Annotated in this window: 100 protein-coding genes and 3 tRNA genes (1 of these 103 running past the window's edge); 69 read left to right on the forward strand and 34 right to left on the reverse strand. The window is 74.3% G+C overall.

The window, feature by feature from the left end; all coding sequences use genetic code 11:
- The coding region (locus EV374_RS06140; RefSeq protein ID WP_132232484.1) for an electron transfer flavoprotein subunit alpha/FixB family protein at positions 1-405 on the forward strand (405 nt) is incomplete at its 5' end.
- A gap of 221 nt (positions 406-626) precedes the next feature.
- On the opposite strand, the gene EV374_RS06145 is transcribed toward EV374_RS06140, so the two are convergent.
- Together EV374_RS06145 and EV374_RS06150 are read right to left on the reverse strand one after the other, a co-directional pair.
- Entirely contained in the window at positions 627-1,412 is a 786-nt protein-coding gene (locus EV374_RS06145; protein WP_132232486.1) for an anti-sigma factor, read from the reverse strand.
- Positions 1,366-1,968, reverse strand: a complete 603-nt coding sequence (locus EV374_RS06150) for an RNA polymerase sigma factor (RefSeq protein WP_132232488.1) — start codon at positions 1,966-1,968, stop codon at positions 1,366-1,368. The genes EV374_RS06145 and EV374_RS06150 overlap by 47 nt, the downstream gene beginning before the upstream one ends.
- Positions 1,969-2,197: 229 nt before the next feature.
- On the opposite strand from EV374_RS06150, the gene EV374_RS06155 reads away from it, so the two are divergent.
- The 7 genes from EV374_RS06155 to EV374_RS06185 all read left to right on the forward strand — a co-directional run bounded on the left by EV374_RS06155 (position 2,198) and on the right by EV374_RS06185 (position 9,089).
- Complete coding sequence (locus tag EV374_RS06155) at positions 2,198-3,028, forward strand: DUF4397 domain-containing protein (protein WP_132232490.1); 831 nt, start codon at positions 2,198-2,200, stop codon at positions 3,026-3,028.
- Positions 3,025-3,681 carry a class F sortase gene (locus EV374_RS06160; RefSeq protein ID WP_132232492.1) on the forward strand — a complete coding sequence of 219 codons (657 nt, stop codon included), beginning with the start codon at positions 3,025-3,027 and terminating at the stop codon, positions 3,679-3,681. Before EV374_RS06155 ends, EV374_RS06160 begins: the two co-directional genes overlap by 4 nt.
- A gap of 120 nt (positions 3,682-3,801) precedes the next feature.
- The gene (locus tag EV374_RS06165; RefSeq protein WP_132232494.1) at positions 3,802-4,977 is read left to right on the forward strand and encodes a cysteine desulfurase family protein; all 1,176 of its coding nucleotides are present in this window, start codon (positions 3,802-3,804) and stop codon (positions 4,975-4,977) included.
- Between the two features lie 421 nt (positions 4,978-5,398).
- Positions 5,399-6,472 carry a tRNA 2-thiouridine(34) synthase MnmA gene (gene mnmA / locus EV374_RS06170; protein ID WP_132232496.1) on the forward strand — a complete coding sequence of 358 codons (1,074 nt, stop codon included), beginning with the start codon at positions 5,399-5,401 and terminating at the stop codon, positions 6,470-6,472.
- A gap of 104 nt (positions 6,473-6,576) precedes the next feature.
- Positions 6,577-7,581, forward strand: coding sequence for a methionine synthase (locus EV374_RS06175; protein WP_132232498.1), 1,005 nt, complete (start codon positions 6,577-6,579; stop codon positions 7,579-7,581).
- Between the two features lie 36 nt (positions 7,582-7,617).
- Positions 7,618-7,977 carry a VOC family protein gene (locus EV374_RS06180; RefSeq protein WP_132232500.1) on the forward strand — a complete coding sequence of 120 codons (360 nt, stop codon included), beginning with the start codon at positions 7,618-7,620 and terminating at the stop codon, positions 7,975-7,977.
- Between the two features lie 110 nt (positions 7,978-8,087).
- Positions 8,088-9,089 (forward strand): ADP-ribosylglycohydrolase family protein, encoded by a 1,002-nt coding sequence (locus tag EV374_RS06185; RefSeq protein WP_165947721.1) that lies wholly within the window; start codon positions 8,088-8,090, stop codon positions 9,087-9,089.
- Positions 9,090-9,270: 181 nt separating this feature from the next.
- Here EV374_RS06185 and EV374_RS06190 read toward each other — a convergent pair whose 3' ends face one another.
- Positions 9,271-9,798 carry a type II toxin-antitoxin system PemK/MazF family toxin gene (locus tag EV374_RS06190; protein ID WP_132232504.1) on the reverse strand — a complete coding sequence of 176 codons (528 nt, stop codon included), beginning with the start codon at positions 9,796-9,798 and terminating at the stop codon, positions 9,271-9,273.
- 198 nt (positions 9,799-9,996) lie between these two features.
- Here EV374_RS06190 and ligA point away from each other — a divergent pair, with 198 nt between their 5' ends.
- The 6 genes from ligA (at position 9,997) to EV374_RS06220 (ending at position 21,146) form a co-directional block, all read left to right on the forward strand.
- Positions 9,997-12,132, forward strand: coding sequence for an NAD-dependent DNA ligase LigA (ligA, locus tag EV374_RS06195; RefSeq protein WP_132232506.1), 2,136 nt, complete (start codon positions 9,997-9,999; stop codon positions 12,130-12,132).
- Between the two features lie 211 nt (positions 12,133-12,343).
- Positions 12,344-15,001, forward strand: a complete 2,658-nt coding sequence (locus tag EV374_RS06200) for a GGDEF domain-containing phosphodiesterase (RefSeq protein WP_132232508.1) — start codon at positions 12,344-12,346, stop codon at positions 14,999-15,001.
- Between the two features lie 257 nt (positions 15,002-15,258).
- Positions 15,259-15,564 (forward strand): Asp-tRNA(Asn)/Glu-tRNA(Gln) amidotransferase subunit GatC, encoded by a 306-nt coding sequence (gene gatC, locus EV374_RS06205; protein WP_132232510.1) that lies wholly within the window; start codon positions 15,259-15,261, stop codon positions 15,562-15,564.
- Positions 15,565-15,640: 76 nt separating this feature from the next.
- Complete coding sequence (gene gatA, locus EV374_RS06210; RefSeq protein ID WP_132232512.1) at positions 15,641-17,116, forward strand: Asp-tRNA(Asn)/Glu-tRNA(Gln) amidotransferase subunit GatA; 1,476 nt, start codon at positions 15,641-15,643, stop codon at positions 17,114-17,116.
- Positions 17,117-17,129: 13 nt separating this feature from the next.
- Positions 17,130-18,623, forward strand: coding sequence for an Asp-tRNA(Asn)/Glu-tRNA(Gln) amidotransferase subunit GatB (gene gatB / locus EV374_RS06215; RefSeq protein ID WP_132232514.1), 1,494 nt, complete (start codon positions 17,130-17,132; stop codon positions 18,621-18,623).
- Between the two features lie 165 nt (positions 18,624-18,788).
- A complete protein-coding gene (locus EV374_RS06220) occupies positions 18,789-21,146 on the forward strand; it encodes a transketolase-like TK C-terminal-containing protein (protein WP_132232516.1) in 2,358 nt (785 codons plus the stop codon).
- A 780-nt stretch (positions 21,147-21,926) separates the two neighbouring features.
- Here EV374_RS06220 and EV374_RS06225 read toward each other — a convergent pair.
- The 4 genes from EV374_RS06225 to EV374_RS06235 all read right to left on the reverse strand — a co-directional run bounded on the left by EV374_RS06225 (position 21,927) and on the right by EV374_RS06235 (position 26,615).
- Positions 21,927-23,501 (reverse strand): metallophosphoesterase, encoded by a 1,575-nt coding sequence (locus EV374_RS06225; RefSeq protein ID WP_132232518.1) that lies wholly within the window; start codon positions 23,499-23,501, stop codon positions 21,927-21,929.
- Between the two features lie 57 nt (positions 23,502-23,558).
- Positions 23,559-24,734 (reverse strand): PQQ-dependent sugar dehydrogenase, encoded by a 1,176-nt coding sequence (locus EV374_RS06230; protein ID WP_132232520.1) that lies wholly within the window; start codon positions 24,732-24,734, stop codon positions 23,559-23,561.
- A gap of 67 nt (positions 24,735-24,801) precedes the next feature.
- Entirely contained in the window at positions 24,802-25,305 is a 504-nt protein-coding gene (locus tag EV374_RS33250) for a PP2C family protein-serine/threonine phosphatase (protein WP_486485611.1), read from the reverse strand.
- Entirely contained in the window at positions 25,239-26,615 is a 1,377-nt protein-coding gene (locus tag EV374_RS06235) for a GAF domain-containing SpoIIE family protein phosphatase (RefSeq protein WP_486485612.1), read from the reverse strand. The genes EV374_RS33250 and EV374_RS06235 overlap by 67 nt, the downstream gene beginning before the upstream one ends.
- Before the next feature lie 189 nt (positions 26,616-26,804).
- Here EV374_RS06235 and EV374_RS06240 point away from each other — a divergent pair, with 189 nt between their 5' ends.
- Positions 26,805-27,731, forward strand: coding sequence for a 2-hydroxyacid dehydrogenase (locus tag EV374_RS06240; RefSeq protein ID WP_132232522.1), 927 nt, complete (start codon positions 26,805-26,807; stop codon positions 27,729-27,731).
- Positions 27,732-27,752: 21 nt separating this feature from the next.
- Here the strand turns inward: EV374_RS06240 and EV374_RS06245 are convergent, their stop codons facing one another.
- Positions 27,753-28,130: a PH domain-containing protein gene (locus EV374_RS06245; protein ID WP_132232524.1), complete on the reverse strand. Its 378-nt coding sequence runs from the start codon at positions 28,128-28,130 to the stop codon at positions 27,753-27,755.
- 196 nt (positions 28,131-28,326) lie between these two features.
- On the opposite strand from EV374_RS06245, the gene EV374_RS06250 reads away from it, so the two are divergent.
- Both EV374_RS06250 and EV374_RS06255 read left to right on the forward strand, forming a co-directional pair.
- The gene (locus EV374_RS06250; RefSeq protein WP_132232526.1) at positions 28,327-30,597 is read left to right on the forward strand and encodes a bifunctional diguanylate cyclase/phosphodiesterase; all 2,271 of its coding nucleotides are present in this window, start codon (positions 28,327-28,329) and stop codon (positions 30,595-30,597) included.
- A 69-nt stretch (positions 30,598-30,666) separates the two neighbouring features.
- Positions 30,667-31,491 (forward strand): MerR family transcriptional regulator, encoded by an 825-nt coding sequence (locus tag EV374_RS06255; protein WP_132232528.1) that lies wholly within the window; start codon positions 30,667-30,669, stop codon positions 31,489-31,491.
- A 78-nt stretch (positions 31,492-31,569) separates the two neighbouring features.
- Here EV374_RS06255 and EV374_RS06260 read toward each other — a convergent pair whose 3' ends face one another.
- Both EV374_RS06260 and EV374_RS06265 read right to left on the reverse strand, forming a co-directional pair.
- Positions 31,570-34,584, reverse strand: a complete 3,015-nt coding sequence (locus EV374_RS06260) for a carbohydrate binding domain-containing protein (RefSeq protein ID WP_132232530.1) — start codon at positions 34,582-34,584, stop codon at positions 31,570-31,572.
- A gap of 392 nt (positions 34,585-34,976) precedes the next feature.
- Positions 34,977-35,996 carry a LacI family DNA-binding transcriptional regulator gene (locus EV374_RS06265; protein WP_132232532.1) on the reverse strand — a complete coding sequence of 340 codons (1,020 nt, stop codon included), beginning with the start codon at positions 35,994-35,996 and terminating at the stop codon, positions 34,977-34,979.
- Positions 35,997-36,380: 384 nt separating this feature from the next.
- Between EV374_RS06265 and EV374_RS06270 the strand changes: the two genes are divergently transcribed.
- From EV374_RS06270 to EV374_RS06300, 7 genes are all read left to right on the forward strand, one after another.
- Complete coding sequence (locus EV374_RS06270) at positions 36,381-37,670, forward strand: extracellular solute-binding protein (RefSeq protein WP_132232534.1); 1,290 nt, start codon at positions 36,381-36,383, stop codon at positions 37,668-37,670.
- Positions 37,671-37,741: 71 nt separating this feature from the next.
- Positions 37,742-38,758 (forward strand): carbohydrate ABC transporter permease, encoded by a 1,017-nt coding sequence (locus EV374_RS06275; protein ID WP_132232536.1) that lies wholly within the window; start codon positions 37,742-37,744, stop codon positions 38,756-38,758.
- Positions 38,755-39,642, forward strand: a complete 888-nt coding sequence (locus EV374_RS06280) for a carbohydrate ABC transporter permease (RefSeq protein WP_132232538.1) — start codon at positions 38,755-38,757, stop codon at positions 39,640-39,642. Before EV374_RS06275 ends, EV374_RS06280 begins: the two co-directional genes overlap by 4 nt.
- The gene (locus EV374_RS06285; RefSeq protein ID WP_132232540.1) at positions 39,639-42,086 is read left to right on the forward strand and encodes a glycosyl hydrolase 2 galactose-binding domain-containing protein; all 2,448 of its coding nucleotides are present in this window, start codon (positions 39,639-39,641) and stop codon (positions 42,084-42,086) included. Before EV374_RS06280 ends, EV374_RS06285 begins: the two co-directional genes overlap by 4 nt.
- 189 nt (positions 42,087-42,275) lie before the next feature.
- Positions 42,276-42,812 (forward strand): hypothetical protein, encoded by a 537-nt coding sequence (locus EV374_RS06290; protein ID WP_132232542.1) that lies wholly within the window; start codon positions 42,276-42,278, stop codon positions 42,810-42,812.
- A 190-nt stretch (positions 42,813-43,002) separates the two neighbouring features.
- Entirely contained in the window at positions 43,003-43,341 is a 339-nt protein-coding gene (locus EV374_RS06295; protein ID WP_132232544.1) for a metalloregulator ArsR/SmtB family transcription factor, read from the forward strand.
- Positions 43,338-45,041 carry a SulP family inorganic anion transporter gene (locus tag EV374_RS06300; protein WP_132232546.1) on the forward strand — a complete coding sequence of 568 codons (1,704 nt, stop codon included), beginning with the start codon at positions 43,338-43,340 and terminating at the stop codon, positions 45,039-45,041. Before EV374_RS06295 ends, EV374_RS06300 begins: the two co-directional genes overlap by 4 nt.
- Before the next feature lie 30 nt (positions 45,042-45,071).
- On the opposite strand, the gene EV374_RS06305 is transcribed toward EV374_RS06300, so the two are convergent.
- Complete coding sequence (locus EV374_RS06305; protein WP_132232548.1) at positions 45,072-45,848, reverse strand: hypothetical protein; 777 nt, start codon at positions 45,846-45,848, stop codon at positions 45,072-45,074.
- Positions 45,849-46,295: 447 nt separating this feature from the next.
- On the reverse strand, positions 46,296-48,143 hold the full coding sequence (gene ilvD, locus EV374_RS06310; protein WP_132232550.1) for a dihydroxy-acid dehydratase: 1,848 nt from the start codon (positions 48,141-48,143) through the stop codon (positions 46,296-46,298).
- A gap of 110 nt (positions 48,144-48,253) precedes the next feature.
- Here ilvD and EV374_RS06315 point away from each other — a divergent pair, with 110 nt between their 5' ends.
- The 5 genes from EV374_RS06315 (at position 48,254) to serA (ending at position 56,282) form a co-directional block, all read left to right on the forward strand.
- Positions 48,254-50,596, forward strand: a complete 2,343-nt coding sequence (locus EV374_RS06315) for a bifunctional diguanylate cyclase/phosphodiesterase (protein ID WP_132232552.1) — start codon at positions 48,254-48,256, stop codon at positions 50,594-50,596.
- A gap of 268 nt (positions 50,597-50,864) precedes the next feature.
- Positions 50,865-52,751: an acetolactate synthase large subunit gene (locus tag EV374_RS06320; protein WP_132232554.1), complete on the forward strand. Its 1,887-nt coding sequence runs from the start codon at positions 50,865-50,867 to the stop codon at positions 52,749-52,751.
- Positions 52,751-53,266, forward strand: coding sequence for an acetolactate synthase small subunit (gene ilvN / locus EV374_RS06325; protein ID WP_089001623.1), 516 nt, complete (start codon positions 52,751-52,753; stop codon positions 53,264-53,266). Before EV374_RS06320 ends, ilvN begins: the two co-directional genes overlap by 1 nt.
- 127 nt (positions 53,267-53,393) lie before the next feature.
- Entirely contained in the window at positions 53,394-54,407 is a 1,014-nt protein-coding gene (gene ilvC, locus EV374_RS06330) for a ketol-acid reductoisomerase (protein ID WP_132232556.1), read from the forward strand.
- 276 nt (positions 54,408-54,683) lie between these two features.
- Positions 54,684-56,282 (forward strand): phosphoglycerate dehydrogenase, encoded by a 1,599-nt coding sequence (serA, locus tag EV374_RS06335; RefSeq protein ID WP_132232558.1) that lies wholly within the window; start codon positions 54,684-54,686, stop codon positions 56,280-56,282.
- A 63-nt stretch (positions 56,283-56,345) separates the two neighbouring features.
- On the opposite strand, the gene EV374_RS06340 is transcribed toward serA, so the two are convergent.
- Positions 56,346-56,702 (reverse strand): hypothetical protein, encoded by a 357-nt coding sequence (locus tag EV374_RS06340; RefSeq protein WP_121396167.1) that lies wholly within the window; start codon positions 56,700-56,702, stop codon positions 56,346-56,348.
- Positions 56,703-57,023: 321 nt separating this feature from the next.
- Positions 57,024-57,869, reverse strand: a complete 846-nt coding sequence (locus EV374_RS06345) for an FAD:protein FMN transferase (RefSeq protein ID WP_132232560.1) — start codon at positions 57,867-57,869, stop codon at positions 57,024-57,026.
- A gap of 223 nt (positions 57,870-58,092) precedes the next feature.
- Between EV374_RS06345 and EV374_RS06350 the strand changes: the two genes are divergently transcribed.
- Positions 58,093-59,124 (forward strand): 3-isopropylmalate dehydrogenase, encoded by a 1,032-nt coding sequence (locus tag EV374_RS06350; protein ID WP_132232562.1) that lies wholly within the window; start codon positions 58,093-58,095, stop codon positions 59,122-59,124.
- Positions 59,125-59,317: 193 nt separating this feature from the next.
- Positions 59,318-60,415: a branched-chain amino acid aminotransferase gene (locus tag EV374_RS06355; RefSeq protein ID WP_132232564.1), complete on the forward strand. Its 1,098-nt coding sequence runs from the start codon at positions 59,318-59,320 to the stop codon at positions 60,413-60,415.
- Positions 60,416-60,486: 71 nt separating this feature from the next.
- Here EV374_RS06355 and EV374_RS06360 read toward each other — a convergent pair whose 3' ends face one another.
- The 4 genes from EV374_RS06360 to EV374_RS06375 all read right to left on the reverse strand — a co-directional run bounded on the left by EV374_RS06360 (position 60,487) and on the right by EV374_RS06375 (position 63,025).
- Positions 60,487-61,251, reverse strand: coding sequence for a tyrosine-protein phosphatase (locus tag EV374_RS06360; RefSeq protein WP_486485638.1), 765 nt, complete (start codon positions 61,249-61,251; stop codon positions 60,487-60,489).
- 29 nt (positions 61,252-61,280) lie between these two features.
- On the reverse strand, positions 61,281-61,739 hold the full coding sequence (locus EV374_RS06365) for a PRC-barrel domain-containing protein (RefSeq protein WP_132232568.1): 459 nt from the start codon (positions 61,737-61,739) through the stop codon (positions 61,281-61,283).
- Positions 61,740-61,931: 192 nt separating this feature from the next.
- Positions 61,932-62,462, reverse strand: coding sequence for an alkylhydroperoxidase, AhpD family (gene ahpD / locus EV374_RS06370; protein WP_132232570.1), 531 nt, complete (start codon positions 62,460-62,462; stop codon positions 61,932-61,934).
- A 2-nt stretch (positions 62,463-62,464) separates the two neighbouring features.
- On the reverse strand, positions 62,465-63,025 hold the full coding sequence (locus EV374_RS06375; RefSeq protein WP_089001610.1) for a peroxiredoxin: 561 nt from the start codon (positions 63,023-63,025) through the stop codon (positions 62,465-62,467).
- Between the two features lie 340 nt (positions 63,026-63,365).
- Here EV374_RS06375 and cimA point away from each other — a divergent pair, with 340 nt between their 5' ends.
- Positions 63,366-64,946 carry a citramalate synthase gene (gene cimA, locus EV374_RS06380; protein WP_132232572.1) on the forward strand — a complete coding sequence of 527 codons (1,581 nt, stop codon included), beginning with the start codon at positions 63,366-63,368 and terminating at the stop codon, positions 64,944-64,946.
- Between the two features lie 36 nt (positions 64,947-64,982).
- Here cimA and EV374_RS06385 read toward each other — a convergent pair whose 3' ends face one another.
- Positions 64,983-65,960 carry an endonuclease/exonuclease/phosphatase family protein gene (locus EV374_RS06385; protein WP_132233216.1) on the reverse strand — a complete coding sequence of 326 codons (978 nt, stop codon included), beginning with the start codon at positions 65,958-65,960 and terminating at the stop codon, positions 64,983-64,985.
- A gap of 460 nt (positions 65,961-66,420) precedes the next feature.
- Between EV374_RS06385 and EV374_RS06390 the strand changes: the two genes are divergently transcribed.
- The 7 genes from EV374_RS06390 to arfB all read left to right on the forward strand — a co-directional run bounded on the left by EV374_RS06390 (position 66,421) and on the right by arfB (position 72,042).
- Positions 66,421-66,948: a hypothetical protein gene (locus EV374_RS06390; RefSeq protein ID WP_132232574.1), complete on the forward strand. Its 528-nt coding sequence runs from the start codon at positions 66,421-66,423 to the stop codon at positions 66,946-66,948.
- A 316-nt stretch (positions 66,949-67,264) separates the two neighbouring features.
- The gene (locus tag EV374_RS06395; RefSeq protein ID WP_132232576.1) at positions 67,265-68,314 is read left to right on the forward strand and encodes an AAA family ATPase; all 1,050 of its coding nucleotides are present in this window, start codon (positions 67,265-67,267) and stop codon (positions 68,312-68,314) included.
- On the forward strand, positions 68,311-69,330 hold the full coding sequence (locus EV374_RS06400; protein WP_132232578.1) for a DUF58 domain-containing protein: 1,020 nt from the start codon (positions 68,311-68,313) through the stop codon (positions 69,328-69,330). The genes EV374_RS06395 and EV374_RS06400 overlap by 4 nt, the downstream gene beginning before the upstream one ends.
- Positions 69,327-70,286: a VWA domain-containing protein gene (locus tag EV374_RS06405; protein ID WP_132232580.1), complete on the forward strand. Its 960-nt coding sequence runs from the start codon at positions 69,327-69,329 to the stop codon at positions 70,284-70,286. Before EV374_RS06400 ends, EV374_RS06405 begins: the two co-directional genes overlap by 4 nt.
- 43 nt (positions 70,287-70,329) lie before the next feature.
- On the forward strand, positions 70,330-71,193 hold the full coding sequence (locus tag EV374_RS06410) for a trypsin-like peptidase domain-containing protein (RefSeq protein WP_132232582.1): 864 nt from the start codon (positions 70,330-70,332) through the stop codon (positions 71,191-71,193).
- A gap of 111 nt (positions 71,194-71,304) precedes the next feature.
- Positions 71,305-71,607: a hypothetical protein gene (locus EV374_RS06415; RefSeq protein WP_132232584.1), complete on the forward strand. Its 303-nt coding sequence runs from the start codon at positions 71,305-71,307 to the stop codon at positions 71,605-71,607.
- Positions 71,608-71,616: 9 nt separating this feature from the next.
- Positions 71,617-72,042 (forward strand): alternative ribosome rescue aminoacyl-tRNA hydrolase ArfB, encoded by a 426-nt coding sequence (gene arfB / locus EV374_RS06420; protein ID WP_132232586.1) that lies wholly within the window; start codon positions 71,617-71,619, stop codon positions 72,040-72,042.
- On the opposite strand, the gene EV374_RS06425 is transcribed toward arfB, so the two are convergent.
- Positions 72,039-72,908, reverse strand: coding sequence for a 3-methyladenine DNA glycosylase (locus EV374_RS06425; protein ID WP_132232588.1), 870 nt, complete (start codon positions 72,906-72,908; stop codon positions 72,039-72,041). The two genes, arfB and EV374_RS06425, sit on opposite strands and share 4 nt — an antisense overlap.
- Positions 72,909-72,942: 34 nt before the next feature.
- A complete protein-coding gene (locus EV374_RS06430) occupies positions 72,943-74,241 on the reverse strand; it encodes a hypothetical protein (RefSeq protein WP_132232590.1) in 1,299 nt (432 codons plus the stop codon).
- A gap of 174 nt (positions 74,242-74,415) precedes the next feature.
- Between EV374_RS06430 and EV374_RS06435 the strand changes: the two genes are divergently transcribed.
- The 4 genes from EV374_RS06435 (at position 74,416) to EV374_RS06450 (ending at position 75,924) form a co-directional block, all read left to right on the forward strand.
- Entirely contained in the window at positions 74,416-75,219 is an 804-nt protein-coding gene (locus EV374_RS06435) for a fumarylacetoacetate hydrolase family protein (RefSeq protein WP_132232592.1), read from the forward strand.
- Between the two features lie 107 nt (positions 75,220-75,326).
- Positions 75,327-75,398 (forward strand) — tRNA-Gln (locus tag EV374_RS06440).
- 136 nt (positions 75,399-75,534) lie between these two features.
- Positions 75,535-75,607: transfer RNA gene (locus tag EV374_RS06445), tRNA-Glu, on the forward strand.
- A gap of 244 nt (positions 75,608-75,851) precedes the next feature.
- A tRNA-Glu gene (locus EV374_RS06450) sits at positions 75,852-75,924 on the forward strand.
- Between the two features lie 231 nt (positions 75,925-76,155).
- On the opposite strand, the gene EV374_RS06455 is transcribed toward EV374_RS06450, so the two are convergent.
- Positions 76,156-76,842: an IclR family transcriptional regulator gene (locus EV374_RS06455; RefSeq protein ID WP_013284529.1), complete on the reverse strand. Its 687-nt coding sequence runs from the start codon at positions 76,840-76,842 to the stop codon at positions 76,156-76,158.
- A 49-nt stretch (positions 76,843-76,891) separates the two neighbouring features.
- Between EV374_RS06455 and leuC the strand changes: the two genes are divergently transcribed.
- The 4 genes from leuC to EV374_RS06475 all read left to right on the forward strand — a co-directional run bounded on the left by leuC (position 76,892) and on the right by EV374_RS06475 (position 81,948).
- Positions 76,892-78,340, forward strand: a complete 1,449-nt coding sequence (gene leuC / locus EV374_RS06460) for a 3-isopropylmalate dehydratase large subunit (protein WP_132232594.1) — start codon at positions 76,892-76,894, stop codon at positions 78,338-78,340.
- Between the two features lie 12 nt (positions 78,341-78,352).
- Positions 78,353-78,940: a 3-isopropylmalate dehydratase small subunit gene (gene leuD, locus EV374_RS06465; protein WP_132232596.1), complete on the forward strand. Its 588-nt coding sequence runs from the start codon at positions 78,353-78,355 to the stop codon at positions 78,938-78,940.
- Positions 78,941-79,112: 172 nt separating this feature from the next.
- Positions 79,113-79,814, forward strand: coding sequence for an HU family DNA-binding protein (locus EV374_RS06470; RefSeq protein WP_207913933.1), 702 nt, complete (start codon positions 79,113-79,115; stop codon positions 79,812-79,814).
- A 130-nt stretch (positions 79,815-79,944) separates the two neighbouring features.
- A complete protein-coding gene (locus EV374_RS06475; protein WP_132232600.1) occupies positions 79,945-81,948 on the forward strand; it encodes an endonuclease/exonuclease/phosphatase family protein in 2,004 nt (667 codons plus the stop codon).
- Positions 81,949-82,049: 101 nt separating this feature from the next.
- Here EV374_RS06475 and EV374_RS06480 read toward each other — a convergent pair whose 3' ends face one another.
- The 4 genes from EV374_RS06480 to cofC are packed head-to-tail and all read right to left on the reverse strand — an operon-like array spanning position 82,050 to position 86,395.
- On the reverse strand, positions 82,050-83,033 hold the full coding sequence (locus tag EV374_RS06480; protein WP_132232602.1) for an NUDIX hydrolase: 984 nt from the start codon (positions 83,031-83,033) through the stop codon (positions 82,050-82,052).
- A 24-nt stretch (positions 83,034-83,057) separates the two neighbouring features.
- Positions 83,058-85,487 (reverse strand): RNA degradosome polyphosphate kinase, encoded by a 2,430-nt coding sequence (locus EV374_RS06485; RefSeq protein WP_132232604.1) that lies wholly within the window; start codon positions 85,485-85,487, stop codon positions 83,058-83,060.
- 53 nt (positions 85,488-85,540) lie between these two features.
- Complete coding sequence (locus EV374_RS06490; RefSeq protein WP_192581542.1) at positions 85,541-85,738, reverse strand: cold-shock protein; 198 nt, start codon at positions 85,736-85,738, stop codon at positions 85,541-85,543.
- Positions 85,739-85,759: 21 nt separating this feature from the next.
- On the reverse strand, positions 85,760-86,395 hold the full coding sequence (gene cofC, locus EV374_RS06495) for a 2-phospho-L-lactate guanylyltransferase (protein ID WP_132232608.1): 636 nt from the start codon (positions 86,393-86,395) through the stop codon (positions 85,760-85,762).
- A 127-nt stretch (positions 86,396-86,522) separates the two neighbouring features.
- On the opposite strand from cofC, the gene EV374_RS06500 reads away from it, so the two are divergent.
- From EV374_RS06500 to EV374_RS06520, 5 genes are all read left to right on the forward strand, one after another.
- On the forward strand, positions 86,523-87,260 hold the full coding sequence (locus tag EV374_RS06500) for a lysophospholipid acyltransferase family protein (RefSeq protein ID WP_132232610.1): 738 nt from the start codon (positions 86,523-86,525) through the stop codon (positions 87,258-87,260).
- Complete coding sequence (locus tag EV374_RS06505; RefSeq protein WP_132232612.1) at positions 87,257-88,255, forward strand: NAD(P)H-dependent glycerol-3-phosphate dehydrogenase; 999 nt, start codon at positions 87,257-87,259, stop codon at positions 88,253-88,255. Before EV374_RS06500 ends, EV374_RS06505 begins: the two co-directional genes overlap by 4 nt.
- On the forward strand, positions 88,252-89,373 hold the full coding sequence (locus EV374_RS06510) for a cystathionine gamma-lyase (RefSeq protein ID WP_132232614.1): 1,122 nt from the start codon (positions 88,252-88,254) through the stop codon (positions 89,371-89,373). Before EV374_RS06505 ends, EV374_RS06510 begins: the two co-directional genes overlap by 4 nt.
- Positions 89,374-89,401: 28 nt before the next feature.
- Positions 89,402-90,193, forward strand: a complete 792-nt coding sequence (locus EV374_RS06515; protein WP_132232616.1) for a putative protein N(5)-glutamine methyltransferase — start codon at positions 89,402-89,404, stop codon at positions 90,191-90,193.
- A 262-nt stretch (positions 90,194-90,455) separates the two neighbouring features.
- A complete protein-coding gene (locus tag EV374_RS06520; protein ID WP_132232618.1) occupies positions 90,456-91,508 on the forward strand; it encodes an ROK family protein in 1,053 nt (350 codons plus the stop codon).
- Between the two features lie 214 nt (positions 91,509-91,722).
- Here EV374_RS06520 and EV374_RS06525 read toward each other — a convergent pair whose 3' ends face one another.
- Positions 91,723-91,923, reverse strand: coding sequence for a DUF397 domain-containing protein (locus EV374_RS06525; RefSeq protein ID WP_121396135.1), 201 nt, complete (start codon positions 91,921-91,923; stop codon positions 91,723-91,725).
- A gap of 4 nt (positions 91,924-91,927) precedes the next feature.
- Positions 91,928-92,773, reverse strand: a complete 846-nt coding sequence (locus EV374_RS06530) for a helix-turn-helix domain-containing protein (RefSeq protein ID WP_121396134.1) — start codon at positions 92,771-92,773, stop codon at positions 91,928-91,930.
- A gap of 279 nt (positions 92,774-93,052) precedes the next feature.
- On the opposite strand from EV374_RS06530, the gene EV374_RS06535 reads away from it, so the two are divergent.
- A complete protein-coding gene (locus EV374_RS06535; RefSeq protein WP_121396133.1) occupies positions 93,053-93,271 on the forward strand; it encodes a hypothetical protein in 219 nt (72 codons plus the stop codon).
- Positions 93,272-93,385: 114 nt separating this feature from the next.
- On the opposite strand, the gene EV374_RS06540 is transcribed toward EV374_RS06535, so the two are convergent.
- Positions 93,386-94,669: an ATP-binding protein gene (locus tag EV374_RS06540; RefSeq protein WP_132232620.1), complete on the reverse strand. Its 1,284-nt coding sequence runs from the start codon at positions 94,667-94,669 to the stop codon at positions 93,386-93,388.
- Between the two features lie 196 nt (positions 94,670-94,865).
- Here EV374_RS06540 and EV374_RS06545 point away from each other — a divergent pair, with 196 nt between their 5' ends.
- The gene (locus tag EV374_RS06545; protein ID WP_132232622.1) at positions 94,866-95,972 is read left to right on the forward strand and encodes a D-alanine--D-alanine ligase family protein; all 1,107 of its coding nucleotides are present in this window, start codon (positions 94,866-94,868) and stop codon (positions 95,970-95,972) included.
- Positions 95,973-96,061: 89 nt separating this feature from the next.
- Here the strand turns inward: EV374_RS06545 and EV374_RS06550 are convergent, their stop codons facing one another.
- Both EV374_RS06550 and EV374_RS06555 read right to left on the reverse strand, forming a co-directional pair.
- The gene (locus tag EV374_RS06550) at positions 96,062-96,706 is read right to left on the reverse strand and encodes a DUF3515 family protein (protein ID WP_132232624.1); all 645 of its coding nucleotides are present in this window, start codon (positions 96,704-96,706) and stop codon (positions 96,062-96,064) included.
- Positions 96,707-96,940 (reverse strand): Lrp/AsnC ligand binding domain-containing protein, encoded by a 234-nt coding sequence (locus EV374_RS06555; RefSeq protein WP_132232626.1) that lies wholly within the window; start codon positions 96,938-96,940, stop codon positions 96,707-96,709.
- Between the two features lie 125 nt (positions 96,941-97,065).
- On the opposite strand from EV374_RS06555, the gene EV374_RS06560 reads away from it, so the two are divergent.
- Positions 97,066-98,004, forward strand: coding sequence for a thiamine-phosphate kinase (locus EV374_RS06560; protein ID WP_132232628.1), 939 nt, complete (start codon positions 97,066-97,068; stop codon positions 98,002-98,004).
- Between the two features lie 29 nt (positions 98,005-98,033).
- Positions 98,034-98,501 carry a GNAT family N-acetyltransferase gene (locus tag EV374_RS06565; RefSeq protein ID WP_101414556.1) on the forward strand — a complete coding sequence of 156 codons (468 nt, stop codon included), beginning with the start codon at positions 98,034-98,036 and terminating at the stop codon, positions 98,499-98,501.
- A gap of 192 nt (positions 98,502-98,693) precedes the next feature.
- Here EV374_RS06565 and rpmB read toward each other — a convergent pair whose 3' ends face one another.
- Positions 98,694-98,885, reverse strand: a complete 192-nt coding sequence (rpmB, locus tag EV374_RS06570) for a 50S ribosomal protein L28 (RefSeq protein WP_011905179.1) — start codon at positions 98,883-98,885, stop codon at positions 98,694-98,696.
- Between the two features lie 293 nt (positions 98,886-99,178).
- Between rpmB and EV374_RS06575 the strand changes: the two genes are divergently transcribed.
- From EV374_RS06575 to mutM, 11 genes are all read left to right on the forward strand, one after another.
- A complete protein-coding gene (locus EV374_RS06575; protein WP_132232630.1) occupies positions 99,179-100,795 on the forward strand; it encodes a DAK2 domain-containing protein in 1,617 nt (538 codons plus the stop codon).
- Positions 100,792-102,993: an ATP-dependent DNA helicase RecG gene (gene recG, locus EV374_RS06580; protein ID WP_132232632.1), complete on the forward strand. Its 2,202-nt coding sequence runs from the start codon at positions 100,792-100,794 to the stop codon at positions 102,991-102,993. Before EV374_RS06575 ends, recG begins: the two co-directional genes overlap by 4 nt.
- A gap of 15 nt (positions 102,994-103,008) precedes the next feature.
- Entirely contained in the window at positions 103,009-103,950 is a 942-nt protein-coding gene (locus EV374_RS06585) for a serine hydrolase domain-containing protein (protein ID WP_132232634.1), read from the forward strand.
- A gap of 148 nt (positions 103,951-104,098) precedes the next feature.
- Complete coding sequence (gene rsmD, locus EV374_RS06590) at positions 104,099-104,662, forward strand: 16S rRNA (guanine(966)-N(2))-methyltransferase RsmD (RefSeq protein WP_132232636.1); 564 nt, start codon at positions 104,099-104,101, stop codon at positions 104,660-104,662.
- Complete coding sequence (coaD, locus tag EV374_RS06595; protein WP_132232638.1) at positions 104,659-105,147, forward strand: pantetheine-phosphate adenylyltransferase; 489 nt, start codon at positions 104,659-104,661, stop codon at positions 105,145-105,147. Before rsmD ends, coaD begins: the two co-directional genes overlap by 4 nt.
- Before the next feature lie 186 nt (positions 105,148-105,333).
- Positions 105,334-105,831 carry an SPFH domain-containing protein gene (locus EV374_RS06600; protein WP_132232640.1) on the forward strand — a complete coding sequence of 166 codons (498 nt, stop codon included), beginning with the start codon at positions 105,334-105,336 and terminating at the stop codon, positions 105,829-105,831.
- A 109-nt stretch (positions 105,832-105,940) separates the two neighbouring features.
- Positions 105,941-106,504 (forward strand): YceD family protein, encoded by a 564-nt coding sequence (locus EV374_RS06605; protein ID WP_132232642.1) that lies wholly within the window; start codon positions 105,941-105,943, stop codon positions 106,502-106,504.
- A gap of 5 nt (positions 106,505-106,509) precedes the next feature.
- Complete coding sequence (gene rpmF, locus EV374_RS06610; RefSeq protein ID WP_018786309.1) at positions 106,510-106,683, forward strand: 50S ribosomal protein L32; 174 nt, start codon at positions 106,510-106,512, stop codon at positions 106,681-106,683.
- A gap of 114 nt (positions 106,684-106,797) precedes the next feature.
- Positions 106,798-107,793, forward strand: coding sequence for a phosphate acetyl/acyltransferase (locus EV374_RS06615; protein ID WP_132232644.1), 996 nt, complete (start codon positions 106,798-106,800; stop codon positions 107,791-107,793).
- Complete coding sequence (gene rnc, locus EV374_RS06620) at positions 107,790-108,584, forward strand: ribonuclease III (RefSeq protein WP_132232646.1); 795 nt, start codon at positions 107,790-107,792, stop codon at positions 108,582-108,584. Before EV374_RS06615 ends, rnc begins: the two co-directional genes overlap by 4 nt.
- Complete coding sequence (gene mutM / locus EV374_RS06625; protein WP_132232648.1) at positions 108,577-109,434, forward strand: bifunctional DNA-formamidopyrimidine glycosylase/DNA-(apurinic or apyrimidinic site) lyase; 858 nt, start codon at positions 108,577-108,579, stop codon at positions 109,432-109,434. The genes rnc and mutM overlap by 8 nt, the downstream gene beginning before the upstream one ends.
- An 87-nt stretch (positions 109,435-109,521) precedes the next feature.
- Here the strand turns inward: mutM and EV374_RS06630 are convergent, their stop codons facing one another.
- Both EV374_RS06630 and EV374_RS06635 read right to left on the reverse strand, forming a co-directional pair.
- Positions 109,522-110,364 carry an endo alpha-1,4 polygalactosaminidase gene (locus EV374_RS06630; protein WP_132232650.1) on the reverse strand — a complete coding sequence of 281 codons (843 nt, stop codon included), beginning with the start codon at positions 110,362-110,364 and terminating at the stop codon, positions 109,522-109,524.
- Between the two features lie 105 nt (positions 110,365-110,469).
- Positions 110,470-111,687 (reverse strand): CAP domain-containing protein, encoded by a 1,218-nt coding sequence (locus EV374_RS06635; RefSeq protein ID WP_132232652.1) that lies wholly within the window; start codon positions 111,685-111,687, stop codon positions 110,470-110,472.
- 375 nt (positions 111,688-112,062) lie between these two features.
- On the opposite strand from EV374_RS06635, the gene EV374_RS06640 reads away from it, so the two are divergent.
- Together EV374_RS06640 and smc are read left to right on the forward strand one after the other, a co-directional pair.
- Positions 112,063-112,257: a hypothetical protein gene (locus EV374_RS06640; RefSeq protein ID WP_132232653.1), complete on the forward strand. Its 195-nt coding sequence runs from the start codon at positions 112,063-112,065 to the stop codon at positions 112,255-112,257.
- A gap of 319 nt (positions 112,258-112,576) precedes the next feature.
- A protein-coding gene (gene smc, locus EV374_RS06645; protein WP_132232654.1) for a chromosome segregation protein SMC crosses the window boundary here: on the forward strand, positions 112,577-115,343 show its 5' portion. The gene runs 845 nt beyond the window's last position; 2,767 of the gene's 3,612 nt are visible here — the first part of the coding sequence; it begins with the start codon at positions 112,577-112,579; the stop codon falls past the right edge of the window.

The raw sequence follows: 115,343 nt of genomic DNA on the forward strand, positions 1-115,343 counted from the left end.
CGGGTCGCGGAGCAGAAGGGTTCGCGTCCGGAGCTCACCGAGGCGGGTGTGGTCGTCTCCGGCGGTCGGGGTGTCGGCAACGCCGACAACTTCAAGCTGGTCGAGGAGCTGGCCGACCTGCTCGGCGGCGCCGTCGGCGCGTCGCGTGCGGCGGTGGACTCCGGCTACTACCCGCACCAGTTCCAGGTGGGCCAGACCGGCAAGACGGTCTCCCCGCAGCTCTACGTCGCCCTGGGCATTTCCGGCGCGATCCAGCATCGGGCGGGCATGCAGACCTCGAAGACGATCGTCGCGGTCAACAAGGACGGCGAGGCGCCGATCTTCGAGTTGGCCGACTTCGGTGTGGTGGGCGACCTGTTCAAGATCGTTCCGCAGGCCGCCGACGAGATCCGCAAGCGCAAGTGAGCTGACTCCGTCCGAGTGAGGGCCGGGAACCGTGGCGACGGTTTCCGGCCCTCGCCGTTTCTCCGGCCGCCCGGAACGACCCACGGCAGGCTGGCCCCGGACGCGACTGGCGGCCAGAGGGTGGGCACCGGACCATCGCGGGCTGCGCCGGCAGGACCCGCCGGCCCAAGGCCGGCGATGGGAGCTGATCGGCGGGCCGGGGAGCTGAGCCGGCCCGCCGATCAGCCCGTCAGGGTGCCCCTCACCAGGCTCTTGCCGGAGTGGGCGGTGTTGTTGTCGTACGTCTCGGCGGAGACGTCGACAACCGAGTATGCCTCAAGGTCCACGTTCGGCGGCAACGGCAGCAGCTCGTCCGTCGCGTCGCCGAGCACGCCGACCGAGAACATCTTCATGGTCCGCGGGTCGATGAGCCATACCTCGTAGTACCCCGGGACGTCCGGGAGATTCGCCACGTGCAGGTGCAGCCGGCCGTCGTCGAAGACCCGGGCCTCGCCGTTGGCGTCCGGCGGCGTCTCCCCGTACGCCTTCAGCGGCGCGCTGGCCAGCACCACCCGCCGTGGGGCGGGCTCCGGCGTCGACCCGGTCGCGTCGAGCACGGCGACGGTGCCGACGACCCCGATCGCGGCGGCGGCCACCGCCGTCGCGGCGGTCACGGCCCAGCGCGACCAGCGCCCACGCCTCGGCGCGAGGAGCACCCCGCCCGACCGCTCGGACGGCCGGTCGCCCGCGGGGCGCTCGTCGGGCGACCGCTCGGCGCGCGGCCCGGGCAGCGCCGGGAGGGCCTGCGCCGCGCGGATCTCCGTGACGATGCCCTGCCAGACGTGCTCCGGCGGATCGGGCAGGTCGTGCAGGCCCTGGGCGCCGGCGCCGAGGCCGGCCACGTGCTGGAGGGTCTCCATCTCGGTCCGACAGTGCGCGCAGGTGTCGAGGTGGGTGTTCTCTCCGGCGTCCGCCTCGGTCTCACCGAGCGCCAGGAAGACCAGCCGGTCGTGGTCCAGGTGCGGCACCGTCCACCTCCCATCTGCGTTTCAAGCTCGCCATGCCGCGCCGGATGTGACTCTTGACCGTGCCGAGCGGCACCCCGGTCACCGTCGCGATCTGCTGGTGGGTCAGGTCGTCGAAGAACGCCAACTCCAGCATCCGCCGCTGGTCGTCGGGCAACCGGGCCAGCTCGTCGGCGACCACCAGCCGGTCGACCACCGTGTCCGGATCCGGGCCGGTCGGCGCCGACTCCGGCAACTGCCGGACCGTCTCGACCACCCGGGTCTCCCGCGCGGAGGCCCGCAGCCGGTCGACCACCTTGCGGCGGCCGATGCCGAGCAGCCAGCCGACCAGCGAGCCCTTGGCCGGGTCGAAGGTGTCCCGCCCCAGCCAGGCGGCCACGAAGGTGGTCTGGGTCACGTCCTCCGCGTCGCTGCGGTTGGCCAACGTGCTGGTGGCCAGGTGCAGGACCGCCCGGCCGTACCGGTCGTACGCCTCCCGCAGTGCCCGTTCGTCGCCCGCACGGAAGCGGGCGGCGAGGTCGTCCTCGGGTGGGTACGGCTCCTGCCGTGCCGCTGTCACAGGGCGGCTCGCCTTCCAGGGGGCATGCCCGACTGTAACTCCCACAGCCATCGCCCCCACCTCCGGTCGGTCTGGTCTCAGCAGCTCTTCGCTCCGCGGGCGGCTCCCGGATGCGGCTTGAACGGACGAAAAGAAGTTGCCTCCGGTCGCATCCGGCGGCGGGGGGCCGGGCGTAACTCGTTTTGCACACCAGGCCTGACGAACCAGCACCAATCACCAGGAGGCAGACATGCAGCTCTCGTACTTCCGTCGGGTCGCCGCGGGCGGCGCGGTCGCCGCGCTGACGTTCGCCGGAGCCGGCGCCCTCACCGCCACCCCCGCGTACGCCGCCACGTCCAAGGTCTCCGTCGTGCACGGCATTCCGGACACCCCGGTCGACGTGTACGTCAACGGCGAGAAGACGCTGGACAACTTCAAGCCCGGCGACGTGGCCGGCCCGCTGAACCTCGAGGAGGGCGCGTACGACATCGCCCTCACCAAGCCCGGCGAGCCGATCGCCCAGGCCATCCTCAGCGTCGACGACGCCGCGGTGCCGGGCGGCGGCAACATCAGCCTCGCCGCCCACCTCGATGCCGCCGGCAAGCCGAAGATCACGCCGTTCGTCAACGACACCGGCAAGGTCGCCGCCGGCAAGGCCCGGCTGATCGTCCGGCACACCGCCGCCGCCCCGGCGGTGGACGTGCGCGCCGGCGGCACCCCCGTCTTCGAGGACCTCACCAACCCGAACGAGGCCAAGGGCGACGTCGACGCGGGCGCCGTCAAGGCCGACGTGGTGCTCGCCGGCACCGACACCGTGGCGATCGGGCCGGCGGACCTCGACCTCAAGGAGGGCACCGCGACGATCGTGTACGCCATCGGCTCGGCCGAGGCGAAGAACCTCGACGTCGTGGCGCAGACCATCACCGGCCTGCACTCGGCCCCGGCCGGGGTGCCCAGCGGCGACGGTGGCCGGGCCGGCACCGGCGTGGACACCTGGTGGTACGTGCTGACCGGCGCCGGCGTGCTGCTCCTGGTCGGCGGCGGCGCGCGGGTGGCCACCGCCCGGACCGGTCGCCGGTGACGGTGCGCCACCGCGGGGCGCTGGCGGCCGTGGCCGCCGGCGTCGCCGCGCTCACCGTCGCGACCGTGGTCGCCTGCGGCTCCCGGCCGGCCGGGGACGTCGGCGCGACCGAGGCCGCCGACCTGGCCGGCACCGCAGCGGGCCCGCCGGCCGCCGGCCCGTCGGTGCCGGTGACCCGGGGCGGGCTGCCCGGCGGTACGCGGACCGTTCCGCCCGTACGGCTGGTCATCCCCGCCATCGACGTCACCGCCACGGTCGACGCGGTGGGCGTCAACGGCGCGACCGGCGAGTTCGAGGTGCCGCCCAGCGTGGACCGGATCGGCTGGTACCGCCACGGCCCCGGGCTGGAGGCGCAGGCCGGGTCGGTGGTCGTCGCCGGGCACGTCGACAGCGCCACCCAGGGCGAGGGCGCCTTCTTCCGGCTCCGCGAGCTGGACCGCGGCGACACCCTCACCGCCACCGGCGGCGACGGCGTCCGCAGGGAGTACCGGGTCGTCGCCCGGGAGGAGTACCGGAAGACGAAGATCCCCCTCGACCGCTACTTCGCCCGGGACGGCAAGCCCCGGCTGACCCTGATCACCTGCGGCGGGCCGTTCGACGCCGAGGCACGCCGGTACCGCGACAACATCGTGGTCACCGCCGTGCCGGCCTGACCGGATCGCCGGTTCCACCCGGGCGCGGGCCGGGACGGGAAGTGCACGCCTCCCGCCCCGGCCCCGCACGGCGTACTCCGGCCTCCGCCGGGTCCGGCGGCGGTCGTAGGCTGAACCGTGATGGCTTACCTGGATCACGCGGCGACCACTCCGATGCTCGACGAGGCACTGGAGGCGTACGTCGCCACCGCCCGCGAGGTCGGCAACGCGTCCTCACTGCACGCGGCGGGCCGCCGCGCCCGGCGACGGGTCGAGGAGTCGCGGGAGCGGGTGGCCGCCGCGCTCGGCGCCCGGCCCTCCGAGGTCGTCTTCACCGGCGGCGGGACCGAGAGCGACAACCTCGCGGTGAAGGGCATCTTCTGGGCCCGCCGGTCCGCCGACCCCCGGCGGGACCGGGTGGTCTCCAGCGCCGTCGAGCACCACGCCGTGCTCGACGTGGTGGACTGGCTCGTCGACCACGAGGGGGCCGGTGTGGGCTGGCTCTCCGTCGACGCCGCCGGCCGGCTCAGCCCCGACGAGCTGCGCGCCGAGCTGGCCGCCCACGGCGACCGGGTCGCGGTGGTGACCGCGATGTGGGCCAACAACGAGGTCGGCACCGTGCAGCCGGTCGCCGAGCTGGCCGCGGTCGCCGCCGAGCACGGGGTGCCGTTCCACACCGACGCGATCCAGGCGGTCGGGCAGGTGCCTGTCGACTTCTCCGCCGCCGGGGTCGCCGCGCTGACCGTCACCGGGCACAAGCTCGGCGGTCCCGCCGGGGTCGGCGCCCTGCTGCTCGCCCGCGACGTGTCGGCCACCCCGCTGCTGCACGGCGGCGGCCAGGAGCGCGACGTGCGCTCCGGCACCCTCGACACCGCCGGCATCGTGGCCTTCGCGGTCGCGGTGGAGGCGGCGGTCAAGGGCCAGCAGGAGTACGCGGCCCGCGTCGCCGCGCTCCGCGACGACCTGGTGGAGCGGGTCCGGCACGCGGTGCCCGAGGTCGTCTTCAACGGCGACCCGACCGACCGGCTGCCAGGCAACGCGCACTTCTCCTTCCCGGGCTGCGAGGGCGACGCCCTGCTGCTCCTGCTCGACGCGCAGGGCATCGCCTGTTCGACCGGCTCCGCCTGCTCCGCCGGGGTGGCCCAGCCCTCACACGTGCTGCTCGCCATGGGCGCCGACGACGACCGGGCCCGCTCCTCGCTGCGCTTCACCCTCGGCCACACCAGCACCCCCGCCGACGTCGACGCCCTGATCGCCGCCCTCCCGGCCGCCGTAGAGCGCGCCCGCCGCGCCGCCGCCCTCCGCGCCCCCCGCTGACCCCCGCCCCCTACCCGTGCGCCGTCTTGCGCCCGTGCGCTGCCCTGCCCGTGCGCCGCTCCGTGTGCGCCGCCCTGCCCCGCCCCACCCCCCGCGCGGTACCCCGCCCGCCCGCGCGCACCCCGCCCCGCGCCCGCCCCACCCGTGGGCCGATCATGCAGTTGTGGCGCCCGAATCATGACCTTTCGCGGCAATCGCCCACCACTACAACTCCATGATCGACGAGGCGGGCGGGAGGACGGGGAGGATGGGGTGGGTGGGGCGGGCGGGCAACAGCGTGGGTGGGGAAGCAGCGTGGGCGGGCAACAGCGTGGGTGGGGAGCAGCGGGGCGGGGGAGCAGCGGAGCGGGGGAGAACGGGGTGGGCGGGGTGGGTGGGGGTGGGGCGGGGATAGGGTCGGTGGGGTGAAGGGAGTGAGCCGGTGAGGGTGTTGGCGGCGATGTCGGGCGGGGTCGACTCGGCGGTCGCGGCGGCGCGGGCCGTCGAGGCGGGGCACGACGTGACCGGCGTGCACCTGGCGCTGGCCCGCAACCCGCAGACCTATCGCACGGGCGCGCGCGGCTGCTGCACCCTGGAGGACTCCCGGGACGCCCGGCGGGCCGCGGACGTCATCGGCATCCCGTTCTACGTCTGGGACATGGCGGACCGCTTCCACGCCGACGTGGTGGACGACTTCGTCGCGGAGTACGCGGCCGGCCGTACGCCCAATCCGTGCCTGCGCTGCAACGAGAAGATCAAGTTTGCCGCGGTGCTGGACCGGGCCGTGGCCCTGGGCTTCGACGCCGTGGTCACCGGCCACCATGCCCGGCTCGGCGCGGACGGCCTGCTGCGGCGCAGCGTCGACCTGCCCAAGGACCAGTCGTACGTGCTGGCGGTGCTCACCCGCGAGCAGCTGGACCGGTCGATCTTCCCGCTCGGCGACTCGACGAAGGCGCAGGTCCGCGAGGAGGCCGCGCGGCGGGGGCTGGCGGTGGCCGACAAGCCGGACTCGCACGACATCTGCTTCATCGCCGACGGGGACACCCGCGGCTTCCTCGCCCAGCGGCTCGGCGAGGCGCCCGGCGAGGTGGTGGACGCCGCCACCGGCGCGGTGGTCGGCAGCCACACCGGCGCGTACGCGTACACGGTCGGGCAGCGGCGCGGCCTGCACCTGGACCGCCCGGCGCCGGACGGCCGGCCCCGCTATGTGCTCTCCATCACGCCGAAGACCAACACCGTGACCGTGGGCCCGGCCGAGGCGCTGGAGGTCTCCCGGGTGCGCGCCGAGCGTCCGGTGTGGACGGGCGGCCCACGCCCCGACGCGCCGCTGGAGTGCGAGGTGCAGCTGCGGGCGCACGGGGACGTGGTGCCGGCGACGGTCGAGCTGACCGCCGACGGGCTGCGCGCCGAGCTGCGTCGCCCCGTCCGTGGGGTGGCCGCCGGCCAGGCCGTCGTGGCGTACCGGCCGGACCCGGCCGGCGACGTCGTGCTCGGCTCCGCCACCATCGCCGGCTGATCCGGGACCGGGAGCGTGCGTCCGGCGCGGGCGTCGGCAGGTCGCCCCCGTCCGGTCCCGGGCGGCCGGGCGGCGGGCGTCCGCGTACCGGATAGTCTTCGGCCGTGACAGATCAGGTGTGGCCCTGGCCGGCCGGCGCGGCGACCGGCATCGGTTCGCTTCCCGGCACCGACATCGCCGAGGCGCAGCGGATCGTCCTCGGTGAGCTTCCCGCCCTGCCCCACCTGCCGGAGCTGCCGGGCCGGGGCCCTGGCGCCGACCTCATCGGCCGGACCGCCGGCCTGCTGGTCGAGCTGCCGGTGGAGCTGTACGCCGCCCGCTGGCGCATCGCGCCGCGCCCGGGACGGGACGTGCGCCGCGCCCGCGACCTGATGGAACGCGACCTCGACCAGCTCGCCGAGCAGGCCGAGGAGTACGCGGGGCCGGTCAAGATCCAGGTTGGCGGCCCGTTGACCCTGGCCGCGTCCCTGGAACTGCCGATCGGCGGCCGGATGCTGCGCGATCCCGGGGCGGTCCGGGACCTCACCAACTCGCTCGCGGAGGGGCTGCGCGGGCACGTGGCGGCGGTGACCCGCCGGCTGCCGCGCGCCACCGTGCTGCTCCAGCTCGACGAGCCGTCGCTGCCGACGGTGCTCGCCGGGCGGGTGCCCACCGAGAGCGGGCTCGGCGCGTACCGGGCCGTGGATCCGAGCGTCGCCGCCTCGCTGCTGCGCACCGTCGTCGAGGCGGCCGGGGTACCGACCGTGGTGCACTGCTGCGCGCCGGACGTGCCGCTGGAGCTGATCCGCTCGACCGGCGCCGTCGGCGTCGCCCTCGACCTAGGCCTGGTCACCGACCTGGATCCGCTGGGCGAGGCGATCGACGCGGGGCTCGGGCTGCTGGCCGGCGCCGTGCCCACCGGGCCGTCGTCCGCCGGTCGCGCGCCGACCTCGGCGCAGGTCGCCGATCGCGTACGCCAGCTCTGGGACCGCCTCGGGTTCCCCCGCCGGCAGCTCGCCGAGCAGGTCGTGGTGACCCCGGCCTGCGGCCTCGCCAACGCCACCGGGCAGTACGCGCGCGCGGTGCTCGCCGCCTGCCGGGACGCGGGTCGGCGGCTCGCCGAGGAGTGACGTTTGCCGTCGTAGGGGCGGGGCAGGAAGGCCGACATGATCGGACAACTGCGCACCGTGGTCATCGACTGCCCCGACCCCCGGGCCCTGGCCGGTTTCTACTCGGAGCTGCTGGGCCTGCCCCTCGACGGCGACGCCAGCGACGAGGGCTGGGTCGTGATCGCCGGATCGGGGCACCGGCTCGCCTTCCAGAAGGCACCCGACCTGCGCCCGCCGACGTGGCCCGACCCGGATCGCCCCCAGCAGTTCCACCTGGACGTGCAGGTGGCGGACGTGGAGGCGGCCGAGAAGCGGGTGCTGGAGCTCGGTGCGCGGCGGCTGCCCGGCGAGGGCGACGATTTCCGGGTCTACGCCGACCCGGCCGGTCACCCCTTCTGCCTGGTCTTCTCCGACTGACCCGGACCTGTCACGCTCGGCGCGGTCCGGCACGCCCATGCGGCCGGGCGGCGGGTGCCGGCGGCGGCGCCGAGTGGTGCGGGTTGCGGGCGGGCGGCATGATCGCGGGCATGATCGACACCTCGCTCCGGCGGGCCGCCGGCTCCCTCTTCGGCCTCGCCTACGGTGACGCGCTGGGCAAGCCGACCGAGTTCCTCACGGTCGCCGAGATCGTTCGCCGCTACGGGCCGGCCGGCCCGCACGACCTCGCCGGCGACCCGGCGCTGGTGACCGACGACACGCAGATGGCGCTGGCGGTCGGTTGGGCGCTGCACGACGCGCCGGCGCCGACCCCGGAGGCGGTCGAGCCGCTGCTGCGGAGGCGTTTCCTCGACTGGGCGGCCAGCCCGGAGAACAACCGGGCGCCGGGCATGACCTGCCTGCGTGCCTGCGCCGAACTGGAGCGCGGGGTGCGCTGGCAGGAGGCGACGGTGGCCGGCTCGAAGGGCTGCGGGGCCAACATGCGGGCCACCCCGGTCGGCCTGGTCGACGTCGACCTCGACACCCTCGCCGGGCTGGCCCAGCTCCAGGCGGGGCTGACCCACGGCCACCCGACGGGCCTCGCAGCCAGCGAGCTGACCGCGTACGCGGTGCGGCTGCTGCGCGACGGCGCGGCACTGGCGGAGCTGCCCCGGCTGCTCGTCGACCGGGCCCGCGACCAGCGGCGGGTCTACCGTGCCGACTGGCTCGGCGACCTGTGGCAGCGCCCCGGCGTGGACGCGCCGGAGGACTTCATCGCCCGGGGCTGGGACGAGTGCCTCGCGGTCCTCGGCCGCCTCGACGCCGCGCTCGCCGCCCCGGACGACGGCGGCGACCCGTGCCGGCACACCGGCGAGGGCTGGATCGCCGAGGAGGCGCTGGCCACGGCCCTGTTCTGCGCGATCCGGCACGCCGACGACCCCGTGGCGGCGCTGGCCCGGGGCGCCACCACCGCCGGCGACTCCGACTCGATCGCCGCGCTGGCCGGCGCCTTCGTCGGCGCCGCGCTGGGCATGGCGGCCTGGCCCGCCCCGTGGGCCGCCCGCATCGAGTACGCCGACCAGCTCACCACCCTGGCCCGGGCCTGGGACTGACCCGCGAAGCATCCCGGGCGGGCGGCACCGGCGGTGCGGCCGGCCCGGATGGCGTGGCCGCCACCAGCGGCCACGCTCCGACGCTGGTCACGCGCCCGGTACGGCCGCCCGGGCGTGGCTCAGGCAGCCGACACGGCCACCACTCCGACGGGCTCAGGCACCTGGCACAGCTCGGCGCGGGTCAGGCGCCCGGCAGGTGGGGGAGGCGGCGGATGCGCCGCCACAGCGCGGGGTCGCAGTCGCCGGCACGGCGGGAGAAGCCGGCGAGCGGGACGTGCGCCGGCTCGGCCAGGTCGACGAAGCTGTCGTGGTCGGCGTCGGGGTCCCACTCGCGGGTCGGGATGCGGACGTGGTCGTCGCGGGCGCTCTTGTCCTGACTGGTGATCTTCAGGACGTCGGCGCCCCCGTCGTCGGCCCGCAGCACCAGGCAGGGCCGCACCTTCGAGCCGGTGCCGTCGGCGTACGGCACGTCGGCCCACCAGATCTCACCGGGACGCGGCGCCCCGGCGGGGGATCGCTCGGCGGTACGCGGTCGGGGCGGCGCGGTGGACCGGCCGGGACCGCCCGACGGTCTCCGGCGGCCGGGCCGGGTGCCCGGTCGACGGGGCGGACGCGGAGCGGCGTCACGGCCGCCCCGTCGCCGGTCCCACGCCCAGCCGGCGGCCACGGCCAGCACGATCACCGCCGCCCAGAGCAGCCATTCCGGCATCCGTACCCCCGCCTGGTCAGTGGTGCGGCGCGGACGCCGCGGGTTCGACGGCGGAGCGGATCCGCCCCCGCGGCCCCGCCGTCCGGCGATCCTCGCACGCCCGGGTCCCCCGCGCCGGTCGGGCGCGACGGGCGGCCGGCGGATTGTCCCACCGGACCGATACGGTGCCGAGGTAGCGGAATCACGGGAGGTCGCACGGTGTCCGAGGAAACCATCGCCCAGCAGGTCACTCCGGCACAGGAGGCGGCGGCCGGCGCCGAACCGACCCCCGACGCCCGGGAACGGCACGCGACCCTCAGTCAGGAGCTGACGGAGCATCAGTACCGCTACTACGTGCTGGACGCGCCGACCATCCCCGACGCCGAGTTCGACCGGCAGCTGCGGGAGCTGGAGGCGCTGGAGGAGCAGTTCCCGGCGCTGCGCACCCCCGAGTCGCCGACGCAGCGGGTCGGCGGCACCTTCTCGACCGACTTCACCCCCGTCGCCCACGCCGAGCGGATGCTCTCGCTCGACAACGCCTTCGCCGACGAGGAACTGGCGGCCTGGGCCGAGCGGGTCGAGCGCGACGCGGGCGGGTCGGTGCCCTACCTGTGCGAGCTGAAGGTCGACGGGCTCGCCATCAACCTCACCTACGAGCGCGGGCGGCTGGTCCGGGCGGCGACCCGGGGCGACGGCCGCACCGGCGAGGACGTCACCGCCAACGTGCGCAGCATCCGCGACGTGCCGGGCCAGCTCGCCACGTCGGCCGAGTTCGGCGACGTGCCCGAGTTCGTCGAGGTCCGGGGCGAGATCTACTTCCCGGTGGCGGCCTTCGCCGACCTCAACGCCGGGCTGGTCGAGCAGGGCAAGCCGCCGTTCGCCAACCCGCGCAACGCCGCCGCCGGCAGCCTGCGCCAGAAGGATCCGCGGATCACCGCCTCCCGGCCGCTGCGCCTGGTGGTGCACGGCATCGGCGCCCGCCGCGGCTTCCAGCCGGTGACGCAGTCCGAGTCCTACGCGGCGTTGAAGGCGTGGGGGCTGCCGACCAGTGACCGCTGGCGGGTGGTGCCCGACCTGGCCGGTGTCGCGGAATACATCGCCCACTACGCGGAGCACCGGCACGACGTCGAGCACGAGATCGACGGCGTGGTGGTCAAGGTCGACCCGGTCTCCATCCAGGGCCGGCTCGGCTCGACCAGCCGGGCGCCGCGCTGGGCGATCGCCTTCAAATATCCGCCGGAGGAGGTGAACACGAAGCTGCTCGACATCGACGTCGAGGTCGGGCGCACCGGCCGGGTCACGCCGCGCGCCGTCCTCCAGCCGGTCAAGGTGGCCGGCTCCACCGTCGCCTACGCCACCCTGCACAACGCCCGGGAGGTCGAGCGCAAGGGCGTCCTGATCGGCGACACCGTGGTGCTGCGCAAGGCCGGCGACGTGATCCCCGAGGTGCTCGGCCCGGTGGTCGACCTGCGTCCCGCCGACGCCCGGCCGTTCGTCATGCCCACCACCTGTCCGGCCTGCGGCACGCCGCTTGCACCGGCGAAGGAGGCGGACGTCGACATCCGCTGCCCCAACTCGCGCACCTGCCCCGGTCAGCTGCGCGAGCGGGTCTACCACCTCGCCGGCCGCAAGGTGTTCGACATCGAGGCGCTGGGCTACAAGGGCGCGGCGGCGCTGCTCGACGCCCAGGTCATCACCGACGAGGGCGACCTGTTCTCGTTGGACGAGAAGCAGCTGTCCCGCTCGCCCTTCTTCGTCAACAAGGACGGCACGCTCGGCAGCAACGCCGTCAAGCTGCTCGACAACCTGGCCGTGGCCAGGGAACGCGACCTGTGGCGGGTGCTGGTGGGCCTGTCCATCCGGCACGTCGGCCCCACCGCCGCGCAGGCGCTCGCCCGGCACTTCCGCTCCATCGAGGCGATCGACCGGGCCGGCGAGGAGGAGCTCTCCTCGGTCGACGGCGTCGGGCCGACGATCGCGGCGAGCATCCGGGAGTGGTTCGCCGTCGACTGGCACCGCGAGGTGGTCCGCAAGTGGCGCGAGGCCGGCGTACGGATGGCGGAGGAGGCGGTCGACGAGGGGCCGCGTCCCCTGGAGGGGCTCACCGTCGTGGTGACCGGCACGCTGCCCGGGTTCAGCCGCGACCAGGCGTCCGAGGCGATCCAGAGCCGGGGCGGCAAGGTGAGCGGGTCCGTCTCCAAGAAGACCTCCTTCGTCGTGGTGGGCGAGAATCCCGGCTCGAAGGCGGACAAGGCGGCCAGCCTCAAGCTGCCGGTGCTGGACGAGGACGGCTTCCGGGTGCTGCTCGACGCCGGCCCGGAGGCCGCCCGGGAGGTCGCCCGCATCGAGGAGTGACGACCGGGCGGAGGCAACCGACCCGGCGGGCAGGTCGGACGGGGGCGACTGACCGGGCCGCGACACGGGAGGCGTCGGTCGAGATACCAACTTAATTACGACTACGACCGATTCGCGACTGTCGTGCCGGGCATTGCGACACGGAGGGCGTTTCATTGGTGGCACGGCGTGCGACCGGTCACGCCCGTGGACCGAGCCCTCGGGAGGTGTGATGGAGGCCGCGGACTCGCGAAACTCCGTTCCGCCTGGCAGGGCACGCCCGTTCTTCGCCTTCGTCTGGTCGGTGGCCGCGTTGGCGGCGGTGCTCTGCGTACGCCCGCTGCTCGACCTCCCGGCCGAACTGCCGCGGCTGCCGGTGGCGTTCTGGGTGATGGCGGCCCTGGCCGTCGGCTGTGACGCGCGCCCGTTCGTCCCGCCCGGGCGCCGGCAGACCTCCGCGGTCTTCCCGTCCACCTGCTTCACCTTCGCCATCCTGCTCGGCTGGGGGTTCGGCCCGGCGGTCCTGGTGCAGGCGGTGGCCGTCGTCGTCTCCGGCTGGCGGATGGGCCACGCCCCGTGGCGGACCGCCTTCAACGCCGCCCAGTACGCGGCAGCCCTTGGTGCCGCGTACACGGTCACCTGGCTGGGACCCGGGAGCATCTTCGACGGAGGCCGGCTGCGCGGCACGGACGTGCTGGCGGTGGGCGGCGCGACGGTGGCCTGGTTCGCCGTCAACTACGCGCTGGTCAGCGCGGCCGTCCGGCTGCGCTTCGGCGACCGGTGGTGGCCCAGCCTGCGGCAGGGGCTGGGCTTCGAGCTGCTCTCCACCGGCTCGTTGCTGCTGCTCGCTCCGGTGCTGGTCGCGGCGGCGCGGGCCAGCGCGGCGCTGATCCCGCTGGTGCTGGTGCCGCTGTTCGCCGTCTACCGGATGGCCCGGCTCAGCGTCGAGCAGCAGCAGCTCGCCTCCCTGGACCCGCTCACCGGCCTGCCCAACCGCAAGGCGTTGCTGGCAGAGGTCGGCGAGCAGGTGCACGTGCACTCCGAACGGGCGGCCCGTGGCGAGCCCGCCGCCCGGCTGGCCCTGCTCCTGATCGACCTCGACCGGTTCAAGAACGTCAACGACGCGCTCGGGCACGCGGTGGGGGACCGGCTGCTGGTCGAGGTGAGCGCGCGGCTGACCGACGTGGTCGGCGAGGGCATGGTCGCCCGGCTGGGCGGGGACGAGTTCGCCATCGTGATGACCGGCCTGGCCGACGTCGACGAGGCCCGGGAGCTCGCCGGCCGGGTGGTGCGGGCGCTGGCCGAGCCGGTGTCGCTGGACGGGCTGCCCCTCGACGTGGGCGGCTCGATCGGCGTCGCGCTCTTCCCGGAGCACGGCGAGGACTTCGCGACCCTGATGCGCCACGCCGACGTGGCGATGTACGACGCCAAGCACCGCAACGACACCGTGGCGATCTACGCGGCCGAGTCCGACCACAACTCCGCCGAGCGGCTCGGCCTGCTCGCGGACCTGCGCCGGGTGCTGGAGGCGGGCCGTCCCGAGACCGCCCCTTCCGCCCGGGAAGGTGCCGGCGCCCCGCTCGCCGGGGACGCTGCCGGCGTCCCAGGCGACGGGGCGGTGGCCGTCCCGGCGGGACCGACGCCGGGCGGCCGGCTGCCGGGTGACGGGCGGGCCGGCGGCGCGCGGGGTGGGGACGGGGCCGAACTCCCAGCCGACGGCTCCGGCCTCACGCCCGGCTCCGGCCTCACGCCCGGCTCCGGCCTCACGTCGTCCGGCTCCGGCCGCTGGTGGCTGCGCCGTCGCCGGCAGCGGCTCGGTCCGCCGCCCGGCGACGACGAACTGATCAACCGGATCGTGACCGCTGCGGACCCGATCCGCCGCCGGACGGTGGCGGCGGGGGAGACCGGCCCCGACCGGGGCGACGGTCCCGGCCGCCGCAACGGCGCCGGGCACCCCGGTGGGCAGGGCGGCGCGGTCGTACGCCGGCAGGGACCGCCCGTCGACGACGGCGCGGGGGATCGCGGCGGCGACCGGGTCCCGACGGGCCGGCGCGGTGCCCGGCACGACGCGGCCGGCCCGCGGGACGCGGACACCGCTGCGGCCGTCGACGCGGGCGAGATCACCATGTACTACCAGCCGCAGGTCGCCATCGCGACCGGCGAGGTGGTCGGCGTGGAGGCGCTGCTGCGCTGGCGGCACCCCCGCCGGGGGATGGTGGACCCGGAGGAGCTGATCCGGGTCGCCGAGCAGAGCGCGGTGATGCGGCTGCTCACCCGCCGGGTGGTGGACGACGTGGTGGAACAGCTCGCCAAGTGGTCGGCCGCCGGGTTGGGCCTGCCGGCGGCGCTCAACGTCAGCGTGCGGGACCTGCACACCGGGGAGATCGCCGACCAGATCGCCGACCGGCTCGCCCGCTACGGCGTGCCGCCGCAGCGGCTGCAACTGGAGATCACCGAGGGCGCCCTGATGGCTGACCCGCGTCGGGTGCTGGCCACCATCACCCGGCTGCACCGGATCGGCGTCGGCATCTCGCTGGACGACTTCGGCACCGGCTACTCCTCCCTCCAGCACCTGCGGCGGCTGCCGCTGTCCGAGGTGAAGGTGGACCGCTCCTTCGTACTGGGAATGGTCGAGGACGCCGACGACGCGGCGATCGTCAAGTCGACGATCGAGCTGGCGAAGGCGCTCGGGTTGCGAGTGGTCGCCGAGGGCGTCGAGGACGAGCGCACCTGGCGCATGCTGCACGCGGCGGGCTGCGACGCGGCACAGGGCTGGTTCTACGCCCGCCCGATGCCGGCCGAGGAGCTGGTCGGCTGGCTGGCCCGCTACCGGCCGGTCCGCCCGACGCCCAGCCCCGACGCGGAGATCCCCCGCCGGCACGCTCGCTGAGTCACCTGCCCCCGCGCGGCGCGGCCGTCGGCACACGACGCCCCGCCCCGCCCCGTCGCTCGCGTCGTGTCCCGGCCGGCGGTCCGGTGGCGCGGGCTCGGAGGGAAGCTGGAGGTGCCCCGCCGCGCCGGAGGGGGAGTCGGGGACGCGCCGCCGGCGCGGAACAATAGACTCGCTCCGGTCACCGCGCGTCACGCACCTCGGTCGCGCGGCCGACACCCGGTCCGACCCGCAGCACCGTCACGAAGGGGGCACCGATGGCCGCCATCTCCCGCGAGGAGGTCGCGCACCTGGCGCGACTGTCGCGGCTAGCCGTCACGGAGGAGGAGCTGGACACCTTCGCCGGCCAGCTCGACGTGATCCTCCAGGCGGTCGCGCAGGTCGGCGAGGTCACCGCGGCGGACATCCCGCCGACGTCGCACTCGGTGCCGCTGACCAACGTCCTGCGCGACGACGTCGTGGTGCCCGGGTTGACCACGCAGGAGGCGCTGTCGGGTGCGCCCGACGCCGAGGAGCAGCGGTTCCGCGTGCCGCGGATCCTGGACGAGGATGTGGCGTCATGAGCGAGCGCAGCGAGCGAATCATCAGGCTCAGTGTGATGGTGCCTCATGGCGGCACGGAGCGAAGCGGAGTGGCGTCATGAGCGACCTGATCAGACTGACCGCGACGGAGATCGCCGGGCTCGTCGCCTCCGGTGAGGCCTCCGCCGTCGAGGTGACCCGGGCGCACCTGGACCGGATCGCCGCCGTCGACGACCGGGTGAACGCGTTCCTGCACGTCGACACCGAGGGCGCGCTCGCCGCCGCCGCCGAGGTCGACGCCCGCCGCGCCGCAGGCGAGGAGCTGGGCCCGCTGGCCGGCGTGCCGGTCGCCGTCAAGGACGTGCTGACCACCAAGGGCGTGCCGACCACCGTCGGGTCGAAGATCCTGGAGGGCTGGCGCCCGCCGTACGACTCGACGATCGTGCAGCGGCTGCGCGCCGCCGGCACGGTGATGCTCGGCAAGACCAACATGGACGAGTTCGCGATGGGCTCCTCCACGGAATACTCGGCGTACGGGCCGACGCACAACCCGTGGGACCTGAGCCGCATCCCGGGCGGCTCGGGCGGCGGCAGCTCCGCGGCGCTGGCCGCGTACGAGGCGCCGCTGGCGATCGGCTCGGATACCGGTGGCTCGATCCGCCAGCCCGGCGCGGTCACCGGCACCGTCGGCGCGAAGCCCACCTACGGCGGCACCTCCCGCTACGGCCTGGTGGCGTTCTCCTCCTCGCTGGACACCCCCGGCCCCTGCGCCCGTACGGTGCTGGACGCGGCGCTGCTGCACGAGGTGATCGGCGGGCACGACCCGCGCGACTCCACCTCGATCCCGCAGCCCGTGCCGGACGTGGTGGCCGCCGCCAGGCTCGGCGCGACCGGCGACCTGACGGGCGTGAAGCTCGGCATCGTCACCGAGTTCGCCGGGGAGGGCGCCGAGCCGGGCGTGACGGCGGCGTTCCGCGAGTCGGTCGACGCGCTGGCCAAGCTGGGTGCCGAGATCGTCGAGGTGTCCTGCCCCCACTTCCGCTACGCGCTGCCGGCGTACTACCTGATCGCCCCGAGCGAGGCCTCCTCCAACCTGGCCCGGTTCGACGGCGTCCGCTTTGGCCTGCGGGTCGGCGACGACGGCAACCGGTCGCTGGAGGAGGTCATGTCGCTGACCCGGGAGGCCGGCTTCGGCGCCGAGGTCAAGCGCCGGATCATGATCGGGACGTACGCGCTCTCGTCGGGCTACTACGACGCCTACTACGGGCAGGCGCAGAAGGTCCGTACCCTCATCACCCGGGACTTCACCGCCGCGTTCGAGCGGGTCGACGCGCTGATCTCGCCGACCACCCCGTTCGTGGCGTTCCCGCTCGGGGCGCGCACCGCCGACCCCTACCAGATGTACCTGGCCGACCTGTTCACCATCCCGACGAACCTGTACGGCGGGCCGGGCATCTCGGTGCCGTGCGGGCTCTCCGACGGGCTGCCGGTCGGCTTCCAGATCATGGCCCCGACGATGGCCGACGACCGGATGTACCGGGTCGCCGCCGCGCTGGAGAGCGCCGTCGGCACGTTCACCCCACCGGCACTGTGAGGCAGGAGCTCAGATGACGACGACACTGCCCGCGTACGACGAGGTCGTGGCGCGCTACGAACCGGTGATCGGCCTGGAGACCCACGTCGAGCTGGGCACGAACACCAAGATGTTCTGCGGCTGCCCGACCGACTTCGGTGGCGAGCCGAACACCCGGGTCTGCCCGGTCTGCCTGGGCCTGCCCGGCTCCCTGCCGGTGGCGAACAGGGCCGCCATCGAGGCGACCATCCGGATCGGCCTGGCGCTGAACTGCTCGATCGCCGAGTGGTGCCGCTTCGCGCGGAAAAACTACTTCTACCCGGACATGCCGAAGGACTTCCAGATCAGCCAGTACGACGAGCCGCTGTGCTTCGAGGGCTACCTGGACGTCGAGGTCAACGGCGAGCTGGTGCGCATCGGCATCGAGCGGGTGCACCTGGAGGAGGACACCGGTAAGACGCTGCACGTCGGCGGCGCCACCGGTCGCATCCACGGCGCCACCGAGTCGCTTGTCGACTACAACCGGGCCGGCATCCCGCTGGTGGAGATCGTCACCAAGCCGGTCCCCGGCACCGGTGCGCTCGCCCCCGAGGTGGCCCGCGCGTACGTCACCGAGCTGCGCGACGTGATCCGCTCGCTGGGCGTCTCCGACGTGCGGATGGAGGAGGGGTCGCTGCGCTGCGACGTGAACACCTCCCTCAACCTGCCCGGCGAGGAGTGGGGCACCCGGACGGAGACCAAGAACGTCAACTCGCTGCGGTCGGTCGAGCGGGCGGTCCGCTCGGAGATCATCCGGCAGGCGTCCGTCCTCGACGCGGGCGGTCGGATCACCCAGGAGACCCGGCACTTCCACGAGGACACCGGCGACACCACGCCGGGCCGGTCCAAGGAGACCGCGACCGACTACCGGTACTTCCCGGAGCCCGACCTGGTGCCGTTGGCGCCGGACACCGCCTGGGTCGCCGAGCTGAAGGCCGCCCTGCCCGAGCTGCCCCGGCTGCACCGGCGTCGGCTCCAGGAGCAGTGGGGCCTCTCCGACGCGGACATGCAGTCGGTGCTCAACGCCGGTGCCGTGGAGCTGATCGAGGCCACGGTCGCCGCGGGCGCCACCCCGGCCGCCGCCCGCAAGTGGTGGCTGGGCGAGCTGTCGCGGCGGGCCAACGAGACCGGCGTGGAGCTGGCCGACATCGGGGCCACCCCGAGCCAGGTCGCCGAGCTCCAGGGCCTGGTCGACGCCGGCAAGCTCAACGACAAGCTGGCCCGTACCGTCCTGGAGGGCGTGGTGGCCGGCGAGGGCTCGCCGACGCAGATCATGACCAACCGGGGCCTGGAGGTCGTCTCCGACACCGGCGCGCTCACCGCTGCCGTCGACGAGGCGATCGCCGCCAACCCGGACATCGCCGAGAAGATCCGCAGCGGCAAGGTCGCCGCGGCGGGAGCCCTGGTCGGCGCGGTCATGAAGACCACCCGCGGCCAGGCCGACGCCAAGACCGTCCGCGAGCTGATCCTGGAGCGCCTCTCCGCCTGACCGGTAAGGAAGGGCACCTTCCTCACGTTTTCTGTATAGGAAGGTGCCCTTCCTTACACCTGAGCCGCCGCGTGCGTCCCTCGTACGCGGCGGCTGTGCACGCCGCGCAGCCCGCCCGCCCCCGACCGGCCGTCAACGGTGACTGCCGGACCCCTGGAGTCGACCGTGAACCGTACCGACCTCGACGTCCTCGACGAGATCCAGCAGCGAGTGCTCTGGCTCGCGACCCGGATCGTGGACGCGGCCAACCACGACCGGGACACCGGCGACGGGGTGAAGGTCGGCGGGCACCAGGCGTCCAGCGCCTCGCTGGTCACCGCCATGACGGCGCTGTGGTTCGCGCACCTGGACGCCGAGGACCGGGTAGCGGTCAAGCCGCACGCCTCGCCGGTCTTCCACGCCATCCAGTACCTGCTGGGCAACCTCGACCGCTCCTACCTGACGAGGCTGCGCGCCCGGGGCGGGCTCCAGTCGTACCCGTCGCGGACCAAGGACCCGGACGAGGTCGACTTCTCCACCGGCTCCGTCGGGCTCGGCGCGGCGGCGCCGCTCTTCGCCGCCGCGACCCGCCGCTACGTCGACGCGCACTTCGGCGCCCGCCCGCACTCCCGGTTCGTCGCGCTGATCGGCGACGCCGAGCTGGACGAGGGCAACATCTGGGAGGCCGTCGCCGACCCGGCCACCACCGGGCTGGGCAACGTGACGTGGCTGGTCGACTTCAACCGCCAGTCGCTGGACCGGGTGGTGCCCGGGGTGCGGATCAACCAGTGGCGGGGCCAGTTCGAGGCCGCCGGCTGGCACGTGGTGGAGGTCAAGTACGGCCGCCGGCTCGCCGAGGCGTACGCCCGGCCGGGCGGCGAGGCGCTGCGCGACTGGATCGACGCGATGCCCAACGAGCAGTACCAGTCGCTGTTCGGGCTCACCGGCGCGGCGCTGCGCAAGCAGTTCCTCGACGGCGCGCCCGACGGCATCGAGGCGTTCATCGCCGACGTCGGCGACGACGAACTGGGGCCGCTCGTCACCGACCTGGGCGGGCACGACATGGCGGCGATGCTCGACGCGTACGCCCAGTGCGACGCGGTCACCGACCGGCCCAGCGTGGTCTTCGCGTACACCGTGAAGGGGTGGGGTCTGCCGATCGCCGGCAATCCGCGCAACCACTCGGCGCTGCTCACCGCCGAGCAGGTCGACGCGCTGCGCGCCGCGCACGGGCTGACGCGCGAGACCGAGTGGGACCGCCTGGACCCGGCGTCGGAGGCCGGCATCCGGGCCGGCGCGCGCCGGGAGGCGCTGTCCCGCGCGCCCCGCGAGCGGGCGCTGGGCGTCACCGTTCCGGACACGACGCGGGTACGCGCGAACAAGCCGATCTCGACGCAGGAGGTCTTCGGTCGGGTGCTGGTCGAGCTGGCCCGCAACCCGGAGGTGGGCCGCTACCTGGTGACCACCGCGCCGGACGTGGCGACCTCCACCAACCTGGCCGGGTTCATCAACAAGACCGGTGTCTTCGCCCCGACCGAGCAGCGCTCCTGGACCGAGGACCGGATGCTGCGCTGGACGGAGAGCCCCGCCGGGCAGCACATCGAGCTGGGCATCTCGGAGATGAACCTGTTCCTGCTGCTCGGGCAGCTCGGCCTCGCCTGGGACCTGTCGGCGCAGCCGCTGCTGCCGGTCGGCACGGTCTACGACCCGTTCGTGCTGCGTGGCCTGGACGCGTTCCTCTACGGCACCTACTCCGGCTCCCGGTTCGTGGTCGCCGGTACCCCGTCGGGCATCACGCTCGCCCCGGAGGGCGGCGCCCACCAGTCGACCATCACCGCCTCGGTGGGCCTGGAACTGCCCGGGGTGACGTTCCTCGAACCCGCGTACGCGGCCACCCTGGACTGGCTGCTTTGCGACGCGCTGGGCCAGATCGCCGGCGGGGCCGCCCCGTCGGCGACCGCTGCTCCGGCCGAGGACGGGGCGTACTACTTCCGGCTCAGCACCCGCCCGATCGACCAGGCGCCCTTCGAGGCGGCGCGGGCCCGGCTCGGCGACGCGGTGCTGCGCCGGCAGGCGGTGGCCGGGGCGTACCGGCTGGTGGACGCCCACGAGGCGTACCCGCACCTGGCCGACGCCCCGGTGGTGCAGCTCGCCGCCTCCGGCGCGGTGCTGCCCGAGGTGCTCGCTGCGGCGGCGGAACTGGCCGAGGAGGGCATCGCCGCGCACGTCGTCGACGTCACCTCGCTGGACCGGCTCTACCGGGCCTGGCAGCGCACCCTGCGCCAGGGCGTACGCACGGCCACCGTGCCGAGCGTGCCGGGCGCGCTGCGCTCGGCGTTCGCCGACCGGGTGCCGGTGGTGACGGTGCACGACGCCGCCTCGCACGCCATGGCCTGGCTCGGCTCGGCGCTCGCCGCCCCGGCGGTGCCGCTGGGCGTGGACGAGTTCGGCCAGTCCGGCAGCGTCCACGAGCTGTACGACCTGCACGATCTGCTCCCCGGCAGCATCGTCAACGCCGCCCTCGCAGCCCTGTCCCTGCGCTGACCCTGCCCTGTCCCTGCGCTCACCCCGCGCTCACCCCGCAGGGGCCTGTCGCGGGCCGTCACCCGCCGCGCGGGCGTCTCGGCACCACGGGGCCTGGGGCGGTCGGCGGCTGCGGGTGGACGGCGGCGGCTGGGCGGGCCTGCCGGCGTGGGCGCAGAAGCACGGCAGGGACCCGGGACCCGGCACCGGGACCCGGCACCGGGACCCGGCACCGGGACCCGGCACCGGGAGCCGGCACCGGGAGCCGGTAGCCGGGAGCCCCAGCAGTGTGGTTGCGGGGCGCTCGTGCCATCGCCACTGGCGCCGAGCAGCGTCAAGGCCTTCTACGGTTCCGGCGTAGGAGCAGCAGAGGGGCAGGGAGTCGTTGCCGAGAGTAATTGAAGTGCTGCGTGACGGAGTGTGGCGGCGGGCGAGGGGCGTGGCAGTGCCTGTCTGCGCCCTTTGCTCTGCAGCCACGGACGCACCAGGACCCTGACCAGCTGCGACGCCAATCGCGCCCGTGGGAAGCTGGCAGCGCGTCGTTACGGTAAGTCACTGGTGCGTCTATGGATGCAGAGCAAAGCGTCCGAGGGCGTGGTCAGTGCCGGACGAGTGGCGCTACTCAAGGTGACGACCGCAGGGTGGGGGGCACAGCGTGGTGACGGCCATGACAACCGCCCGACACTCGTGCACCCAGGGCCGGAACGACCAGGGGCAGGGCAGGGCAGTCCGAGGCGCGGCGGTCAGGCGGGGCGATCACACGCGCGGCGTCCAGGGCGTGCCGGGTCGACGCGGCGACGGTCAACGGGTAGGGGTGGGGGTGACGGGGACGGGAGCACCAGCCTTCGGGTCCTCCACGACGTGCCGCTCCAGGTTCACCTGCGCCTGCCCCGTGCCGCCGACGGTGATGTCGTCGTACGCCTGGAGCAGCTTGTCCTTGTCGAAGTAGAGCACCGTCATCGACAGCGGGGTGGGCTTCTCGCCCTCCAGGCCGCGCAGGCCGGCACCGCCCGTGGACCCCTGCACCATCAGCTGGGTGGGTCCCTTCCCGGGCACCTCGGGCAGCTTCGAGACCTGCCGGTCGTGGGTGTGCCCGGCGAGCACCAGCGGGCACGCGCCCGACAGGGGACCGGCGCTGGCCGGGTCGTGCACCAGCGCGATGTTCACCGGGCGCGGCGAGCTGCGTACCGTGGCCGCGAGCTGGTCGCCGACGCCGATGAGCTGGTCCGCGGTCTGCTGGGTGAGCCCGCTGCCCGCCGGTGAGGTGTTCTTGTCGGGGGTGAAGCGCGGGTCGCCGATGCCGGCGATGGTCAGCCCCGCGACCGTGGTGGTCGTGTTGCTCAGCACGATCGCGTTCGGCTGGCGGGCCACGGCCGCTGCGGTCCGCCCCGAGTCGTGGTTGCCCCGGATGTAGACGTACGGCTTCCTGAGCAGGCCGATCGAGCCGACGTACGAGGCCTCCGGCTCGGAGCCCCAGTCGGTGATGTCCCCGGTGTCGATCACCACGTCGATGCCGAACTGCTCGACGACGGTCCGGATGAGCTGCCAGCCGGTCGGGTTGAGGTGCATGTCGGAGACGTGCAGTACGCGGGTCGTGCCGGGGGCGGGCTCGTAGACCGGCAGCGACGACACGGTGGTGTAGAGCTGGCTGACGTTGCCGACGATGCGCTGGAGCTGCTCGGCGTACCGGGTGTAGTCGTTGGCGATCCGCCGGGCGTCACCGACGATCGCGGGGGCGTTGACCAGCAGCCCCTCGTAGCGCGGCTCCTCGATCGACTCCGGCCGGATGGTGGCCGCGGCGGTGCCGAGGCTGGCGGCGGTGATCACCAGCGCAAGCCCACCCGCCCAGGCCGCCCGGCGGGTGTCGCGGAAGAGCAGCAGGCCCAGCAGCAGGGTGACCAGCACCGTCGAGGCGAGCGTCCGCAGGCCGAGGCGCAGCACACCCTCGCGGACGTCGTCGACGGCCGACTGGCTGGCCCGGTTGATGCTCGCCGGATCGTCGAGCAGCGCCTCCGTGCGGCTCTGGTCCAGCGCGCCCAGCTCCACCGTCAGGTGGGTCGGCCCGTCGTGGCTGTCGAGCAGCAGCGCGCCCAGCGGCGGGATGTCGACGGTGGTGCCGCCGCCGAGCGCCGGCGCGACCGTGAGGTCGGCCTGGAACGGGCCGATGTCGGTGCTGACCCGGCCGCCGGCGAGCACGCCGATCACCACGCCGACCACGGCGACGAGGAGGACCGCCAGGGTCCACCCGGTCGCGCGGAGGGCTCGCCGCCCGGTCCGGTCGGCGCCACCCCGCCGGAGCGCCGGGCGTGGGGCAGGACCGGTCACCGGGGCGTCCTCGTCCCGGTCCGCGTGCTGTTCGTTCTCCTGGCCGTCCATGGTGAGATTCTGACCTGCCCACTGAAGGATCTTGGGAAACCCGGATGAGCCGGTGCGTCAGCTCCGGCCGGCCCCGCCGCCCGCGAAGACCAGCCGCAACAGCCGGTCGTCCTCGGGTTGCGGCTGGCCCCGCCCGTCGTGGTTCGAGGTGCTCACCCAGATCGAGCCGTCGGGAGCGGCGGCCACGGCCCGCAGCCGCCCGAAGCGGTCGGTCAGCAGCTCGCGCGGCTGGCCGAGCACGGTGCCGGTGTCGGTCAGCTCGACCAGCCAGAGTCGCTTGCCGCGCAAGCACGCGGTGACGAGCAGCCGGTCGGCGGCGGTCAGCCCGGAGCAGGACGCGTCCGACGTCGGCCACTGGGCGATCGGGTTGACGAAGCGCTTGTCGTCGCCGCGCCCCTCGACCGTCGGCCACCCGTAGTTGCGCCCCTTGGTGACCTGGTTGATCTCGTCCCAGGTGTTCTGGCCGAACTCCACGGCGTACATGCGCTTGCCGGCGTCCCAGGCGATGCCCTGGACGTTGCGGTGGCCCAGCGACCACACGGGGGAGTTCGGGAACGGGTTGCCGGGCGCCGGCTTGCCGTCCTTCGTGATCCGCAGGATCTTGCCGCCGAGGCGCTTGACATCCTGCGCCTGCGGCCGGTCGCCGGCGTCGCCGGTGCTCGCGTAGAGCAGGCCGTCCGGGCCGAAGGCCAGACCGCCGCCGTTGTGGATGCCGGCCTTGGGGATGCCGGTGAGGATCGGGGCCGGCGTGCCGCCCAGCTCCAGCCGGGCGATCCGGTTGTCCCGCTCGGTCGTGTAGTAGACGAAGACCGACTTGTCGCGCTGGTAGTCGGGCGAGACGGCGATGCCCATCAGCCCGCCCTCGCCGGAGGCCGCCACGTCGGCGATGGTCTGCACCGGGGTGACCTTCAGCCCGTCGGGCCCCGACTCGGGACCGACCCGCAGGATCCGGCCGTTGTCGCGCTCGGTGACCAGCGCGGCACCATCGGGCAGGAAGGCGATCCCCCACGGCACCCGCAGGCCCTTGGCCAGCACGGTGGTGACGACCTCCTGGCCGGCGCCGCCGGGGCTCGCCGTCGCCGACGGCGTCGGGAAGGTCGGCGGCTCACCGGCCGGGTCGGGTTCCGGCTCGCCGAGGCTGCAACCGGCGGTCGCCAGCAGCAGCGCCGCGCACGAGGCCGCCAGGGCCGCCCGGAGACGGTGGGTGCGGGGGTACGGGGGACGGGCGCTCACCCGGCCCAGGGTAGCCCGCCGGAACGTCCCACCGGGGTCGACGGATCGGACCGACTCCGTGGGGCGGTCAGATCGCCCGGACGGCCAGCAGCGCGACGTCGTCCTCCCGGTGGGGCGCGGCAGTCAGCAGCAGGTCGCAGAACTCGCCCAGCGGCAGCCGGTCCGTACCGCCCAGCCGGGCGACCAGCTCGGTCATCCCCTCGTCGATGGACCGGTCCCGCCGCTCGATGAGGCCGTCGGTGTAGAGCAGCAGGGTGTCCCCGGTGGCCAGGTGGGCGTGCCGGCTGGTCCGCCGCACCGGACGGTTCAGCCCGAGCAGCGGCTCCGGCGTCCCGGCGAGCACCTCCACCGCGCCGCCGGCCCGGACCACGAGCGGCGCGGGGTGGCCCGCGTTGCACCAGGTCACCCGCTGGCCGCCGGCGTCGTCGGCGTGCAGCCGCACCAGGGTGGCGGTGGCCGCGGCGGGGATGCGCAGCCCGCGGATCGTCTCGTCCAGGCGGCTCATCAGCTCGCCGACCGCGTCGGGCCGGCCGTACGCGTTGCCCCGGACGAGGTTGCGCAGCTGTCCCATGGTCGCGGCGGCCTCGATGTCGTGCCCGCCACGTCGCCGATCGCCGCGATCAACTCCCCGCCGGGCTGACGGAAGGCGTCGTACCAGTCGCCGCCGACCTCGACCCGGTCCGCCGCCGGCTGGTAGCGGGCGGCCAGTTCGAGGTCCCGGGTGACCGGCAGTTCCGGCAGCATGCTGTGTTGCAGCACGTGCGCGACGTGCCGCTGTTCGCCGTACATCCGGCTGTTGCCGATCGCCTGACCGGCCCGGCGGCCGATGTCCTCGGCGATGAGCAGGTCGCTGTCGTCGAAGTCGCGCCGCTGCGGGCCGTTGATCAGGGTGATGCACCCCAGCACCCGCCCGGCGTCGCTGATCGGCACGCTGAGGTGCGAGGAGAAGCCGAGGCGGGCGGCGAGTTCCGGCATCTCCGGCCCGACCGTGCCCCGCCGCACGTCGTCGAGGGTGGCGGCGCCGCCCAGCACGGACCGCCCGGTACGCAGCACCGCCCGGGTGATCGAGTGGGGACTCAGCCCCGTGCGCATCAGCTCGGCGAAGCGGGCGACGTCCGCGGCGCGGGACGGGTCGCGGTGCGCGGCGGTCACGTCGCGCGGCGCCCCGTCGGGCCCGACCAGGGTCACCAGCGACCAGTCGGCCAGCAACGGCACCATCGTGTCGCGCAGGTGGCGCAGCGCGGTGGCCACGTCGAGCGTCCCGGCCAGGGTCCCCGCCAGCCCGGCCAGCAGCTCCAGCCGCCCGTTGGCCTCCTCCGCGCGCCGCCGGGCCTGCTCGGCGCCCTCCAGCGCGATCCGCAGCCGCAGCTCCGAGGAGCAGGCGGCGGCCAGGTCGGCGAGCGTCCGCAGCTGCTCGGCGGTCCAGTCGCGCGGCTTGTCGTCGATCGCGCAGAGCGACCCGAGGACGTGTCCCTCCAGATCGGTCAGCGGCATCCCGGCGTACGCCACCACGCCCAGCTCGGGCACGGCGAGGTTGTCCCGCAGGGCGGGATGGAGCCGGGCGTCCGGCAGCACCATCGGGGTGCCGAGGCCGACGACGTGCTGGCAGAACGAGTGGCTCAGCGGGGTCTGCCGCCGCTCGGCCCACGGCCGGGTCAGTCCCACCTCACCGGGGAAGAACTGGCGCTCGGCGTCGACCAGGGAGACCAACGCGACCGGCACGTCGAGCAGGTCCCCGACCAGCCGGGCGAACCGGTCGAACGCCTCGTCGGGGGCGGCCGTCAGCCGGGTCTCGGCGAGGGAGCGCAGCCGATCGGGATCGCGGAGCGCCGCAATCGGATCGGCCCGCTCCGGGGCGTCGTCGCGGGAGCCTTCGGTCATCGACCACCTGTCCGTGCCGGTGGAGGCCGACCGGCACTCCGGTCCTCCCTTATACCCCCTCCGGACCGGAATCGACGCGGTCGCCGGACCGTCGCCCTGGTCACTCGCCCGCGCCGGGCGGGGCCCGTCCGGGTGCCGGGGGCCGCCCCGCCCGGCGGGCACCACCGCCGGGGGCTATCGTCGGCGGGCGTGAAGGTATGGATCCCGCACGAGGCCGGCCGGACGCTCCTCGGTGAGCTGCCGCCGGAGGTCACGGTCGAGGTGGCCGAGGACGTCTCCCGGCTCCCCTCGGAGGCCGCCGGCGTCCGGTTCTGGGTGCCGCCCTTCCTGGCCGGCGGGGACGCCACCGCCCTGCTGGGCGAGCTGCCCGACCTGGCGGTGGTGCAGCTCCTCTCCGCCGGGGCGGACGCGTGGGCCGGCCGGGTCCCGCCCGGCGTGACGCTCTGCGACGCCCGGGGGGTGCACGACCCGTCCACCGCCGAGTGGGTGGTCGCGGCGATCCTGTCCCAGCTGCGCGCCTTCCCCGCCCTCGCCCGGGCGCAGGCCCGGCGCGACTGGGCGTACGACGAGGTGGCCCCCACCGACGAGCTGACCGGCAAGCGGGTGCTGATCGTCGGGGCGGGCTCGATCGGCACGGCGGTACGCGACCGGCTCGCGCCGTTCGAGGTGAGCTTCACGCTGGTGGCCCGGACCGCCCGCCCGGAGCAGGGCGTGCACGGCGTGGCGGAGCTGCCGGGGCTGCTCGCCGAGGCCGACGTGGTGGTGCTGCTGGTGCCGCTGACCGAGCAGACCCGGGGGCTGGTGGACGAGAAGTTCCTCGCCGCGATGCGGGACGGCGCGCTGCTGGTCAACGCCGCCCGTGGGCCGGTGGCCCGGACCGAGGCGCTGGTCGCCGAGCTGCGTACCGGCCGGATCTCGGCCGCGTTGGACGTCACCGACCCCGAGCCGCTGCCCGCCGACCACGAGCTGTGGGCGATGCCGAACGTGCTGCTCACCCCGCACGTGGCCGGATCGGTACGCGGCCTGCTGCCGCGCGCGTACCGGCTGGTCGGCGACCAGGTGCGCCGGTTCGCCGCCGGCGAGCCGCTGATCAACACGGTGGTGGACGGCTACTGAGCGGTGCCGGCGCGACGGTGCTCAGCCGGTCGCGCCGGGCAGGCTCTGGCCGGTGGCCGAGATCAGCCGGGGCAGGTCGGTGCCGCGTACGGCCGGCAGCGTGACGCGCTGGCCGTCGTCGAGCCGGGCGACCGCCCGGCCGCGCGGGTCGGCGGCCAGCTCGACGACCCGGTCCCAGCTGATCCGGCGCTGCCCGACCAGCGCCCGCAGGCGCAGCTCGCGGGCGTCCGCGTCGGTGCCGGCCCGCCACGCCCACACCGTGACGGCGAGCGGGACGAGCAGCACCGGCAGCAGGTACCACCGGGCACCGGCCACCGGCAGGGCGCCGAAGAAGGCGACGATCGCGGCGGCCAGGATGGCCTGGTTGTGCCGGAAGTGGACGGTGTCGGGACTGCTCACCCCCCGATGATCCCACCCCCGCCGGTCCCGGTACGCGCCGGGCGGTGGACCCGAGCGTCGGTGACGGGGATCACTGTCGACTCGGCGTTACCGACTTCGTGGCCCGCTCGTTGGCGACTGATGGGCAGCGGACCAACCCCGGGTCCGCAGCCCCGCACCGTCGCACCGCCCGTGCCCCCTCACGAAGGCGACCGCCGTGCCCCTCGCGTACCCGCAACGCGCGTCCATCCCCCGTCCTACGCTGCCGGACACCCTCGTCCTCGCCGCCGTCGCGCTGCTCCTGCTCGCCGGCGCGGCCGGTCGGGTGCCCGCCCTGGCCGTCGTGGCGCTGGCCGGCGCGGCCAGCTGCGCCCTGGCCGGCGCGCGGCTCTCCCGGCTCACCGGCGCCCCACCGCCGACCCCCGCACCGGCGCCCACCCGGTCGCGCGCCGCCCGCCGGCGTGCGGCACCGCCCCGACGCGTCGCCGTGCTGCTCGACGCCGCGGTGGTGACGGCGGGGCTCACCGCCGCCGTGCTCCCGCTCGCCGAACCGGGCCGACGCTCCGCCGTCGTCGTGTCGGGGCTCGCCGCCTCCGCCGCGTTGTTCGTCGCGGGTCTGCCTCCGGCGGCGCGGCGGCCCCGCCCGTCCGCCCGGGTCCGGCTCCGTAAGGTCGCCGACGCGACCGCCGCCGGCCTGGGGTTGGTCCTCGCCGGCTGGCTGCTGCTGCCCCGCGACCCCCTCGACCCGCCGGTGCGGTTCGCCGCGGCCGTGGCCCTGGGCGGGCTCGCGCTCGCCGCGCTCATGGTGCTGACCGGGTCGCACCGGCGGACCGGCGCGGCCCGCTGCCGGGGCGGGGCGGCGCTCACCCTGTCCGGGCTGGTGGTGCTGGCCGCCCTCCAGACGGGCACGGCACCGCAGCGGGCGACGCTGGTGTCCGTACCCCCGCTGGTGGGTGGGGTGCTGCTCACGGCGGCGGGGGCGCGGCGGGCGACCCGTCCGGAGCCGGACCCGCCCGCTCCGCCGACCAGGGTGTGGCCCCGGGCCGTGGTCCCGACCGCCGCGGCCGTGGCGGCTGTCGGATGGCAGCTCCGCGACGGCGGGCCGCCGGACCTCACCGCGGTCCTGCTCGCGCTCGCGCTGGCCCCGCCGTTGGTGCTGCGCGACCTGCTCCGGGCGGACGACCCGGCGCAGCCGACCGCTCCCGGCGACCCGCCGGTCGGGCACCGCCCGGCGGACCCCGACCGGCCCGGCGCGCCCGTGGACCGGCCGGCGCTGCTGCGGGCCCTCGCCGCCCTCCGGGACGCGCCGGCCCCCGCCGGCGCGCTGCTCGTCGTCGACCTCGACGGACCCGGCCCCGCCCCCGACGGGCACCAGGAGGGCGAGGACGTGCTGGCCGAGGTGCTCCGCCGGGCCCGCGCGGTGGTCGGCCCCCGGGACCTGCTCGCGGACGTCACCGCCACCGGCTTCGCCGTGGTCACCGAGGTCGGTCCGGTGCTGGCGTACGCGCTGGGCACCCGGCTGCTCGCCGCGCTCACCGAGCCCTACCCCGCGGCGGGCGGCCCGCTGCGGCTGCGGGCCGGCATCGGGCTCGCCGAGATCGGCAACGGCGGCCCGGAGGACGTGCTGCGCCAGGCGGACCTGGCCCGGCGGCGGGCCGTGCAGCTCGGCCGGGACCGGGTCGAGTGGTACGACGCCTACCTGGAGGAGCAGCTCGTCCGCCGGCTCGACCTGGAACGGGAGCTGCCCGGGGCGGTCGCCCGGGGCGAGTTGGACCTCGTCTACCAGCCGGTGCTCGACCTGGCCGACCGGCAGCCGGTCGGCACGGAGGCGCTGCTGCGCTGGCGCAGCCCGGTGCTCGGCACGGTGCTTCCCGCCGAGTTCCTGCCGGTGGCCGAGGATCTCGACGTCGTGGGCGAGCTGGGCTGCTGGGTGCTGGACCGGGCCTGCCGGCAGCTCGCCGCCTGGTCGGCGGGCAGTAGGCAGCTCTGGATGGCGGTGAACGTGACCGTCCGGGAGCTGGCCTCACCCGACTTCGTGCCGCGGACGGCGGCCGTGCTCGACGCGTACGGCCTGTCGCCGGACCGGCTGGTGGTCGAGGTGGCGGAGCCCCGGGTGGGTGCCGAACTGCCGACGGTGGTGGCCCGGCTGGCCGGGCTGCGCTCGCTGGGCGTGCGCACCGCGCTGGACGACTTCCGGGCCGAGCACGCCTCGCTGGCCCAGCTCCGCCGGCTGCCGATCGACCTGCTCAAGGTCGGCCCGCAGTTGGTGGACCCGGCGGACCCGCAGCGCCCGCTGATCGACGTGGTGGTGAACGTGGGGGACCGGCTGGGGCTGGACATCGTGGCCGAGGAGCTGGAGTCGGCAAGCCTGGTCGACGGCGCGCGGCGGGCCGGCTGCCGGTACGGGCAGGGCTTCGCGCTGGCCCGCCCGGCCACCGCCGAGCGGGTCGAGGCGTACTTCGAGGAGTTCCCGTCGGCCTCGCGCTGACCGGGCGGCGCCCGCCCGCCCCGCCTGGTTGACTCTGACACCGTGTCAGGGCCGAACGTCTGAGGGGCCATGTTCACCATCGGAGACTTCGCCGGGCTCGGCCGCGTGTCGGTCCGCATGCTGCGTCACTACGACAGCATCGGGCTGCTCCGCCCGGCCGCCGTCGATCCGCACACCGGGTACCGGTTCTACCGGGCCGAGCAGCTCCGCCGGCTCAACCGGGTGATCGCCCTCAAGGAACTGGGGCTCACCCTCGGGCAGGTGCGGGCGATCCTCGACGACGCGGTCGAGGTCGCCGAACTGCGCGGCATGCTGCGGCTGCGCCGGTCCCAGCTGGAGGCCCAACTGGCGGCCGACACCGCCCGGCTGGCCGGGGTCGAGGCGAGGCTCCGCATGATCGAGACGGAGGGTCGGATGACCAGTCAGGACGTCGTACTCAAGGCACTGCCCGCGGTCCGGGTGGCGGAGCTGACCGGGGTGGCCCGCAGCTACGAGACGCCGGACATCTCCACGGTGATCCAGCCGCTCTACCCGGAGCTGTTCCGGCGCCTCGGCGCGGCGGGCGTCGTGCCCTCCGGCCCGGGGCTGGCCTGGTACGAGGCGACGGGGGAGGGCGAGTCCGTCGTGGTGCACGCCGGGGTGACGGTGGCAGCCGACCCCTCGGCGGCCCGGGACTTCGGCGTCGTCGACCTGCCCGCGGTGCCCACCGCGGCGACGATCATCCACCACGGGCCGATGGACGAGGTGGAGGGCAGCATCCAGGTGCTCGCCACCTGGATCGAGGCGAACGGCTGGCGGGCCGACGGGTACACCCGCGAGCTGTACCTGGACTACTGCCCGGACGAGCCCGAGAAGGGCGTCACCGAACTCCAGTTGCCGGTGGTCGCGGCGTGAGCGGCGGCCCGACCCGGGTACGGGTCGGGCCGCCGGCGGTGTCGGAGGCGGCCCGTCCGGCCGCCTCCGACACCGGCGTCACCGCAGGTAGGGGCCGGTGTCGCCGACCTTGCCCGGCGCCGGGTTGCCCGGCAGGTCCAGCACGTACACCCGCAGGTTGCCCTGGCCGCTGACCGTTGCCGTCAGGGTCCCGTTGGTGACCGTCCGGACGTCGCCGGTGACCGCGTCGACGTACCGGCCGTTGGGCACGCCGGTGAACGTCGCGCTCCCGGAGACCGTGACCAGCGCGAAGCTGTCCACGCCGCCGGCGGTGAAGCGCCGCTTGTACGCCATGGAGTTGCCGCTGATCCCCTCGGTCGAGTACTGCCCCTTCTGTAGGGCCGGCACCGCCCGACGGATCAGGTTCAGCCGCTGCACGTGCTTGACCAGCGGCTTGTCCAGCGTGCTGGCAACCGGCCCGGTGGCCGAGGCGACCCGGCCGAAGCCCGCCGCGGTGACCGTGCCCGCCAGGTGGCCGCCGTAGTAGGCGCGCCCGGTGGTGGCCAGCGGGCAGGTGGGCCCGCAGTCGATCTTCGCGCCCTTCTGGAACTCGATCTCGGAACCGTAGTAGAGCGTCGGGATGCCCCGGAACGTCCACATCAGGCTCATGTTCTCCGCCCAGGCGTCGGTGCCCCCGGTGTAGCGGGTGTTCGACTTGTTCGGGCCGTAGTCGTGGCTGTCGACGTACACGACGTTGTAGGTCGCGTCGTTGTAGCTGTCGTCGGAGTCCTTGCCGTTGCCGAAGGCGTTGTTCGCGTCGCCGAAGTTCATGTGCATGCGCATGTCGATGACGTTCATGCCGGAGAACTTCGAGTGGTCCGGCGCGTGGTAGGTGTTTCCGCGCAGGAACGCGTTGTCGCTGGTCGGCTGCCCGTTCGGGCCGAGCAGCTGCTCGTGGTCGTACTGCTCGATGGCCGCGCGCACGTCGTCGGGGCTGTACTCCTTGCGCTCCTTCCAGGTGAAGAACTGCGCCGAGTGGTTCACCGAGCCCCGGTTCCACTTGTCGTTGACGAACGCGGCGACCTCGCCGAAGACGTAGAAGTCCCGGCCCTTCTCGCCGTGCCTGGCCAGCGCGTGCTGCTGGATCGCCGGCAGGAAGCGCCGGTTCCAGGTGACGCGGGGGATGTGCACGGCCGTGTCGATGCGGAAGCCGTCCACCCCCATGTCGATGAACTTGTTGTACGTGTCGATCAGGTACTTCTGCACGGTGGCGTTCTCGGTGTTGAAGTCGGCCAGGTCCTCGTGCAGCCAGCAGCTGCGAGAGTCCTCGCCCTCCCAGTTGCCGATCCAGCACTGGTGGTACAGGTCGGCCGGGAAGAGCCTGCTGGTCGGGGTCGGCCACTGGCACTCGTAGAGGCGGAAGCCCTCGGGGCTGGTGCCGGCCGGGGCGCCCCAGCGTGGGCACTGGTTGCCGGGCGGCGCGGTGGTCGACCAGACGTCGCCGTTGTAGGGCCGTCCCTTGGCGAGGGCGTTCTGCGCCGGAGTCAGCTCCGGGTCGGTGCCGGGGTGCTCGACCATGGGGTCGTACGCGCGGCCCGGCTCCTGCCTGCTGTACATCCACTTCCACTGCTCGTCGCGGGCGCCGTACACCGTGGGGGTGAACAGGCCCTTGGCGCCCCAGCGGGAGCTGTGGTTGTAGACCACGTCCTGGAAGACCTTGATGCCCTTGGCGTGCGCGGCGTTGATCAGGTCCTGGTAGCTCGCGCCGGGGCTCTCCAGCCGCGGGTCGACCCGTTGGAAGTCCCAGCCGTGGTAGCCGTGGAAGTCGTAGTCGGACCGGTTCAGCACGACCGGGGTGATCCAGAGGGCGGAGAAGCCGAGCCCCTTGACGTAGTCGAGCTTGTCGATCAGGCCCTTGAAGTCGCCGCGGAACATCGGGTCGTCGTTGGCCGCGTTGCCCGACTTGACGTGCTGGCTGCCGCCCCGGTTGTTGGTGGCGTCGCCGTCGGCGAACCGGGCGGTCATCACGAAGTAGATGCTGTCCTCGCGGGGGTCGCCGCCGAGCGGGGTGCCGGCCGCGGGCGGGGGTGTGGTGGTGCCGGTGGTGACCGCCACGGGGGCACTGGCCGGGGAGGTGTTGCCGGCCGCGTCGTACGCCCGGACGGTGTACTCGTAGCGGATCTGCGGGCTGAGCGCGTCGTCGACGTGGCCGGTGCCGGCGGTGGTCACCGTGACGGTGCCCTGTGGCCCGCCGGTGCGGGTGAGCCGGTAGCCGGTGACCCCGCGGTCGTCGGTGGCCGCGGCCCAGGAGACCGCGACGCGCAGCCCGTTCGCGGTCGCGCCCAGCCCGGTGGGGGTCGACGGCGCGGTGGTGTCCGGCGTGTCGGGCGGGCACGGTGCGGCCGCGCCGGCGGTCACCACCCCCGCCTTGACGGTGCTCACCCCGGAGCCCAGGGTGTAGTCCGCGCCGTTGTTGTTGTCCCAGGCGCCGGCGCCGTTGTTGAACGCCGCCCGGAGCGTGGCGGCGGTGCCGAGGTCGACCACCCGGCGGGCCCATCCGGCGCAGCCGGCCTGCATCGGCGCGCCGGGGACGGTGGTCCAGGCCCCGCCCGCGGGCTGGTAGTGGATGTTCGCGGCGGCCCAGCCCCTGGTCCCGACGTGGTACCAGACGTCGGCCGTCCGGCCGGTCGGCGGGTTCGACGGGGTGGGCGTGGGCGAGGGGGTGCCGGCGCAGGGGTCGCCCGTGCCGACCACGCCGTCCGCGACGGTCACCGGCCCGGTGCCGGTGCGGTAGTTCGCGCCCCGGTTGTTGTCCCAGGTGGCGCCGTTGTGGTTGAACACCACCTGGAGGCCGGTGGCGGTGCCGGCGTCGATGGTGCGTTTGCGCCAGCCGGCGCACGCCGCCTCCATCGCCACCCCGGGCACGGCCGTCCACGCGCCGCCGTCCGGGGCGTAGTGGACGTTGACCTGGCCGGTCCAGGTGGCGGCGGGTCGGTAGTAGACGGTCACGGAGTTCGCGGCGGAGGCCGTGCTGAGCGGGGCCAGCCCGACGGCGATCCCGGCGGCCAGCGCGGCCGCGATCGTCCGTCGTCGTCGTCCGGTGCGGGGATGCATCGGAGCTCCTCGGGGGTGGTTGTCGGCGGGGGCCGAGGGGACGGGGTGCCTTGCGTGACAGCCGTCGGCTGTGGGGGATTGTCCGGACCGGACAGTGGCGTGACGGATCGCGTCACAGGATGACGAATGTTTCTGCAAGGTCTTGCAAGTGGCGAGAAAGTTACCACCATCAACGTCCCGACACCAGACGTTCACACTGATCGGACGGCGGCCCGCCGGCCCCGGACGTGTGGAGCCGGACGGGCGGGTGGTCCCGGGCGCCGCCGCGCGGCCTCAGGGCGATGGGTTAACCGGTTAAGTCGACAGGCGCGGGACGGCTCCCCACGAGGTCCCGCCGTCGCCTCGGCCGAGAAGTACGACGGGCGGGGCGCCCCGGGTCGGCGCGGTCCGGCTCAGCCCGCGCGCGGCGGGGCCGTGCTGCCCCGGGGCGTGAGGTGGGCGGTCCCGTCCTGCACCTGCCGGGCCGGCGCGCCGCCGATCACCGCGAGCAGCTCCCGGGCGGCATGCGCGCCGTACGCCGGGATGTCCCGGCCGAGCGCGGTCAGCGGCGGGTGCACCAGCTGGCAGAGCGGCGAGTCGTCCCAGGCCACGATGGACACCTCGCCCGGCACGGCGAGGCCCATCTCCTGGGCCACCGACAGCCCCGCTATCGCCATCACGTCGTTGTCGTAGATCACGGCGGTGGGGCGGCCGGCCGAGCTGAGCAGCCGCCGGGTGGCGCGCGCCCCCTCCTCGCCGGTGTAGTCCGACGGCACCGTGACCGCGTCGGCCAGGCCGAGCCGGCGGCACACCTGGGTGAACGCCTCGGTGCGGATCTCGGTGTGCAGCAAAGCGGGCAGGCCGCCGACGCGGGCGATCCGGCGGTGCCCGAGGGCGACCAGGTACTCCACGGTCTCCACCAGCGCCGCCGCGTCGTCGGACCAGACGCTGGCCAGCCCGCCGGTGCCGCCCGGGCCGCCGATCACCACCGCGGGCAGGCCCAGCTCCTCCAGCACCGGCACCCGGCGGTCGTCGGCGCGCAGGTCGCAGACGAGGACGCCGTCGACGCGGCGCTCACCCCACCACCGGCGGTAGACCGCGACCTCCGCCTCCTGGTCGGCCACCACCTGGAGGGTGAGCGCGTACGACCGGGCGGAGAGTTCGGCCTCGACGCCGCTGATCAGCTCCATGAAGAACGGCTCGATGCCGAGCGTGCGGGCGGGGCGGCAGAGGGCGAGGCCGACCGCGTCGGCGGTGGCCCCGGAGAGGGAGCGGGCGGCGCGGCTCGGGTTGAAGCCGATCTCGGCGGCGATGGCGAGGATCCGCTGCCGGGTGGCCTCGGAGACCCCGGGCTGGCCGTTCAGCGCGTAGGAGACCGCACCCTTGGACACCCCGGCGCGCCGGGCGACGTCGGCGATCGTGGGCCGCTTCACCGGCGTACTCCTCCACTCTCCCGCCCGGGCGGGTGTCACCACGACGCCGGGGCGACCGGCGGCGGTCCACGCTACTGCACCGGGCCCGCAGCGGGCCGGCGCGACCGGTGCGCGGCGTCGGGCCGGTCGCCGGCTTTCCCGGTTAAGTAGCCTGGTGCGGCTCGGCTCGATCCCGGACCGCGCCGCGAGCCCGCGTCCCGTTGCCTCGCAGGAATGCCCCCACCTCTCATGATCGCGCTCCCACGGCAGGTGCAGATTACCGCGATACACCATTCGTGACTGCCCGTTGACAGCGCCGAAACCGCCCCGTACGGTGGCGGAACTTATCCGGTTCAGTCAACGACTCTCGATGTCGGGAGCGTTCCCATTGGCGCGGAGGATGACATGAGACGGTCCTTGACGCACTGGGCCAGGGCAGCCGCCGTCGGCGCGGTCAGCCTGGTCATGGTCGCGGCGTGCAGTGGCAACAGCGGAGGTGGCGGCGACTCCCAGGCGGGCGGCCAGGTCACCCTGAAAATCAACTTCTGGGGCGACTTCGGGCTCGACGAGCTCAAGACGAAGTACGAGGACGCCAACCCGAACGTCAAGATCAGCCTGAACACCGGCGAGTACAACGCCCAGCACGAGGACCTGCAGAAGAAGCTCGTCGCCGGCTCCGGCGCGCCGGACATCGCCGCCGTCGACGAGGGCTTCGTCGTCCAGTTCCGTGGCCAGGCCGACAAGTTCGTCAACCTGCTCGACAAGGGCGCCGGCACGTACGAGCAGAAGTACCTGCCGTGGAAGTGGAAGCAGACCCTGACGCCCGACGGCAAGACCCAGATCGGCCTCGGCACCGACGTCGGCGGCCTGGCCATGTGCTACCGCACCGACCTGTTCGCCGCCGCCGGCCTGCCCACCGGACGCGACCAGGTCTCCGCGCTCTGGCCCACCTGGGACAAATTCATCGAGGTCGGCCAGCAGTACACCGCCAAGAGCGGCAAGAAGTTCATCGACGCCGGCACCAACGTCTTCAACCCCGTCCTCGGGCAGCAGCCGGTCGGCTTCTACGACGAGAGCGAGGCGCTCAGGATGGACGGCGGCCCGAAGGTCGCCTTCGACGTGGCGGCCCGGACCATCGCCGCCGACCTCTCGGCCAACCTCACCGCGTTCTCCCCGGAGTGGAACAGCGGCTTCGTCAAGGGCAACTTCGCCGTGCTCGCCTGCCCGGCCTGGATGCAGGGGCACATCAAGAACACCGCCCCCGGCACCAGCGGCAAGTGGGACGTGGCCGCGATCCCCGGCGGGGGCGGCAACTGGGGCGGCTCGTTCCTGACCATCCCCAAGCAGGGTAAGAACGTCGACGAGGCGTACAAGTTCGTCGAGTGGCTGATCCAGCCCGAGCAGCAGATCGAGATCTTCAAGAAGGTCGGCAACCTGCCCTCGCAACCGGCGCTCTACCAGGACCCGGCGATCAAAGACTTCACCAACCCCTTTTTCAACAACGCCCCGGTGGGTCAGATCTTCTCCAGGACGGCGGAGAGCCTGACCCCGCAGTACCTCGGCAAGCGCAACGGCCCGACCCGGGTGGCGGTGGAGAACGTGCTGAACCGGCTGGCCACCGGAAACCTGAAGGGCAAGCCCGACCAGGCGTGGACCGAGGCGGTCAAGGAAGCCGAGAAGGCCGCCAGGTCCTGACCGCCCGCCGGTCGGGGCAGGCTCGCGCCGCGCCCCGACCGGCCCTCCCAACGGTGCCTGGAGGTGCCCCGATGTCCACCACCCGCGCCGCCCCCACGGCGCCCCGGCCCGGCCAGGAGCCCGGCGCGACGACCGAGCGCCGGGGCCGCCGACCGGAGCCGGGCAGCTGGCGTACGCGGTTGTACCGCTTCGACGTGCGCTACGTGCCGTACCTGCTGATCGCCCCGTTCTTCCTGCTCTTCGCCGTCTTCGGGCTCTTCCCGATCGTCTTCAACGGCGTCGTCGCCCTGCGCCACTGGCGGCTCGACGACCCGACGCTCACCGGCTGGGCCGGGCTGGAGAACTTCCGCCGTCTCTTCACCGACGACGACTTCTTCAACGCGCTCGCCAACACGTTCGGCATCTTCCTGCTCTCCACGGTGCCGCAGCTGCTGCTGGCGCTGATCGTCGCGTCGCTGCTGAACCGGAAGCTGCGGGCCCAGACGTGGTTCCGGGTCGGGGTGCTGCTGCCGTACATCACCCCGGTGACGGCCTCCACGCTGATCTTCTCCGTGGTCTTCGCCCGGGACACCGGCATCGCCAACTGGGCGCTGTCGCTGCTCGGCATCGGCGAGACCGAGCCGATCGACTGGCGGGCTGCGAAGTGGTCCTCGTGGATCGCCATCGCCACCATGGTCAACTGGAAGTGGATCGGCTACAACGCGCTGCTCTACCTGGCCGCCATGCAGTCCATCCCGCGCGACGTCTACGAGGCCGCTGCCGTCGACGGCGCCGGGCCGTGGCGCCAGCTGTGGCGGATCACCGTGCCGATGATCCGGCCCGTGGTCATCTTCACCGTCGTGCTCTCGACCATCGGCGGCCTGCAACTGTTCACCGAGCCGATGCTCTTCGACGCCAACCCGGCCCTGGGCCTCGGCGGCGACGACGGGCAGTGGCAGACCGTCGCGCAGCTCATCTACAAGGTCGGCTGGCGGGACCTCAACCTCGGCTACGCCGCCGCCATGTCCTGGGCCCTCTTCCTGGTCATCCTGCTCGTCGCGGCGATCAACGCCCTGGTCACGCACCGTCTCGGGGGTGGGAAGAAATGAGTGCCTCGAATCCCCGGCGGGCGGCGCTGACCGGTCGGGCGCCGCAGCACATGCCCGGCACCGTCTGGACCTACCTATTCCTGAGCGTCGTGATCGCGTTCTCGGCGTTCCCGCTCTACTGGATGTTCGTCATCGCCACGAACACCGACGAGGCGCTGGCGAAGATCCCGCCGCAGGTGCTGCCCGGCGGGCAGCTCGTCACGAACCTGCGGGAGGTCTTCTCCATGCAGGACGTGTTCTTCCTCCAGTCGCTCGGCAACAGCGTGATCGTGTCGTCGGTGGTGACGGCGTCGGTGCTCTTCTTCTGCGCGCTGGCCGGCTTCGCGTTCGCCAAGCTGCGGTTCAAGGGGCGCAACGCGCTGATGGTCATGGTCGTCCTGACCATGACGGTGCCGAACCAGCTCGGCGTCGTCGCGCTCTACATCCTGATGGGCCGGATGCCCGGCGAGGGCGGCTGGAACGGCACCCTCCTCGCGGTGATCGTGCCCGGCCTGGTCACCGCGTTCGGCGTCTTCTACATGCGGCAGTTCATCCTCGACGCGGTCCCCGACGAGCTGGTCGAGGCCGCGCGGATGGACGGCGCGAGCACCATGCGGATCTTCTGGAGCGTGGTGGTGCCGGCGGTCCGGCCCGCCATGGCGGTGCTCGGCCTGCTGACCTTCGTCGCCACCTGGAACGAGTTCCAGTGGCCGCTGATCACCCTCGGCGGCACCGACTACCCGACCTCGATGGTCGCCCTCTCCGACCTCGCGAGTGGCAACTACGTGCTGTACCGGCGGGTGCTGGCCGGGGCCCTGGTGGCCACCCTCCCGCTGCTGGTGATGCTCTTCATCGGCGGCCGTCAGATCGTCCGCGGAATCATGGAAGGTGCGGTGAAGTCGTGACCCGGCAAGCGTTGCACGAGGGCTGGACCCTGCGGGCGGTCCAGGGGCCGCAGGTGCCGGCCGCGATCGCGGGTCGCGCCGTGCCGGCCACCGTTCCCGGCTGCGTGCACACCGACCTGCTGGCCGCCGGCCTGATTCCCGACCCGTACCTGGACGACAACGAGAAGGGGCTCGCCTGGATCGGCCGCACCGACTGGGTCTACGAGACCACCTTCACCCACCGGCCGGGCGGCGACGAGCGGGTCGACCTGGTCTGCGCCGGCCTGGACACCGTCGCCACGCTCACCCTCAACGGCGCCGAGGTCGGCCGCACCGAGAACATGCACCGCGGCCACCGCTTCGACGTCCGGTCGCGGCTGGTCGCCGGGTCCAACACCCTGGCCGTACGCTTCGACTCCGCCTACCGCTACGCCGAGGCGCAGCGGGACCGGCTCGGGGACCGGCCGAACGCCTACCCGGAGCCGTTCCCGTTCATCCGCAAGATGGCCTGCAACTTCGGCTGGGACTGGGGTCCGACCCTGGTCACCGCCGGGATCTGGCAGGAGATCGGGCTGCACGCCTGGTCCACGGCGCGGCTGGCCGTCGTGCGTCCCCTGGTGACCGTCGAGGCCGGCGACGGCCGGGTGGAGCTGCACGTCGAGGTCGAGCGGGCCGGCGCCGCGCCGCTCACCGTGCGGGCCACCGTCGCCGGCGCGGCGGCCGAGGCGACCATCCCGGCGGGGGAGCGCACGGCCGTGCTGACCCTCACCGTCCGCGACCCGGCGCTCTGGTGGCCCCGGGGGTACGGCGACCAGCCGCTGCACCCGCTGGAGGTGACCCTGCACGACGCCGACGACCACCCGCTCGACACCTGGTCGCGGCGGATCGGCTTCCGCTCCGTACGCCTCGACACCACCCCCGACGCGCACGGCACCCCGTTCGCCCTGTACGTCAACGACACCCCGGTCTTCGTCCGGGGGGTCAACTGGATCCCCGACGACGCCTTTCCCACCCGGACCACCCGGGACCGGTTGGCGCACCGGTTCCGGCAGGCCGCCGACGCGAACGTCAACCTGCTGCGCGTCTGGGGCGGCGGCCGGTACGAGTCGGACGACTTCTACGACCTCGCCGACGAACTGGGCCTGCTCGTGCAGCAGGACTTCCTCTTCGCCTGCGCCGCCTACCCGGAGGAGGAGCCGCTGCGCGCCGAGGTGGCCGCCGAGGCCGCCGAGCAGGTGGTCCGGCTCGCCCCGCACCCGGTGCTGGTGCTCTGGACCGGCAACAACGAGAACATCTGGGGCTGGCACGACTGGGACTGGCAGGAGCCCCTCGCGGGGCGCACCTGGGGACGCGGCTACTACCTGGAGCTGCTGCCCCGGATCGTCGGCGAGCTGGATCCGACGCGGCCGTACTGGCCGGGCAGCCCGTGGTCCGGCCGCGAGGAGATCCACCCCAACGACCCGGCGCACGGCACCACGCACATCTGGGACGTCTGGAACACCGACGACTACACGAAGTACCGCGAGTACGTGCCGCGCTTCGTCGCCGAGTTCGGCTACCAGGCCCCGCCCGCGTACGCGACGCTGCGCCGGGCACTCTCGGACGAACCCCTCGCACCCGACTCGCCCGGCATGGCGCACCACCAGAAGGCGATCGACGGCGACGCCAAGCTCCGGCGCGGGCTCGACGCGCACCTGCCCGCACCGGCGGACTTCGACGACTGGCACTGGCTCACCCAGCTCAACCAGGCGCGCGCGATCCAGCTCGCCGTCGAGCACTTCCGCTCCCACCGGGACGTCTGCGCCGGCACGATCGTCTGGCAGCTCAACGACTGCTGGCCGGTGACCTCGTGGTCGGCCGTCGACGGCGACGGCCGCCGCAAGCCCCTGTGGTACGCGCTGCGCCGGGCGTACGCCGACCGGCTGCTGACCGTCCAGCCCCGCGCCGGCGGCCTGGCCCTGATCGCCGTCAACGACGGGGCGACCCCGTGGCGGGCGACCGCCTCGGTGACCCGGCTGACCCTGACCGGCGAGCCCCGGGCGAAGACCACGCTGGAGCTGGACGTCGGTGCGTACTCCTCGGTGACGCTGGCGCTGCCGGGAGAGCTGGCGCGGCCGGACGAGGCCCGGCGCGAGCTGCTGGTGGCCGAGGCGGGCGGGACGGCGGAGCGGGCGCTGTGGTTCTTCGCCGAGGACCGCGACGCCGACTGGCCGACGGCCCGGTACGACGCGGCGGTCGAGCCGGTCGACGGCGGCCAGCGGGTCCGGGTCACCGCCCGCACGATCCTGCGGGACCTGACCGTCTTCCCGGACCGGCTGGACCCGGCGGCCGAGGCGGACGAGGCGCTGGTCACCCTGCTACCGGGGGAGTCGGCCACGTTCACGGTGCGCGCGGACGCCCCGCTGGACCCGGCGGCCCTGACCACCCGCCCCGTCCTACGTTGCGTCAACGACCTCTCCGGCTGACCCGGCGGGTGCGCGACGGAGATCTTGGCAAGATCCGGCCCGCGGAGGGGCGGTTCCGCACCAGGATCTCCGTCGTGCGCACCCCCGGGGCAGGCGGCCCGGTGTCTGGGGAAGGATCTACCCGGAGCGGAGGAACAGCCGGGGACAGGAACCGACCCGCCGGAGGTCGCACCACCCAGAGGGAGAGCCATGATCGCGGAGCACATTCGTGACGCGTCGGCCACGGCGGTCGTGTTCGGTTTCTTCGCGTCCGGCTGGTTCGGCTGGGCGCAGGAGGCGCCACCCCGGCGGTGGCCACCGTTCCTCGGCGCCGGTTCGGTGCTCTCGTTGCTCACCGCGGTCGCCGGCGGCATCCTGACCTGGCGGCGTTGGTCCGACCCGACGGCCTTCGACGCCGACACCAGCCGGGCCTTCGGAGTGGTCGTGGGCATCGAGTTCGGCGTCGCGGCACTGGGTGCCGGGCTGCTCGCCCTGCGGCGCCGACGGGACCTGATCCCGGTCTGGGTCGCCCTCGTGGTGGGCCTGCACCTGTTCCCGGTCGCAGCGCTGATCGACTATCCGCTGGTCCACGTGGTCGCCGCCCTGGTGACGGCGGCGGCGCTGGCGGCGGTCCCGGTGGCCCGGGCCCGCGCCGTCGCGGTGAGCGCGGTGGTCGGTCTCGGCGTGGGCGCGGTGCTGCTCGCCGCCGCCATGTCGTCGCTGGTCATCGCCCTGGTCGCGTACTGAGGCGGGCGGCACCTGCCGCACGTGAAGCGGCGGCCGGGCCGTCTGACGCCCACTCCGGCCCGCAGCGGTAGCCGCCCTTGCCGACCGCTGCCGCCCCGGATGGGGCGGGTGCCGCCGACGCCGCGAGTTGAAGATTTTCTCAAGTGCTAAAGTTGGCAACTGTATGTGGTGTCGCGTGACGGAGGCTGACGTGTCGGTACCGCTCTACCAGGCGAAGGCGGAGCTGTTCCGCACCCTCGGCCACCCGGTGCGGATCCGGGTGCTGGAGCTGCTCCAGGACGGGCCAAAGCCGGTCCGCGACCTGCTGGCGGCGATCGACGTGGAGGCGTCCAACCTGTCCCAGCAGCTCGCGGTGCTGCGCCGGGCCGGCATGGTCACCTCCAGCCGCGACGGCGCCCTTGTCGTCTACGCCCTCAGCACCCCGGACGTGGCGGACCTGCTGGCCGCCGGCCGCCGCATCCTCGGCGCCGTCCTCACCGACCGCGACGCGCTGTTGGACCAGCTTCGGGCCGACGGGCGGGGCCGGTGAGCACACTGTCGGTGCGTGACCGGTTCGTCGGGCTGCTGCCACCCCGCGCCGACTGGGTGGCGGTGCGCCGCGGGCCCCGGCGCGACCTGCTCGCCGGGCTGACCGTGGCCGTGGTGGCGCTGCCGCTGGCCTTGGCCTTCGGTGTCACCTCCGGGCTCGGGGCCCAGGCCGGCCTGGTGACGGCGGTGGTGGCCGGCGCCGTCGCCGCCGTCTTCGGCGGCTCCCACCTCCAGGTCTCCGGGCCGACCGGGGCGATGACCGTGGTGCTGGTGCCGGTGGTCCAGCAGTTCGGCCCCACCGGGGTGCTGATGGTCGGGGCACTGGCCGGGCTGGTACTGATCGCACTGGCCCTCGCCCGCCTCGGCAGGTACGTCCACTACCTGCCCGTCCCCGTGATCGAGGGGTTCACCGCCGGCATCGCGGTGGTCATCGCCCTGCAACAGGTGCCGGCCGCGCTCGGGATCACCGATGCGCACGGCGACCGCGTCTGGGCCGTCGCCGCCGACGCGGTCGTCCGGTTCGTCGCGGATCCACGGCCGGTCCCTGTCGCGGTGGCCCTGGGCGTGGCGGCGATGATGCTGCTCGGTGCCCGATGGCGTCCCGGTTTGCCGTTCTCGCTGCTCGGGGTGGCCGCCGCGACCGTACTGGCCGAGACCGCTCCGGTCGACCTGGTCCGCATCGGCACCCTGCCCGCCGGCCTGCCCGCGCCCTCGCTGGGCTTTCTCGACCCCGACGCCGTCGGGGTCCTGCTGCCCTCCGCCCTCGCGGTCGCGGCGCTGGCCGCGTTGGAGAGCCTGCTCTCCGCCACCGTGGCCGACCAGATGACCGTGGGCCAGCGCCACGACCCCGATCGCGAACTCTTCGGCCAAGGGCTGGCCAACCTCGCCGCCCCAGTGTTCGGCGGGATCCCGGCCACCGCCGCCATCGCCCGTACGGCGGTGAACGTGCGCGCCGGCGCGAGTTCGAAGCTGGCCTCGCTCACCCACGCCGTCGCCCTCGCGGGGATCGTGCTGGCGGCCGCGCCCCTGGTGGGCCGGATCCCGCTTGCCGCGCTGGCCGGTGTCCTACTGGCCACCACGGTCCGGATGGTCGAGGCCGGGTCGCTGTGGGCGCTGGCCCGCGCCACCCGGGGCGACGCCCTCGTGCTGGTGCTCACCTTCGCGGTCACGGTGACGCTGGACCTGGTCACTGCCGTGGCGGTCGGGGTGGGCGTGGCGATCGTGATCGCGCTGCGCGCGGTGGCCCGGACGGCCCGCGTGGAACAGGTTCCCCTCGACCCCGGCGAGCACAGCGCCGAGGAACATGCGCTGCTCGCCGACCACATCGTGGCCTACCGGCTGGACGGCCCGCTCTTCTTCGCCGCCGCGCACAGTTTCCTGCTCCAACTCTCCGACGTGGCCGACGTACGCGTGGTCATCCTGCGGATGTCCCGGGTGAGCACCCTCGACGCGACCGGCGCGCAGGTGCTCGGCGACGCCATCCTCCGGCTCCAGGAACGCGGCATCACCGTGCTGCTCTCCGGCGTCGTCCCCGGCCACGACCAGGTGTTGGCCACTCTCGGCGTCGCCGGTCAGCTGCGCCGCGACGGTCTGGTCTTCCCCGACACCCCGGCCGCGATCCGGTACGCCCGTACCGTCGTGCTGTCCGGCAGAGGAGGATCGGCGGGTGACGCCGCTCAGCAGGCCGCCAGGGCCGGGTGAGCGGCGTCGTAGCATCGGCGCTGCTCGCCGCTACCAGACGATGACGTCGAAGGTGAGCGTCCTTCCTGGTTCGTAGCGCTTGACGGTCAGCCACGCCCACCGCTTCTCGGTCGTCTGCACACAGAACGACTGGCCTGTGCGGACTTGTGTGCTGCCGATGTCCTTCTGCCGGACGGTGGACGTCTCGCAGGCGATCTGGGACGGCGCCCCGTCGATCACGACAACGTCACCGGGGGTCCGTACCGGTCTTGACCCGCCGCGCAGATGCAGGTCCCCGCCCTGGTCGAGCCCGTAACCGGACCGGACATTCCAGTTCGTGGCCGCGGAGTCCAGGTCGAGAGAGTAGTTCACGGAGAGGGCGACGCCGGTTTCGGTGCGGCTCGGTGACTGCGGGCCGACAGAGGTCGGGCTCACGGTGCTGCTCGGAGCGGGGGCGTCGGTCGGGTCGGTGGGACGGCCGGTCGGCGTCGCCGGGGAGGTCGGCGCCGAGGTGGGGGACGTCGGGACAGCGCTGGTCGGTCGGTCGTCGGGGGTGGGGGTCGCCGCGACCGTCGTGGGTTTACCCGTACTCCGGCCCACGATGCGGTCGGTGGCCGCGCCGGTCACCGCCGACAGGACCACCAGGATCATCACCACCACGGTGGCGAGGACGGGGCGGCGTTGCATCCAGAGCCACCCCAGTGCCCAGCAGGCCGCGGCGAGCCCGGCGAGCCCGACCGCCACCACGGCCCAGGCGCCGGCGCTGGTCAGCCACTGCATGACACCCGCCACCGCGCCCACGACGCCGGCGACCGTCGACACCAGCACGACCCGTCTGTCCGAAGGCGGCCGACTCGGCTGGTTCATCGCGCCCGCCCGGGTCGCTGGCCGGCGCTGAGGCGAAGATGAGAGCACATGCTTTCATTCGACGCCGTACTCCTTTGTGGAGCCAGGATGTGTTGTCCATCCGACAGCGCACCCACTTGTCCGTCCTCGTAGCCGACGAAGGGTTGGCGCGCTTCTGCTGCGGTTCGACGAGGTCGAGGAACGTCGTGGCTCCGTGCCTGCCGGCCCGGGGAATGTCGTCGTCGCCGATTCCGCACATGATGGTGGCTGGCGGGGACAGATTGGCCGTCGGGCTCGGGCTGACGCAGCTGCCACCCTGTCCCCACCGGCCCCCAACCCCACCGCACCGATCTTGGTGGGAAAGCGCCCCTGGAGGGGCCGTTTCCTACCAAGATCTGCGCCCGGGCCCGGCAGGGGCCGGACGAGCGGCTACTCCGGGACGCGGCGGTAGGCGCCGTCGCTGGCCGAGGTGGCCATCGAGGCGTACGCGCGCAGCGCCGCGGACACCGGCCGCTGCCGGTCGACCGGGGTGTACGGCTTGTCGCGCTTCTCCTGCGCGATGCGCCGGGCCTCCAGCACGTCGGGGGCCACGTTCAGCTCGATCGACCGGCCCGGGATGTCGATGACGATCTCGTCGCCGGACTCGACGAGGGCGATCAGCCCGCCGGAGGCCGCCTCCGGGGAGACGTGCCCGATGGAGAGCCCGGAGGTGCCACCGGAGAAGCGGCCGTCGGTGAGCAGCGCGCAGGAGCGGCCCAGCCCCCGGCCCTTGAGGAACGAGGTGGGGTAGAGCATCTCCTGCATGCCGGGGCCGCCCTTCGGTCCCTCGTAGCGGATCACCACCACGTCGCCGGCGACGATCCGCTTGTTGAGGATCGCCTCGACGGCGTCGTCCTGGGACTCGTAGACCTTGGCCGGGCCGCGGAAGGTCAGGCACTCCTCGGGCACCCCGGCGGTCTTCACCACGCAGCCGTCCGGCGCGAGGTTGCCGTGCAGGATCGCCAGGCCGCCGTCGGCGCTGTAGGCGTGCGCGAGGTCCCGCACGCAGCCCCCAGCGGCGTCGGTGTCCAGCGACGACCAGCGGTTGGTGGTGGAGAACGGCTCGACGGTGCGCACCCCGCCCGGGGCGGCGTGGAACAGCTCGACCGCCTCCGGCGTGGGCGAACCGCCCCGGACGTCCCAGTCGGCGAGCCAGCGCCCCAGGTTGGGGGAGTGCACCGCGTGCACGTCCCGGTGCAGCAGGCCGGCCCGGTCCAGTTCGCCGAGGATGGCCGGGATGCCGCCGGCCCGGTGCACGTCCTCCATGTGGTAGTTCGGGGAGTTCGGGGCGACCTTGGCCAGGCAGGGCACCCGGCGGGAGACGGCGTCGATGTCGGCGACGCCGAAGTCCAGCTCGGCTTCGCGGGCGGCGGCGAGCAGGTGCAGGATCGTGTTGGTCGAGCCGCCCATCGCCACGTCGAGCGCGACGGCGTTCTCGAACGCGGCCCGGCTGGCGATCGCGCGGGGCAGCACGGAGGCGTCGTCGCCGTCGTACCACCGCTTGGCGATCTCCACGGCGGTGCGGCCGGCCTCGACGAAGAGCGACCGGCGCGCGGCGTGGGTCGCCAACGTCGAGCCGTTGCCCGGCAGCGCGAGGCCGATCGCCTCGGTGAGGCAGTTCATCGAGTTGGCGGTGAACATGCCGGAGCAGGAGCCGCAGGTCGGGCAGGCCGACCGCTCGATCTCGCCGAGCTGGTCGTCGGTGACGGCCTCGTTGGAGGAGGCGATCATCGCGTCGATCAGGTCGATCTTGGAGTGCACGACGCCCTCGATCGCCACGGTCTTGCCGGCCTCCATCGGCCCGCCGGAGACGAAGACGGCCGGGATGTTCAGCCGCAGGGCGGCCAGCAGCATGCCCGGGGTGATCTTGTCGCAGTTCGAGATGCAGACCAGGGCGTCGGCGCAGTGCGCGTTGACCATGTACTCCACCGCGTCGGCGATCAGCTCCCGGCTGGGCAGGGAGTAGAGCATGCCGCCGTGGCCCATGGCGATGCCGTCGTCCACGGCGATCGTGTTGAACTCGCGGCCCACCCCGCCGGCCTCCGCCACCGCCTCGGCGACCAGGCCGCCCATGTCCTTGAGGTGCACGTGACCGGGTACGAACTGGGTGAAGCTGTTGGCGATGGCGACGATCGGCTTGCCGAAGTCGTCGTCGGTCATCCCGGTGGCCCGCCAGAGGGCCCGGGCGCCGGCCATCGTCCGACCGTGCGTGGAGGTCTTCGACCGCAGCTCAGGCATACCCACAAGTGTTACACCGCCGCCGGGACGCCCGGCTGCCGTGCGCGACGTGTCCCAAAGGTTGCACACCCGGGCCCCCACGCCGCGCGCGCATCCGGCACAGTTGGGACGTGCAGTTCCCCCCGGGCATGGTCGCGGTCGCGGTGCTGTGCGGGCTGGTCGCCGCGGCGGCCACCGCGCTGTCGGCCGTCGGCGCCCGGCGCGGCGCCGGGCCGCACCGGCAGGCGTACGCGCTGCTCGCCGCCGCGTCCGGGGTGGCGCTGGTCACCCTGCTGGTCGGGGTGGCCGTGGCGCTTGCCACCGCCGGGCACGCGGGGCACACCCCGGACGGGCACACCGGCTGGGCCGGCGTCGTGTCGATCGGCACGGTGACCAGCGGGCTGTTCTTCTCCGCCGGGCTGCTCCGGCTGCCCGGCGTGGCCGCCACGGCGGCGACCACCGCCCGGCTGGCGCTCGACGGCCTGGTCATGGCGACGGCGTTCTGGTTCGTCGGCTGGGTGGTCTTCTCCGAGCCCACCCGGCTGCTCGGCGACGCCACCCCGGTGGCCTGCGTGCCGATCCTGCTCGCCACGGTCAGCGCGGCCCTGACCGCCGGGCTCGCCCTGATCGTGGCCTTCCGCGCCCCGCCGCCGCGCGGTCGCGCCGCCTGGGTCGGCGCCGGGGCCACCGCCGTGACCTGCGGTGGGCTCGGCATCGCCACCGGTCTCTGCCAGGCCGGGCCGGGCATGGCGCTGGTCGGGGCGGGAGTGCTCGCCGCCGGCCTGGTCGCCGCCGCGTCGGCCGCCCGCCGGCCGGACGCGGCGGACCGACCGCCGCCCGACCTGATCCGCCGCGACGGCGCGTACGCGTTCGTGCCGATGTTCGCCATGGCCGCCTCGGCGATGTACCACCTGCTCCAGGACGGCCGGTTCGACGCGCTCGGCATCGTGGCCGGCAGCGTGGAGGGCTTCGCCCTGGTGACCCGGCAGTACCTCACGCTGCACGACGTGCGCGGCTACGCCCGGCGGCTGGCCGAGCGGGAGGCGCACTTCCGCGAGCTGGCACACACCGACCAGCTCACCGGGCTGGCCAACCGGCGGGGGCTGTTGCAGGCGCTGCACCGGTGCGCCGAGGCCGGCGCCCCCTGCGTGCTGCTCGGGCTCGACCTCGACGGCTTCAAGCACGTCAACGACATGCGCGGCCACGACGTGGGCGACGCGGTGCTGGCCGAGGTCGGCGAGCGGCTGCGCGCCAACCTGCGCCCCGGCGACGTGGCGGCCCGGCTCGGCGGCGACGAGTTCGCGGTGCTGATGCACGGCCAGCCCGCCGACGCGGACCGGGTCGCCGAGCGCCTGCTCGGGGTGCTCGGGCGCGCCTACGACCAGCCGGAGGGGCCGGTCTTCCTGTCCGTGAGCATCGGGGTGGCCGGCTGGACGGGCGAGCCCGACGTGGAGCTGTTGCTGCGCCACGCCGACCTGGCGCTGCGCTACGCCAAGCAGCGCGGCAAGAACCGGATCGAGCGCTACGACGCCGCGTACGACCAGCTGCTGCGCCGGCGCACCACGCTGGAGCACGAGCTGCGCGGCGCGATCGAGCGCGACGAGCTGCGCCTGGTGTTCCAGCCGGTCGCCTCGCTGCCCTCGGTGCGCCCGGTCGGCGCGGAGGCGCTGCTGCGCTGGCGGCACCCGGTGCTGGGCAAGGTCGGCCCGGACGAGTTCATCCCGCTGGCCGAGGAGTGCGGGATGATCGCCAAGCTGGGCGCCTGGGTGCTGCACCAGGCGTGCCACCAGCTCTCCCGCTGGCTGGCCGACGGCCACGACGTCTGGGTCTCGGTCAACGTGTCCCCCCGTGAGCTGCACGCCCCGGAGTACGTGGTCCAGGTCGCCGAGGCGCTGCGCGCCCACCGGGTGCCGCCGCAGCGGCTGGTGCTGGAGGTCACCGAGCACGCCGTCGCGACGGACCTGGACGAGCTGATCCGGCGGCTGACGGCGCTGCGGCTGACGGGTGTCCGGATCGCGCTGGACGACTTCGGCGCCGGGTACTCCTCGCTGGGCCAGCTGCGTCGCCTGCCGATCGACATCCTCAAGATCGACCACGGGCTGGTCGCGGAGCACGAGCCGGTGCGGCCGGTGGGCCGGGACGGCCCGGCGTTCGCGCCGATGGTCGACATCGTCATGCGCCTCGGCCACCAGCTCGGGCTGGAGGTCATCGCCGAGGGGGTGACCACGCCGACCGAGCTGGCCGCCGTGGTCGCCGCCGGCTGCCGGTTCGGTCAGGGGGCGCTCTTCGGCTGGGGCGTGCCGGCCGAGCACCTGGAGGCGATGCTGGAGGCGGCCACGTCCCCGGGGGCCCGCCCGGCCCCGATGCCCGCCCCGGTCGGCCCGCCCGCCGCGCCGCCGCCCCGGCGGCTGCCGACGCTGCCCGCCCCGCGCCCCTCCGGGCCGGGGTCCGCCCAGGTGGAGCAGGGTTCCTAGCGCCACGGACGGGTGAAACCCGGCGGTCCGTGAACCAACATGTGGGATCAGTTGACTCATCGCGTGAGATGCGTCAGGCTTGCCGCATGTCGTCGTACCGGTCGCTGCGAGTACTTACCTGAGCGCACTCTCCACGTCGAGAGTGCGCTGGCCCCGTGCAACCTGCACGAGGGCTTTTTTGTTGCCGTCGGACCCATCGACGCCGGGCGTCGCCCGCCGTCACCCGCTCGATCAGCCGCACCCACTCCAGCCGAAGGCCTGAACCGCCATGACGAGACCCACGCCAGAGACACTCGCCCACTCCGCCCGGCGGGCCCGCACGGTCGCCGAGCCCGCGAGCGACGCCGAGCACGCCGGCGCCGCCCGCACCGCGGCCACCCCGGCCGTCCCGGGGGTACGCACACCCGCTCCGGCCCAGGTCAGCGGCGCCGGTTCGCTCGTGCGGTCCCTCGAGGCGCTCGGCGTCGACGTCGTCTTCGGCATCCCGGGCGGCGCCATCCTGCCGGCGTACGACCCGCTCTACGACTCCACCGTCCGGCACATCCTGGTCCGCCACGAGCAGGGCGCCGGGCACGCGGCGACGGGCTACGCCCAGGCGACCGGCCGGGTGGGGGTCTGCATGGCCACCTCAGGTCCCGGCGCGACGAACCTGGTCACCCCGATCGCCGACGCGTACATGGACTCGGTGCCGATCGTGGCCATCACCGGTCAGGTCGCGCGGCCCTCGATCGGCACGGACGCCTTCCAGGAGGCGGACATCCAGGGCATCACCCTGCCGGTCACCAAGCACAACTTCCTGGTGCAGGAGGCCGAGGAGATCCCCCGGGTGCTGGCCGAGGCGTTCCACCTGGCCGCCACCGGACGGCCCGGGCCGGTCCTGGTCGACATCCCCAAGGACGTCCTCCAGGCGCCCACCACCTTCACCTGGCCGCCGACGCTGGACCTGCCCGGCTACCGCCCGACCCTGCACCCGCACGGCAAGCAGATCCGCGAGGCGGCCCGGCTGATGGCCACCGCCCGGCGCCCGGTGCTCTACGTCGGTGGCGGCGTGCTGAAGGCCGGCGCCACGGAGGGGCTGCGCCGGCTGGCCGAGCTGACCGGGATCCCGGTGGTCACCACGCTGATGGCCCTCGGCGCGTTCCCCGACTCGCACCCGCAGCACCTGGGCATGCCCGGCATGCACGGCACGGTCTCCGCCGTCTACGGCCTGCAGAAGGCCGACCTGATCGTGGCCCTGGGCGCCCGCTTCGACGACCGGGTCACCGGCAAGCTGGACTCGTTCGCCCCGGACGCGGCGGTGGTGCACGCCGACATCGACCCGGCCGAGATCGGCAAGAACCGGCACGCGGACGTCCCGATCGTCGGCGACGCCCGGCACGTCATCGACGAGCTGATCGCGGCGGTGACCAACGAGCAGGCGGCCGGCCGGCGGGCGGATCTCGCCGACTGGTGGACCCAGCTCGACGACCTGCGCAAGCGGTACCCGCTGGGCTACGAGGAGCCGGCCGACGGCACCCTCTCCCCGCAGTACGTGATCAAGCGGCTCGGTGAGCTCGTCGGCCCGGACGCGATCTACGTCGCGGGCGTCGGCCAGCACCAGATGTGGGCCTCGCAGTTCATCTCCTACGAGAAGCCGTACACCTGGTTGAACTCCGGCGGCCTCGGCACGATGGGCTACGCGGTGCCGGCGGCGATGGGCGCCAAGGTCGGCAAGCCCGACACGGTGGTGTGGGCGATCGACGGCGACGGCTGCTTCCAGATGACCAACCAGGAGCTGGCCACCTGCGCGCTGGAGGGCATCCCGGTCAAGATCGCCGTGATCAACAACGGCAACCTCGGCATGGTGCGGCAGTGGCAGACCCTGTTCTACGGGGAGCGTTACTCCAACACCGACCTCGGCACCCACAAGCACCGCATCCCCGACTTCCTGAAGCTCGCCGAGGCGCTCGGCTGCGTGGGCCTGCGCTGCGAGAACGCCGAGGACGTCGACGCGACCATCGCCGCCGCGATGGCGATCGACGACGCCCCGGTGGTCATCGACTTCGTCGTCGGCAAGGACGCCATGGTGTGGCCGATGGTCGCCGCCGGCACCAGCAACGACGAGATCATGTTCGCCCGGGGCGTCCGCCCGGCCTTCGACGAGGATGACATCTGATGACCATGCACACCCTGAGCGTCCTGGTGGAGAACAAGCCGGGCGTCCTGGCCCGGGTCTCCGGGCTGTTCTCCCGGCGCGGCTTCAACATCGACAGTCTCGCCGTCGGGGAGACCGAGAACCCGGACGTCTCGCGGATCACCATCGTGGTCAACGCCGAGTCGTCCCCGCTGGAGCAGGTCACCAAGCAGCTCAACAAGCTGGTCAACGTGCTCAAGATCGTCGAGCTTGACCCGCAGGTCTCGGTCGCCCGGGAGCTGCTCCTGGTCAAGGTGCGCGCCGACCGCGCGGCCCGCGCCCAGGTGCTGGAGACGGTGGGCCTGTTCCGGGCCCGGGTGGTCGACGTGGCGCCGGACACGCTGACCATCGAGGCCACCGGCACCCCGGACAAGCTCGACGCGCTGCTGCGCGACCTCGAACCGTTCGGGATCAAGGAGATGGTCCAGTCCGGGCTGGTGGCGATCGGGCGCGGCTCGCGCTCCATCACCGCCGGACCCTCGCTCCGGGCCGCCTGACCCCGACCCGGCCGGCGTCCCGCGCCGGCCGGGACCGCCCGACCAGTGCCGGCGCGTGGCGCCGCCTGGGACCGACACCGCACAGATCCACGACGGGCCGCCCGGGCCGCCGTACGAAAGGGAAATCATGAGCGTTGAGGTGTACTACGACGACGATGCCGACCTGGGCCTGATCCAGGGCCGCAAGGTGGCGGTGATCGGCTACGGCAGCCAGGGCCACGCCCACGCGCTGTCGCTGCGCGACTCCGGGGTCGACGTGGTGATCGGTCTGCCGGAGGCCTCCAAGAGCCGGGCCAAGGCCGAGGAGCAGGGCCTGCGGGTGCTCACGCCGGCCGACGCGGCGGCCGAGGCCGACGTCATCATGATCCTCGCGCCGGACACCGCCCAGCGCAGCATCTACGCCGAGTCGATCGCGCCGAACCTGGCCCCGGGGAAGGCGCTCTTCTTCGGCCACGGCTTCAACATCCGCTACGGCCTGATCAAGCCGCCGGCCGACGTCGACGTGGCGATGGTCGCGCCGAAGGGCCCGGGCCACCTGGTCCGCCGCCAGTACGCCGACGGCAAGGGCGTGCCCTGCCTGGTCGCCGTCGAGCAGGACGCCAGCGGCGGCGCCCTCGCGTTGGCCCTGTCGTACGCCAAGGGCATCGGCGGCACCCGGGCCGGCGTCATCCGGACCACCTTCACCGAGGAGACCGAGACCGACCTCTTCGGCGAGCAGGCGGTGCTCTGCGGCGGCGCGGCGGCGCTCGTGCAGACCGGCTTCGAGGTGCTCACCGAGGCGGGCTACGCCCCCGAGGTGGCCTACTTCGAGTGCCTGCACGAGCTGAAGCTGATCGTCGACCTCATGTACGAGGGCGGCATCGCGAAGATGCGCTACAGCATCTCCGACACGGCCGAGTACGGCGACCTCTCCCGCGGTCCGCGCGTCATCGACGCCCGGGTCAAGGAGGAGATGCGCAAGATCCTCAGCGAGGTCCAGTCCGGCGAGTTCGCCCGGGAGTGGGTGGCCGAGGACGAGGCCGGCCGGCCCAACTTCAGCAAGTGGCAGGCCGAGGGCGCGGCGCACCCGATCGAGGAGACCGGCAGCAAGCTGCGCGGCATGATGAGCTGGGTCGACCGCCCGATCACCGAGACCGCCTGACGCACACACCCCCGGCGGCCCGGCCCGGGCGCTCTCCCCGGCGCCCGGTCCGGGCCGCTGCCTGTGCGCACCGCCACGCCGCGCGTCGTTCACCGGCGCGTCGTCACCCGTTGTGAGGGCACTCACCCCGTAGTCCGGGACATGCCGGCCGGCCGGCCCCCTACGATCGCGGGGTAGGTGCGTAGCCGGCACCTGACGGCCATGGCCCGGATCAGCGCAGGGCGCAGCGCGGCGTCCCGCAGCCCGGCCCACCTCTGACGACAACTACGAGGACCAATGACTCCTGTCGTACTGATCGCCGAAGAACTCGCCCCCGCCGCCATCGAGGTGCTCGCCCACGACTTCGACGTCCGTCACGTCGACGGCACCGACCGTCCGGCCCTGCTCTCGGCGCTCTCCGAGGCCGACGCCGTCATCGTGCGCAGTGCCACCCAGATCGATGCCGAGGCGATCGCCGCCGCGCCCCGGCTGAAGGTCGTCGCCCGGGCGGGCGTGGGTCTGGACAACGTCGAGGTGCCGGCCGCCACCGCGCGGGGCGTCATGGTCGTCAACGCCCCCACCTCGAACATCGTCTCCGCCGCCGAGCAGGCCCTCGCGCTGCTGCTCGCCGTGGCCCGCAACACCGCCAGCGCCAGCGCCGCGCTGAAGGCGGGGGAGTGGAAGCGGTCGAAGTACACCGGCGTCGAGATCCAGGGCAAGACCGTCGGCGTGGTCGGCCTCGGCCGCATCGGCGTGCTCTTCGCCCAGCGGATCGCCGCCTTCGGCACCCGGCTGATCGCGTACGACCCCTACATCCAGCCGGCCCGCGCGGCCCAGCTCGGCGTCCGCCTGGTGGGCCTGGAGGAGCTGCTGCGGGAGAGCGACTTCATCTCGATCCACCTGCCGAAGACCCCGGAGACCGTGGGCCTGATCGGCGAGAAGGAGCTGGCCGTCGTCAAGCCCGGCGTCCGGATCGTCAACGCCGCCCGGGGCGGGCTCGTCGACGAGCAGGCCCTGGCCGACGCGATCGCCGAGGGCCGGGTCGCCGGCGCGGGCGTGGACGTCTACGCCAAGGAGCCCTGCACCTCCTCGCCGCTGTTCGCCTTCGACAACGTGGTCGCCACCCCGCACCTGGGCGCCTCCACCGGCGAGGCGCAGGACAAGGCCGGCCTGGCCGTGGCCAGGAGCGTGAAGCTGGCGTTGCAGGGCGAGTTCGTACCGGACGCCGTGAACGTGCAGGCCGGCGGCGTGGTCGCCGAGGACGTACGCCCGCTGCTGCCGCTGGCCGAGAAGCTCGGCCGGGCCTTCACCGCCGTCGCCGGCGGGGTGGCCGCCAGCGTCACCGTCGAGGTGCGCGGCGAGATCGTCAACCACGACGTGTCGGTGCTGAAGCTCGCCGCCACCAAGGGGCTGTTCAGCTCGGTGGTCGAGGAGCAGGTCACCTACGTCAACGCACCACACCTGGCCGCCGAGCGCGGCGTCGAGGTCACGCTGGTCGCCCAGGCCGACTCGGCCGACCACCCCAGCCTGGTCACCGTCCGCGGCGCGCTGCCCGACGGCCGTACGGTCAGCGTCTCCGGCACGGTGACCACCGCTGGCGGCCGCGATGTCCTCAAGCTCACCGAGGTCGACGGCTTCGACGTGGAGATCGGCGCGGAGGGCATCCTGGTCTTCCTGCGCTACGTCGACCGCCCGGGCGTGGTCGGCACGGTCGGGACGCTGCTCGGCGAGGCCGGCGTCAACATCGCGGCGATGCAGGTGGCCCGCCGCGAGGCCGGCGGCGAGACCCTGATGACCCTCACGGTCGACCAGGCGCTCGGCGCGGACCTGCTCACCTCGGCGGCGGAGTCGATCGGCGCGGTCGCGGCCAGCGCGGCGGACCTGCGCGACGAGTGACCTGAGCGCGCGACAGCGGGGGCCCGGCGATCCGCCGGGCCCCTCGTCGTGTCCGGGCAGTGCTCAGCCGGGCAGGCGGGCCGGCGGCGGGTAGACCGAGCCGTCCTGCGCGTCGAAGAGCATCAGGTCGTACGCGCCGGCCAGCCGTTCGATGTCGAGCAGCACCTGGTCCTCGCAGGTCGGGTGCAGGTTCAGCTCGACGTGGTCGCTGGCCGCGTGCAACGGCGCCACCGCCCACGGGGTGCCGGGGCCGGCCGGCCGGTCCGGGTAGCTGCCGGTGATGGCGCGGTAGAAGGCCACCACCCGCGGGTCCGGATAGCGGTCGACGTGCTGTCCCTGCCGGCACCGCAGCACCGCCGCCCGCACGTCCTCGGGTGTCGCCCCGTCCGCCAGGGCCCACACGCTCAGGTCGAAACTCACGGCGGACAGCGTGCCATCCGCCTGTCCCCGCGTCGAAATCGGCCCGCCGGCCCGGATCGGCACGCTCCAGTCACGACGGTCCGCTGTGGAGACCCTTGCGTTGAGTTGCGTCGATTCGCTAGCGTATCGGTGCGGTCACTGGCCGAGCTCGCGGCGTGGGCCCGTCTTCGGGTGACGAGGCCGACGTCCGGCCGACCGGCCCGCACCCCTCGATTGCGCGAGCCACGCGCACTCGTCGCTGACCGGCCCTCACGGTCGTTGCCGAGACCGTGGGGGCCGATCGCGCGTCCGGCCCACCCGCCGGGCCGACGCGGGGCCGGCTCAGCGGCGGTGGGCGAAGAGCACGCGGTAGTCCGACCCGTCGCGGAACCAGCCCAGCCCGGCCGGCCCGGCGGCGTAGAGCGCGGTGGCGTAGGCGTCGGCGACGGCGAGGTCCGGCCCGACGACCGTCGCGGCGACCAGTTGGTCGGCGGGCTCCCCGGTGTGCGGGTCCACCACGTGGCCCTGTCGGCCGCTCACCCCCGAGGTGCCGACCGCGCCCGCCGTCATCTCCAGCACGAGCGGCGCCCGGTGCTGGTCCGTCGGGTGGTGCACCGCCACCCGCCACGGGCCGCCGTGCGATGCGTGCCCGCGGACGACCAGGTCGGCGCCGCTGAGCACGGCGTAGTCGTGGATGCCGGCGGCGCGCAGCCGGGCGGCGGCCCGCTCCACCGCCCACCCGCCGAGCAGGCCGCCGGGGTCGAAGCCGCCGGGCACCGCCCAGGCGTCGAACCAGCCGTCGGTGGCCGCCCGCATCGCCGCGCAGCGGTCCACCAGGTCGGCCAGCGGCGGGTACGAGTCGGGGCTGATCTCGCCCCGGCGCAGCCGGGAGACCAGGCTCTCCGGCCGGGTCGGGCCGTAGGTGAGGTCGATGGCCCGCAGCTCCGCCACCGCGTCCCGCAGCGCCTCCCCGACACCGCGACGGCCCAGCCACTCGGGGGCGTTGAGCAGCAGCGAGTATTCCGCCGTGGAGGTCCGCACGGTGTGCTGGACGGCGATGCGGTCCTCGCCGACCGTGCCGGCCCGGTCCACGCGGTGGCTGCGGGCGCCCAGCCGCAGGTCGGGCCGGCGCGGCTGGAAGGCCGACTGGTCCACCCATCGGGTCCGTGGCTGCTGGTCGATCCGCATGACGCTGCTCCCTCGCTGACGCCGGCCGCTTCCTCGCGGCCTCCGTCACGGGCCCCCGTTGACCCGCTCGTCATCACGCTAGGCAGCGGAGATGACCTCGCCATGAATGCCACCTGGGAGGATCCTGTGCATCCCCATTTCCCGCATCGTGGAAGGTCCGTACCGGGAGGCGGGACGGCGGCGTACGGTCGGACGAAACGGCGAGGCGAGGGAGCACAGGGACGTGGCACGGATCGCGGTGGTTGCCGGGGACGGGATCGGACCCGAGGTGGTCGCGCAGGCCCGCAAGGTCATCGACGCCGTGCTGCCGGGGGTGGACGCCACCGAGTACGACCTCGGCGCCGCCCGCTGGCACCGCACCGGCGAGGTGCTGCCCGACTCGGTGCTCACCGAGCTGGCCGGGCACGACGCGATCCTGCTCGGCGCCGTCGGCGACCCGACCGTGCCGCCGGGAGTGCTGGAGCGGGGCCTGCTGCTCAAGCTGCGCTTCGCCTTCGACCAGTACGTCAACCTGCGCCCGTCGCGGCTCTGGCCCGGCGTGGCCGGGCCGCTGGCCAGCGTCAAGCCAGGCGAGGTCGACCTGGTGGTGGTCCGCGAGGGCACCGAGGGCCTCTACGCCGGCGCCGGCGGCGCGCTGCACCGGGGCACCCCGGCGGAGGTCGCCACCGAGGAGAGCCTGAACACCCGGCACGGCGTGGAGCGGGTGATCCGCGACGCCTTCGCCCGCGCCACCCGTCGGGAGCGGCGCAAGGTCACCCTCGTGCACAAGACCAACGTGCTGACTCACGCCGGGTCGCTGTGGGCGCGCGCGTTCGAGGCCGTGGCGGCCGAGCACCCCGACGTGACCACGGAGTACCAGCACGTCGACGCCGCCGCGATGTTCCTGGTCACCCAGCCGCAGCGTTACGACGTGGTGGTCACCGACAACCTGTTCGGCGACATCCTCACCGACATCGCCGCCGCCGTCACCGGTGGGATCGGGCTGGCCGCCAGCGGCAGCATCAACCCCGAGGGGGCGTACCCCTCGATGTTCGAGCCGGTACACGGCTCCGCGCCGGACATCGCCGGGCGCGGCGTGGCCGACCCGGTGGCGGCCGTACTCTCGGCGGCCCTGCTGCTCGACCAGCTCGGGCACGCCGACGCCGCCGCCCGGGTCACCGCGGCCGTGGGCGTGGAGCTGGCCGGCCGGGCCCCGGGCGCGGCACTGCGCACCGAGGAGGTCGGCGACCGGCTGGCCGGGTACGCCACCTCCTGAGGCCGCCGGCCACCCATCCCGAGGTCCCGACGACGCCGCCCGGCCGCACCCGGTCCGGCGGCGCCCACCCGCCCGGCGCTGCCGGTACGCCGGGCGGCGCTACCCGCTGAACGACCGTTCGGGGTAAGTTTCTCGCACCAGATTTCTCGGCATGCGGACCCGTGTGCCGTAGTCCCGCAGGGAGGTCAGCGCGATGAGCGGTGGTGACAAGCTCGACTTCGAGATCCGTCCGAATCCCGCGCCGGTATCCGTCGCCGACCGGGCCGCCCTGCTGGCCAACCCGGGGTTCGGGCGGGTCTTCACCGACCACATGGTCACCGTCCGCTACGCCGACGGCAAGGGCTGGTACGACGCCCGGGTCGAGGCGCGGGCGCCGATCCCGATGGACCCGGCCGCCGCGGTGCTGCACTACGCGCAGGAGATCTTCGAGGGGCTGAAGGCCTACCGGACGGCCGACGGCGGGGTCACCATGTTCCGCCCGGAGGCCAACGCCGCCCGGTTCGCCGCCTCTGCCCGGCGCATGGCGATGCCGCCGCTGCCCGAGGAGACGTTCGTCGACTCGCTCCGTCAGCTCGTGGACGCCGACCAGGGCTGGATCCCCGAGGGCGAGGACGGCAGCCTCTACCTGCGGCCGTTCATGTTCGCCAGCGAGGTGTTCCTCGGCGTCCGGCCCGCCAACGAATACCTCTACGTGGTGATCGCCTCGCCGGTCGGGGCGTACTTCTCCGGCGGGGTGAAGCCGGTGACGGTCTGGGTCTCCCCGGACTACACCCGGGCCGCCCCGGGCGGGACCGGCGCCGCGAAGTGCGGCGGCAACTACGCCGCCTCGCTGGTGGCGCAGGCCGAGGCGATCGAGCACGGCTGCGACCAGGTGGTCTTCCTGGACGCGGTGGAGCGGCGCCACGTCGACGAGCTGGGCGGCATGAACGTGTTCTTCGTCTACGACGACGACACTGTGGTCACCCCGCCGCTGACCGGCACGATCCTGCCCGGCATCACCCGGGAGTCGGTGCTCACCCTGGCCGCCGACGCCGGGCACCGGATCGAGGAGCGGCCGGTGAGCTTCGCCGACTGGCAGGCGGACGCCGCGAGCGGCCGGCTGCGCGAGGTGTTCGCCTGCGGCACCGCCGCGGTCGTCACCCCGATCGGGCGGGTGCGCTTCCCCGACGGCGAGTTCCTGGTGGGTGGCGGCGAGCCCGGGCGGGTCACGACGGCCCTGCGCCAGCAGCTCGTCGACCTCCAGCGGGGCCGGGCCGACGACCCGCACGGCTGGGTCCGCCGCATCCTCTGACCCGCCCCCGACGGCACCGCCCGCCCCCGCGCCGCCCGGTGCGGGGGCGGCGCCGTCACGGGCGGGTGGGGTCAGGTCAGCAGGTGCTCGCGCAGCGCGGCGAGCTGGGCGTCGGTGACGCCGGCGTGGCGCAGGTAGCCCTCGACCGAGCCGTGGGCCTCCCGCAGCTCGGCGAGGAAGAGCGTCATGGCCTCGGCGGGGCAGGTCAGCACCGGCAGGGTGTGCCCCGCCCGCTGGCCGGTGGCCTCGAACCAGGCGCGGTACCGCTCGCCGGCCTCGGTGCTCAGGGCGTAGTCGGCGGCGATGTCGTCGTCGGCGACGCCGAGCACCGCGAGGGTGAGCCCGCAGACGATGCCCGTGCGGTCCTTGCCGGCGACGCAGTGCACGACCACGGGGGCGCTGGCGTCGTCGGCGATCAGCCCGATCGCCTCGGCGAGCCCGGCGGTGCCCGTCCCGGCGAGGTCGGCGTACCGGTCGGCCAGGTAGCGGGCCAGGTCGGTGCCGGGCCGGTAGGGCCGCTCGCCCCACTCCGCGTGCTCCGGGTGGATGTTGCGCCAGGTCAGGCCGTCGAAGTGGGGGACGCGGCCGTCACGCTCCACCTCGTACGGGCGGCGCAGGTCGATGACCGTGCGGACGCCGAGGGCCGCGAACGCCTCCCGGTCGGTGTCGTCGATGCGGTGCAGCGAGTCGGAGCGGTAGAGCCGCCCCGGGCGCACCGTGCGACCGTCGTGGCCGACGTGGCCGCCCACGTCGCGGAAGTTGAACGTCGTGGAGAAGGGGATCCGGCGACCGACCTCGATGGAGTCCACGCTGACACGGTAACGGCCTCCCACGATCCGCGGGAGGCCGTCGCGCGCCGTGCCGGTCAGCGGGCGGTGCCGGGCGGGATTGCCGAGTACGTCTCGTCGTAGTAGCCGCCGAGGCGGTCCCGGTAGGTGGGGTCGGTGTCGGCGGTCTCGTCGTACTCCGGGGCGGCCTTGATCTGGTCCTTGCTCCGGTCGACGTACACCTTGCGCTCGTCGTGGTCGACGTGGTTGACGGTGCCGGCCGGGATCATGACCTTCCGGCCGAAGATCCACGGCCCGGTGTCCACCACGAGGTAGCTGTCGTTGACCTCGTGACTGGCGCTGTCGATCTTGCCGATGCCGCCGTCGGTGGCCTCGACCTTGTAGCCGACCAGGTCGGCGTCGGCGACCCTCGCGGTGTCGCGGTAGCGCCACGGGTCGAACGTGCCGGCCGGGGCGCCGCCGGCGAACTCGCCCTGGCCGCCGCCGCGCAGCGGGTCCGGGCTGCCGTGGGTGCTGTGCGGGTCGAGCCTGTCCATCTGACAACTCCTGCCCCGACTGTCGCCAGTCGTCTCGCCGGTCCGGGTGTCTCTCGTCTGCTCCCGAGGAGCTACCCGGGCCGTCGCCACCGGAAACGGCGGGGCCGGCGCCGGGGACGACGCGGGGCGGACGCCGGGACGACGCAGGGCCGGCGCCGCGCGATGCGGCACCGGCCCTGCGTGTCGTACCCGTCAGGCGAGCGCGGCCTGGGCGTCCAGGGTCACCGCGGCGGCGTGCACGACGGCGGCGATGCGCAGTCCCTCGTGCACCTGCTCGCGGCTGAAGCCCGCGTTGCGCAGGGTCTTCTCGTGCGACTCCAGGCACACCCCGCAGCCGGTGATCGCCGAGACCGCCAGGCACCAGAGCTCGAAGTCGGCCTTGTCCACGCCCGGCTTGGCGATGATCTGCATCCGCAGCCGCGCCGGGATCGACTGGTACTGCTCGTCGCCGATCAGGTGCTTGGCCCGGTAGTAGACGTTGTTCATCGCCATGATCGCGGCGGCGCCCTTGGCGGCCTCGACCGCCTCCGGCCCGAGGTGGGTGGCCGCCTCGGCCGCGATCTCGCGCAGCACCACCGGGTTGCGCGCCGCGACGGCACAGGCCAGGGCGGTGCCCCACGCCTGCTCCGGCTTCAGCGTGCTGGTGGCGATGGTGGAGCCGAGGTTGAGCTTGATGTCCTTGGCGTACTCGGGCAGAGCCGCCTTGACCGCGTCCAGACCCATGGTCAGGCCCCGGCGCCGGCGAGGAGCTTGGTGGCGTCCAGGGTCTCGCCGCCCTTGTTCCAGTTGCACGGGCAGAGCTCGTCGGTCTGGAGGGCGTCGAGCACCCGCAGCACCTCGGAGACGTTCCGGCCGACCGAGCCGGCGGTCACCATGACGAACTGGATCTCGTTGTCCGGGTCGACGATGAAGGTCGCCCGCTGGGCCACGCCGTCCTCGCCGAGCACGCCGCAGGCGGCGGTCAGCTCACGCTTGACGTCGCTCAGCATCGGGAACGGCAGCTCGCGCAGGTCCGGGTGGTCCTTGCGCCACGCGTAGTGGACGAACTCGTTGTCCACCGACACGCCGAGGACCTGGGCGTCCCGGTCGGCGAACTCCTCGTTCAGCCGGCCGAACTCCGCGATCTCGGTCGGGCAGACGAAGGTGAAGTCCTTCGGCCAGAAGAAGACGACGCGCCACTTCCCCTGGTGCGACTTGTGGTCGATCGACTCGAACGCCTTGTCGGCGTCCAGCGACACGCAGGCGGTGAGTTCGTACTCGGGGAAGCGGTCACCGACAGTGAGCACAGGTCCTCCTTGACAGCGGCACGAGGCCGGTAACTGGATCGGTTCCAGATACTTCCGCAGCTTTGTTTCCGCCGGTCGGCGGCCAGGTGACTTGTGAAGTCGATCACCGGCGGCGGGTCGTGCCCGTGAGCCGGCCACCCGTGCGGTATCGGGACCCTCCGTCACCGTCCCGCCATGTGGATTACGCCTCCCAAAACCGGGTCCCGGATGGCAGAGTGGCGATCGTGACCAGCACCGACCTGATTATTCGCACCTAGCGCGCCGGCCTCCCCTCCGCCGAGCGCGCAGACCTCCCGCATCCGCGGGGGGTCTTTTTGTTGCTCTGAGAAAGGACTCCCTGATGACGTTCCAGGTGTACGACACCACGCTGCGCGACGGCGCCCAGCGCGAGGGGCTCAGCTACTCGGTGGTCGACAAGCTCGCGGTGGCCCGCCTGCTCGACGAGTTCGGGGTCGGCTTCATCGAGGGAGGCTGGCCGGGCGCCGTGCCGAAGGACACCGAGTTCTTCCGTCGGGCGCGCGCCGAACTCGACCTGAAGCACGCGCTGCTGGTCGCGTTCGGGGCCACCCGCCGGGCCGGGGTGGCCGTCGGCGAGGACCCGCAGGTCCGCGGCCTGCTCGACGCGCAGACGCCGGCGATCGCCCTGGTCGCCAAGGCGGATCTGCGGCACGTCGAGCGGGCGCTGCGCACCACCGGGGCCGAGAACCTGGCGATGGTCCGCGACACGGTGGCGCACCTGGTGGCCGAGGGGCGCCGGGTCTTCGTCGACGGGGAGCACTTCTTCGACGGCTACCGGTCCGACCCGGCGTACACCGCCGCCGTCGTGGAGACCGCGCTGGCCGCCGGCGCCGAGCGGGTGGTGCTCTGCGACACCAACGGCGGGATGCTGCCCTCCCAGGTGACCGCCGCCATCACCGACCTGACCGCGCGGCTCGGGGTCGGCCCGGAACTGCTCGGCATCCACTGCCAGAACGACACGGCCTGCGCGGTGGCCAACACCGTCGCCGCCGTGGAGGCGGGGGTACGCCACTTCCAGGGCACCGCCAACGGCTACGGCGAGCGCCCCGGCAACGCCGACATCTTCGCCGTGGTCGCCAACCTCCAGCTCAAGCTCGGGCTGCCCGTCCTACCGGAGGGCTGCCTGGGGCAGATGGTGCGGGTCTCCCACGCCATCGCCGAGATCGCCAACATCGCCCCCGACACCCACCAGGCATACGTCGGGGCTGCGGCCTTCGCCCACAAGGCGGGGCTGCACGCGAGCGCGATCAAGGTGGATCCGCTGCTCTACAACCATGTGGACCCACAGGTGGTGGGCAACGACATGCGGATCCTCGTCACCGAGATGGCCGGCCGGGCCAGCGTCGAACTCAAGAGCCGTGAACTCGGCCTGGACCTGGCCGGCCATCCGGAGGCGCTGTCGCGGGTCACCCGGCGGGTCAAGGAGCTGGAGGCCGGCGGCTGGTCGTTCGAGGCCGCCGACGCGTCGTTCGAGCTGCTGGTCCGCTCGGAGCTGGACACCGCCCCCGCCAGGCCGTTCGCGCTGGAGTCGTACCGGGTGCTGGTCGAGCACCGGGAGGACGGTGCGGTGGTCTCGGAGGCGACCGTCAAGATCCGCGTACGCGGGGAGCGGGTGATCGCCACCGCCGAGGGCAACGGTCCGGTCAACGCCCTGGACGAGGCGCTGCGGGTCGGGCTGGCCCGGCACTACCCGGAACTGCGCGACTTCGAGCTGGCCGACTACAAGGTGCGGATCCTGGAGGGCACCCACGGCACCGGCGCGGTGACCCGGGTGCTGCTGGAGACGGTCGACGGCAGCAACCGCGACTGGACCACGGTCGGCGTGCACCCCAACGTCGTCGAGGCGTCCTGGCACGCCCTCGTCGACGCGCTCACCTACGGCCTCGACCGCGCCCGGGTCTGAGCCACCCCGGCCCCCGCGCCCCGGCAGCCGGGGGCCTCACCCGACCGGGAGGCACAGCTCGGCCAGGACGGCGCGGTGGTCGCTGCCCCGCACGGGGTGCACGGTGACCGCGCGCACCGCGATCCGCCGGTCGACCAGCACGTGGTCGATGGTCACCGGCGGGATCGGGTCCCCGTCGTACGGACCCCACGTGCCGACCAGGCCCGCGCCGACCTGGTCGGCGGCGTCGACGTAGCCGGTGTCCAGCAGGGCGCGCAGCGGGGCGTGGTCGAGGGTGGCGTTGAAGTCGCCGGCGAGGATCCGCAGCGGCCCGTCCGGGGTGGCGGGCGGCTGCGCCGCCAGGTCGGCGCGCCAGTGGCCGACCTGGTCCACCGCGTACGGGGCCGACGGGTGCGCCGACTCGACCCGGACCGCCGGCGCCCCGGGGACCGCCACCGTGCCGTAGGCCTGGTCGAAGCCCCAGCCGCCGCGGTTGTGCCGGACGCCGCCGTCGCTGATCGGGAACCGCGCGTAGAGGCCGGAGCCGACGGTGCCGGTCTGCGGGTGGAGCTGCCGGTGGGGGAGCAGCCCGGGCAGGCCGAGCCGGTCCAGCTCCGCCTCGGCGTCCGGAGTGAACTCCTGCACGGCGAGCACGTCGACCCGGTGCCGCCGGACCAGGTCGACCAGCGCCCGCGCGTCGCCGGCCCCGGCGAGCAGGTTGGCGGTCAGCAGCCGCACCGTCGGCCCGCCGGCCGAGGGCTGGCCGGACGGCAGTGCCCGGGGCGCCACCACGGCTACCAGGGTCGCCGTGACCAGCGCCGCGACCACCGCCGGCCAGCGGCGCCGCAGGGCGAGCGCGAGCACCAGCGGCAGGAGGCTCCCGGCAGCGGCGTACGGGGTGAAGGCGAGCAACTGCACCAGCGGCCCCCGGTCGAGACCGCCCAGTCGTACCGCCGCCCAGGCGACCCCGGGCGCGACGGCGGCCCAGCAGAGCGCGGTGCGCAGCCGCGCCGTCCGGCGGCCCGTCGCCGGCAGCGCGGTCTCGGTGATCACGGCCGGAGGATAGCGTCCAGGCGCCCGGATGGCGGTCCCGGACGCGCGCCACGCGGCGGTCCCGGACGCGCGCGTCCGGCGGTCCAGGACGCGCGCCACGCGGCGGCCCGGACGCTGTCGCGCCGCGCATTCGTGAATGGTCGAGCGCTCGCTTCTCACAATTCGGCGACATCAGATGGTGTGATTGAAGGAGCGTGATCAACTATTGACGCCCGGCATTTTTCGGTGCTACCTTCCAGTGGGTTGAGACGTCGAAACTCTGAGTAGTAATAGCTGCTCAGAGCCGGTGAGAAATTGTTGAGGCGGCAACATCTAGGTGCGGCCTGAGGGGTTTGTCTTCAGGCGGTTGTCGCTATTTCCCCGGCCCGAAAAATGGAAATCAACCGTCCCGCGATCAGTGGGACCGGTCGAATCCGCACGGTCAACAAAAGGGAGACCTGTCATGACCACACTCTTCCGACGCAAGGCGGTGGCGGTGGCGTTCGCCGCGCTGGCGCTCACCCTGGCCGGAGGCGGGATCGCCGTCGCCCAGCCGGCGGCGCAGGCGCCCGCCGAGGTCGCCCAGCCGGCCGCCCGCCAGCCCGGCTCCGGCAGCCAGCCGGCGGTGACCCCCGCCGAGGCGCGCAAGGCCAAGGCCGCGCTGGCGCAGGGCCCGTCCGCGCAGGCGAGCGCGCCGGGCACCGTCGCCTCCGCCGTCGTCACCAGCGGCGGCACCCTGCTCCGCGGCTCCCCCGAGGTGGTCTCCGCCACCCGGTACGGCCCCGGGGAGTACCAGGTGGTGTTCAACTACAACGTCTCGCTGAAGACGTTCGTGGCCACCATCGGCACCACCGACCCGTACAACGTGCCCCCGGGCGGCGAGATCTCCGTCGCGCCGCGGCTCCAGACGCCGAACGCGGTCTTCATCCAGACCCGCAGCTCGTCGGGGAACGCGTCCGACCGGCCGTTCCACCTGGTCATCGCCAACTGAGCACCACCTGACGACGCCGGCCCCCTCACCTGGATGCGGGGGCCGGCGCCGCCGCGCCGCCCGCCCGCCCCGCCCGCCGCCCCGCCCGCCCCCTCGCGCGTCGATCATGCAGGTGCGGTGGGGGTTGTGCCCTGAATCGCGCCTTGTGCGGGGCGCCGCAACTGCATGATCGACGTGGCGCGACAGGGGCTCAGGGGAGGCGGGGCCCGGGGCGTGGGGCCGGGTCGGGAGGGTTGTCCCGGTTCGGGCCGCTAAGGGCCGCCCCCGCGCCGATAATCCGACGTTTGTCCGACGGTCGGCACGGGAAGCAAGCACCGTGACGGACATCTCGGACACCCTGGCCAGCGTGCCCAGCCCGGCCGATCCCGATGCGACCCCGGCCGAGCTGGAACAGACGCTCTTCGAGGTCAAACGCGTGATCGTCGGGCAGGATCGGCTCGTCGAGCGCCTGCTCACCGCCCTCATCGCAGACGGGCACTGCCTCCTGGAGGGCGTGCCCGGGGTGGCCAAGACACTCGCCGCACAGACCCTGGCCACCGTGGTCGGCGGCACCTTCTCCCGGATCCAGTTCACCCCGGACCTGGTCCCCTCCGACATCGTCGGCACCAGGATCTACCGCGTGTCGCGCGAGGACTTCGACATCGAGTTGGGCCCGATCATGGCGAACCTGGTGCTCGCCGACGAGATCAACCGGGCCCCGGCCAAGGTGCAGTCCGCCCTGCTGGAGGCGATGGCCGAGCGGCAGGTCTCCATCGGCGGGCGCAGCTTTCCCGTGCCCGAGCCGTTCCTGGTGCTGGCCACCCAGAACCCCATCGAGTCGGAGGGGGTCTACCAACTGCCGGAGGCGCAGCGCGACCGGTTCCTGATGAAGGTCGTCGTCGACTACCCGAGCGACGCCGACGAACTCGCCATCCTCTACCGGATGAGCGCCGACCGGCCCGTCCCCCGGCGGGTGCTCGACCCGCAGCGGCTGCGGGACCTCCAGGCCCGCGCCGCCCACGTCTTCGTGCACCACGCGATCGCCGAGTACGTGGTCCGGCTGATCTTCGCCACCCGGGACCCCGGCCGGTTCGGCCTGCCCGAGATCGCCCCGCTGCTCGCGTACGGGGCAAGTCCCCGGGCCACCCTCGGCCTGGTCCGCGCCGCGCGGGCCCAGGCGCTCCTGCGCGGTCGCGGGTACGTGCTGCCCGAGGACGTCCGCGAACTCGCCGTCGACGTGCTCGCCCACCGGCTGGTGCTCTCCTTCGACGCGGTCGCCGACGGGGTGTCCGCCGAAGCGGTGGTCCGTCGGCTGGTGGAGGTCGTGCCGCCGCCGCGCGTCGCCACCGCCCACCCGGAACCCGCGGCCGACCTGGCGGCGGCATGAGGTGGCGCGGGGCCATCGCGCCGGCCCCCGGGTCGGCCGACCCGGGACTGGCCGACCTCACCGGGGACCGGCGGTTGCGCCGGCTGGAGCTGACCGTCACGCGCCGGCTCGACGGGCTGCTGCACGGCCGGTACCGAGGCCTGCTGCCCGGGCCCGGCAGCGAGACCGCCGGCAGCCGGGAGTACCGGCCCGGTGAGGACGAGGTGCGCCGGATGGACTGGGCGGTGACCGCCCGCACCACGGTCCCGCACGTGCGCGAGGTCGACGCCGACCGGGAGCTGACCACCTGGCTGCTGATCGACGCGAGCCCCAGCATGGAGTACGGCACCGCCGAGCTGGACAAGCGGGAGCTGGCCGTGGCGGCCGTCGCGGCGGTCGGTTTCCTCACCGGCGGCGTGGGCAACCGCCTCGGCGCGCAGGTGCTCGGCCCGGACGGGCTGCGCCGCTTCCCGCCCCGCAGCGGACGTACCCATCTGCTCGGGCTGCTCCGGACCCTGCTGACGGCCCCGCGCGTCGGCGGCCACGACCGGGACGAGCCGGCGCCGGCGGGCCCCGACCTGGCCGACGGGCTGGCTGCCGTGCACCGGGTGGCGCTGCGCCGCGGCCTCGTCGTGGTGGTCTCGGACTTCCTCGACGGACTGCCCGACGACCCGCGGCACGCGCCGTCCTGGGAGGTGCCCCTGCGCCGCCTCGCCGCGCGGCACCAGGTGCTCGCCGTGCAGGTCACCGACCCCCGGGAACTGGAGCTGCCCGACGTCGGCCTGGTCACCCTCGTCGACCCGGAGACCGGGCGGCGGCGCGAGGTCTGGACCGGCGACCGCGCCCTGCGGGAGCGCTACGCCGCCGCCGCGACCGCCCAGCGCGAGCAGGTACGCCAGGCGCTGCGCCGCAGCGGGGCCACGCACCTGCCGCTGCGCACCGACCGGGACTGGGGCGCCGACATCGTGCGGCACGTGCACGCCCAGCGGCGCCTCGCCGCCGCCCCGGCGCGGACGGCCCGGGGAGGTGCGGCGTGATCTGGCAGTCGCCCGCCCGGCTCTGGCTCCTGCTCGGGGTGCTCGCCCTGGCCGTCGGCTACCTGCTCATGCAGCGCCGCCGCAGCCGGTACGCCGTCCGCTTCACCAACCTGCGGCTGCTCGACCGGGTCGCGCCGCACCGCCCGGCCTGGCGGCGGCACGTGCCGGCCGGGCTCTTCGTGGCCATGCTGGCGCTGCTGGTGGTCGGCTTCGCCCGGCCCACGGCGGAGGTCCGGGTGCCCCGCGAACGAGCCACGGTGATGGTCGCCGTGGACGTCTCCACCTCGATGCTCGCCGGCGACGTGGAACCGGACCGGCTCAGCGCCGCCAAGGAGTCCGCCCGGCGCTTCGTCGACGGCCTGCCGGACGAGTTCAACGTCGGGCTGGTCGCCTTCGCCGGCAGCGCGGCGGTGCTCGTGCCGCCGAGCACCGACCGGGAGGCGCTGCACGAGGGCGTCGAGCGGCTGGTCGAGGGGGCCACCGGGGTGCAGGGCACCGCCATCGGGGAGGCCATCAGCACCTCGCTCGGCGCGGTGAAGGGCTTCGACAGCCAGGCGGCGAAGGACCCGCCGCCGGCCCGGATCATCCTGCTCTCCGACGGGGCGAACACCTCCGGCATCGACCCGATGGAGGCCGCGTCCGAGGCGATCGACATGAAGGTACCGGTGCACACCATCTCCTTCGGCACCCCGGGCGGCACGGTGGACCGGGGCGGCCGGCCGATCCAGGTGCCCGTCGACGGGCAGACCCTGCGCGCGGTCGCCGAGGAGACCGGGGGCGTGTTCCACGAGGCCAGCACCAGTGACGAGCTGCGCGCCGTCTACGACGACATCGGCACCTCGGTCGGCTACCGCATCGAACGGCAGGACGTCTCGGCCCGGTTCATCGGTCTCGGGCTGGTGTTCGCCATGGGCGCGGCGGCCGGCTCGATGCGCTGGTTCGCCCGGCTGCCCTGACCCGTACGGCCGCCGTCGAGAAGGACACGTGAGGAGCGTACGCATGGCAGTGCAGACCGGGCTGGGCGAACCGCGCGGCCCCTGGTTCATCTCCCCGGAGCTGGATCCGGACGGGCGGGCCCGGTGGGGCGGGTCCGACCCCGACGGTGGCCCGGCGGGACGCGGCCGGCGCGGGCGGGTGCTGGCGGCGCTGGCGGTGGTGGCCCTGTCGACCGCCTCCGGGGCGGTGGCCGGCGGCATCGTGGCCGGCCGGGACGACGCCCCGGGCCCGGCGGCGGCCTCCGCGGCCCCGGTGCCGGCGGAACTGGTGACCGCGGCCGGGAAGACCGTGCCGGGGGTGGTCTCGGTGCTGGTCGGCGGGGCCGGCGGCGCCTCGGCCTCCGGCTCCGGCTTCGCCGTCGACGACCAGCAGCACATCATCACCAACGACCACATCCTGGCCAGGGGGCGCGGCAGCTCGGTGACGGTGGAACTGCCCGACGGGCGGCGGTTCGCCGCCGAGGTCGTCGGGCGGGAGCCGCGCAGCGACCTCGCCGTGCTGCGGGTGCCGCCGTCGGCCGGACTGGCGGCGTTGCCCCTGGCCAAGCCGGGATCCACCCGGGTGGGGGAGCCCGTGCTGGCGGTCGGCTCGCCGCTCGGGCTGCCCGGCACCGTCACCGCCGGCATCGTCAGCGCCCTGGACCGGCAGGTACGCCTCGGCGACAACCGGCACACCGCCGTGCAGACCGACGCCTCGATCAACCCGGGCAACTCGGGCGGCCCGCTGGTCAACGCGCGTGGCGAGGTGGTCGGGGTGAACACGGCCATCGCCACGATCGACGGCAACGGCTCGATCGGCATCGGCTTCGCCATTCCCATCGAACAGGTGCAGCAGACCGCCGACACGATCATCGGAAAGGGCGGCTGAGCTGCGGGCCCGCCGCCCGGGGCGGCCCCGGGAATGTGAAAACTGTCGGATACCCGGCGCGAAATGATCGGCCAATGGAAATATCACGCTGAGTATGGATAACTGGCTCGGGTGGAGCGTCCTGGAATCGTGGTCCTCCTGCTGGTGGGCCTGTTGATCGGTACCGGTGTGGGGTCGGCGTACGCCCGGGCACGACGCGGGTGGGCCGACTACCAGACCGTCAAGAAGACCGTGCCCGGCGCCCGGAGCGCCGCGTGGCTGCTGATCAAGGTGGCCACCACGAAGATCGGGGTGATCGCCCTGCTGCTGGTGGGGGCGGTCGCGTACGCCGCCGCCGACTCCGACGACAGTCCCGACCCACCCGTGCAGACCCCGGGCCCGTCCGCGACCCCGGGCGTTCGGCAGGGGCGCTAGCCTCGGGGGGTGGACGACGGACTGCGGGTGAACGACCGGTGGACCGTTCCCGCCGCCGAGCTGCGGGAACGGTTCTCCAGGTCGTCCGGGCCCGGCGGCCAGGGCGTCAACACCACCGACTCGCGCGTCGAGCTGAGCTACGACCTGGCCGCCTCGCCCGGCGTGCCGGAGCCGCTGCGGGCGCGGGCGCTGGAGCGGCTCGCCGGCCGGCTGGTCGACGGCGTGCTCACCGTGGCCGCCAGCGAGCACCGGGCGCAGCTGGCCAACCGGGAGGCCGCCCGCGAACGGCTGGCCGCGCTGCTGCGCGAGGCCGCCGCCCCGCCGCCCCCGCCCCGCCGGCCCACCCGCCCGTCGCGGGGCGCGAAGGAGCGCCGGCTGGCCGACAAGAAGCGCCGGTCACAGCGCAAGCGTGACCGCCGCGTCGACGGCGACTAGCCCGCGAGCAGTGCCGCGCAGACACCGATGAGCCGGGTGCGTAGCTGACCGGCACGCTGTGCGAACTCGCGTTGCCGCGCCGCGTACTCGGCCTTGCCCTCCGGTGTCTCGATGGCCACCGCGGGCTGCCCGTAGGAGGAGAAGTCGTACGGGGACGCCTGCATGTCGAGTAGCCGGATGTCCCTCGCCAGCTCGAAGCAGTCGAGCGCCAGGTCCCCCGGAACCGCGGGCCCCAACTTGGTCGCCCACTTGTGGCAGTCCATCGATGCGTGCAGGCAGCCCGGCTGGTCGAGTTCCACCTGGCTCTCCCTCGTGGGTCGGAGCCGGTTGAGGTTGACCGCGTCCGGGGTGAAGAAGCGGTACGCGTCGAAGTGCGTGCAGCGGATCTGGTGCGACTCGACGACCGCGTCGGTGCCCTCCTGCCCGAGTCGCAGGGGGAGCGGGTGCCGGTGCTCACGCTGGCGGTACACCATCGCCCACTCGTGCAGGCCGAAGCAGCCGGTGAAGGCCGGTCGCGACGCGATCGCGGACAGCAGGCGGTGGATGAAGCGCACCGACTCGGCCCGGTCGACGAGGAACGCCGCGACGTCGAAGCTCACCGCCCCGTCCGCGGCCGTCGCGTACCAACGCCACTGCCGGTGCGGGGCGGAGCCGTCCGGTCCCGGCGCCAGGGAGACGCCCACGCCCGGGTGCCACCGTCGGAGCACGGAGGGCCGGGTGCCGTAGTAGTCGTACAGGAAGTCGTCGATCGCGTGGCGTTCCCCCGTGGCCCTGCGGGCGCGGTGGCCCGCGGTGAGGGCGTCCGCGCGCCTTTCGTGCGCCTCCAGGAGGGCAACCCAGGTCGGCGGGGCGAGGGCGGCGGTCACGACGCCAAGGGTACGACCGCCGCCCGGCGCCCGGTCAGGGCACGTCCACCCGGACGCCGGCGGAGAACACCCCGCTGCGCAGCTCAAGCTGCTCCGGCGGCGCCTTCCCGGCGACGGTGAAGACCAGCGGCAGCACCGTCCGGCTGCCGGCCGCCATCGGCTGGGCGAAGACGTCCCGGCCCTGGTTGGCCGCCCGGGTCGCCTGCTCGTCGGTGCTGACGAAGTTGCCGTCGGGCAGGTACGCCCGTTGCAGCCGGCCGTGCCAGCTCTGCTGCTCCGGGGTGAGGTTGCGCACCCCGACCGTGGCCTCGCACTGCCGGGCCGCGGCGCCGGGCTCGCACGCGACGCGGTACACGGTGAACTCGAACGCCGACTCGCGCAGCGGCTCGCCGACGGCGCCGTTGACCCCCTGTCCAAGCCACGCGCCGCTGGTCGGCTGGCTGTCGGTGTCGACGGCCGCGACCTGCCGGGTGGCCGTCCAGGCGGCGGTGCCCACCGTGCCGGCCAGCACGGCGGCGGCCACCGGGACGATCAACCAGACGGACGGCTTGCGGCGGAGCTGTTCCGGTCGTGGCGCGGCCGGGCGCGGGTAGACCGTTCCCGGATGCTGGCCGGAGAGGGCCGCGGCGACCGGTCGGCGGCGCCGGCGCCAGGTCCACACCCCGCCCACCGCGAGCACCGTCACCGTTCCGAGCCCGGCCAGCAGCACCGGCGTCCGGCGCCACGGCGGCGTCTCGGAGCGCTGGGGCGCGGCGGCCGGCACGCCCGCGTTCCAGGTCGCGGTCGCGCAGTCGTACGGCCGGCTGCCGTCGGGGGCGTAGGCGCAGGCCGGCGCGGTCAGCGGCCGGGCGGGGGCGGCGGCGGTGAGCGCCGTGCCCAGGGTGGTGGTGCTGCGGGCGGGCAGCTTCAGCTGCCAGGTCACCTCGGTGGCCGACTGCCCGGTGCCCCGGGTGGCCCGGCCCCCGGCGGTGATGGCGGTCGCCGAGGCCCCGTGCGGCAGCTCCTGCCGGACGGTGGTGTCCACCGGTGTGCCACCGCTGTTGCGGACCTGGATCCGGTAGCGCGGCGCCGGCGTGCTCTCCGGCACCACCGCGACCGTGACCGGCGGCTTCGCCACCGGCGGGGCAGCCCGGGTCGGGGTGGGCACCGCCGGTGGCGCCGACGGCATCGCCGGCTCCGGGGTCGGCGCGACCACCGGTGGTGGCGCGACCACCGGTGGTGGCGCGGCCGCCGCGGGTGGCGCCGCCGCCGGCAGTGCCGGCACGGCGGAGAGAATGCCGAGGCAGTGTACGAACACTGCGAGGGCCCTGTGGTGTCGTGTCGATGCAGGCATACGAACGAACCTCCGGAGCCGACGCTAGGGGCGCGACGACACCGGGCGGGTACGAAGTCGCGAACTCCGCCCCCGCGATCGGACGGTGCCATAGGGTGCGCCCTCCCGGCGTCCCGGGGCGCGCCTGACTGCGGCCTCGGCCGGGTCGCGGGTCCCCGGGGCTAGATTGGCCTGGTGCGTATCGCTCGTTTTGCTCATGCCAAGGGAATGTCGTTCGGGGTCGTCGAGGGCGAAGCGGAGGCGGGCCCGCAGGGCCTGACCGTCGCCGAGATCGAGGGCCACCCGTTCGGCCAGATCAAATTCAGCGGTGCCCGCTGGGCGCTGTCGGACGTCCGCCTGCTCTCGCCGATCCTGCCCAGCAAGGTCGTCTGCGTCGGCCGCAACTACGCCGAGCACGCCGCCGAGCACGGCAGCGAGGTGCCGAAGGAGCCGCTGCTCTTCCTCAAACCGTCCACCTCCGTGATCGGGCCCCGCGACGCGATCCGGCTGCCGATCTTCTCGAAGCAGGTCGAGCACGAGGCCGAACTGGCCGTGGTGATCGGCGCGCCGGGCGCCCGCCGGGCCGACCGGGCCGCCGCGGAGCGGGCCATCTTCGGCTACACCTGCGCCAACGACGTCACCGCCCGGGACCTCCAGCGTTCCGACGGGCAGTGGAGCCGCGCCAAGGGCTTCGACTCGTTCTGCCCGATCGGGCCGTGGATCACCACCGGGCTCGACGTCCGCGACCTGGAGATCCGCTGTGAGGTGGGTCGCAATCCGGAGGAGATGGAGGTCCGCCAGCTCGGCCGGACCCGCGACATGGTCTTCGACGTGCCGGCCCTGGTGTCGTACGTCTCGCACGTGATGACGCTGCTCCCCGGCGACGTGGTGCTCACGGGCACGCCGGCGGGGGTTAGCCCGCTGCTGGACGGGGATACGGTCACCGTGCGGATCGAGGGGATCGGAGACCTCACCAACCCGGTCGTGCCCGTCGCCTGATCCGCGTCGAGGCCCCGTTTCCGCAGTTCAGGGGCGGTTTGGGGGAGTCGATTTGGCCTGCTGGCACCGGGAGGGTAAAGTTTGATCCCGGCACCGCAAGGGGCCAATGGGGTATGGGGTAATTGGCAGCCCGACTGATTCTGGTTCAGTTAGTCTAGGTTCGAGTCCTGGTACCCCAGCGCAGCCGAGGTTCGCAAGAGCTTCGGGCGCTGGATCTCGTAGGAGACGACTCCGGTTCCCGTTCAGGGGATCGGGGTTCTCTCTGATAGAGTCCAGCGGCACCGCTCGGCAGAGTGGTGCCGCAAGTCAGGTTCTGGCCCCGTCGTCTAGCGGCCCAGGACGCCGCCCTCTCAAGGCGGTAGCGCCGGTTCGAATCCGGTCGGGGCTACATCTCAGAACGGCCCGTTCCACTCCGGTGGGGCGGGCCGTTTCGCATGTCCCGCGCCGGCGCTGTCGTCGTCGGGTGGTTGCCTGCCGCCGCGATACGGGTGGCCCGAAGCCGGCGGCTGCGATGTCGTCCGGGTGGTGGCGTGCCGGACGGCCGTCCGGTCGCCCCGATTTCCGTCCCGGTGGGGGCCGCCGCTAGACTACAGCGGCACCGCTCGCAAGGGCGGTGAAAGCAGTGAAGTCTTGGCCCCGTCGTCTAGCGGCCCAGGACGCCGCCCTCTCAAGGCGGTAGCGCCGGTTCGAATCCGGTCGGGGCTACATCTCAGAACGGCCCGTTCCACTCCGGTGGAACGGGCCGTTCGGCATTCCACCCTTCCGCTCGGGCTATCCCGCCCGGGCGGCACCCCGGCCCTCACCACGCCGCTGCCGGTCGTGTCGATCAAGAGGTTCTCGCTCGGTCCGGGGTCGAACCCGGGCGCAAACTTCTTGATCGACGTGGAGGCCGACGGGCGAGCCGGCGGGTGGGCCGGGTGGGTGGGGTGGGTGGGGTCAGAGGCCGGAGAGGCGTTGGCCGGCTCGGACCACGGCCATCGCGTGGCGTTCGCCGGGGCGGCGTCCCAGGCGCTCGATGGGCCCGGAGATGCTAATCGCGGCGATGACCCGACCGGTGCGGTCGCGGATCGGCGCCGAGACGCTCGCCACACCCGCCTCGCGTTCGGCCACGCTCTGCGCCCAGCCCCGGCGGCGTACCTCGGCCAGGGTGCGGCCGGTGAACTTCGACCGGGGCAGCAGCGGCATTACGGCCTCGGGCGGTTCCCAGGCGAGCAGGATCTGCGCCGCGGAGCCCGCCGTCATCGGCAGCACCGAGCCGACCGGCACGGTGTCCCGCAGGCCGCTGGCCCGCTCGGCAGCGGCCACGCAGATGCGCTCGTCGGCGCGGCGCAGGTAGAGCTGAGCGCTTTCGCCCGTCGCGTCCCGCAGCGCCGCCAGCAGCGGCTCCGCTGCCGTCAGGAGCACGTCCGGGGCGGCGTTGGCGAGCTCACCCAGGCGCGGGCCGGGACGCCAGCGGCCCTGGGTATCCCGGACCAGCATCCGGTGGATCTCCAGCGCCTGCGCCAGCCGGTGCGCGGTGGCCCGGGGCAGCTTGGTGCGTTCAACGAGTTCGGCCAGGCTGGCGCCGTCGACGCAGGCGGCCAGGATGACCACCGCCTTGTCGAGAACGCCGACACCGCTCATACTGTGTCCCACAAGCCGAAACTTACCTCCCAGAATTTAGGATGTCCAGATGGTGGGAGTCACTACTACCGAGCCGAGGACCCTGGCCGAGAAGGTCTGGGACGCGCACGTCGTACGGTCCGCCGAGGGCGAGCCCGATCTGCTCTTCATCGACCTGCACCTGCTGCACGAGGTGACGAGCCCGCAGGCCTTCGACGGGCTGCGCCTCGCCGGGCGCCGGGTGCGCCGCACCGACCTCACGCTCGCGACGGAGGACCACAACACCCCGACGGGGTACGCCGACCCGTCGTTCCGCTTGCGGCGCGGCGATCTGCTCACCATCGCCGACCCCACCTCGCGTACGCAGATCGAGACGCTGCGCCGCAACTGCGCCGAGTTCGGGGTGCGGCTGCACCCGCTGGGCGACGAGAACCAGGGCATCGTGCACGTCATCGGCCCGCAGCTCGGCGTCACCCAGCCCGGCATGACCATCGTCTGCGGGGACTCGCACACCGCCACCCACGGCGCGTTCGGCGCGCTCGCGTTCGGCATCGGCACAAGTGAGGTCGAACACGTGCTGGCCACCCAGACGCTGCCGCAGAGCCGGCCGAAGACGATGGCGGTGAACGTGACCGGGCGGCTCGCCCCCGGGGTCACCGCCAAGGACCTGGTGCTCGCGCTGATCGCCCAGGTGGGTACGGGCGGCGGCCGCGGGCACATCGTCGAGTACCGCGGCGAGGCGATCCGGTCGCTGTCCATGGAGGGGCGGATGACGATCGCCAACATGTCCATCGAGTGGGGCGCCAAGGCCGGCATGATCGCGCCGGACGAGACCACCTTCGCGTACCTGAAGGGGCGGCCGAACGCCCCGAAGGGCGCCGACTGGGACGCGGCGCTGGCCTGGTGGCGGACCCTGCCCACGGACGAGGGCGCCACCTTCGACGCCGAGGTGACCCTGGACGCCGGCGCGGTCACCCCGTTCGTGACCTGGGGCACCAACCCGGGCCAGGGCGCGCCGCTGGGCGCCGTGGTGCCCACGCCCGAGGAGTTCGTCACCGAGGCCGAGCGGACCGCCGCCCGGCGCGCGCTGGAGTACATGGACCTGCGCCCCGGCACCCCGCTGCGCGACCTCGCGGTCGACGTGGTCTTCGTCGGGTCCTGCACCAACGGGCGGCTGGAGGACCTCCGGGCCGCCGCCGACGTGCTGCGCGGGCAGCGGGTCGCCGACGGGGTGCGGATGCTGGTGGTGCCCGGTTCCGCCGCCGTGCGCGAGGCGGCCGAGTCGGAGGGGCTGGACAAGGTCTTCACCGACGCCGGCGCCGAGTGGCGCTTCGCCGGCTGCTCCATGTGCCTGGGGATGAACCCGGACACGCTCTCGCCGGGCCAGCGCTCCGCCTCCACCTCCAACCGCAACTTCGAGGGCCGCCAGGGCCGGGGCGGACGCACCCACCTGGTCTCCCCGCCGGTCGCCGCCGCCACCGCCGTGGCCGGCCGGCTGGCCGCTCCCGCCGACCTGTAGAAGGGCACCCAGATGGAGAGGTTCACCACCCACACGGGCACCGCCGTGCCGCTGCGGCGATCCAACGTGGACACCGATCAGATCATCCCCGCCGTGTACCTCAAGCGGGTGACCCGGACCGGTTTCGCGGACGGCTTGTTCAGCGCCTGGCGGGAGGACCCGGAATTCGTGCTCAACGATGCCGCCCATTCGGGTGCGTCGATTCTTGTGGCCGGTCCGGAGTTCGGCACCGGCTCCTCCCGGGAGCACGCCGTCTGGGCGCTGCGCGACTGGGGGTTCCGCGCCGTGATCGCGCCCCGTTTCGGCGACATCTTCCGGGGCAACGCCCTCAAGGAGGGGCTGCTCCCGGTCGAGCTGGAATTGAAGGCGGTCGAGGAGATCTGGGACCTGGTGGAGGCCGACCCGACCACCGCCGTCACCGTGGACCTGACCGCCCGCGAGGTGCGTGTCGGCGAGGCCACCTGGTCGTTCCCGATGGACGACTTCAGCCGTTGGCGGCTGCTGGAGGGCTTGGACGACATTGGACTCACCCTCCGCCACGAGGCGGAGATCGGCGCCTTCGAGGCCGCCCGGCCGCCGTTCCTACCCTCGGTCGCATAGCCGTACGCCCGATCCCACAGCGGTTTCCGCCCCCGCCGGTCTCACCGGTGGGGGCGAATCCGTTGCGACACAAGGGCTTTTTTCGACCGAATGTTTGTGTCCCGGCAGCACAGGGCATACCGTGCGCGCAGAATGGCTCGCGTCGAGTCAGTTGCACAATCGGGAGGAAGTCGTGAACAAGGCCGAGCTCATCGAGGCGCTCGCCGTTCGCCTGGGGGACCGGAAGACGGCGACGGCCGCGCTCGACGCGGTCCTCGCTGAGGTCCAGGCGGCGGTCACCAAGGGCGAGAAGGTGGCGATCACCGGATTTGGAGCGTTCGAAAAGCGCGTCCGGGGCGCCCGAACAGCGCGCAACCCACGGACCGGCGAGGCGGTGAAGGTCAAGAAGACATCCGTCCCGACCTTCCGGCCCGGCGCCGGCTTCAAGGAGATGGTGGCCAGCGGCAAGGTGCCGAAGGCCACGGCGGCGGCGAAGAAGACCACGGCTGCCGCCGCCAAGACCACGTCCGCCGCCAAGACCACCGCGGCGGCAAAGACGACGGGTGCCAAGGCCACCGGGGCGAAGGCCACGGGTGCCAAGGCGACCGGAGCCAAGGCCACCGGAGCCAAGGCCGCGGGCGCGAAGGCGACCGGGACCAAGGCGACCGGGACCAAGGCGACCGCGGCGGCCAAGAAGGCCCCCGCGGCGAAGGCGACCAAGACCACCGCGGCGAAGAAGACCGCGACCACCAAGGCCGCCCCGGCGAAGAAGACCACCGCGGCAACCAAGGCCACGGCGGGGAAGAAGACCGCCGCGACGGCGAGCAAGAGCGCGGCGGCGAAGAAGGCGCCGGCAAAGAAGGCGGCGGCGAAGAAGACCGCCACCAAGCGCTGAACCTGGCGGTACGGCAAGGGCGTCCACCGATGGTGGGCGCCCTTCGCCGTGTCCACCCCCACCCGTTGACCCCGACCGCGCCCCGCCCGCAGAATCGCCGCACCCCTTCCGGTCGGCGAAAGGCAGCCCGGTGCGCTACCGCCACCTCACCACCGTCACCCTCGCCCTGGGCGTCGTGCTCCTCGTCGACGTGCTGCGCGTCTTCCTGCCGGCGGTCATCACCATCTTCGGGCAGGCCGCCTCGACCCCCGCCGAACTGCTGGGGGCGTTCGCGTTCGGCTGGTTCCTGCTCGCCCTGGCCGCGCCCGCGCTGATCCGTCGGGTCGGCGCCCGCCCCGTGACGCTCGTCGCCGCGGTGCTGCTGGTCGTGGCCCGGCTCGCCGTCAACGGTCAGCCGGGCGGGCGGCTCCAGCTCTGGCTCGCCACAGCCGGGCTGCTCGCCGGGCTGGTCTGGCTCGCCGGTGTCGCCGCCGGCACCGACCGCCCCGTGCCAGGGTTGGCGCTCGGGCTGGCGGTCGGGGCCGTCCTGCACACGGTGCTGGACACGTACCGCTCGGCGTTCTTCGGGGACTGGCCGGCGTGGTCGGCGGCCGTCGGGGTCGCGGGGCTCTTCCTGGCGGGACAGGCGCGGCCCGCGCCGCCGGCCGGGGCGGGCGGCGTACGGAGCTGGCTGCTGGCCGGGCCGGCGCTGCTGCTCGCCGGCATGGTGGCGCTCTCCCCGGCGGTCGCCCGGACGGCGATGTCGTACCAGTTCGGTCTGCTGCGGTCGGATCCCGCCGACGAGGTGGGGGTGGCCACGGTGCCGCTGTTCGGCCCCGCCCCGCTCGCCGTGGCTGTCGGCGGGTTCCTGCTCGCCGCGCTGGCCCCGCCCGGCCGGGGAGCCTGGCGGTGGCTCGGGCCGGTGGCCCTGGTCGGCGGGGCCGTCCTCGTCGCCCTCGGACGCGGGGAGTTGCTGCTGCCGGCCGTCCTGCTCACCGCCGTCGGTCTCGGCGCGTGCCTGGCGTCGGCCGGCGCGGCGGACGGACGGGGTGACGACGGCGCCGACGAAGCCCGCACCCCGATGCCCGACGGCGCTGGGCACCCGGCGCGGGCGGCCGGCAGCGCGTCGGCCCCGGCGCTGGCGGCCGGCGACGGGCAGGACCCGGCGCGGGCGGCCGGGCGGCGCGGGTACGCGGCCGTCACCGGGATGCTCGTCTTCGCCGTCGCGGCGGTGGCCTACTACTCCGCCTACGACCTCGGCCATCCCAACGCCGGGGTGCCGGTGGCGGTGGCGGTGCTGGTCGCCGCCGTCGCGCTGGCGAGGCGTCCCGCCCCGGGGCCGCCCCGGTCACCGCTGCCGCCGGTGTGGACGGCCGTCACCGCCGCCGTGGTGACGCTGCTGGCCGCGGTCGCCAGCGACGAGCTGCTCTCCGCCACGAACCGGGACGGGCCGCCGGAGACGGTGCGGGTGGCGGCGTACAACGTGCGGATGGGGTTCGGGATCCACGGCCGCTTCGACCCGGACGCGCTGGCGCGGGCCGTCGCCGGGGCCGACGTCGTGGCGCTCAGCGAGGTGGACCGGGGCTGGCTGCTCAACGGCGGCCACGACACGCTCGACCTGCTGGCGGAGCGGCTGGACATGCCGTACGTCTTCGCGCCGGCCGCCGATCCGCTCTGGGGCGACGCCGTGCTGAGCCGGTGGCCGCTGGACGCGGCGCGGACCCGTCCACTGCCGGCGGTCGGCGCGCCCACCGGTGCGCAGGCCCTCGGCGTCACCGTGAACTTCAGCGGGGGTGTCCGCCTGGCGGTCGTCGCCACCCACCTGCAACCGCCGCCCGGCGAGGACCCGGTGGTCCAGGCCCGCGCGGTCGCCGACTTCGCCGTGCGGTACGCGGCCGGCCGTCCCCTGGTGGTCGCCGGCGACCTGAACACCGAGCCGGGCGACCCGGCGTTCGCCGAGTTCACCCGGGCCGGTCTGGTCGACGCGCTCGCCGCCGCCCGCCCCCTGCCGACCAGCCCGGCGGACGCCCCGCGCCAGCAGATCGACCACGTCTTCGTCACGCCCGGCCTGGCCGCCGGCGACGCGGCGGCCCCGCCCGGGACGGCCAGCGACCACCTGCCGGTCGCGGTGACGCTGACCCTGCCGCCGGCCTGACCCGCCGCCGGACGGGCCGGTCTGACCCGCCACCGGACGGGCCAGCCTGACCCGCCGCCCAGCGGGCCGGTCGGGACCGGCCGGTCCCGATGGGCGCGCGGTCAGAGGCGGTCGCCGGCGAGCAGGCGGTCGCCGGCGAAGGCGAGCAGCCAGCCGCCGCCCTTCGGGGTGGTGAAGTCGCCCGGCCGCCCGCTGAGCCGGGCCAGGGCGCCCGGGATCACCTTGCCCTGGCTGCACACCCCCACCGGCTCGCCGGTGGCCGCCAGCGCGGCCAGGCGGGCGGCGGCGGCCAGCGCGCACTCGTCGGGCTGCTGGCCCGGCCGCGGCTCGTCCAGGTCGCCGTCGATCTCGATCGGCAGGTCGAGCAGTGCCGCCGCCGGGTCGAGGGTCTGTACGCAGCGGCGGGCCGAGGCCGACAGCAGGCGGACCGGGCGGAGCAGCGCCACCAGCGGGGCGAGCGCGTGGGCCTGCGCCCAGCCCCGGGCGTCGAGCGGCCGGCCGGTGTCCGGGCCCGACCAGGTGGCCCGCTTGCCGGCGTGGGCGTGCCGGACCAGCGCCACCGTCCCGGTGACCGTGGGCAGGGCCGCGAACGCGGCCAGCACCTCGGCGTCGTGCGGGTAGCTGACCAGCCGGACCGCCTCGTCCACGCCGAGCCAGCGCACGTCGTCGACCTCGGTGCCCGGCTGGAAGCCGCCGGTGCCCACCGCCCGCATCGACCAGTAGTCGACGACCTTCGGGCGGCCCTCGCTGCGGTAGCGCACGGTGGGCAGCCGCACCTGCGGCACCGCCCGGACGTCGGTCTCCTCGGCGACCTCCCGCACGGCGGCGCGCAGCGGATGCTCGCCCGGCTCCAGCTTGCCCTTGGGCAGCGACCAGTCGCCGTAGCGGGGCCGGCGCACGAGGCAGACCAGCACCCCCGCGCGCGGGGTGGCGCCCGTGCTCCCGGCGGCCGGCCCCCCTACCGGCCCGGGGTCGTCGGCGGGGCGCCACACGACACCACCCGCCGCCCGGATCGGGGGCGCGGCGTCGGGGAACCCGGGCGGCCGGCCCCGGCCGGGTCCGGCCGCGTCCCGCTCATCCAGCATCAGGTCAGCCTATGCGGCTACCGGTCAGCCCGCCGTGCCACCGACGCGACGCAGCAGCAACTCCTGGAGGTGGACCCGCGGTTCCTCGGCCGTGCCGGTACGCCGGCTCCAGGTGCCGTCCGCCGCCAGCTCGAACGCGTCCACGTCGGGGCTCATCGCGGCGGTCAGCACGTGGTCCAGCTCGGCCCGGGCGACGGGGTCGCTCACCCGCACCAGCGCCTCGACCCGGCGGTCCAGGTTGCGGTGCATCAGGTCGGCCGAGCCCATCCAGAACTCGGCGTCGCCGTCGTTGCCGAACCGGAAGATCCGGGAGTGCTCCAGGAACCGGCCCAGGATCGAGCGGACCCGGATGTTCTCCGAGAGGCCGGGCACCCCCGGGCGCAGCGTGCACATTCCCCGGATCACCAGGTCCACGTGGACGCCGGCCCGGGAGGCACGGTAGAGCGCGTCCGTGATCTTCTCGTCGACCAGCGAGTTCACCTTGATCTGCACGAGGCCGGGCATGCCCAGCCGGACGTGCGCGATCTCCCGCTCGATGCGTTCGATGAGGCCACTGCGGATGCCCTGCGGCGCCACCAGCAGCCGCCGGTACGCGGTCTGCCGGCTGTAGCCGGTGAGGACGTTGAACAGGTCGGTCAGGTCGGCCCCGATCTCCGGGTCGGCCGTGAGCATGCCGAAGTCCTCGTAGAGCCGGGCGGTCTTCGGGTGGTAGTTGCCGGTGCCGATGTGGCAGTAGCGGCGGATCTGATTGCCCTCCTGGCGTACCACCAGGGCGGTCTTGCAGTGCGTCTTGAGCCCGACCAGGCCGTAGACGACGTGGCAGCCGGCGCGCTCCAGCTTGCGCGCCCAGCCGATGTTGGCCACCTCGTCGAAGCGCGCCTTCAGCTCGACCAGCACCACCACCTGCTTGCCGGCGGCCGCCGCGTCGACGAGCGCGTCCACGATCGGGGAGTCGCCGCTGGTGCGGTAGAGGGTCTGCTTGATGGCCAGCACGTCCGGGTCCGCGGCGGCCTGCTCGATGAAGCGTTGCACGCTGGTGGCGAACGAGTGGTACGGGTGGTGGACCAGGATGTCGCCGTCGCGCAGGGTCGCGAAGACGCTGCGCGGCACCTCGCCCTCGGTGAGGCGGGGGTGGGTGGCCGGCACGAACGGCGGATCCTTCAGGTCCGGCCGGTCGGCCTCGTCGTAGAGCTGCCAGAGCGCGGAGAGGTCGAGCAGGCCGGGCACCCGCAGCACCTCCTGGTCGTGCATGTCCAGCTCGCGGACGAGCAGTTCCAGGACGTGGTCGGAGACCGAGGCGGCCACCTCCAGCCGCACGGGCGGGCCGAACCGGCGCCGGGCCAGCTCCCGTTCCAGGGCCTGGAGCAGGTCCTCGTCGCGGTCCTCGTCGACCTCCACCTCGGCGTTGCGGGTGACCCGGAACAGGTGGCACTCGACCACCTGCATGCCGGAGAAGAGCTGCCCCAGGTGCACCGAGATCAGGTCCTCCACCGGCAGCATCCGCACGCCCGGCAGGTCGCGGTGCACCCGGACGAAGCGGGGCACGTTGTTCGGCACCTTCACCCGGGCGAAGAACTCCGAGCCGCCGTCCGGGTCGCGGACCGCCACCGCGAGGTTGAGCGACCGCCCGGAGATGTACGGGAAGGGGTGCGCCGGGTCCACCGCCAGAGGGGTCAGCACCGGGAAGATCTGCTCCCGGAAGTACGCGCGCAGCCGTTCCCGCTCGGGGTCGTCCAGATCGGCCCAGCGCAGGATCCGGATGTCCTCGGCGGCCAGCTTCGGCAGCACCTCGTCGGTGAAGCAGGCCGAGTGCCGGGCCACCAGCGTCGCGGCCTTCCCGGCGACCAGTTCCAGCTGGGTGCGTAGCGGCATCCGGTCCCCGCCGCGGACCGGCAGGCCGGCCTGGAGCCGGCGCTTCAGCCCGGCGACCCGCACCATGTAGAACTCGTCGAGGTTGCTGGCGAAGATGGCCAGGAACTTGGCCCGCTCCAGCAGCGGCGTGCGCGGGTCCTCGGCGAGCGCCAGCACCCGGGCGTTGAAGTCGAGCCAGGAGAGTTCCCGGTTGAGGAAGCGGTCCTCCGGCAGCGGCTGCGCCGCGGGGGGCTCGTCGACGAGGTCGGGCCCCGGCGCCTCGGCAGGCGGCGCCGCATCCAGCACCTCCTCCAGCCCGGCGGAGGCGGCCGCACCGCCGGCACCGGCGGCGTCGGCCGAGCCGGTCGCGGCGGACCCTCCGCCCGGGGTCGCGGCGGACCCTCCGCCCGGGGTCGCGGCGGACGCTCCGCCCGGGGTCGCGGCGGTTGCCTCGCCGGGGGGCGCGCCCGGTGCCGTCTCCGGGGTCGGGGAAGGCGGGCCGGCGTGGAAGCGGCCGTCGGCGCCCCGGGACCGGGCGCCGTTGCGGGGGGCGGCCGGGTCGGTGGACGGGCGGTTGGCGGAGGGCTTGCGAGGGGTGCTCACCTGCCCATAATCACCCGGACGCGGTTAACGCAAAATGAACTTCGACCAGCCGCTCAGGCCATCGTCGGCAATGTCACCCGGACCACCGCGCCGGTGTCGTCGGTCTCGACACGCAACCGCTGGCCGAGGCGGAGCAGGCGCAGGCCGGAGGCGTCGAACGCCCGGGCCGGGAAGGCCAGCTCGGTGCCGTCGTCGAGGAGCAGCGTCCCGCTGCGGGTCGCCGCGTCGTAGGTGGCCACCGTGCCCTGCATGACCCGCACGCTACACGCCCCTCAGGCCGGGCAGGAGGCGGCGGCCAACGCGGCCGTGCGGGGCCCCAGCCCGAGCCGGGCCGCCGCGGCCAGGTCGGCGGCGGTGTCCACGTCACGGCGCAGGCTCGGCCAGTCCCCGGCGAGGGCGAGCGCCCCGCTCGCGGCGTGCGCGGCGGCCGAGCCGACCCCGAAGCGGGGATCCAGGGCCACGCCCGGCGGCGCGGCCAGCAGCACGGTGCCCTGGCCGGGGGCGTCGGCCACGTACCCGCGTACACCCGGGGGCGCGGCCTGGGCCGCCCGCAGCGCCGCCGCCAGCTCGGCCGGGCGCAACGCGGGCAGGTCGGCGGTGAGCCCGGCCACCCAGCCGCCGCCCGCGACCGACGCGCCGTGCCGGAAGGCGGCGTTCAGCCCGGCGCCGGGGGCGTCGGGCAGCGCCCGGGCGCCCGCGCGGCGGGCGGCCTCGGCCACCCGGGCGTCGTCGGTGACGACCAGCACCCCCGCCACCGCCGGGCAGGCCCGCACCGCGGCGACCGTGTCGGCGGCCAGGGCCAGCGCCAGTTCCTCGTGCGGTACGGCCGGCAGCGCCCCCCGCAGCCGGCTCTTCGCGGCGGCCAGGCGCTTCACGGGCACCACCACGGTCCACCTCGGCTGACTCACCCCGCCATCCTGCCAGCCGTACGGCGGTACCCTCTCTGGCCGGACCCGGGTCGAGCAGGCATGATTTCCGCTGCGGGCGTCACCGGGTGCGGATCCGGTGCGGGGCGGGGCGGCACGAGGAGGCGCGGTGACACGGCGGAGGCTGGGGTTCTGGCAATGGTTCGCCGTGGTGCTGGTCAAGCCGGTGATGACCGTCTGGACCCGGCGCACCTGGCGCGGCATGGAGCACCTGCGCGGCGACGGCGGCGTGATCATCGTGCCGAACCACATCTCGCACGCCGACCCGCTCGTCGCGGCCCACTTCGTCTACGACTCCGGCCGTTGGCCGCAGTTCCTCGGCAAGGCCAGCGTGTTCCGGGTCCCGGTGATCGGCTGGATCCTGCACCGGTGCCGGCAGATCCCGGTCGAGCGCAACACCGTGGACGCGGTGCGGTCGCTGGACCACCTCGTGGCCGCGCTCGACCAGGGCGGCGCGGTGGTCATCTACCCGGAGGGCACCATCACCCGCGAACCGGAGCTGTGGCCGATGAAGGGCAAGACCGGCGCCGCCCGCCTCGCGCTCGCCACCGGGGCGCCGGTGGTCCCGCTCGTCATGTGGGGCCCGGAGCGCATCTTCGACCCGCGCCGGTCCCGACTGGACCCGCGCCCCCGGATCCCGGTGACCGTGGTCGCCGGACCCCCCGTCGACCTGGGCCGGTGGGCCGGGTCGACCCCGACGAAGGCCGTCCTCGAGGAGATGACCGACACCATCATGCTGCGCCTTCGTGACATGCTCACCGAGATCCGGGGCGGCACCCCGCCACCACTGTGGGAACGGACGGCGCGCCCCGCCGTCGATCGGCGCCGGCCGGGGGCGGCGGCGTGAGCGGGCACGTCGCGGTCCTGGGTGCCGGCTCGTGGGGCACCGCGTTCGCCAAGATCCTCGCCGACGCCGGGCGGGACGTCACCGTCTGGGCCCGCCGCCAGGCGGTCGCCGACACGATCCGGGCCGAGCGGCGAAACCCGGAGTACCTGCCGGACGTGCTGCTGCCGTCGCGGGTCACGGCGACGGGCGACGCCGCCGAGGCGATCACCGGGGCCGAGCAGGTGGTGCTGGCCGTACCGTCGCAGACGCTGCGCGGCAACCTGGCCGAGTGGACCGCGCACCTGCACCCGGACGCCACCCTGGTGTCGCTGATGAAGGGCATCGAGCTCGGCACCACCAGGCGGATGAGCGAGGTGATCGTGGAGACCGCCGGGGTGGCGGCGGACCGGGTGGTGGTGGTCTCCGGCCCCAACCTGGCCCCGGAGATCGCCGCCGAGCAGCCCGCCGCCACCGTGGTCGCCTGCACCGACGCCGACCGGGCCACGCTGGTGCAGCGCTCCATCACCACGCCCTACTTCCGCCCGTACACCAACGACGACGTGATCGGCTGCGAGCTGGGCGGCGCGGTGAAGAACGTGATCGCCCTGGCGTACGGCATCGCCGTGGCGATGGGGTTCGGCGACAACACCCGGGCCATGCTCGTCACCCGGGGACTGGCCGAGACGGCCCGCCTCGGGGTGGCCCTGGGCGCCGACCCGCTCACCTTCGCCGGCCTGGCGGGGATGGGCGACCTCGTCGCCTCCTGCTCGTCGCCGCTGGCCCGCAACCGCACCTTCGGTGAGCACCTGGGCCGGGGCGCGACCCTGGAGGAGGCGCGCGTCGCCACCCGGCAGACCGCCGAGGGCGTCAAGAGCGCGCTGGCCCTGCGCGACCTGGCCCGGGCGCACGCGGTGGAGATGCCGATCACCGAGCAGGTCGAGCTGGTCTGCCACGAGGGCATGGACCCTCGGCTCGCCGTCGAGGCGCTGATGAGCCGCACCACCAAGCCGGAGTGAGCGACGTGACCGAGCACCACGACGGCACCCGCTGCGTCCGCGCCGGCCTGCCCGAGCCGGCTCCCGGCCAGCCGTTCCTGCCCGGGCCGGTGTTCGCCGCGCCGTACCACCTGGACCCGTGGGCGGGGCCGGCGGCGGCACCCGACGGCTACGGCCGGCCGGACAACCCCACCCGGCGGCTGCTGGAGGCGGCGGTCGGGGAGCTGGAGGGGGGCGACTGCCGGGTCTTCGCCAGCGGGCAGGCCGCCATCACCGGGCTGCTGCTGACGCTGCTGGGGCCGGGGGACACCGTGGTGCTCCCGTCGGACGGGTACTTCGCCGTCCGGGCCTTCGCCGCCGACACGCTGGAGGGCATCGGCGTACGGGTGCTCCTCGCCCCGACCGCCGGCCCGCACCCGGTCTTCGACGGCGTACGCCTGGTGCTGCTGGAGACCCCGGCCAACCCCGGCCTGGACGTCGCCGACGTGGCGGCGCTGGCCGCCCGGGCGCACGCCGCCGGCGCCCTGGTCGCGGTCGACAACACCACGGCGACGCCGCTCGGGCAGCGCCCGCTGGACCTGGGCGCCGACGTCGTGGTGGCCTCCGGGACGAAGGCCCTCACCGGGCACTCCGACCTGCTGCTGGGCTACGTCGCGACCCGCTCGCCCGAGCTGCGGGACGCGGTCACCGCCTGGCGGAACGTCACCGGGGCCGTGCCGGGCGCGTTCGACGCCTGGCTCGCGCACCGGTCGCTGGCCACCCTCGACCTGCGGCTGGCCCGGCAGACCGCGAACGCGCAGGCCCTCGCCGGGCTGCTCGCGGGGCGCGACGACGTGACCGGGCTGCGCTGGCCGGGGCTGCCCGGCGACCCGGCCCACCCGGTGGCGTCGGTCCAGATGCGACGGATACCCGGGGTGCTCTGCTTCGACCTCGGCGACGCCGGGCGGGTGGCGCGGTTCCTCGACGCGGCCCGGCTGGTGGCCGCGGCCACCTCCTTCGGCGGCCTGCACACCACCGCCGACCGGCGGGCCCAGTGGGGCGACGACACCCCGCCCGGTTTCGTCCGGCTCTCCTGCGGGGTCGAGGACGCCGTCGACCTGGTCGTCGACGTGAGCGCCGCACTGGACGCCAGCCGCTGAGCACCGGACACCGGCCCGGAGGTGCCCCGTGACCGTCTTCTCCTTCCGTCCCGACCGGCCCGCCCTCGTGCACCGGCTGCGCGCCGCCGGCTGCGTCTACGCCGAGGACGAGGCGGAGCTGCTGATCGCCGCCGCCGACTCGGCCGAGGCGCTGGCCGGCCTGGTCGACCGCCGGGTCGCCGGGCTGCCGCTGGAGTACGTGCTCGGCTGGGCCGAGTTCTGCGGCGAACGGATCGCCGTCGACCCTGGCGTGTTCGTGCCGCGTGCGCGTACCGCCCTGCTGGTCGACGTCGCCGTCGCGGTGACCGGCCCGGCGGCGGCCGTGGTGGACCTGTGCTGCGGCTCCGGCGCCACCACGGTGGCGCTGGTCCGCCGGCTCGCGCCGCGCTGGCTGGCCGCCGCCGACGTGGATCCCGCCGCCGTGGCCTGCGCCCGGCGCAACCTGGCCCCGCTGGCCGTGCCGGTCTTCGAGGGCGACCTGTACGACCCGCTGCCGGTGCGCTGGCAGGGACGGCTGGACCTGGTGCTGGCCAACGCCCCCTACGTGCCGACGGCGGCGGTGGCGCTGATGCCGCCGGAGGCCCGGCTGCACGAGGCGCCGGTGGCCCTCGACGGCGGGCCGGACGGCCTGGCGGTGCTGCGCCGCGTCGCCGAGGGCGCGGCGCGCTGGCTGGCCCCGGGCGGGCACCTGGTGGTCGAGGCGGGGGAGGCACAGGTGGAGGCGCTCCGCACGGCGCTGACCGCCGTGGGCCTGCACCCCACGGTGACCCGGGACGACGACCGGGACGCCACCGCCGTCTCGGCCCGCCGCCCGGGCTGACCCTCGGCGCCGTCCTCCCCAACGCGCTGCTCCTGGGCGCGCCGTCCTCAACGCGCTGGTCCTCAGCGCGCTTGGTCCTCAGCGCGGTCGGGCCCGTCGGGTCACCGGCGGCCCTCGACCGGCTGGGGTGTCCGCGTCACGGCGCTGTCGAGCTGCCCCGTCGGTGAGACCACCCGTCACCCGGCGTCAGCCGCGCGACCTGGCGGGGGCGGGGAAGGGGAACTAGCCTCACGGCAGGCGTGGCGGCGGAAGGCGGGTTGTCGTGGGTGGTGCGGACGTGCCGGTGGTCGTCGGGCTGGACAACGGGGGGACCAGCAACAACGCCACGGTGCTCACCGTGGACGGCCGGTTCCTGGTGGACGGCCTGGTGGAGAACCCGAGCGAGGTACGCGCCGGCCCGGCGGCGGCGATCGAGGCGCTGGCCCGCGCGTTCGACGGGGTGCTGGCGCTGACCGGGGTGCCCCGCACGTCCGTGCGCGCGGTCGGGCTGGACACGCCGGGGCCGGCGAGCGCCACCGGGGTGATCTCGTCGCGCGGGTCGACCAACTTCTCCCAGCCGGCCTGGCGCGGCTACGACGTGCGGACGGCCCTGGAACGGCGGCTCGGCCTGCCGGTGCTCTACCACAACGACGGCAACGCCGCCGCGCTCTACGCCCACCACGCGCACTTCGGCGCGGAGGCGATGCGCCGCTCGTCGGTGTCGGCCATCGTCGGCACGGGGTTGGGCGGCGGTGTGGTCGAGGCCGGCCGGGTGGTCGCCGGGGCGGCCGGGATGGCCGGCGAACTGGGGCACGTGCACATCCCGCTGACCGGGCTGCTCGCGCCGGACCAGCCGGTGCCCACGTGCGCCTGCGGCTTTGCCGGGGACGCCGAGAGCGTCGCCTCGCTGACCGCCATCGGGCGGAACCTGCTGCCGTACTGGCTGGGGCGCTTTCCGGACCATCCGCTGGCCGCCGAGCCGCCGGAGCGGGCAGCGAAGCTGGTCCGGGGCTACGGCGAGCGCGGCGACGCGTTGGCCCGGGAGGTGTTCACCCAGCAGGCGATGGCGCTGGGCCGACTCTTCACCGTGGCGGCCAACTTCACCGATCCGCACGCGTACTTCGTCGGGGGCGGGGTGGTGGAGGCGGCCCCGGAGTTCCGGGACTGGTTCCTCGCGACGGTGCGGGAGCACACGGTGCTGCGGGAGGAGCAGGCCGCGTCGGCCACCTTCGCCCTGGTGCCCGAGCGGGACATGGCCGGCGCCCGGGGCGTGGCCATCGCGGCGCTGGAGGCGCTGCGCGCCGGCCCCGCGCCCCGCCCGGTCGTCGCGGGCTGACCCGCCCGCCTCCCCGCCGCGCTGACCTGCCCGCCTCCCCGCCGGGAGAGGGCGCGCCGTCCGCCTCCAGCGGCGAGGCGGTGCGGCCGGTCGTCGCCCGTCGGGTCCGACCCCGCCGGGCGACGGCCCCACCGGCTCCCATCGGTGGGACCGCCGCCGGCGGGGCGCCGGCGCGACGGGTCAGCGGTCGCGCCGGCGCCCCCGGAGGGAGGGGTCAGTGTCCGGGCGGCGCCCCGACGAAGGCGGCCCAGGCGGCCGGTGGGAAGAGCAGCGCGGGGCCGGACGGGTCCTTGGAGTCGCGGACGGCGACCGTGCCCGGGACCACCGCCATCTCCACGCACGCCCCCTCGTCGCCGCTGCGGCTGCTCTTGCGCCACCGCGCCACGGCCAGCGCCGCGCTGATCGTCGGTGTCATGGTCCTACCGTCCCTTCAGGAGTTGGAGGAGCTGGTCGCGGCTGTCCGCCGGGCTGAGCGCGACGGTCCGCAGGTGCTCCATGATCTTGGTGCAGGTACGCAGGTCGCCCGGCCGGTCGAGGACCATCTGCCCGGCTACCGTCTCGACCGAGGCGATGATCGGGTCCTCCGGGTCTGCGAACTCCAGGATGTGCAGCGAGCCCCGGGTGCCCCGGTGGTAGCCGGCGGCGAGCGGGATCACCTGGACCGTGATGTTGGGCAACTCGCCCATCTTGACCAGGTGGTGCAGCTGCGACTCCATCACCGACCGGTCGCCGACGGGCCGCAGCAGCGCGCCCTCGTCGATGATGGCGTCCAGGATCGGCGGCTGGTCACTGATGAGGCGCTGCTGCCGGTCGAGCCGGAACTGGACCCGCTGCTCCACCTCGTCGTCGCGCAGGGTGTGCGGGCCGCCGCGCATCACACCCCGGACGTAGTCGGCGGTCTGCAACAGCCCCGGCACCACCGAGGGCTCGAAGTTGGCGATGCCGGTGGCCTCGGCCTCCAGCGCGATGAAGTCGATGGTGCGCCGGTCGAGCAGGTGCGAGTACGACACCCACCAGCCGGGCTTGCGCGCGTCCTTGGCGAGCTGCACGGCGGCGGCCACCTCGTCCGCGCCGACCCCGTAGAGGGTGAGCAGGGCGCGCACGGTGGCGGGGCTGACCAGCGTCTGCGCGTTCTCGTAGCGGGACAGGGTGCTGCGGGTGCTGCTGATCTCGTCCGCCGCCGCCTCCAGCGTGAGGCCGGCGGCTTCCCGGTGGGTGCGCAGCGCGATGCCCAGTCGCCGGGCACGGGCGGTCTTCGGAGCCATGCATCGATCGTCGCACATCTTCCCGGGAACGTGTAGATGAGAGAACGTCGATGAGAGTTGCATTCATGGCTGTGGACGTGTCAGTCTGTCATCGCGTCCTCACTGCCGGTTGTCGTGGCGACGGCGGTGGTGAGCGACCGGAGGGGAAGGGGCGCGCGGCGATCGGGTTTCTCCCCCGTACCCGATCGCCGCGTGCCACGCCCCGTGGCCCGTCAGCCGGAAGGGGATCGACGTGCGTACTGCCCGACAGGCCCGCGCCGACCGCCCCGGCGGGCACCGATGACACGGTTCCTGGTGGTGCTCACCGACGTGCGGCCGGCCGAGGGCGCCGGACGCGACGAACGCAACTGCCCCGAGCGCCGCCGTCAGGTGGTCGGGGCGAGCAGCCGCGAGGCGGCGGACCGGATCGCGGGCGCGTTCATGGCGCTGGGCATGGTGCGGGCCGGCCGGCAGCGGGTCAAGGTGATCGCCATCGGCCGGCGGCACGCGCGCGGCTGACGCCGCCGAGGGCGGTGCGGTTGCGGGAGGCGGCCCCGCCGGGTGGGAGGGCCGCCCGGCAGGCGGCCCGGCCCGGCGGGAGGCGCGGCCCGGCGCCCCGCCGGGCCGTCCACGTCACAGCATCCGGCGCCGCTTCAGGTAGGCGACCAGGTCGTCGTAGACGCCCCCCTCGTTGGCGAACATCGCCACGTTGCGGGCGGTGGCCATCCACGGCTTCGTCGACGGCCGGACCTCCTTGACCGCCCGCTCCAGGTCCCGGTGCTCGATCATCCGCACCTCGCCGGTGCGTACCGAGTCGGCCATCGCGAACTCGGCGGCCGTCTCGCAGAGGTGGGCCAGGTCGGCGCCCGAGTAGTCCTCGGTGGCCGCCACGATCTTCCGCAGGTCGATCCCCGCGATCGGCCGCTCCCGCAGGTGGTATTCCAGGATGGCGCGGCGCGCCTCGGCGTCCGGCGGCAGCACCAGCACCACCCGGTCGAGCCGCCCGGGACGGCGCAGCGCCGGGTCGACGTCCCACGGGGTGTTGGTGGCGGCCAGCACGAAGACCCCCTCGTTGCTGCCCTCCATCCCGTCCAGCTCCGCCAGCAGCTGGTTTCCCAGCGTCCGCATCGAGCTGGAGCCGACCTGCGAGCGCTTGTGCCCCAGCGCGTCGACCTCGTCCAGGAAGAGCACGCAGGGCGCGTTGCGGCGGGCCGCCTGGAACAGCTCGTGCAGGTTGCGCTCCGAGTTGCCCATCCACATGTCCAGCACGTCCACGATGGACAGCGAGATGAACTTCGCACCCATCTCCCCGGCGACCGCCCGGGCCAGGAACGTCTTGCCGCAGCCGGGCGGGCCGTAGAGCATCAGGCCGCCGCGCAGGCTCTTGCCGTACATCCTGCGCAGCTCCGGGTTGCGCAACGGGCCGAGGAAGGCCAGCTCCAGCCGCTCCTTGACCGCCGACATGCCGCCCACGTCGGCCAGCCGGATGCCGGAGGCCTCCACGTCGTACACCCGGTCGGAGTGGCCGGCGACCGGCTCCGGCTCGTCGCCGGCGCGGGCGAACCGTGGCGGCACCACGTCGGCCAGTTCCTGCTCGTAGGCGGCGAGGGGATCCTGGTCGGCGGTCGCGGCGGAACCGCCGGGCCCGGCCGGTGCCGGGCGCTGCACCGGCGGTCGCGGGTCCGCCGGGGGCGGCGTCGGCGGCGGGGGTACGGAGCCGCCCAGCGCCCGCTGCATCAGCGCCTGCGCCTGGCCGTTGCCCGGATCCCGGGCGAGGGCCTGCCCGACCTGCGCGATCGCCTCCCCGGCCCGGCCGGCGTCCAGCAGCAGCGCGGCGAGGTGCAGGCGCAGCGGCAGGTCGTCGGGGCGGGCGTCCAGGGCCGCCGTCAGGGACTCGATGAGGGGATCAGCGCTCATAGGACGTGCAGCGTAGTGGGCGCCCGGTGCCGTCACCGTCCCCGTGCGGGCGATTACGGAACGTATATCCTTTGTTGACCGGTTGCCGCGGCGGTCCGGCTGTCCCCGGGTATCGGCAGCCGACGCCCGCCACGCACAGTAAGGTCAACCGGGTGAGCGCCACGACCGGAGCAGTCGCGTACGAAGAGGTGACGCAGTGACCACCCCAGGCAGGACCCGCGTGGCGATCGTGTTCGGCGGCCGCAGCCCGGAGCACGGCATCTCCTGCGTCAGCGCCGGCAGCGTCCTCGGCGCCCTCGACCCGGACGAGTTCGAGGTGGTGCCGGTGGGCATCACCCGGGCCGGCCAGTGGGTGCTGACCAGTGGCGACCCCGGTCAGTTGGCGATCACCGCGCGCCGGCTGCCGGAGATCACCGCCGAGTCCGGCACCGACATCGTGCTGCGCGCCGACCCGACCGGCAACGGGCTCATGGTGCTCGACCCGACCGAGGGGCCCCGGGCGCTCGCCGACGTCGACGTGGTCTTCCCGGTGCTGCACGGCGCGTACGGCGAGGACGGCACCATCCAGGGCATGCTGGAGATGGCCGGCATCCCGTACGTCGGAGCGAACGTCTTCGCCTCCGCCGCCGCCATGGACAAGGAGTTCACCAAGAAGCTCTGCGCCGCCGAGGGCATCCCGGTGGGCCCGTACGCGGTGCTGCGCAACGGGATGACGCTGAGCGAGGCGGACAAGCAGCGGCTCGGCCTGCCGGTCTTCGTGAAGCCGTCCAGGGCCGGCTCGTCGTTCGGCATCAGCAAGGTCGACGACTGGGCCGACCTCGACGCGGCGGTCGCCACCGCCCGACAGATCGACCCGAAGGTGCTCGTCGAGGGTGCGGTCGTCGGGCGCGAGATCGAGTGCGGCGTGCTGGAGGGCGAGGCCGGCGGCGCGCCGGAGGCGTCCGTGCTGGCCGAGGTCCGGGTGGTCGGGGACTACGACTTCTACGACTTCGAGGCGAAGTACATCGACTCCGAGTCCGCCTGCGAGTACGACATCCCCGCCGGCCTGCCGGAGCGGGTGACCCGCCAGGTCCGGGAGTACGCCACCCGCGCCTTCACCGCGCTCGACTGCGCGGGCCTGGCCCGGGTCGACTTCTTCGTCACCCCGGAGCTGGACGTCTACCTCAACGAGATCAACACCATGCCGGGCTTCACCCCGACCTCGATGTTCCCGCGCATGTGGGCGGCGTCCGGGCTGGAGTACCCGAAGCTGGTCAACCGCCTCATCCGCACCGCCCTGCACCGCGGCGTCGGCCTGCACTGAGGTGTAAGGAAGGGCACCTTCCTGACGCCTGGTGCATAGGAAGGTGCCCTTCCTAACCCGCTGCCTGCCCACGCGGGGGCAAAGCGGTGTCAGGTCCGGCAGCCGCTGGGGGTGTCGGCGACGGAGGGCACCGAGGCCACGATCGTGTCCGAGACGGGGGCGACCCACTGCAACCCCTGCCCGTAGAAGTGCGGCACGCGGACCGTGACGGCGGTCTCCCGGTCCATGGTGGTGAGCACGGTGGCGTCGCGTTCCTCGCTGGCGTACCAGCAGACCCGGTTGACCGTCCAGACGTGGTCGGTGTCGTCGACGGCCGGCTTGGCCCCGCCGCAGGCGACGGTGACGGCCGGGTCGCCGTACGCGGCGTTCTGCTCCGGGCCGGCCGTGACCGGGCGCTGGGCGAGGTCGTTGACCGTGGGCGGCAACTGGGAGAGCAGGGCGCGGCAGACCGTGGCGGGCCGTTCGGCCAGCGCCGGCGCGGCCATCTCGACCGGGGCGGTGGAGCGCGGTCCGGCGCTCGTGGCGGTCGCGCTCGGCGTGGCGGCCGGCTCGGCCCGCTCGTCGGGGGAGAGTTGGGCGAACGCGAACGCGCCCACCAGCACGGTGACCGGCAGCGCGATCAGCGTGGCGATCAGCGCGGCACCGCGCGTCGTGCGGTCGCGGGTCGGCCGGTCGGGGGCCACCTCGTCCGGCTGGGCGGAATCGGTCACGGAGGAGTCAGTGATCTTGTCCACTTACAGGCGCACCACCGAACACGTGAGGGTGCGGGTGATGCCGGGCACCATCTGCACCTTGCTGACGATGAGTTTGCCGAGCTCGTCGACGGTCTTCGCCTCGGTGAGCACGACCACGTCGTACGGCCCGGTGACGGCGTCGACGCGTACCACGCCGGCAAGGTCCGAGATGAGACCGGCCACGTCACGCGCCCGGCCGACCTCGGTCTGGATGAGGATGTACGCCTGTACCACGACTCGACCTCCGTCCGTCGCCGCCCTGGAGCGGCCCGAAGGGAGAAAGTACCTTACGGACCAGGTCTGATCCCTATCGGTGGTCAAGGAGAAGCGGTGAGCGAGCAGCACGGCGGAGGAGCGGCATGAGTGTCGCGGGGATCGGCGAGTTCGGCCTGATCGACCGGGTGACCGCCCGGTTGTCGTACGGATCGACGGTACTGCTGGGCCCGGGGGACGACGCGGCGGTGGTGGCCGCCCCGGACGGCCGGGTCGCGGCCTCGACCGACGTGCTGGTGGAGGGGCGGCACTTCCGGCGGGACTGGTCCAGCGCGCGTGACGTCGGCCACCGGGCGGCGGCGGCGAACCTGGCCGACATCGCCGCGATGGGGGCGCAGCCGACCGCGCTGCTGGTGGCGCTCTGCATGCCGCCCGAGTTGGATCCCGGGTGGGCCGAGGAGCTCGCCGACGGGCTGGCGGCCGAGGCGGCGAAGGTCGGCGCGAGCGTGGTGGGCGGGGACATGTCGGGCAGCCCGACGCTGACAATCGCGGTCACGGCCCTCGGCGACCTGGGCGGCCGGCCGCCGGTGACGCGCTCCGGCGCGCGGCCCGGTGACGTGCTGGCCCTGGCCGGCCGCATCGGGTACGCGGCGGCCGGGCTGACCGTGCTCTCCCGGGGCTTCCGTACGCCCCGGCTGCTGGTGGAGGCGTGCCGGCGGCCCGAGGTGCCGTACGCGGCCGGGCCGCACGCCGCCCGGCTCGGCGCCACCGCCATGATCGACGTGTCGGACGGGCTACTCGCCGACGTGGGGCACGTGGCGAAGGCGAGCGGGGTCGCCGTGGACGTGCGCCGGGACGCCTTCGAGGTGCCCCGGCAGATGCGCGACGCCGCCCAGGCGCTCGGCGTCGACCCGTACTCCTGGCTGCTCGCCGGGGGCGAGGACCACGCGCTGGCCGCGACCTTCCCGTCGGCGGTGGCGCTGCCGGCCGACTGGCGGCCGATCGGGCGGGTGACGGAGGGCTCGGGTGTCACGGTCGACGGGCGGCCGTACGACGGACCCGCTGGCTGGGACCACTTTCGGTAAGGGCCGATCGGCGTCGTACCCTTTACTCCGTGAGTGAGATCGAGATTCGGGCCGAGCGCTTCGACTCGCCGGTGGCGCAGGGGCTGATCCGCGCCGCGCTGGCCGACCTGGGTGCCCGGTACGGCGGCAGCGGCGACGAGACCCCGGTCGACCCGGGCGAGTTCGTGCCGCCCGCCGGCGCCTTCCTCGTCGCCCACCTCGGCGGCGAGCCGGTCGGCTGCGGCGGCTGGCGCAGCCACGGTGACGAGGGCGACACCGCCGAGCTGAAGCGGATGTACACCGCGCCGGCGGCCCGGGGCCGGGGCGTGGCCCGGGCGGTGCTGGCGGCGGTGGAGCGCTCCGCGCGGGAGCACGGGCGCAAGCGGATCGTCCTGGAGTGCGGCGACAAGCAGCCGGAGGCCATCGCCATGTACGCGGCGGCCGGTTACGAGCGCATCCCGAACTTCGGCTTCTACCGCGACGCCCCGGGCTGCATCTCCTTCGCCCGCACGCTCTGACCCGCCTCGCGCCCTGAGCCTTCTCACGCGTGTCCTGACCCGTCTCGCGCCGGGGGCCGTCCGGGCCCCCGGCGCCGGCATGCCACCTGCGCGGGCGGGCATCGGAGGTGGGGAGTCGCCGGACACGACAGAGCCGGCGGACCGCAAGGGCCCGCCGGCAATGACGAGTGTGTGAAGCTGGGGCCTACCGCGTCAGGCGCGGGTGACCTTGCCCGCCTTGATGCAGGAGGTGCAGACCTTCAACTTCTTGGTGTTGCCGCCACCGGCCGGGGTACGCACCGACTGGATGTTCGGGTTCCAGCGGCGGTTGGTCCGCCGGTGCGAGTGGGACACGTTGTGGCCGAAGCCCGGTCCCTTGCCACAGACGTCGCACACGCTAGCCACGGGATACTCCTGGGATTGAAACGTTCATGGGGTCGCCGCCAGGCGCAGCCCGGGCAACCTGGCCAGGTTACCCGATGACCCGGGGCCCGACCAACCGGCCCCGGACGCCGGCCCAGGGTGGGGGGCGTGACCGCGCGACGTGGTCCCGGTCGCCCGGTCCGCGCCCGCCCCCGCGGCACCGCTGCACCGGGGGACACGCCACGAGGATAGTGGGTGCGCCGCGGCTGCCGGACACGCCGCGGCAGTCGCGTGGACCCCGGCGCGTGTCGGTGCGCGCCAGTAGGCTTCTCGCCGTGCTGGACACCCTCGACGCCGCCGCGGTCCGCCGTTGGTGCGCGGGCGGGCTGGTCGCGCTCAAGCGCCACCAGGGCGAGATCGACGACCTGAACGTCTACCCGGTGCCCGACGGCGACACCGGCACCAACATGGTGCTCACCCTCACCTCGGCCCAGCAGGCGCTCGCGATGGACCTCGGCACGCTCCCGGAGGACGGGCCCACCGCGCACGGGCACGCGTTGCGGCTGATGGCCCGGGGCGCGCTGCTGGGCGCGCGGGGCAACTCGGGGGTGATCCTGTCGCAGATCCTGCGCGGCTTCGCCGACGCCGTCGCCGCCGCGCCCGCCGTGCGGGGGCGCGAGCTGGCCGCCGCCCTGCGCGACGGCACCGCCGCCGCCTACGCCGCGGTCGCCCGCCCGGTCGAGGGCACGCTGCTCAGCGTCGTCGCCGCGGCGGCGCACGCCGCCGAGCGGGCCGACAGCGACGACCTGCGGGCGGTCGTCCGGGCGGCGGCGGGCGGGGCGGCGCACGCGTTGGCGCGCACCCCCGAGCAGCTTCCGGCGCTGGCCCGCGCCGGCGTGGTGGACGCCGGCGGCCGGGGCCTGTGCCTGCTGCTCGACGCCCTGGTCGAGGTCGTGACCGGCGAGAGCCCCGAGCGTCCCGCGCCCACGCCGCGCCCGGTCCGCCCGCCGGCCACCGCCGTGCGCGAGACCGGTTCCGAGGAGTACGCGTACGAGGTGCAGTTCCTGCTCGACGCCGGGCCGGAGGCGGTGGCCCGGCTGCGGGAGGAGCTGGCGGCCCTGGGCGACTCGCTGGTGGTCGTCGGCGACGGGAACGCCGGTGCGGGCACCTGGAACGTGCACGTGCACGTCAACGACGTGGGCGCGGCCATCGAGGCGGGCGTGGTGGCCGGCCGGCCGCACCGCATCTCGGTGACCCGCTTCGCCGACCAGACCGCACCGGTGTCGCCACCCGCCACGGCGGACGGGCGGGCCGCCGTGGTGGTGGCCGCCGGCGCGGGCATCGCCGAGCTGTTCGCCGGCGAGGGCGCGACGGTGGTGCCCGGCAACCCGTCGATCGGCGAACTGCTGGACGCGATCCGCGCCACCGGGGCGGCCCGCGTGGTGGTACTGCCCAACGACCCCGACACGCAGGCGGTGGCGAACGCCGCCGCCCGGGAGGCGCACGGGCTCGGCGTCAAGGTCAGCGTGGTGCCGACCCGCTCACCGGTGCAGGCGCTGGCCGCCCTCGCCGTACGCGACCCGGGGCGGCGCTTCGCCGACGACGTGATCGCGATGGCCGAGGCGGCCGGTGCGTGCCGCTACGCCGAGGTCTGCTACGCCCGCCGCGAGGCGCTGACCGTCGCCGGCCCCTGCCGTCCCGGCGACGTGCTGGCGCTGGTCGAGGGGGAGGTGCACCTGATCGGGTCCGACCTGACCGACACCTGCGCCGCCGTGGTCGACCGGATGCTCGGCGGCGGCGGTGAGCTGGTGACCCTGCTCTCGGGGGCGGACGCTCCCGACGGGCTGGCCGACGCGGTCCGCGAGCACGTCGGGCGGCGCTGGCCCTTCGTCGAGGTGCAGGCCTATCCGGGTGGGCAGCCGCACTATCCGCTCCTGGTGGGGGTCGAATGACGTCCGAGCCGGCGACGATGGACACGCCGCTGAAGAAGCTGGTCGGCGAGAAGACCGCGAAGGCCCTCGCCGGCCACCTCGACCTGCACACCGCCGGTGACCTGGTCTACCACTTCCCGCGCCGCTACGACGAGCGCGGCGAGCACACCGACATCCGGTCGCTCGACGTCGGCGAGCAGGCCACCGTGCTGGCCCAGGTGCAGCGCACCGCCGTACGCCCGATGCGCCAGCGCCGGGGCAACCTGCTGGAGGTGACGGTCGGCGACGGCTCGGGCGGCACCCTGACCCTGACCTTCTTCGGCAACCAGGCCTGGCGCGAGCGCGAGCTGCGCCCCGGCCGGTGGGGGCTCTTCGCCGGCAAGGTCACCGAGTTCCGGGGCAAGCGGCAGCTCAACGGCCCGGAGTACGTCCTGCTCGGGGAGGGCGGCGACGGCGAGGCGGCGGCCAACGAGGAGATCGAGGAGTTCGCCGGCGCGCTGATCCCGGTCTACCCGGCCGCCGCGGCGGTGCCCACCTGGGTGATCGCCCGCTGCGTCCGGGTGGTGCTGGACACGTTCACCGCGCCGGAGGATCCGCTGCCCGCGACCCTGCGGGCGAGCCGCAACCTGGGCGGCATCGACACGGCGCTGCGCGAGATCCACCGGCCGACCAGCAAGGAGGCGCTCTACCGGGCCCGGCACCGGCTCAAGTGGGACGAGGCCTTCGCCGTGCAGCTCACCCTGGTGCAGCGCAAGCACCGCGCCGCCGCCTCGCCAGCCCGGCCCCGCCCGGCGAAGCCCGGCGGCCTGCTCGACGCCTTCGACGCCCGGCTGCCCTACGAGCTGACGCCCGGCCAGCACGACGTGGGCGTGGAGATCGCGGCGGACCTGGCCACGGCCCACCCGATGCACCGGCTGCTCCAGGGGGAGGTCGGCTCCGGCAAGACGGTGGTCGCGCTGCGCGCGATGCTCCAGGTGGTCGACGCGGGCGGGCAGGCCGCGCTGCTGGCCCCGACCGAGGTGCTCGCCGCGCAGCACCACCGGGGCATCCTCGACCTGCTGGGGCCGCTCGGGCGGGCCGGCGAGCTGGGCGCGGCCGACGACGCCACCCGGGTCGAGCTGGTTACCGGCTCGCTGGGCGCGGCGGCCCGCCGGCGGGCGCTGGCCGAGGTCGCCAGCGGCGCCGCCGGCATCGTGCTCGGCACCCACGCCCTGCTCTACGAGGGCGTCGACTTCGCCGACCTCGGCCTGGTGGTGGTCGACGAGCAGCACCGCTTCGGCGTGGAGCAGCGCGACGCGCTGCGCGCCAAGGCCGAGCAGCCGCCGCACGTGCTGGTGATGACGGCCACCCCGATCCCGCGCACGGTGGCGATGACCGTCTACGGCGACCTGGAGACCTCCACGCTCTCCCAGCTGCCGCAGGGCCGCTCGCCGATCGCCTCGCACGTGGTCCCGGTCGCTGAGAAGCCGGCCTTCCTGGACCGGGCCTGGCGCCGGGTGCGCGAGGAGGTGGCCGCCGGACACCAGGCGTACGTCGTCTGCCCGCGCATCGGGGAGGGGCCGGCGAGCGAGGAGGAACCGCCGCCGGAGGACGACAACGGGCGGCGGCCGCCGATGGCGGTCACCGAGGTGGCGCCGCTGCTCGCCGAGGGGCCGCTGCACGGCCTGCGCATCGGCGTGCTGCACGGCCGGCTGCCGGCCGACGAGAAGGACGCGGTGATGCGCTCCTTCGCGGCCGGCGACCTCGACGTGCTGGTCGCCACGACCGTGGTCGAGGTGGGCGTCAACGTGCCGAACGCGACCGTGATGATCGTGCTCGACGCCGACCGGTTCGGCGTCTCCCAGCTGCACCAGCTGCGCGGCCGGGTCGGCCGGGGCTCCGCCCCGGGGCTCTGCCTGCTGGTGACCGAGGCGCTGGAGGGCACGCCCGCGCGGGAGCGGCTCGACGCGGTGGCCTCGACCACCGACGGGTTCAAGCTCGCCGAGCTGGATCTGGAGCAGCGCCGGGAGGGCGACGTGCTGGGCGCCACCCAGTCGGGGCGCCGCTCGCACCTGCGGCTGCTCTCGCTGCTGCGCGACGCCGACCTGATCCGCGACGCCCGGGCCGAGGCGATCGCCCTGGTCGAGGAGGACCCGGAGCTGGCCCGGCATCCGGCGCTGGCCGCGTCGGTGGCGGCCCTGGTCGACGAGGAACGCGCCGAATATCTGGAGAAGGGCTGATCTAGGCTTCGACGGATGTCCGCATCCTCATTTGACAGTGGCGTGCTCCTGCTGGCCCGGGGCGACGAGATCCTGACGGAACAGGTCGCCGGGGTGGCCGATCGGAGCACCGGTGTCCACTGCGCTCCCGGGACCCGGTTCCAGATCGCCTCGATCAGCAAGCAGATGGCCGCCGCGGCGGTGCTGCTGCTCGCCGAGCGGGGTGCGCTGAGCCTGTCCGACCCGGTCGTGCGCTGGCTGCCCGGCCCGCCGCCGGAATGGTCCGGCATCACGCTGCACCACCTGCTCACCCACACCTCGGGCCTGGGCCACTGGGAGCAGTACCCGGCGGTCGATCTCGCCGACCCGGCTGAGCCGGACGACCTGCTCGGCTCGTTCGCCGCGGTGCCGCCGCTGTTCCGGCCCGGAGCCGGGTGGCACTACAGCAGCCCCGGCTACGTGCTGCTGGCCCGGGCCGTCGAGCGCGCGGCCGACCGGCCGTACGCCGAGTTCCTCGCCGAGGAGGTCTTCGCGCCGCTGGGCATGACGGGCAGCTTCGCCGGTGCCGGCGACGGGCGGCCGGACGTGGCGGTCGGACACGAGGGCGGCCGTCCGGTGCCGTCCTGGGACCTGGCGACCGTGAGCATGGGCGCGGGTGACGTCTGGTGCACCGGGACGGACCTGCTCACCTGGCTCGACGTGCCGCGCCGGGGCCGGCTGCTCGCCCCGGCCTCGGTGACGGCGATGACCGCCCCGCACGCGCCCACCGGCCGGCCCGAGGAGGCGTACGGCTACGGGTTCTTCGTCGGCCCGCTGGCCGGCCGACGGGCGCTGCACCACTCGGGGGACAACGGCGGCTACAAGGCGTTCGCGGCCTGGCTGCCCGACTCGGACCAGCGGCTCGTGCTGCTGACCAACCAGGCCGAGGTCGACCCGGTCACCATCACGTCGGTGCTCGGGCCCGCCGAGGCGCGCTGATCGGGTGCGGACGCCGACCGGGCGGCGGACGCGCCCCCGGTGCGGGCCGGCGGGGCCGGCAGGTCGTGGCGGGCCCGCTCGTCGCCTCGGGTGCTTCGTCCACCGGCCCGGCCGTCGCGTAGCGTCGGGGCATGGGCAGGGAGCGACGGTGACCCGGATCGTGGCCGGAACCCTTGGTGGGCGGCGGATCGCCGCGCCGCCGGGCGCGGGCACCAGGCCCACGTCGGACCGGGTGCGCGAGGCGTTGTTCAGCGCCGTGCAGGCCGAGGTCGACCTGGCCGGTGCCCGCTTCGCCGACCTCTACGCCGGCTCGGGGGCGGTGGGCCTGGAGGCCCTCTCCCGGGGGGCCGCGCACGTGCTGCTGGTGGAGTCCGACCCCCGGGCGGCCCGGGTGGTCCGGGAGAACGTGGCCGCGTTGCGCGCCGCGCCGGCCGCCCGGCTGGTCACCGGCAAGGTCGCCACCGTGCTGGCGGCCGGCCCGGACGGCGACCCGTACGACGTGGTCTTCGCCGACCCGCCCTACGCGGTGCCGGACGCGGAGATCACGGCGATGCTCGTCGCGCTGGTCGACGGCGGCTGGCTGGCCCCGGACGCCCTGGTGGTGGTGGAGCGGTCCAGCCGCACGGGCCCCGTCGGGTGGGTGCAGGGCATCACCGGCGAGCGCAGCCGGCGCTACGGCGAGACGACCCTTTGGTACGGTCGCCGATCATGAGACGTGCGGTGTGTCCCGGCTCGTTCGATCCGGTCACCAACGGGCACCTCGACATCGTCGGCCGGGCGAGCCGGCTGTTCGACGAGGTGATCGTGGGCGTGCTGGTCAACCAGTCGAAGAGCGGCCTGTTCACCGTCGAGGAGCGGATCGACATGCTCCGCGAGGTGACCGCCTCCTACGACAACGTCCGGGTCGAGTCGTTCCGCGGCCTGCTTGTCGACTTCTGTCGGGCGCAGCAGGCGAGCGTGCTGATCAAGGGCCTGCGGGCGGTCAGCGACTTCGACTACGAGTTGCAGATGGCACAGATGAACATCGGCCTGGCCGGCGTCGAGACCCTGTTCATGCCGACCAATCCGCTCTACTCGTTCCTCTCCTCCAGCCTGGTCAAGGACGTGGCGAAGTGGGGCGGCGACATCTCCGCCCACGTGCCCGACCGGGTCCGCGAGGAGTTGAGCGCCCGGCTCGTCCCGCCGTCGCGCGACTGACCGCCCGGGGCCGCCGTCCCCGCCGGCGTTGTGCCCGGCCGGGGCGGCGCCGTGGCGTACCGCGACGCGCCGGGCCGGGGTGAGCGGTGCGCTGTGGTCGGGGCGCGACATGATGTGTGCAGCGGGAAACCGGCCGTAGCCCGCATCATGTAGGTCGGCCCGACGAACGACAGGAGTGAGGTACCGGTGGACCCGCTCGATCGCATCGACGAACTGATCGCCATGGTGGAGCAGGCGCGCTCCGTCCCGATGTCGCGCAACAACTGCATGGTCGACCGGGGTGAGTTCATCGCGATCCTCGATGAGCTGCGCGCCGAACTCCCCGCCGACCTGCGTCGGGCCGCCGCGCTGCTGGACGAGCGGGACAAGATCATGGAGGCCGGCAAGCGCGAGGCCGACCGGATCATCAGCGAGGGTGAGGCGGAACACGCCCGGCTGGTCTCGGTGAACGAGATCACGGTCTCCGCCGAGCACGAGGGCGCGCGGATCATCGCGGAGGCCCGCGCCGAGGCGCAGCGCCTGCGCGAGGAGGTCGACGACTACGTCGACACCGCGCTGGCCAACTTCGAGCAGTTCCTCACCCGGGCGCTTGCCTCGATAGAGCGCGGGCGGGACAAGATGCACGCGCTGCGCGAGATCGGCACCTTCGGTGGGGAGGAGGCGGACCGCCCGCTACCCTTCTGAGCGGCACCTCACCAGCCGGCGGATGGGGCGGGCGCCGCCCCCGGTTCGACGGTCCGGCGGTCGCCCAGGTAACCTTTTTTGTCGGCCTCTCACCGGCCGGAGTCTGACTATGCCCAAACACACGCCTTCGACACTCAACCCCAGGTCGCCGCTGGTCCTCGACACGAGGGAGCTGCCGCGCCGGCCTGGTGCGTTGCGTACGGAAAAGCGGGTGGTGCCGGCACCGGCGGACCTCGGCGGCGAGATGATCGCCGTGCCGGAGGGCGCGGACCTCGACCTCGACCTGAGGTTGGAGTCGGTGTCCGAGGGCGTGCTCGTCTCCGGGACCGTCAGCGGTCGCGTCCGGGGCGAGTGCGGTCGCTGCCTTCGCGAGATCGACGACTCGCTGGCCGTGCGGATCCAGGAGCTGTACGCGTACGAGAACAGCACCACGGACACCACGACCGACGAGGACGAGGTGGGCCGGATGCAGGGCGATCTGATCGACCTGGAGCCGGCGCTGCGGGACGCGGTGGTGCTCACGCTGCCGACCAACCCGCTCTGCCGGGAGGACTGCCCAGGCCTGTGCCCCGAATGCGGGGTGCACTTGGACGATCTGCCGGCCGACCACAGTCACGAGCAGATCGACCCGCGTTGGGCGGGCCTGTCGCAACTGAACCGTAAAGAGGAGTAGGAACCGTGGCCGTCCCCAAGCGCAAGATGTCGCGCAGCAACACCCGCGCCCGCCGGGCGAACTGGAAGGCGACCGTGGTCGCGACCGTGGCCTGCCCCCAGTGCAAGTCGGCGAAGCTGCCCCACGCCGCCTGCTCCGTCTGCGGCACCTACAACGGCCGCCAGGTCCTCGAGGTCTGACCTGGACGCCGAGTGACGCCCCCGACCCCTGGTCGGGCGGCGCGCGCACCCTGGCAATCGCCCGGTGCCCCGGCTCCCTCCGACGCCGGCCGGCCTGTTCCGGCCGGCGTTCCGATGGAGCCGGGCACCGCGCGGATCGCCGTTGACCTCCTCGGCGGGGACGACGCTCCCGCCGTCGTGGTTGACGGCGCTCTGCGGGCCGTGCGCGCCGACCCGGACCTGCACCTGCTCCTCGTCGGCCCGGCCGAGGCCGCCGGCGAGGTGATCCGCGCCCTCGACCCGGCACAGCGTGCCCGGGTCACCGTGCGGCCGGTCCGCGCCGTCGTCGGCATGGCCGACCATCCCGTGGCCGCCCGCGCGGACAGCACCGTCCGCGCGGCGGTGCACGCCGTCCGCGACGGCGTCGCCGACGCGCTCGTCTCCGCCGGGTCCACCGGCGCCACCGTCACCGCCGTCGCGCTCGGCCTCGGCCGCTGGCCGGACGTGCGCCGTCCGGCGCTGATCGCCACCCTGCCGGCCGTCGCCGGCCCGGTGGTCCTGCTGGACGTCGGCGGCTCGCTGGAGCCGCGCCCGGCCACCCTGGCCCGCCACGCCGTGCTCGGCGCCGCCTACGCGGCGGTGGCGCACGCCGTCGTCGCGCCCCGGGTGGGGCTGCTGTCGGTGGGCACCGAGGCGGGCAAGGGCGACCGCGCCCGCCGGCTCGCCGATCCCGTCCTCGCCGCCGCGTCGCTGCCCTGCGACGGGCGCTACGTCGGCCTGGTCGAGGGGTACGACGTCTCCCTCGGCACGCGCGCCGATGTGGTGGTCACCGACGGGTTCACCGGTAACGTGCTGCTCAAGGCGATCGAAGGCGCGTACGCGATGGCCGGCGGGCCCCCGTCCGGCGGCGGCGCCCCGCGCGCGGCGGCCCTGCTCGGGATCGCCGGGACGGTCGTCGTCTGCCACGGCGCCGCCCGCGCCGAGGACGTCGCCGCGGGCATCGCGCTGGCCGCCCATCTCTGGCGACGACGCGCCACCGACCACGTCCGCGCGCTGCTCGACGGCGCCGAGGCGGGCGACCGCGCGGAACGCACAGACCGCTCCACCGACACCGAGGTACCCACATCATGAGCAACGACAAGCGGCGGCGGGCGTCCGTCGGTCACCTGGAAGCCGCGTTCGGCGTCAGCCTGGATCCGGAGCTGCTCCAGCGCGCGCTGACCCACCGCTCGTACGCGTACGAGAACGGCGGCCTGCCCACCAACGAGCGGTTGGAGTTCCTGGGCGACTCGGTGCTCGGCGTGGTGATCACCACCGCGCTCTTCCACAACCACCCCGACCTGCCCGAGGGGCAGCTGGCCAAGCTGCGGGCCAGCGTGGTCAACATGCGGGCCCTCGCCGACGTGGCGCGGGGCCTCGGCCCGGACGGGCTCGGCGCCTACCTGCTGCTCGGCAAGGGGGAGGAGACCACCGGTGGCCGGGACAAGGCGAGCATCCTCGCCGACACCCTGGAGGCGCTGCTCGGCGCGATCTACCTCCAGTACGGGCTGGACACCGCCGCCATCGTCATCCACCGGCTCTTCGACCCGCTGATGGCCGAGTCGGCGGGCCGGGGTGCGGCCCTGGACTGGAAGACCAGCCTCCAGGAGCTGACGGCGGCGCTCGGGCTCGGCGTCCCCGAGTACCGCATCGAGGGCACCGGCCCGGACCACCTCAAGACGTTCACCGCCTGGGTGGTCGTCGCCGGCAACCGCTACGGCGGGGCCGACGGGCGCAGCAAGAAGGAGGCCGAGCAGCGGGCCGCCGAGGCGGCCTGGCGGACGCTCACCGAGCAGGCGGAGCGGGAGCCGGTCGGGCCGGAGGGCCCGGCGTCCGGGGACGGGACGGCGCAGACCGCCGAGGCGGGCCTGGGCCGTGCCTGAGCTGCCGGAGGTCGAGACCGTCCGGCAGGGGCTGGCCCGGTGGGTCACCGGCCGACGGATCTCCGCCGTCGAGGTGCGCCACCCCCGCGCGGTACGCCGGCACACCCCCGGCGGCGGGCACTTCGCCGACGTGCTGGCCGACCGGACGGTGCTGGACGTGCGCCGGCGCGGCAAGTACCTGTGGCTGCCGCTGGACAGCGGCGACGCCGTGATCGGGCACCTGGGCATGTCGGGTCAGCTGCTGGTGCAGCCGGCCGACGCCCCCGACGAGACGCACCTGCGGGTCCGCTTCCGGTTCGCCGACGGCGGTCCCGAGCTGCGCTTCGTCGACCAGCGCACGTTCGGCGGCCTGTCGGTCTCCGCGGGGGGCGCCGAGCTGCCGGCGGAGATCGCGCACATCGCCCGGGACCCGATGGACCCGCAGTTCTCCGACGCGGCGTTCGTCGCCGCGCTGCGCCGACGGCGTACCGAGGTCAAGCGGGCGCTGCTGGACCAGACGCTGATCTCCGGCGTGGGCAACATCTACGCCGACGAGGCGCTGTGGCGGGCGAGGCTGCACGGCGCCCGCCCCACCGACGCGCTGACCGGCCCGGCCGCGCTGCGGCTGCTGGGCCACGTCCGGGACGTCCTCGGCGAGGCGATCAAGTCCGGCGGCACCAGCTTCGACGCCCTCTACGTCAACGTGAACGGGGAGAGCGGCTACTTCGACCGGGCGCTGAACGTCTACGGCCGGGAGGGCCTGCCGTGCCACCGGTGCGGCGCACCGGTGCGCCGCGAGGCGTTCATGAACCGTTCGTCGTACAGCTGCCCGCGCTGCCAGCCCCGCCCCCGGGCGGCCCTGCGGGGCTGACTCCGCGCGGTGTGCGGGGCACCGGCGGCGCGTCCGCCCGGCCCGGCCCGGACAGGGCAGGTACCGCACGCGAGGAGGTGCCGGTGGTCAGGGCGCCGCGCAGGGGAGCCGCCACGCGTCGAGCTGGCGTTCCTTGCGGATCGAGGACAGGCCGTAGCCCAGCGTGGTGACGCAGAAGTCCGTCGTCGAGCCGGCGTACTCCACGTGGAACACCGGCTTGCCCGCCTCGACGAACGGCAGCAGCCGGGCGCACTGGTCCAGCCGCACGCACTCCTCGTTGACGGCGAAGTCGAAGTCCGGGGCCAGGGCGGCCACCTGCCCCAGGTCGTTGATCAGGCCGGGGGAGAGGCTCAGCGAGCGGGCCAGCTCGGCCAGCCGGCGGTTGAACCGCAGCTGGTCGTCGAAGTCGAGCGGGAAGCCGGACCGGTGCGCGTACCCGTCGGCGTCGGCCAGCGCGACCGCCCCGAAGCCCTTGCCCCGGCAGAGCCGGAACCGGTCGGCCAGCACCGGCCGCAGGGCGTCCCACTGCCGTACGTCGAGCCAGCGGCCCTGCGGTCGGCGGGACGCGGCGCCCCGTACGGCGGCCGGGAGGCGGTCCGCGTCCGGGTCGGTCGGCAGGACGGAACCGACGTGCACCTGGCAGACCAGCCGGCGGTCCCGGGAGCGCAGCTCGGCGGTCTGCGCGGCGGTGGTGGCGACCGGGTCGAGCAGGAAGACGTCGGCGTCGACGGTGAGGTCCAGCACGCCACTGAGCTGCCACTGCCACTGCCACCCGCCCGCCGACGCCGCCGGCCAGGCGGTCGGGGCACCGGGCGCGGCCAGGTCCGGCCGGCAGGCGGCGAGCACGCTCAGCAGGACGAGTGCGACGCAGGCCGGCAGGGCCCGGCGCAGGCCCCGCCCGACGGCGCGCGTACGCGGCCGGATCCGCATCGGCAGCTCCCGGGTCGCGGGCGGCGGCACACCGCCCGGAGCGGGTACGCCGTGTCGGCGTACCTCACCCGGTCAAACGAGTACGGCCCCGGCCACGACTCGCGTTCAGCGCGGCGCGGCGAAGACCTGCGTCCAGTACGGCCCGTTGCTGCTGGCGACGCCGACGCCGATCTCGGTGAAGGCGCAGTTCAGGATGTTGGCCCGGTGGCCGGAGCTGTTCATCCAGGCGTCCATGACGGCGGCCGGCGTCTTCTGGTTCCAGGCGACGTTCTCGCCGTAGGTGCGCCAGGAGTAACCCACCCGGTCCAGCCGGGTCCCGACGTTGCTGCCGTCGCTGCCCGTGTGCGACATGTCGCGGTGGTCGGCCTGGTCCTGGCTGTGCCGCTGGGCGGCGGTCGTCAGCTTGTCGTCGACGCTCACCGCGCCGCAGCCGGCCTTGGCGCGCTCGGCGTTGACCAGGGCGACCACCTGGTTGGCCTGGCTGCCGCCCCCGCTGCTGACCGGGGCCTTCGTGCCGCCGCCGGTCGGCGCCGTGCTCCGTTCGGCGCTGCGCCGCGAGGGCGCGGTGGTACGCGACGGCGCCGGCGTCGGCCTGGTGCTCTTCGTGGCCGACGGAGTGGGCCTGGCGGTGGTCGGCGCGGTGCTCGGGGTGGGCGGGGCGAGCGTGTCGCCGGGCGCCGACTCGCCGCCCGGCAGCACCGGGGCGGCGGCGATCGTGTCGTCGACGGCGGCGGGGTCGGTCGCCGGGCCGTCGCCGGTCAGCGCGACCGCGCCGACGCCGAGGCTCACCACCAACGTGGCGGCCGCGGCGGCACCGCCGATCACCAGCGGGCGGGGGAAGCGGCGGCGGGGGCGGTGGCGGCCCTCGGCGGTGGCCGGCGCCGTTGCGGCCGGGGCGGCCCGGAGCGCGGCGAGGTCGACGGGGGCGGTCGGGTCGTCGACCGGCCAGGCGCCGGCGGTCCGGTCGGCGGGGAAGGGGCGCTCCGCCCGGTACGCCCCGTCCGTCGGGCCGGCGGACCCGGGGGCCCAGCGGGCGTCCGGCTCGGCCTGCCAGCGCTCGGTGGGCTCGGGCCGCCAGGTCGCGGTCGCGTCGGTGGTCTGCGGCTGCCAGGTCCCGGCCGGTGCGGCGGGCTCGGACTGCCAGCGGGCGGTCGGCTGGTCGCGGTGCCACTCGTCGGCGGGCTGCTCTGGGTCGTCCCCGAAGAGGTAGGCGGACCTCGGCTCCGGACGGTCGGTGAGCCAGGCCGGCGGCTCCTCGCCCAGCGGCTGCTCGCGGCGCCGGGCGGCGCCGTCCGGGTGGTTCGGGTCGGTCCAGCCGTACACGCCTCTGCCTCCAAGGGGTCGCTTGCGGGCCGGGGTGACGCTACGTGGCGGGTGTGAACAGCGGCAACGTGGCTAAGGAAGAGTTAAGGGGAAGCCGGCCGGCAGGGTGGGGACTTCCCGGGATCCGAGGCGTAGAGTCAAGGTGTCCGGACAGAGTGTGTCCGCGCCTTGTGGCAGCCCCCCCGGCAAGTGGACAGGTCGACGTGGAAATGATCTACGGCCTGCGAGAACTTGACGAAAGAGGGGGTGTCGGCTCAATATGTAGGTGTCGCCAGTCGCGCCCGGTCATGCCCAGAATCGTCTGGGGTGACAGCCGCGTACACATTTGGGCGCGCGTTGGCCGGCCCTTCCGGCAGCGCATATCAAGGAGTCAACATGGCTAAGGCCCTGTACGGCCACGTAGGTGCGGCGCTCGATCGGCGTCTGCTCGACGAGGTCACCCGACTGCGTACCACGGTTCGGGCTCTGGAGTTCGAGATCACGCGGCTGCGTGCCGAGAACGATCGGCTCGCGGCGGCTGCGGCGGAGGCGGACGATCTGCTCCGTCTGGCCGAGCCCGCGCTGACCTGATCTCCAGATCGCAAAACTGAATCGCATCACGCAAAAAGAGCGCGCCGACACTTCTGTGCCGGCGCGCAGCTCTGTCCGCACCCCTTTTCGTCGCACCAATTCGTGATCTTGTGCGGCCCGCCGCGACGATTCCCGTACGACTCCGGCCGACGGACGGGCGGCACCCGGGCGGGCCGGCGCGCGCCGCCCGGGACGGGCGCCCGGCGGACGTCAGGCGGGTCGCGTGCCCGGCGGCTCCCGGTCCCGGGTTAGTCTGCGGGTTCACCCAGGTCCGCGCAGCCGGCGACGGTACGGCGGCCACCGGACGAGGATCGAGAAGGTGCATCTCAAGAGCCTGACGGTGAAGGGCTTCAAGTCCTTCGCCTCCGCGACGACGCTCAAGCTGGAGCCGGGGATCACCTGCGTGGTCGGCCCCAACGGCTCCGGCAAGTCCAACGTCGTCGACGCCATCGCCTGGGTGCTCGGCGAGCAGGGCGCCAAGGCGCTGCGCGGCGGAAAGATGGAGGACGTCATCTTCGCCGGCACCGCCGGCCGGGCCCCACTGGGCCGGGCCGAGGTGACCCTGACGATCGACAACACCGACGGCGCGCTGCCGATCGAGTACACCGAGGTGTCGATCACCCGCCGCATGTTCCGCTCCGGCGAGAGCGAGTACGAGATCAACGGCGACACCTGCCGGCTGCTCGACATCCAGGAGCTGCTGTCGGATTCCGGCATCGGCCGGGAGATGCACATCATCGTCGGCCAGGGGCGGCTCGACGGGATGCTGCACGCCAAGCCGGAGGACCGGCGGTCGTTCATCGAGGAGGCGGCCGGCGTCCTCAAGCACCGCAAGCGCAAGGAGAAGGCGCTGCGGAAGCTCGACGCGATGCAGACCAACCTCAACCGGCTCACCGACCTCACCGCCGAGCTGCGCCGCCAGCTCAAGCCGCTGGGCCGGCAGGCGGAGGTGGCCCGCCGCGCCGCCGCCATCCAGGCCAACCTGCGCGACGCCCGGCTACGACTGCTCGCCGACGACCTGGCCACCCTGCGCGCCACCCTGGACCGGGAGATCGCCGACGAGACCGCGGTGCGCGAGCGGCGCGAGCAGGTCGAGGCCGAACACAGCGAGGTGCAGGCGCGGCTGGCCGAGCTGGAGGCGGCCCTCGCCGAGGACGCGCCGCTGCTGGCCGCCGCCCAGGACACCTGGTACAAGCTCTCCGCCCTCTCCGAGCGGTTCCGCTCCATCGAGCAGCTCGCCCGGGAACGGCTGCGGCACCTCAGCGCCACCCCCGACGACGAGCGTCCCGGTCGCGACCCCGAGCAGTTGGAGGCCGAGGCCGAGCGGATCCGCGAGCAGGAGGAGGAGCTGCGCGGCGCGCTCACCGACGACCAGATCCGGCTGGCCGAGGCCGTCGAGCACCGCCAGGAGCTGGAGCGGCAGCTCGCCGCCGCCGAACGCGAGCTGGTCGCCGCGGCCAAGGCGATCGCCGACCGGCGGGAGGGCCTGGCCCGGCTGACCGGCCAGGTCAACTCCGCCCGCGCCCGGACCACCAGCGCCGGCGAGGAGATCGAGCGGCTCGCCACCGCGCACGCCGACGCGCTGGCCCGGGCCGACCAGGCCCAGGCCGAACTCGACGCGGTCGCCGAGCAGTCCACCGAGGCGGACCGGGACAACGCCGACCTCGACGCCCGGCACGCCGAGGCGGTCGCCGCCCAGGAGCGGGCGCAGGCCACCGTGCGGTCGCTGACCGACGCGGAGCGGGCGGCGGAGAAGGACGCCGCCACCTGGAAGGCCCGGGAGGAGGCGCTCGCCCTCGGCCTGCGCCGCAAGGACGGCGCGGGCGCGCTGCTGGCCCGCGCCGACGATGTTCCGGGCCTGCTGGGCAGCCTGGCCGGGCTGCTCACGGTCGCGCCCGGGCAGGAGGCCGCGCTCGCCGCCGCGCTCGGCGGGCTCGCCGACGCGGTCGCGGTCAGCGGCGTCGACGAGGCGGTCGAGGCCATGCGGCTGCTGAAGATCTCCGACGCCGGTCGTGCCGGCCTGCTGGTCGGCAGCCCCGCCGGGCCGGGCATGGACGGGCCCGCCGACGCGCTGCGACCGAAGCTGCCCGACGGCGCCCGCTGGGCGCCCGACCTGGTGGAGTGCTCCCCGCAGCTCCGCCCGGCGGTGCACCGGGCGCTGCGCGACGTGGTGCTGGTCGACGACCTCGCCGCCGCGGCCGAGGTGGTCGCCGGCAACCCGGAGCTGCGCGCGGTCACCCCCGACGGCGACGTGGTCGGGGCGTACGCGGCGGCCGGCGGGTCGGCCAAGGCGCCCAGCTTCATCGAGGTGCAGGCCGCCGTCGAGGAGGCCCGGTCGAACCGGCTCGCCGCCGAGCAGGCCGGTGCGGAGCTGCGCGAACAGCTCGTCGACGCCCGCGCCGAGGTGGCCGCCGCCAAGGAGACGGTGCAGCACGCCGCCGCCGCCAAGCGGGAGGCGGAGAGCCACCGCAACGCCGCCGCCCGCCGGCTGGCCGAGCTGGGCGCGGCGGCCCGCTCGGCGAAGGCGGAGACCGACCGGCTCGGCGAGTCCCGGGCCCGCGCGGAGGCCGCCCGGGAGCGGGACCTGCTCACCCTCGCGGAGCTGGAGGAGCGGCTGCGGCTGGCCGAGGAGACCCCCGTCGACGCGGAACCCGCCACAGACGACCGCGACCAGCTCGCCGCGATGGTGCCGCAGGCGCGGCAGAACGAGATGGAGGTCCGGCTCGCGGTGCGTACCGCCGAGGAGCGGGTCTCCTCGATCGCCGGCCGCGCGGACTCCCTGCGCCGGCAGGCCACCGCCGAGCGGGCCGCGCGGGAACGCGCGGCGGCGCGGCGGGCGGCGCGCACCCGGGGCGCGGGGATCGCCCGGGCTGTGGCGGGCGGGGCCCGGGAGGCCCTCACGCGGCTGGCCACCTCGATCGCCGCGGCCGAGGAGCACCGCGACGCCGTGGCGCGCGAACGCGCCGCGCGCGAGGCCGAACTCCAGGAGGTACGCGGCGCGGCCAAGCGGCTCGGCGCGGAGCTGGAGCGGCTGACCAGCCAGGTGCACCGCGACGAGGTGGCCCGCGCCGAGCAGCGGCTGCGCA

Source organism: Micromonospora sp. CNZ303 (assembly GCF_004345505.1).

Bases quoted from the DNA above. Each gene is read 5' to 3' on its own strand.
- EV374_RS06155 (WP_132232490.1), top strand. From the start codon at position 2,198: ATGCAGCTCTCGTACTTCCGTCGGGTCGCCGCGGGCGGCGCGGTCGCC.
- EV374_RS06165 (WP_132232494.1), top strand. From the start codon at position 3,802: ATGGCTTACCTGGATCACGCGGCGACCACTCCGATGCTCGACGAGGCA.
- EV374_RS06180 (WP_132232500.1), top strand. From the start codon at position 7,618: ATGATCGGACAACTGCGCACCGTGGTCATCGACTGCCCCGACCCCCGG.
- EV374_RS06185 (WP_165947721.1), top strand. From the start codon at position 8,088: ATGATCGACACCTCGCTCCGGCGGGCCGCCGGCTCCCTCTTCGGCCTC.
- EV374_RS06190 (WP_132232504.1), bottom strand. From the start codon at position 9,798: ATGCCGGAATGGCTGCTCTGGGCGGCGGTGATCGTGCTGGCCGTGGCC.
- EV374_RS06200 (WP_132232508.1), top strand. From the start codon at position 12,344: ATGGAGGCCGCGGACTCGCGAAACTCCGTTCCGCCTGGCAGGGCACGC.
- gatC (WP_132232510.1), top strand. From the start codon at position 15,259: ATGGCCGCCATCTCCCGCGAGGAGGTCGCGCACCTGGCGCGACTGTCG.
- gatA (WP_132232512.1), top strand. From the start codon at position 15,641: ATGAGCGACCTGATCAGACTGACCGCGACGGAGATCGCCGGGCTCGTC.
- gatB (WP_132232514.1), top strand. From the start codon at position 17,130: ATGACGACGACACTGCCCGCGTACGACGAGGTCGTGGCGCGCTACGAA.
- EV374_RS06225 (WP_132232518.1), bottom strand. From the start codon at position 23,501: ATGGACGGCCAGGAGAACGAACAGCACGCGGACCGGGACGAGGACGCC.
- EV374_RS33250 (WP_486485611.1), bottom strand. From the start codon at position 25,305: ATGGGACAGCTGCGCAACCTCGTCCGGGGCAACGCGTACGGCCGGCCC.
- EV374_RS06235 (WP_486485612.1), bottom strand. From the start codon at position 26,615: ATGACCGAAGGCTCCCGCGACGACGCCCCGGAGCGGGCCGATCCGATT.
- EV374_RS06255 (WP_132232528.1), top strand. From the start codon at position 30,667: ATGTTCACCATCGGAGACTTCGCCGGGCTCGGCCGCGTGTCGGTCCGC.
- EV374_RS06260 (WP_132232530.1), bottom strand. From the start codon at position 34,584: ATGCATCCCCGCACCGGACGACGACGACGGACGATCGCGGCCGCGCTG.
- EV374_RS06270 (WP_132232534.1), top strand. From the start codon at position 36,381: ATGAGACGGTCCTTGACGCACTGGGCCAGGGCAGCCGCCGTCGGCGCG.
- EV374_RS06275 (WP_132232536.1), top strand. From the start codon at position 37,742: ATGTCCACCACCCGCGCCGCCCCCACGGCGCCCCGGCCCGGCCAGGAG.
- EV374_RS06280 (WP_132232538.1), top strand. From the start codon at position 38,755: ATGAGTGCCTCGAATCCCCGGCGGGCGGCGCTGACCGGTCGGGCGCCG.
- EV374_RS06290 (WP_132232542.1), top strand. From the start codon at position 42,276: ATGATCGCGGAGCACATTCGTGACGCGTCGGCCACGGCGGTCGTGTTC.
- ilvD (WP_132232550.1), bottom strand. From the start codon at position 48,143: ATGCCTGAGCTGCGGTCGAAGACCTCCACGCACGGTCGGACGATGGCC.
- EV374_RS06320 (WP_132232554.1), top strand. From the start codon at position 50,865: ATGACGAGACCCACGCCAGAGACACTCGCCCACTCCGCCCGGCGGGCC.
- ilvN (WP_089001623.1), top strand. From the start codon at position 52,751: ATGACCATGCACACCCTGAGCGTCCTGGTGGAGAACAAGCCGGGCGTC.
- ilvC (WP_132232556.1), top strand. From the start codon at position 53,394: ATGAGCGTTGAGGTGTACTACGACGACGATGCCGACCTGGGCCTGATC.
- serA (WP_132232558.1), top strand. From the start codon at position 54,684: ATGACTCCTGTCGTACTGATCGCCGAAGAACTCGCCCCCGCCGCCATC.
- EV374_RS06345 (WP_132232560.1), bottom strand. From the start codon at position 57,869: ATGCGGATCGACCAGCAGCCACGGACCCGATGGGTGGACCAGTCGGCC.
- EV374_RS06355 (WP_132232564.1), top strand. From the start codon at position 59,318: ATGAGCGGTGGTGACAAGCTCGACTTCGAGATCCGTCCGAATCCCGCG.
- EV374_RS06365 (WP_132232568.1), bottom strand. From the start codon at position 61,739: ATGGACAGGCTCGACCCGCACAGCACCCACGGCAGCCCGGACCCGCTG.
- ahpD (WP_132232570.1), bottom strand. From the start codon at position 62,462: ATGGGTCTGGACGCGGTCAAGGCGGCTCTGCCCGAGTACGCCAAGGAC.
- cimA (WP_132232572.1), top strand. From the start codon at position 63,366: ATGACGTTCCAGGTGTACGACACCACGCTGCGCGACGGCGCCCAGCGC.
- EV374_RS06390 (WP_132232574.1), top strand. From the start codon at position 66,421: ATGACCACACTCTTCCGACGCAAGGCGGTGGCGGTGGCGTTCGCCGCG.
- EV374_RS06400 (WP_132232578.1), top strand. From the start codon at position 68,311: ATGAGGTGGCGCGGGGCCATCGCGCCGGCCCCCGGGTCGGCCGACCCG.
- EV374_RS06410 (WP_132232582.1), top strand. From the start codon at position 70,330: ATGGCAGTGCAGACCGGGCTGGGCGAACCGCGCGGCCCCTGGTTCATC.
- EV374_RS06430 (WP_132232590.1), bottom strand. From the start codon at position 74,241: ATGCCTGCATCGACACGACACCACAGGGCCCTCGCAGTGTTCGTACAC.
- EV374_RS06455 (WP_013284529.1), bottom strand. From the start codon at position 76,842: ATGAGCGGTGTCGGCGTTCTCGACAAGGCGGTGGTCATCCTGGCCGCC.
- leuC (WP_132232594.1), top strand. From the start codon at position 76,892: ATGGTGGGAGTCACTACTACCGAGCCGAGGACCCTGGCCGAGAAGGTC.
- leuD (WP_132232596.1), top strand. From the start codon at position 78,353: ATGGAGAGGTTCACCACCCACACGGGCACCGCCGTGCCGCTGCGGCGA.
- EV374_RS06480 (WP_132232602.1), bottom strand. From the start codon at position 83,033: ATGCTGGATGAGCGGGACGCGGCCGGACCCGGCCGGGGCCGGCCGCCC.
- EV374_RS06490 (WP_192581542.1), bottom strand. From the start codon at position 85,738: ATGCAGGGCACGGTGGCCACCTACGACGCGGCGACCCGCAGCGGGACG.
- EV374_RS06525 (WP_121396135.1), bottom strand. From the start codon at position 91,923: ATGACACCGACGATCAGCGCGGCGCTGGCCGTGGCGCGGTGGCGCAAG.
- EV374_RS06530 (WP_121396134.1), bottom strand. From the start codon at position 92,773: ATGGCTCCGAAGACCGCCCGTGCCCGGCGACTGGGCATCGCGCTGCGC.
- EV374_RS06535 (WP_121396133.1), top strand. From the start codon at position 93,053: ATGACACGGTTCCTGGTGGTGCTCACCGACGTGCGGCCGGCCGAGGGC.
- EV374_RS06540 (WP_132232620.1), bottom strand. From the start codon at position 94,669: ATGAGCGCTGATCCCCTCATCGAGTCCCTGACGGCGGCCCTGGACGCC.
- EV374_RS06560 (WP_132232628.1), top strand. From the start codon at position 97,066: ATGAGTGTCGCGGGGATCGGCGAGTTCGGCCTGATCGACCGGGTGACC.
- recG (WP_132232632.1), top strand. From the start codon at position 100,792: ATGACGTCCGAGCCGGCGACGATGGACACGCCGCTGAAGAAGCTGGTC.
- EV374_RS06585 (WP_132232634.1), top strand. From the start codon at position 103,009: ATGTCCGCATCCTCATTTGACAGTGGCGTGCTCCTGCTGGCCCGGGGC.
- coaD (WP_132232638.1), top strand. From the start codon at position 104,659: ATGAGACGTGCGGTGTGTCCCGGCTCGTTCGATCCGGTCACCAACGGG.
- EV374_RS06605 (WP_132232642.1), top strand. From the start codon at position 105,941: ATGCCCAAACACACGCCTTCGACACTCAACCCCAGGTCGCCGCTGGTC.
- EV374_RS06615 (WP_132232644.1), top strand. From the start codon at position 106,798: ATGGAGCCGGGCACCGCGCGGATCGCCGTTGACCTCCTCGGCGGGGAC.
- rnc (WP_132232646.1), top strand. From the start codon at position 107,790: ATGAGCAACGACAAGCGGCGGCGGGCGTCCGTCGGTCACCTGGAAGCC.
- EV374_RS06630 (WP_132232650.1), bottom strand. From the start codon at position 110,364: ATGCGGATCCGGCCGCGTACGCGCGCCGTCGGGCGGGGCCTGCGCCGG.
- EV374_RS06640 (WP_132232653.1), top strand. From the start codon at position 112,063: ATGGCTAAGGCCCTGTACGGCCACGTAGGTGCGGCGCTCGATCGGCGT.